Source organism: Pseudoalteromonas holothuriae, from assembly GCF_945859825.1.
GTDB lineage: Bacteria > Pseudomonadota > Gammaproteobacteria > Enterobacterales > Alteromonadaceae > Pseudoalteromonas > Pseudoalteromonas holothuriae.
This window is the reverse complement of sequence record NZ_CAMAPC010000005.1, coordinates 57672-173014: the sequence shown is the minus strand read 5'-3', so window position 1 is coordinate 173014 and position 115343 is coordinate 57672. Positions and strand designations below refer to the sequence as shown.

The following is a 115343-nucleotide window of genomic DNA, read 5'->3' as shown; positions in this document are numbered from 1 at the left end:
AGAAACGGGCGGTATCATGATCACGCCTCTACCGGGTGCAATTGATATGAAGCCGGGTTCTGCGACCAGACCTTTCTTTGGTATTTCGCCAGCGCTATTTGATGCCGAGGGTAATAATTTACAGGGCGCGACGGAAGGAAACTTAGTTATTTTAGACAGTTGGCCTTCGCAAGCTCGCACGGTTTATGGCGATCATGAGCGCTTTGAGCAAACGTATTTTTCTGCCTACCCAGGAGTGTACTTTACAGGTGATGGGTGCCGCCGTGATGAAGATGGCTACTACTGGATCACCGGTCGAGTGGATGATGTGCTTAATGTATCTGGGCACCGTTTAGGCACTGCTGAAATTGAAAGCGCGCTGGTAGCCCATGAATCGGTTGCTGAGGCAGCGGTGGTTGGCTATCCACATGACATTAAAGGGCAAGGTATTTATGTCTACATTACCCCAAATGAAGGTGTCACCGTCACTGAAGCGCTGACTAAAGAAGTTAGAAATTGGGTGCGAAAAGAGTTAAGCCCAATTGCATCGCCAGATATGATCCAATGGTCACCAGGTTTGCCTAAAACACGTTCAGGTAAAATTATGCGTCGTATTTTACGCAAAATTGCAGCTAACGAGTATCAACAGTTAGGTGATACCTCTACTTTGGCAGATCCAAGTGTTGTGGATGAATTGATTGAAAACCGCTTAAATCGTTAATTTAACGTTAAAAGCTTGAATTTAAATAAATTCTAAACGACTATATCGGCTGCTATTGTAAAGATAGTGGCCGAATTTTTTTAGGAGTACCGTATGAACCAGTTTTTAATTGCAGACGACCACCCGTTGTTTAGGGCGGCATTAACAGGCGCATTACAAAACCAATTTGAAGCGCTCACTGTATTTGAAGCTGATACTTTTGATGCCACACTAGCAATACTCTCAGAGCAAGATGAGCTTGATTTGTTATTGCTTGATTTACACATGCCAGGAAGTGGTGATTTGTATGGCTTGATCCGTATACGTGAAGATTATCCGAGTTTACCTATTGTAGTGGTATCGGGCAGTGAAGATTTATCGGTGATCTCTAAAGTGATGGCTTATGGTGCCATGGGGTTTATTCCTAAATCATTATCACCGCAAGATATCAATCGGGCTATCAATACGGTACTTGAAGGCGATTACTGGTTACCAGAGACTATTAAAGATCAAGTTGCGAATATTGAACATGAAGATAAAGAGTTAGCACAACAGGTCGCATCTTTAACCCCGCAGCAATACAAAGTATTACAGTACTTGCACGAAGGGTTACTGAATAAACAAATAGCCTATGAATTACATATTTCAGAGGCAACGGTTAAAGCGCATATTACTGCTATTTTTAGAAAATTAGGTGTGTACAACCGTACTCAGGCGGTTTTAATTGCATCTAAATTACAACTAGAGCCCATAGAAACACACAGCTAAAAAGCGCCGTAGCGCTTTGTATTTTTTAAAAATTAACTAAATACCACGGTTTTATTGTCGTTGATAAATACTTTGTGTTCGCAAGCAAGCTGAAGTGCTTTACAAAAAACGGTTTTTTCAATATCACGGCCTATTTTGGCCATCGCTTCTGCATCATTGGCATGGCTCACTTGCGTGACATCTTGCACAATAATAGGCCCTTCATCTAACTCATCATTCACAAAATGTGCGGTCGCACCAATGATTTTTACACCGCGTTCAAAGGCTTGATGGTAAGGCTTTGCACCAATAAAGGCCGGTAAAAATGAGTGGTGAATATTAATAATTTTTTTGCTAAAGCGTGCCACAAACTCAGGGCTTAGAATACGCATGTATTTTGCTAGGCCAACAATATCTGGTTGGTATTGTTCAATGACTTGCGCCATTTTTTCATCATGCTCTACTCGGCTTAAGCTCGTATGAGGTACACAATGAAAAGGAATACCAAAACCTGAGACTAAAGGCGCTAAGTCATTGTAATTAGCAATAACCGCTAAAACTTCAATATTCATGGCTTTTTCATATTGTTTAAGTAGTACACCGCCTAGGCAGTGCGCCTCTTTTGTAGCCAGCAGCACAACTTTGGTTTTTTCACCTTGGTGAAGCGCTACTTGCGCTCCATGTGGTAGCTGTTTGCGTAGTTGTGTTAAAAACAGCTCGTTTGGTTCACCGGTCAGCTCAGTACGCATGAAAAAGCGGGCGCCTTCGCGGTCCACAAATTCGTTATTGCGGGTAATATTTAAGTTGTGCTCAAAACATAAATTGGTAATTTTAGCTATTAGCCCAACTCCGTCTGTGCACTGCGTGGTAAGTATGTAGTTCATTTTCCTCATTCCTATACAAACCCTTTTAAAAGGGGGTTTAGCATACTAGCAACCCTGACTGGTTTGGTTAACCCTAAATTGCGAAATAATGGATATTTTTGTTTTTTTAGCGGTTGCTAAATAAAGTTATGAATGTTGATTAAGCAAAGTAGAGGCGCAGTCAAATAGGAAATGAAGATTAAAAAAGCCACATGGGTGGCTTTTATGTTTAGCTAGCCACCGAAAAGAGGGGCTGTTTGTTGCTGAGGAAGTGCAGGACCGCCGCCAGGACCGCCATGACCTCCGGTAATGAGTTTTAGTAGCTCTGGATTAACAATTTTCATCATGGATAAATTTCTCCCTAAACTCCGCTCTAAACGCATAGCTTAGCAGAGCTAAGCAGACCATAATCTTTACTAAGACGACGGTATTGTCTCTGATATATAACTTTATAGGTGCATTACTTAAAAAACTATACTTATACAGTAACACTTCAATCCAAGTCACAAAATTAACAATACAAGCCAAAAAAACAAAACATATTATTCCCGCCTCTTGTGGTACAAAGCGATGCGTTTTGAGCACATTATTAAAATATTCATATCCCGTCTTGCTATATAACCACATGGCAAGACGTTTACGATATACAATAGGTAGCAAAAACACAAGGCTGATAAATACGCAGTAAATATAAAAATGGGTGTTCCATTGCATTACCGTGTCTGTCATGGCCAAACCAAATATTTCAACTACGAGACAAGATATAAAAAACCAACGGGCGCTTGCTACCTTCCAAGCCATGATGAGTCCAAAAAGTACGCAGATTATCGGTGCGTAATCAATTAAAATGTAAATACTCATTAGTTCGTGTCCTTCTCGTCTGAGTTGTCGGTGTCTTTTGACTTAGCGTCTTTGGTTTGTGAAAAGTTAAAGTAGGTACCTGTAAGATCTTTGCCAAAAATAAGAAATAACTCAAATAACTGTGCAAAGCTCATATCGGTTTTACCCGACTCGTAATTACTGATACTGGCTTGGTCAACATTGAGTTTGCGTGCTAAATCGGCCTGTGACCAGCCTTTTTCTCGCCGAAGTATGCGTATTGACGCTTGTACTTCTGCTTTGAAGCCATCAACCTTTTTCTGCCGTGTATGGGTATTGTTCTTCATTAATAGCGCGCTCCCTCCTCTGAGCTTAAGTAACGCAAAATTAACACTGAAACACCAAGCTAACAACATAAAAATTAGCTAACAGACTGAAATTAATGATTTTATGAAAGTTTTCATCAAAAGTGGGTTGTTTTTTAATTGTTCCATATTTTTACACGAGCAGAGCTCAATAATAACAACGCAGATAGTGAGCAAATTTGCTTATCCAGAGCTAAAGTTGATGAGCTCAATGGTTAAGTAATGCTTTTAATTTTGCAGGTTTAACTGGTTTACTCAGGTAATGAATATGTAATTGTTTAGCTTGTTGCTTGAGCGATTCATCTCGCATAGCTGTAATAAGCACAGCAGGTATTGTTGCTTGCCAAATACTCCGCAAAGTTTGAATGAGCGTAATGCCATCCCAATCTTCACTTAGTTGATAATCCATTAAAATAATATCTGGTGCAGTGTGGTGTTGGGCATACTCAATTGCTGGTGTTGCACCATTAAAGAGTTGAGCATGCATCTGCCATTTACTTAATAAGCTGCTCATGGCTTGTAGATTTTTAGGGTCATCATCGACGACGAGTATTTTAATTTGGGTGTTTTTTTCGTGGTCTGTCGTTTTAGGTGTGTGCATTGTTTTATGCTCTGCTAGTTGTGCATTACCAAACGGGATTGTGATACTAAAGCAACTCCCTTTACCTACATGAGATGTCACTTCCAGCTCAAGACTTAATAAATCACACAGCCGTTTTACCACACCCAAACCCAGACCAACGCCTTTATTATCATTACTATGAACGCGGTAGAAATCGTTAAACACCTTATTGAGTTGGTACTCACTAATGCCGGGCCCGGTATCCCACACTTGCAGTCTAAGGCTGTGTTTTCGGTTACGACAAGCGATGAGTACTTTGCCATGTTCGGTGTATTTAACGGCATTAGACACTAAATTTTGAATAATACGTCTTAGGTAAGTGGTATCACTATGCACAATGGCATGGTTACTACGAACTTTTAATTGTAAGCCCTTTTCACTTGATAAGATGGCATATTCATTAGCCAATGGACTGAGAATATCATCAATACAAAAATGTCTTGGCGTTGGTTTCATTGCTCCTTGCTCTAATTTGGCGATATCTAACAAAGAAGACATGAGGTGTACGGTTGAGTCCAAACTATCAGAAAGCTTGTCAAAATTGCCTTGGTCTTGATTATTAAGCTGCTTTTCATTAATCGCTGCCAGATATAGACGGGCGGCATTGAGTGGCTGCAAAATGTCATGGCTTGCCAAAGCTAAAAACCGAGTTTTACTATCGTTAGCTTGCTCCGCTTCTTTTTTTGCCGCCATTAATGCATGCTCGGTTTCTACCCGAGAGGCTATTTGTGCTTGCAGGTCAGTATTAATGGTACGAATTTGTTGTGTGCGCGCTTCAATGCGATTTTCTAAATCCATGTTTATTTCTTCCAGCGCATTTTGTGTGGCAATGTGCATGGTAATGTCAGAAAAACTGGTCACAAACCCACCTTCAGGTAAAGGGTTGCCACGCATTTCATATACTTGGCCATCACGACGGTGGCGAATAAAGTGGTGTGGTGTACCATTGCGCAAGTGTTGTACACGCTTCTCAACTAAACGCTCAATGCCGCCGGGGCCACATTCACCGCGTTGTGCATTAAAGCGGATCACTTTTTTGATGGGTAAGCCAACTTCCAAAAAACCATCTGGATAGCTGAACATTTCACTATAACGTTTATTCCATGCTACCAAGTTAAGGTCTTTATCAACAACAGAAATGCCATGGCTGAGGTTTTCTAATGAGGTATAGAGCAAGTTTTGATTAAACTGTAGGGCTTGGGTGGTTTCATCAAAGAAATTAACCACCTCTTCAAAGGCCATTTGTTTACCCGATGCCACAGTATGAATAAGTGCTTGTGCCGAGGATGCACCAAGCACACCTGTTAGTGCTCGCTCACAATAGGCAATAAATTGCGCATCAGGGTGGGCATTATTATCTTCAATGTTCTTGCCTTGTGCATATTGACTGAGCAGTTGGCCTGAACGTTGAATACCTAAAAATGTTTGTAAGAGCACTTTAAAGTCGTACACACTGGCTTTAATGTTTTTATCCAGCCGTTTAGAAAAGCGTGATTGTTCTTTAGGGTAAACAAATGCTGCAGCCTGAATTTTATCAATTAAGCGCTCATGCGCTGCCAATGAAAAGCTAATGTAACAGGCAATATTTGCTAGCAGAGCAATGAGTGTGCCGCGTGTGATAATACTTTGCCTAAACTCATACTCAAGCGCAGACCCTGTGCCTACTACAGGTAACATTAAAAATAACGCCCAGCAAGTAAACCCAGCTAATAAACCTGCATATACACCGTAGGCATGGCCTTTGCGCCAATACAATCCGCCAACAATCGCTGGGAGTAATTGTGTGACCAAAGAAAACGCCACGAGTCCCATGTTAGCGAGTGCCTCTCCATGCCCAAACCATTGCTGATATAGGTACGCTAAAAGCAATATCGCGGCAATGGTTAAGCGACGGATCATTAAAATAGGGGTTTTGTAGTTACGCGTTAGTGCGCTGCGCTTTAGTTTTTGTTTCAATAATAATGGCAACACTACATCGTTAGAGAGCATCGTGCTTAATGTTAAAGTGGCGACAACAATCATAGCGGTAGCAGCGGATAAACCGCCAATAAACACAAAGGTTGTGATGATGGGATGGTTTTGCATCAAAGGCAGCGCTAGAACAAAGCTATCAGCCGCGATGTTACTGCCAATTTGAGGGTGTATGGCGGCCGTGGTAATGGGAATGATCATGGCAGCGGTAAGTAATAAATACAGTGGGAAAGCCCAACGAGCCGTATTTAAGTGGCGGTGATTTTGGTTATCGACGACGGTTACATGAAATTGGCGAGGTAAACAAATAATGGCAGCTGCAGCCATCAATGTTTGCCCTATAAAGTTAAAATTAAAAATATCAAAGTTAAACCAGTGTTCAAAGTTTATTTCACTCTCTTGTGGTAATTGTATTAGAGCAATGATAGCCAGTAATGCAACAGCACCTAATGCTAAAAATTTAATAATTGATTCAAAGGCTACAGCCAGCATTAAACCAGAACGGTATTCAGTGACATCTACTTTTCGAGTGCCAAAAAAGATAGCAAACAAAGCCATAGTGAGTGTGCCAGTTAAAGCGAGTACATTGCCTGAAAGCTGCTCATCTTGCTGTAGTAACAAAAAACTACTGCTTAACGCTTTAAGCTGTAGTGCGATATAGGGAATGGTTGCGAGTAGCGCAATCATGGTGACCATCACGGCTGTGGTTTGGCGTTTGCCATAACGAGCGGAAATAAAGTCTGCAATGGTGGTAATATTTTGTTTTTTACTGACCAATAATAGCTTACGTAAAAAACCATGACCAAATAAAAACAGTAGCGCTGGACCCAATAAAATAGGTAAGTAATGCCAACTGCTCTGGGCTGCGGTGCCGACTGAGCCGTAGTAGGTCCAAGAAGTACAGTAAATGCCTAATGAAAACGCATACACAAATGGATGGTGGGTAATACGCATCGCCAGTGGTGTGGTTTTATCTCCCCAATTTGCTAGCCAAAACAATACGCCAATGTAACTGAGGGCTACGAGGATGAGAGCTACGGTCATTGTTCTTCTTATTCCATTTTGGATACTTTACCTTATCATAATTTTGTTTTGTGTTTGTAGGGTGATAAAAATATTAGGATATATAACCTTATGTTATTTATAGATATCCACCAAGTCAGCAATGCATTGAGACTAATGTCGTATAAGCGTCATATTTCATCTTATTTTGTCAGTATATTACTCTGAATTAAATTAAGCTTTTGTTATAAAACACTTTTTTATTCTATTAATTTCTTTCAAGGTGCAGTTTACGTAAAGGTAAACCCATTGCTACGACTAAGGTCTCAATTTCTTCTTGCACACCCATTGCTAAGGTAAATGATGACAATTAACACCAACACTGCTCGTAACTGAGTAAGTGATAGGGGATAAAAAATGGCTTTTAAAGATGAACAACAAGCAAAAGCATACTGGTCAGAAAATCTCAGTTTAATGTTTAAACTGTTGGCAATTTGGTTTGTCGTGTCGTTTGGTTTTGGCATTTTACTGGTTGATGTGCTGAACGAAGTACGCTTTTTTGGTTTTAAGTTAGGTTTTTGGTTTTCACAACAAGGCGCAATCTACACCTTTGTGGCTTTGATTTTTGTCTACGTGTTCAAAATGAATGCATTAGATAAAAAGTATGGCGTAGACGAATAAGGGATAAAACGATGGATGTACAAACTCTCACATTTATTATTGTAGGTTTAAGCTTTGCGCTTTATATCGGTATTGCGATATGGGCAAGAGCAGGGTCAACACAAGAATTTTACGTAGCAGGTGGCGGTGTGCCTCCCTTTGCTAATGGTATGGCTACAGCAGCAGATTGGATGAGTGCAGCCTCGTTTATTTCTATGGCGGGTATCATTTCATTTGCAGGTTATGATGGAGGCGTATATTTAATGGGCTGGACGGGGGGCTATGTATTGCTGGCACTGTGTCTTGCCCCTTATTTACGTAAGTTCGGTAAATTTACCGTGCCGGATTTTATCGGCGATCGGTATTACTCGCAGGTTGCACGGGTTGTGGCAATTTTATGTGCGATATTTATTTGTTTTACCTATATTGCAGGTCAAATGCGCGGTGTTGGTGTGGTGTTTTCTCGTTTCCTTGAAGTTGATATTGAGACCGGGGTATACATCGGCATGGTGATTGTATTTTTCTACGCCGTATTAGGTGGCATGAAGGGCATCACATATACACAGGTTGCACAATATTGCGTGTTAGTCTTTGCCTACCTTGTACCTGCTATTTTTATCTCTTTGATGATGACAGGGCACTTACTTCCACAAACTGGATTCGGTGGCACGCTTGCGGATGGCTCTGGCGTTTATGTGCTCGATAAACTCGATGGCCTAAGTGCCGAGTTGGGGTTTGCTCAATACACTGAAGGCTCAAAAAGTATGATAGACGTGTTTGCTATTACGGCAGCCCTGATGGTTGGTACAGCTGGCTTACCACATGTTATTGTGCGCTTTTTTACCGTACCGCGTGTAAAAGATACCCGCATTTCAGCAGCGTGGACATTAGTATTTATTGCCATTGTGTACACGACAGCACCCGCTGTTGCATCATTTGCACGGGTAAACATGATTGATACTATCAATGGCAAAGATGGCAGTGGCACTGTCTATGCTGAAGCACCAACTTGGGTAAAAAATTGGGAAAGAACAGGTCTTATCGTTTTTGAAGATAAAAACAATGATGGCAAAATGTTCTACTCTGCAGGCAAAATTAGCGACCCAGCAAGTGCGAATGAAGTACAAATTGACAGGGATATTATGGTGCTTGCAAACCCTGAAATAGCAGACTTACCAGCATGGGTGATTGCATTGGTTGCCGCCGGTGGTATTGCCGCTGCATTATCAACCACTGCGGGCTTATTGTTAGTTATTTCAACCTCTGTATCACATGATTTACTCAAACGAACCCTTAAACCCGATATAAGTGACAAGCAAGAGTTATTAGCTGCACGACTCGCAGCTATGGTCGCGATTGTGATTTCTGCATACTTTGGTATTAATCCACCAGGATTTGTAGCCTCCGTGGTGGCATTTGCCTTTGGCTTAGCGGCGGCAAGTTTCTTCCCTGCTATTATTATGGGGATCTTCTCTAAAACGATGAATAAAGAAGGTGCTATTGCAGGTATGGTGACTGGTATCACCTTTACTGCAGCGTACATTATTTATTTTAAATTTGTGAGTCCAGAGCTAAATACCCCAGCCAACTGGTTATTTGGCATATCTCCTGAAGGGATTGGCATTGTGGGTATGGTAGTAAATTTTGCAGTTGCTGCTGCGGTACTCAAATTAACCGGACAGACACCTGTTGAGGTGCAAAATATGGTTGAGAGCATTCGCAACCCAAAAGGTTCAAATGCGGCCCAAACACATTAAGTTTATAGATGTGTAACAAGGATAACCCAGCCCTTTGGGCTGGGTTTTTAGTGTCAGGATCTTATGCTGCACACGCGAATGATTGAAGGAGTGTCATATGACCCCAGAAATAGCAGAGGTTAAACAGTTTGTTGTTAAACAAATGCCTTTTAGCCAGTTGCCTGATGCTGCCAGTTACTTCTTTGCTACTCACCTAGAAGTGATTTACTTAACGCAGCATAATCAGCACCAATGGCTACGAGATACTCAGTTAAACTTATACTTAGTGCGCTCTGGTAGCTTTGATTTACTCTGTGCACGTGGTGAAATTGTTATGCGCTTAGCTGAAGGAGATTATTTCGGTTATCCATCATTATTAACAGGGGAAGCGATTAAAAGCCAATTAAGAGTAACCGCCCCAGGTTTAGTGTATGTGCTAAAAGCCGCTGACTTCGATTTTTTGCGCGCTGAGTACAAGCAATTTGAACAGTACTTTGTCAAAGCACATACAAATCGATTGTTGTCTGTGCATTATAAGCAAATACGTGATAGCTGGTCTGAAAAAAAAGTGAGTGAAGTTATGCACAAAGGTGCTGTTACTTTACCTCCTTGTGCGAGTATTTATGAGGCTGCAAAAACTATGAGTGAGCATAGCGTATCCTCTGTTATTGTAAGTGATAATAACAAGTTGCTAGGTGTGGTTACTGATAAAGACTTACGAAATCGCGTTTTGGCAAAGGCAATAGACCCAGCAAAACCTCTTTCTTGTATCATGACGAAGTCTCCCAAATACATATTTGAGCACAACCGGGTTTTTTCAGCTCTTCACTTGATGCTTAAGCACAATATTCATCATTTGCCGGTGTTAAATGAACATCTTGTGCCTTTGGGTATGCTCACAAGTACTGATTTATTGCGGCAACAAAAAAGTGATCCTGTGCAATTAATTGCAAAAATACATAAAGCACAAAGTGTTGCACAGTTAAAGCTATTAGCGTCTCAAGTCCCATTATTATTAAAAAGCTTTGCTAATAATATTGATGATATGTCATTGCTTGGTAAGTTACTCAGTAGCCTTAGTGATGCATTAACATCACGTTTAATCGTGCTTTATCAGCAACGCCATGGCCCAGCACCATGTAAATTTAGCTGGATCTGTTTTGGCTCTCAAGCTAGAGAAGAACAAACATTGCACTCTGACCAAGACAACGGCTTACTGCTTTTTGATGAAATAACAGATGAGCAGAAACGATATTTTGCAGGTATGGGAGAGTTTGTTTGTGCGCATCTTGCACAATGTGGTATTCGTACATGTCCAGGTAATATTATGGCCAGCAATGAGGCATGTCGAGGGACAATATCGCAGTGGCTTACGCGTTTTGAAACATGGTTACATGCCCCAACGCCCAAGGCTATGCTCAATTGTAAGATTTATTTTGATATGCGTTTTATTGATGGTGCAGACTCTCTTTATAGTGAGTTTGCGACAAAACTTACCAAGTTAGTGAAGAATGATTTGTTTTTTGCAGCAATGGCGAGCGATATCAATACCAATTCGGTGCCTCTTGGATTGTTTCAACAATTTAAATTAGAAAAAGATCAACAGCAGCATAAGTTTTTGGATTTAAAGCGCAGAGGCGTTGTGATAATTAATGATATTGTGCGGCTATATGCGCTAAAAGCGCGCATTTATAAAGCGAATACACAGGAGCGCTTGGAAGCATTGCTTGATTCACAGCAGTTGAGTAAAAAAGATATTTATGACTTAAAAGATTGCTGGCGTTTTCTCACTCAATTGCGTTTAAAAACACAGTTAGAAAGTGAACCGTTACCTGAAAATTGTATTAATCCAGAGTGTTTAACATCACTTGAAAAACATCAATTAAAAGAAGCATTCCATCTAATTAAACAAGCCCAACAGGCATGCGCATTTAAATTTGCTCGTGGGAGTTTGTAATGATTTTGCCGTACTGGTTACAAAAAATGTATCGGCATGCAAAGTTAAAACAGTGCGATTTTAAAGCATTGCACTATGTGGCTATGGATTTAGAGCTTACCGGGTTAGATGTTAATAAATGTGAAATTGTCTCAGTCGCTTGGCTAAATTTTGATAGCCTAAACATAAGCTTACACACTGCGCAATATTATTTGAATAAGGAAGTAAAGTCATTGGCGCAAAGCCCAATTTATCATGGTATCGATGAGACAATGCTAGAACAAGGAGACAAGTTAGAAAACATTATACTGCGTTTAGCGCAAGTCGTAGAGGGGCAAGTGTTAGTGTGCCATAACGCGGTGCTTGATTGGGCATTTATCAAAAACGCGAGTAATGTCATTGGTGTTGAAATCAAGCCCAGAGCAATTTTAGATACGATGTTGATTGAAAAGCGGCGTTTAACGTCAACAGGTCAACCAATTGCTGTGGATAGCTTAACTTTGCCGGCATGTCGAAAGCGTTATCAGCTGCCCGACTATCAGACTCATAATGCACTGGTAGATACTTTAGCCACTGCAGAATTATTGTTGGCACAAGTGAGTAGTATAAGTGCAGGAAAACGTATTAAATTAGCAGACTTAATGTAAAAAAACTTCTTATTGCCCTTACACATTGAGCCTTGGTCGATTACAATAGCGCCATCTTTGGAGCTGTGCTCCTTTAATTTTTTGCACTTAGCTGGATTTTCAATGTAATGACAATCAAACTGGCAATTAATGGTTTTGGTCGTATTGGTCGTAATATTGTACGTGCCTTGTATGAATCTGGACGTCAGAACGACATTCAAATTGTAGCGATAAATGAACTTGCAGACCCCAAAGGGGTTGCCCACCTTTTAAAGTACGATACTTCTCATGGTCGGTTTGCATTTGACGTTAGTCACCAAGCACCTTATTTAAATGTCGCAGGCGATAGTATTCAACTGTTTAGTGAAGCAGATCCAAGCTTATTACCTTGGCAAGCGCTAGATGTTGATGTGGTGTTAGAGTGTACCGGTGTATTTCATTCTCGCCAAGATGCCCAAAAACATTTAAACGCTGGTGCAAAAAAGGTACTTTTTTCTCAGCCTGCTGATGCCGATGTAGATGCCACTATCGTATATGGCATTAATGAAGAAGAACTCGCTTCGTCACACACCATTGTGTCTAATGGCTCATGCACAACTAATTGTATCGTGCCGGTTATTAAAGTACTGGATGATGCATTTGGCATTGAATCAGGCGCTATAACGACCATTCACGCTTCCATGAATGATCAACAAGTTATTGATGCGTATCATAGTGATTTGCGTCGAACACGTGCCGCAAGCCAATCAATTATTCCTGTAGATACCAAATTAGCGCGTGGAATAGAACGCATTTTGCCTAAGTTTCATAGTCGATTTGAGGCAATTGCTGTGCGAGTTCCTACTATTAATGTGACAGCGATGGACCTGAGTGTGACGCTGAACCAAGATGTTGATTTGGTTAAGGTCAATGAGGTACTGAGCAAGGCAGCATCGGGCCGTTTAGAAGGCATATTAAGTTATACCGAAGAGCCATTAGTCTCGGTTGATTTTAATCATGACCCACATTCTTGTATTATTGATGGTACGCAAACACGCGTTAGTCATAAACGACTAGTAAAATTGTTGGTGTGGTGCGACAACGAGTGGGGATTTGCCAATCGTATGCTTGACACCGCGGTCGCAATGCTCGCTGCGAAATAATTTATTTGAATAATGAAGTATCGTTTATAAAGGAGATGGTCCATGTCAGTCATTAAAATGGCAGATTTAGATTTAAGTGGTAAACGCGTTTTAATTCGTGAAGATTTAAATGTGCCTGTTAAAGAGGGCAAAGTGACCTCCGATGCCCGTATTCGGGCGTCTTTGCCAACAATTAAGTTGGCCCTTGAAAAGGGCGCTAAAGTGATGGTGATGTCACATTTAGGTCGTCCTACAGAAGGTGAATATGACGCACAATACTCTTTGCAGCCAGTAGTCGATTATTTAAACCAAGCGTTAGAGCAAAATGTTCGTTTAGTGACTGATTATTTAAGCGGTGTTGACGTTGCCGATAATGAAGTGGTTGTTTTTGAAAATGTACGCTTTAATAAGGGTGAAAAGAAAGATGATGAGACCTTGTCTAAGCAGCTAGCCGCATTATGTGATGTATATGTAATGGATGCGTTTGGTACGGCTCACCGTGCTCAAGCATCAACACATGGTGTTGGCTTATTTGCACCGATAGCTTGTGCAGGCCCATTACTTGCTACTGAATTAGATGCTTTAGGCAAAGCGCTGGATAACCCTGCTCGCCCGTTAGTGGCGATTGTAGGTGGTTCAAAAGTCTCGACCAAACTCACCGTATTAGACTCACTTTCAAAAGTGGTTGATCAGCTAGTTGCTGGTGGCGGTATTGCCAATACATTTATTGCTTCGGCAGGTTACCCTGTTGGTAAGTCTTTGTATGAAAAAGATTTAATTGCAGAGGCTACCAAACTCACTGAAGCGGCTCGTCATAATGATGGTGATATTCCAGTACCTAGTGACGTGGTTGTGGGGTCAGAATTTTCAGAGACAGCAGTTGCAACCATCAAGAATGTAAGTGAAGTAACTGACGAGGACATGATCTTTGATATTGGTCCAGATACGGCAAATACACTGGCAAAAATTATTGAACATGCAGGGACCGTAGTTTGGAATGGCCCAGTTGGCGTCTTTGAGTTCGACCAATTTGGCAATGGTACAGAGGCAATTGCGAATGCAATTGCTAAATCAAACGCTTTTTCAATTGCAGGTGGCGGAGACACGTTAGCTGCGATTGATAAGTATGGCGTGGCAGATGATATTTCTTATATTTCTACCGGTGGTGGTGCCTTTTTAGAGTTTTTAGAAGGGAAAAAACTACCAGCAGTAGCTATGCTTGAGAAAAGAGCAAATATTTAATGTTTATGGGCCAGCTTTTGCTGGCCTTATTTGTTTATGTCACTCTCACTTAGATGTGAACAAATAACAGTGGTTTTGACCACATTTAATTTATCCCGTTCAAACAAGATGGCTCAAGCCATCGACTATTGGAGAAAGCAAAATGGCTTTAATCAGTATGCGTCAACTTCTTGATCATGCAGCAGAGCATGGTTATGGAGTGCCAGCCTTTAACGTAAATAACCAAGAGCAAATGCGCGCAATTATGGAAGCGGCGGATAAAACTAGCAGCCCTGTAATTGTTCAAGGCTCTGCGGGTGCACGTGCTTACGCTGGCGCACCATTTATACGTCATATGATCTTAGCTGCAATTGAAGAATGGCCTCACATCCCAGTGGTTATGCATCAAGATCACGGTACTTCTCCTGCGGTTTGTCAGCGTTCGATACAGCTAGGTTTCTCGTCAGTTATGATGGATGGCTCACTCCTTGATGATGGGAAAACGCCTTCAAGCTACGAGTATAATGTTGATGTGACACGCCGAACGGTTGAAATGGCTCATGCCTGTGGTGTATCGGTGGAAGGTGAGCTTGGTGTACTTGGGTCTTTAGAAACCGGAGAAGCGGGCGAAGAAGATGGCATTGGCGCAGTAGGTAAATTATCACGTGAGCAAATGCTAACGGACCCTGAAGAAGCGGCTGATTTTGTTAGCAAAACTGGTGTGGATGCATTGGCTATTGCGTGTGGTACTTCACATGGTGCCTATAAATTTACGCGCCCACCAACAGGTGATATTTTAGCGATTAATCGCATTAAAGATATCCATGCGCGTATACCTAATACGCATTTAGTTATGCATGGCTCTTCATCAGTACCACAAGACTGGTTGGCTATTATTAATGAGTATGGTGGTGAGATCCCTGAAACTTATGGTGTGCCAGTTGAGCAGATCGTAGAAGGGATCAAACATGGTGTGCGTAAAGTAAATATTGATACGGATTTACGTTTGGCATCAACGGGTGCTATTCGCCGTCATCTTGCACATAATCCTGCAAATTTCGATCCTCGTAAATTTTTAGCTGAAGCCACAAAAGCAATGACTGAAATTTGTATTGATCGTTATGAAGCATTTGGCACTGCGGGCCAAGCAGGTAAAATTAAACCTATTTCATTAGATGATATGCATTTACGTTATTTATCGGGTGAGCTCAATCCTCAGATCAAATAATAACTAAGTCTGCTATTAGTTAGGGGCTGTTGATCTTTGAGGTATGAATTTTGTTCAAATCAAAGGCTTTCAATACGCGAAATGAGCAATGCAGCATAATAGTTTATGTCAGTTGCGAATGACAAAGTAGTGGAAGCCTTTGGTTGAACCCTTTGGACAGCGCCATTCGGAGATTTTTTCAGCGTTATCACCTAGCTGACATAGAATAACTATGTGACGTAGGTTCTGCCTTGCCAAAATCCCCGAATGACTGCTGCAAAAACACACAGCAAAGATCAATAGCCCCTAATTAAAAGCCTCATTATGAGGCTTTTTTTTGGATCATTATTTTACCTTGGATCACTTTTAAAGATCAGTAAGTTACCTGATTTCGCTATTTAGGATCAGTTTTTTACCAGCTTAATGTCAATAGATCTCATTATGAGCCATTTTTATATGTTTTTTAGCTAATTTAATGGTTATAAAGGCGTTTATAGATCATAAAGTAAGTAAAATATTGATCTCAATAGCGGCCTGGTTAGTAAGATTTTGATCCCGGAGCGCTCTGTTAGTATAAATTTGATCCTGAGCGTTATTATTTCTTGATCTCCCATCAGGAGCGACTAATTTTTATATTGTAGCTAGGGCACGCCCTAGTATTTCTGGCCATGTGAGTTCAACGGAATAGAACTTGAATCTTTCATATTATAAGGCTGCGCGACAATGAAAATAAATAAATTAACGGTTTTTTGTTCTTCATTATTAATTTTATCAGGCTTTGCGAATGCAGAAGCTGTGAAGGTCTATGGCCGTGTTCATGCTGGTGTGCAATATAGTGATGTTGCAAGTGAGAGTGAAACGAGTATTGAAAGTTATGCATCACGTCTTGGTATGAAAGGCGATGCAAAAATTAATGATGGGCTAGAAGTGTTTTTTAAATATGAGTTTGAGGTTAATCCTGCTGATAACGACAAAGATGGCAAAAGTGGTGAAAACATAACCGCTAGATCTCAATATGTTGGTTTGAAAGGAAGTTTCGGACAAGTATTGATTGGCCGTGATGATACAGCGATGAAAAAATCGCAAGGTAAAATCGATATGATGAACGATTTTGAAGCTGACATTAAAACGATGTTTGCTGGAGAGAATCGCTTAGGAGATACCATACAATATACGACACCTGTACTTAATCATTTGAAATTTGTAGTTAGTTATATTGCAGAAGATAACAGTAAGCAAAATGGTGAATCAGGGCTTTCTATTGCAGGCATTTATGGTGATAGTAAATTAAAGAAAACACCAATTTATATTAGTGTTGCGCACGATAATGAAGTAGCTGGGCAAGATATAAATCGTGTTACTATTCAAGGTAGGATAGGTGATGCAACGCTTGGGGGGATGTATCAACAAAGCGAAAAAATAGCATCTAATGATAAAGTGGATAGCTTTATGGTGAGTGCTTCATACAAAATTGATAGTTATAAATTGTTAGCACAATATCAAGACTCTGATGGTGCGTCAGGTAAACTATCGGATTCGGGTAATGCAACGTCAGTCGGTGTAGAAAAAAGCCTTTCAAAGCAAGCGCGTATGTATATTTGGTACTCGCAATTCGACTTAGACAACAGTCCAGAACAGGAACACATGGCGCTTACATTACGTTATGATTTTTAGTTAAATGTTTTTATTTTTTAAATAATCCTGTAACATCAATAAGCTACAAAATATTGTGGTTAAAAATTAAATTCGCAATTTTTTGGCAGCTTTTTAAAATCAGATGTACTATTTCATAAAACTGTCACACTAAGTCATAATAATGACACCAACTTCGGTAATGAAAGAGAACATTCGGATGTCACGTAAAGTACTTGTAGTTGATGATGAAGCGCCTATCAGAGAAATGCTGGTATTTGTTTTAGAACAAAATGGTTTTCAAGCTATTGAAGCTGAAGATTATGATTCCGCCATAGCCGCAATGGTAGAACCATATCCAGATATGGTATTGCTAGATTGGATGCTACCAGGCGGAAGTGGTATTCAGATTGCAAAAAAGTTTAAGCAAAGCGAATATACACGCCAAATCCCAATCATTATGTTAACTGCACGTGGTGAAGAGGAAGATAAAGTAAAAGGTTTAGAAGTAGGCGCTGATGATTACGTTACAAAACCTTTTTCTCCAAAAGAGTTAATGGCGAGGATCAAAGCGGTGATCCGTCGTGTTTCTCCGACTTCATTAGAAGAAGCTATTGAAGTTCATGGCTTGCGTCTAGACCCTATTTCACACCGTGTGACTTCTGCGGGAAGTGAATTAGATATGGGTCCAACTGAATTTCGCTTATTACATTTCTTTATGACACACCCTGAAAGAGTATATAGCCGTGAGCAATTGCTAGATCATGTATGGGGTACTAATGTATATGTTGAAGACAGAACGGTTGATGTGCATATCCGTCGTCTACGTAAAGCTATTGCACCATTAGGCCATGATAGATTAGTACAAACTGTGCGTGGTGCAGGTTATCGTTTTTCTAGCAAGTTATAAAATAGGTTAGTAATTGTTGTGTTAGGACACGATCATATATGTACCGAGTGATAAATAAACAGGCGTTATTCAAGCGCCTGTTTTTGTATTTTTTGCCTTTAACTTTGATTGGTATTCTGATCGGTGCCCCTTTTGTATTGTTATTTATTGGGGCTGTTTCATTATTATTATGGCATTACCATCAGCTCTATCGTTTAAGTGATTGGTTGTTGAACCAGCGCAGTTTTAATCCGCCAGAGGGAGAGGGTGCATGGGAGCAAATATTTGAAGGTATTTATCACTTACAGCATCGTAATCGTAAAAAGCGTAATGAATTAGCAGAACTGATTCGTCGTTTTCGTGAAGGGGCTGAGGCAGTACCGGACGCGGTTGTTGTATTACAGCAAGATATGAGTATTGTGTGGTGTAACCAGTTGGCTTTAAAGGTATTAGGCTTGCAGTGGCCCACAGACCATGGACAGCGCTTAGATAATCTGATCCGCGATCCTAAGTTTGCTAGATATATGCATGATCATGAGTTTGATGACCCACTAGAGCTTGATTCAGGTCACGCGAGTGAGCAAGTTTTGGAGTTTAGGGTTATGCCCTATGCTGAGCAGCTAATGATGGTGGTTCGAGACATAACTCGATTGAAGCAACTAGAACAAATGCGTAAAGACTTTGTTGCCAATGTATCTCATGAACTACGTACACCATTGACGGTTGTAACGGGTTATCTCGAGATGTTAGACAGTGATAACTTACCACCGCCAAGTATGTGGAACAAAGCCCATCACACCATGATTGAGCAGTGTAAGCGTATGGATAGTCTGGTCAATCAATTGTTATCATTGTCTCGTATAGAGGGAGCTCGTAAACAAGATAATGATAAGCCTGTTAATGTTCCTAAAATGCTTTCTCTGATTGAAATAGAAGCTAAATCACTTAACCAAGAGAAGCACCATCAGTTGGTGTTTAATATAGATCAATCTTTAGATATTGTTGGCTCTGCAGATGAATTACGTAGTGCATTTTCAAACCTTGTCTTTAATGCAATTCATTATACTAAGCCTGAAGGGCAAGTTGCAGTGAGTTGGCAAGTTGATGCCGATGGGCAACCAAGATTCTCAGTGATAGATAATGGTGATGGAATTGCACCAGAGCACATTCATCGATTGACCGAGCGCTTTTATCGCGTAGATAAAGCTCGTAGTCGTAAAACTGGCGGTTCCGGTTTAGGGTTAGCCATTACCAAGCATGTACTTACACGTCATGACTCTATACTTGAGATCAACAGTACTTTAGGGGAAGGGTCTACTTTTTCATTTACTTTTACAAAATCAAAGCAAGCTTTTATGACAAATACGAAAAGTCATAAAAGTGTAACTTAATAGTAATTTTTCTGTCATTGAATGACTGCAAAATAGTCTGCGTTAATTAAATGGGACGAACAATTGGAGTAACCCCAATGAAATTTAAAAGCTTAGTTGCCGCAATGGGTGTGGCTGTTACAACCTTAGTTTCAACACAAGTTTCTGCGTTAGATAAAACTTTACCAGAATATAATAAAATCAGCGGGATCTCAGGTAACTTCTCTTCTGTGGGCTCCGATACACTCGCAAACATGATGACCTTTTGGGCTGAAGAATATAAGCGTATTTACCCTAATGTAAATATTCAAATTCAAGCAGCAGGTTCTTCAACTGCACCACCAGCTCTGACTGAAGCAACAGCTAATTTCGGTCCTATGAGCCGTAAAATGAAATCTAAAGAAATCGAAGCATTTGAAAAGCGTTACGGCTATAAGCCAACTGAAGTACGCGTTGCTATTGATGCACTTGCTGTATTTGTACATAAAGATAACCCTATTGAAGGTCTTCGTATAGATCAAGTTGATGCAATTTTCTCTTCTACACGTAAATGTGGCGCATCAGAAGAAGTATCACGTTGGAGTGATGTAGGGCTAACGGGTGACTGGGCTGTAAAAGATGTTCAGCTTTATGGACGCAACTCGGTATCAGGTACTTATGGTTACTTTAAGAAAAAAGCACTGTGTAAAGGTGACTTCCGTAATAATGTGAATGAGCAACCAGGCTCAGCATCAGTTGTACAGTCAATCTCTTCGTCTGTTAATGCGATTGGTTACTCTGGTATTGGTTATAAAACGTCAGGTGTACGTACAGTGCCTCTAGCGAAAAAAGGCAGCAATTTTGTTGATGCGACATTAGCTAATGTTGCACAAGGTAAATACCCGCTATCTCGATTCTTGTACGTTTATGTGAATAAGCACCCAAATAAACCATTATCACCAATTGAATCTGAGTTCTTGAAAATGGTACTTTCTCAAGATGGGCAGAAAATTGTAGAAAAAGATGGTTACGTGCCTCTATCTGGCAAAATGGCAAGCTCAGAGCTTAAAAAGCTAGGCTTACTATAAAGTTTAATCTATCGGCCTACGGAAGGGAGATAGTATGCGCTCAAAAAAACGGTTCTTATATTAAGAGCCGTTTTTTTATTCAGATTATTACTTCTTATCCCAGTTACATTAAGTAAATAACCTCAACTTTTGATAGTAAGTAATGTTAGTTGCAAAGTAATACCAACCCCAATAATACTTACACCAATTTTATTAAAACACTAATCATTTTAGCGCTAGATGACTAGGGTCTGTTGATCTTTGCTGTGTGTTTTTGCAGCAGTCATTCGGGTATTTTGGCAAGGCAGAACCTGCGTCGCATAGTTATTCTATGTAAGTCAGGTGATAACGTAGAAAAAATGCTCGAATGGCGCTGCCCAAAGGGTTCAACCAAAGGCTTCCACTACTTTGTCATTCGCAACTGACATAAATTATTATGCTGCATTACTCATTTCGCGTAATGAAAGCCTTTGATTTGAACAAAATTCATACCTCAAAGATCAACAGACCCTAGCTACACACCACAGTTGTTGTCTGGTTACTAAGCCATTTTCCTGTCGCAATATCTGGCTATTGACTTAATGTAGTATGTTTATTTTATCTAAGAGTGAGTTGCATATTATCGATAAGTCTTACCTGACCCAAATAGGCTGCAGTGAGAATGACAAGATGTTGGTCATTGTTGCAAGCTGGTTTTAAGGTTACTGCCTCAGCAATATTAAAATAATCTGGTTTTAAGCCGCTTTTTACAAGGGTTTGCTTAGCTTGCTGTTCAATAGCATCAAAACCTTTATCGCCAGTTTGTAACGCTTTGACAGCACTGTTTAATACTTGGAAGAGCACTTTAGCGGTTTCTTTCTCTTTGGCACTTAAATAGCCATTACGAGAGCTCATAGCTAGACCATTGGCTTCTCTTTTGGTTGGTACACCTACAATTTCGATTGGCATAGAAAGATCACGAACCATGGTTTTGATCACTTGCAATTGTTGGTAATCCTTCTCACCAAAGCAGGCAATATCAGGCTGTACCATATTAAACAATTTAGTAACCACAGTTGCAACGCCTTTAAAATGTCCTGGGCGTTTACCACCACAATACCCAAGAGATATTTGTGGTACATCGACATAACTTTGTGCGGCTAAACCATTTGGATAAATAGTCTCTACATTAGGTGTAAATACTAGATCAGTGCCAAGCTCGGCAAGTCCTTGTTTATCTTCATTTAAGGTTCTTGGGTAACTGTCTAAATCTTCCGATGCGCCAAATTGCATCGGGTTCACAAAAATGCTGACGACAACTTTATCTGCTAAGTTTTTAGCTTTTTCTACCAGTGAAAAGTGACCATGATGTAAGTTGCCCATTGTTGGTACAAATGCAACACTTAGCCCTTGTGCTCGCCATGCTTTGATCTGACTACGTAAAGATTTAATTTCTGATACTGACTGCATTAGTTAAACTCATGTTCAGAGGTTGGAAAAGCACCTGATTTTACGTCTTGGCAGTATTTTTTCACAGCTTGGGGCATATTGCCTGTTTCAGCTAAGTAGTTTTTTGAAAACTTCGGAATATAACCTGCGGAAATGCCAACTAAATCATGCATGACTAAGATTTGGCCGTCAGTTTCTTTACCTGCACCGATACCTATTACTGGGATCGTCAACGCTTGAGAAATTTGCTTTGCTAGGCTTGATGGTATGCACTCTACGACCAACAATTGTGCGCCAGCTTGTTCAAGCGCTTTGGCGTCAGCAATCATTTTTTTGGCCTGTTCATCTCCTCGGCCTTGAATCTTAAAACCACCAAAAACATGAACTGATTGGGGAGTTAATCCTAAGTGCCCACATACAGGGATGCCTTGCTGAGTTAATGCCTGAATGCTATCTAATAGCCATTCACCGCCTTCTAATTTCACCATGTTAGCACCGGCGCGCATTAGTTGCGCCGCATTTTCACACGTCTGAGTGGGGTTAGCATAAGTCATAAATGGCATATCGGCGATAACGAACAGCTCTTTACTGCCAGCTCTGACACAACGAGTGTGATAAGCAATATCCGTGTTAGTCACTGCCAATGTATCATCTGCGCCTTGTAGCACCATACCAAGAGAGTCACCGACTAAAACAACGTCCACACCGTTTTCGTCAAACAGTTTGGCAAAGCTGGCATCATAGGCTGTAAGGGCCGTGATTTTGTTTTGTTCTCGTTTCATTTTTGCTAATGTGGATACAGTTACTTTAGCCATGTCGGTCCTCTTGATGGTAATTATTATTTTAGTGGGGTTAAATCATTTAAAGGTACTTCTTTAGCGATCTCACACAGTTTTTTACCGTTCGGTAGTATGAGTTCGGGAGCAATTTCAAGCAAAGGGTAAACCACAAACTCTCTGTCACATAACCCATAATGTGGCACGGTTAAACGAGATGTTTGCATTACCTCATTACCAAACAGCAAGATATCTAAGTCTAGTGTACGAGCTCCCCAGCGTTCATCTTTACGTTGTCGGCCTTGCTCAAGCTCAATCGATTGTAGCGCATCTAATAAATCTAGCGCCTCTAGGCTAGTATTAAGACAGGCGACAGCGTTAACATAGTCAGGTTGATCTTGCGGGCCCATAGGCTTTGAGCCATACAGCTGAGAATTACTTATAAGCTGAGTGTGGGGTATGGCATTGAGTGCTAAAAGTGCAGCTTCTATTTGCTCTTTAGGGGCGTTGAGATTTGCCCCCAGACCAATATAAACCTTAGTCATTCTGAGGCTTCTTTTTTGGCTTTTTACGATAGCGACGGCGCGGTTTGCCAGCTTCTTGTGGAGATAAAGTTTTCACCATTTCTTTTTGACCGTTGATATCTTGTTTTAGATAGTTGGTCCACCAGTCAGCGAGTGATTGTAGCTCGGCTTCGCCACTTTCTACTCGCAATAATAAAAAGTCATAAGCGGCTTTAAAACGAGGCTGCTGAGATAATCTATAGGCTCTTTGTCCACCACGTTTATCTAAACGCATTTGAATGTGCCACATATCACGAGCCCCAAGCGTAAAGCGTTTTGGTACGGCAATATGTTGTGAATTTTCAGCTAAGACCTGATTCATTGCTTGTGCATAAGCGTCGAACTCAGACAGCTGCTCTTGCTGCTGAAGCTGCTCACTTCGTTTTAATAAAGGGAACCATAATAAAGCGGCGTAAACAAATGCTGGTGTTACTTTTTTATCTGTATTGATACGTTGGTCTGTATTGGCAAACATCTGAGCGACAAAGCGTGATTCAAAGCCAGTTTCGCTTTGCGCTATGATGTCATCTAGGCTCGGGAAAAGTTGTTTAAATAGCCCTAACTCACGCAGCATGTGGTAATTTTGTTCTGCTTTTCCATTTAAAAATAATTTTAGTGTTTCTTCAAATAATCGAGCGGCCGGAATATTACTCAGTAAGTCAGCCAATTCATTGATTGGTGCTTTAGTTGCGGGGGCAATTTGCATATCAAGTTTAGTGGCAAAGCGCACTGCGCGAAGCATTCGAACAGGGTCTTCACGATAGCGTGTTTCGGGGTCACCAATCAGCTCGATTTTTCGTTCTTTAATTGCTGCAATGCCATTAGCAAAATCATGAACACTAAAGTCTTTTACCGAGTAATAGAGGGCGTTAATAGAGAAATCGCGACGTTCAGCATCTTCTTCAATTGTGCCATATACGTTATCTCGGAGTAGTTGTCCATGTTCGCTTGATTGGCTAATCGGGTTTTTCTTATCTTGCCCTTCATGGTGGCCGCGCATGGTGGCAACTTCAATGATCTCACGACCAAATACAATATGGGCTAAACGAAAGCGTCTGCCAATTAGGCGACAGTTACGGAATAATTTTTTTACTTGCTCAGGTGTGGCATTCGTTACTACATCAAAATCTTTAGGCTCGATACCTAATAAAATATCTCGAATACAACCACCAACAAGATAAGCATCATAGCCACCGTCTTTTAAACGGTATAATACCTTGATTGCATTTGGGCTTAATTGTTTGCGAGAAATGTTGTGCTCACTGCGCGGGATCAATTTTGGCTCAGTACAGGTTACTGGTGCCGTCTTGATATCGCTTTGGCCAACCAATTGTCTGCAAAATTTAAATAGTTTAGAAATAATAACCTGTCTCCTAAAACAGTGAATATGCCAAAAATCGCTTAATGCGTAGATGAACCTACAAGGCTCGCTATAATATACCAGTGACAGCAAAAAATTAAGTTTTGCTCTTAAATATTGTTTGTTTAAGGCACTTTCGTTAATGATTTCTCACGTACATTGGGGATTGAATGAAAAGAAAATGCGTTAACAGCCCAAGTTAATATTTCTTCAATACTAGCAGTGGCTAACTCTGGTGGTGGAATTATCCCCAAAAAACGCAGCGCTGCGAGCGTTGCTGGTACGGGGTTTTGCTTATCTATTGCTGGGGCATGATTTTGTTTTGAGAGTTTAAAGCCGGGTTTAGCTACCACTAAAGGAATATGTGCATAGTGAGGTGCTCTTTGTTTAAGCTGTTGAAATAAACCTAATTGTCTTGCAGTTGGCTCGAGTAAATCGGCACCTCTGACGACATGCGTTATACCTTGGTCAATATCATCAAGTACAACAACCAATTGATATGCAAATAAGCCATCTCGGCGTTTAATTATATAATCTTCAAAGGCTATGTCTTTTGGTATTTTGATGCGTCCTTGAACTTGGTCATTAAAAGACTCGACAGGAAAGTGCTGTTGCAAGCGTAAGGCGTTTTTTAACAAGGGTAAATTTAGCTCTTTGCAGTGGTTATCATAAAGTCCACCACGTTGTTTTATTTCTTTTCTCGTGCACTGGCATGCATAAACAATAGATTGCTGTTGCAGTTGGTACAGTGCATCTTCATATAAACTATGTCGCTGGCTTTGGTAAACAACCGAGTCATCCCAGTAGAGGCCATATGCTTCTAAGGTGTGCAGAATATCGCTATCAGCGCCTTTTACAACACGGGGTGTGTCAATATCTTCTATTCGAACGAGCCATTGCCCTTGCTGACTTTTAGCAGCTAGATAGCTGGCAAGTGCCGCAACAAGCGAACCAAAATGTAAGGGACCCGAAGGCGAGGGAGCAAATCGACCTCGATAGCTCCCTTGATTGGATAATGCTGGGGTGAGCATAATAGGCTGAGGTTAACCTCGGCCGTTTTGCTTTTCTTTAATTTCAGCCAATGTCTTACAGTCAACACATAAATCAGCTGTAGGACGAGCTTCTAAACGACGGATACCAATTTCGATACCACATGATTCACAAAAGCCAAAATCATCATCTTCAATTAACTGCAGCGTCTTTTCTATCTTTTTGATCAGTTTTCGTTCGCGGTCACGCGTACGCAGCTCCAAAGAAAACTCTTCTTCTTGTGCAGCACGGTCAACAGGATCTGGAAAGTTTGCAGCTTCATCTTGCATGTGTGACTTGGTACGATCAACTTCATTACGCAAATCTTTACGCCATGCATCTAATATTGCTTTAAAATGAGTACGTTGTACTTCATTCATGTATTCTTCGCCCGGTTTTTCCTGATAAGGTTCTAAACCGGCTTGAGCCAACAACCCTAGTCTCTTTTGGTCAGACATAGCATTCTCCTAAATCCTTAATACATTACCCCAGCTAACGCCGGCGGCTATAAATAGCAGAATCTCCCCCCCTAAGCAAACACTTTTTCACTTTTTAGTATGACATTTGCTTGGATATCTCAGCCTTAGAGACGAAATTCCGATGAGCAGCTATATGGGGGTAAATAAAATAATTTCAACCCACATTAACTGGCACTGGATGAGAGAGGGTAATTTCATGCTCTGAAATTGCAGCCTTATATGCAAGTACTTCAACACCAGCTTCATAGGCTTGAGTGAGCAAAGAGGCGTATTTTGGGTCGATGTGTTTCGCAGGTGTAACACTTTCTATGCCCTCGTGCATCACGATAAATAATAGTACAGCTCTTGCTCCTTGGCTTTTTAAAGTTATTAACTCTCTGATATGTTTTTGACCTCGCAGCGTTTGAGCATCAGGAAAATAGCCTTGTTTGTCTTCTAATAAGGTAACTGATTTTACTTCTATATAACATGCAGGCCGATTCTTTGAAGTAAGTAAGATATCAATACGGCTGTTTTCTTGGCCGTACTTGATTTCACGTTGGTGATATTGGTAGTCAGTCAGCTCGCAGATAACACCTTGCTCAATAGCTTCGCTGGCCACATGATTGGCATGATTGGTATTGACACAAATAAAGGCACCTTGGCTATTTTTTGTCAGTTCTAAAGAGTGCGGGTATTTGCGTTTATTATTATCACTGGTGGAATAGTATGCATCAAATCCGGCATCAGCACAGCCAGTCATTTTTCCTGTGTTTGCACAGTGCACGGTAAATTCCCCACGCTGTGGGCAGTGTAAATCTACTAAAAAGCGTTTGTAGCGTTTTAATAAAGTGGCTTTATCGAGTGAATTTACAAATTTCATCAATTAATCGCATTAGGTTGGGTCATCATGCTTGCTAGTGTACACTTTAGAACACTTACAAGTGCAAGAGAATATAGGATTATGTCTGACAAATTTATTGTTCGTTTGAGTGAACAAACTGCCGCGGCACATTGGGGCGTAGGTGCTTCTTTATCTTTTGATAGTCAAGGTGCTACAGTGCATTTGACTCAAGATGAAACGCTTAAAAATATTCAAAAATCAGCGAGAACTTTAGCTCAGCAGGGGATTGCCCAAGTTCAGTTGCAAGGCGAACTATGGTGTACAGAGTCGCAATGGGCCTTTTATCAAGGCTTTGTAAGTCCAAAACAATTGACCGGCGTTACTTTTGTTGAAAATGCCAAATCAGATATAAATGAGTTAGCGGCATTGCAAAGTTCAGCAACTTGGGCTCGACAAATGATCAACGGTACTGCTGAAGATATTTATCCTGAAAGTTTGGCGGGTAAAGCGGCTGAGTTTATTCAATCTTTAGCGCCAGAGCATGTGAGTTATCAAATTATAAAGGGCAAAGCATTACTTGAACAGCAATGGATAGGTATTCATGAGGTAGGTCGTGGTAGTGAGCGTCCGCCAGTATTGTTAGAACTTGATTACAACCCAACGGGTGACGTAGATGCGCCAGTAAGTGCAGCATTAGTAGGAAAAGGGATCACGTTCGATTCAGGTGGTTATTCAATTAAGCCTAGTGAAGGTATGCTGGGTATGAAGTGTGATATGGGTGGTGCTGCGACTGTAACTGCTGGGCTTGCATTGGCGATTCAACGTGGTGTAAAAAAGCGCATTAAATTATTTTTATGTTGTGCTGAGAACTTGATATCAGGACATGCATATAAACTTGGTGATATTCTTACCTACAAAAATGGTACTACGGTCGAGATTGTAAATACCGATGCAGAAGGACGTTTAGTACTTGCTGATGGTCTTATGGCGGCAGGTGAAAGTGGTGCAGAGTTGATTATTGATGCTGCAACTTTAACAGGTGCAGCTCTGGTGGCTGTGGGTCAAGAGTACAATGCATTGTTTGGTTTAGACAAAGAGCTTGTCGCAGAGGTACAGCAGTTTGCAAGTGAAGAGTTTGAAGCCGCTTGGCCATTACCTTTAGAGAAATGGCATCAGAATAATTGCCCTTCTGCTTATGCAGATACTGCTAACAGTCGCGCGCAAAAAGGTGGAGGGTTTGGTGGTGCATCAAATGCCGCAGGCTTCTTATCTCGCTTTGTACCAAATGAAGGCAAAGGTTGGGTGCATATTGATTTAGCCGCTGCGTTTCAAAATAACGCGGGTGGTCAATGGGGTGCTGGCGCAACAACATTGGGCATGCGAACCGTAGCGCGTACGCTGGCTGAAAAAGCTTAAACGCAAATAAACTCATATGATATTAATCTGAGCTTAGGATTAGTTTATCCTAAGTTCAGGTAGCAGCTATGGTATTGCCTTTTACAGTGGTGGCATTTAAGAAAGTAAAGCAGCAGCCAAGCGCACAAAGTCTGACGAAGTTAAAATACCAAGTAATTTATTGTTTTTATCTACGACAGGCATACAGCCATGGCGATTACTAACAAAAAACTCCGCTACCTCAGCAAGGCTTTTATTTGGTTGTGTGCTGGCAAAGTCAGTGGCCATAATATCTTCTACAAGGGTGTATTTTTCTTTTCTCTCTAATGCATTAGCCCCGAAAGTTGCCATGATCCCCATAACTTTGGCGATCATTATTTTTTGTGTCAGCATGCCTTGTAAGATCCCGTGATCATCAATAACAGGGATATGGCGAATATTCTTTTCTCGCATTAATTCATGGGCATCTTTTAATGACGCTTTTAGCGATACTGCGAAAGGATCGGCTGTCATTAGATCGGTAACAGTGTTTAACATCATTCTTTCCTCTTAGCTGAACATACTGAGCCTAAAAATATATTGAATCTTGAACGCTCGTTAATAAATTTAATAACTCATAGCAATAACACCGTGAATTTGTGCGGCAACAGCGGCGTTATTCAAATAAACATTGAAAATAGTATTATAGCCTCAACGTTGATTACATAAGTTATAACGCACATTTGCATGCTATGCATGAATCTAGATCAAATAGTATTATTTGTTAAGCATTTAATCACTGGTAGGGATTGAAAACCGAGGTTGAATTTTTTTATGCTCTGCTAGCTGAATGTATTTTAAGTTTACCAGTTGAGAGACTGGAACCAACTCATAGCCTTGCTGTTCAAGTTCAGGGATCGCAGCTTTTAAGAATGTAATTGTTTCTGGGTAAGGGTGGGCTATAGCAATAGCATACTGTTGCGCATCAGCTCTTAATTTAAGTGCTTCTAGCTGTAATTTTAGAGCATCATTAGTTGGGACATTGTCAAGAAAGACATGACGGTCGATATTTTCTACACCATATAGGTTGGCCACTGTTTGTGCTTGTGTGTGCTCTGTGGTGCGACTATCTAAAAAGAATAAACCCCGTTTTTTTAACACTTCCATGGTCCATTTCATTGGCTCAATATATTGAGTAAGGGCAGAACCCATGTGATTATTTACCCCTTTTACTTGTGGCAAAGTTGCTAGGGCATGGCCTAAAGTACTTTGTAATTGCCACTTATTCATAGTTAAGGTAAGAGCACCAGGACCTAGAGCTTTGTTATGTAAAGATTGCATGGGGATGTGCAGTAGCAGCTCTTTATTGGCTTTACTGGCTAAAAAAGCAAATTGTTGAGAGTAAGGGGTATGCGGTAAAATAGAAAACGACAACTGACCGGGTAATTCCAGTAGCTGTAAATCACGTTGGTGATTACCAACATCATCAATCACAATAGCAATTTGTTTTGCAGCGCAAGGCAGTGCTAAAAGCCAAATCACCAATAATCCCCAATAAATGTTTCGCACAGCCTTATTTCTTATTTTTTATAGTTATATTCTAGGATGTTGTTGGCTCTTGTTATTCAAAGTTTTTTATAACACAGCTTAGCTTTACTCTAAAGTAAGTATATTCCTAATCTACAGTAAAGCTTCACTTAGTATAAATGCCGTTTATACGATTAAAAATCGAATCTAGAGAACAATCACCCTAATGGTTTTTTAGTAATTTTTTTGCATTTAATATGTGAGAATCTAATCTCGCTAATTGCTTATTTTTGACTGTTTGTTCACCAGCCATTATAGCGCTTTTGCTTAAATGTGAAAGCACTTGGTTGGTTAGTGTGATGTCTGGCGCAATGCCTGTACCTTCAATTGAGCGCCCTGAAGGTGTGAAGTAGCGAGCCGTAGTTAATTTTAGGGCTGTTGTACCGTTACCAATCGGAATTAACGATTGAACTGAGCCTTTACCATATGATGGGGTACCCACCACGAGCGCCCTATGGTTATCTTGAAGAGCACCGGCAAGGATCTCTGCTGCAGAAGCTGAATTGCCATTTATCATGACCACCACAGGTGCGCCATTGAGAACATCGCCGCTTTGGGCAGTAAAATGCTGGTTAGCGTCATAAAAGCGTCCTTTGGTAGATACGATAGTGCCAGCGTTTAAAAACAAGTCAGATATGGCAACAGCGCTGGTCAGGGTGCCACCGGGGTTATCTCGTAAATCAATGACTAAGCCATTTAGGGCTGCACCATGTTTTAAAGCAAGTTTATTTAGATGCCTAGCAACATCATGGTAACTATTATTGTTAAAGCTAGAAAGAGATAGATAACCATTGCCATTGCTAAGCATTTGACTACTAACACTTTCTAAACTTATCTCTTGGCGGCGTAATGCAAGCGTAAGTTGATGTGCTTGTCGCTCGACAGTAATGTTTATTGTCGAATATTCAGATTTCTTCAGTAACTTAGAAACATATTCGATGTCCTTATTAGCAACATTATAATTGTTGATTGCAACCAATTTATCTCCCCCCTCAAGACCAGCTAAATCAGCGGGTGAACCAGGCAGCGTATTAATAATAACAACATGATTGGCGATGATCTCTACTTCAATACCAATTCCTGTGTAGCGGCCATTTGCCGCACTAAAAATCGCTTCAAGCTCGGTTTCAGAAAGGTATTTAGAATAGGGGTCTAATTGCGTCAGTAATTTGTCAAAATTGTGCTTATCGATATTACTCAGAGGTAAATCTTCAACGTAATAGGCATGTATGTGAAATAAAATTTCATCTACTTGCTCTTGATTAAATTGCTGTTTTGCAAAACTAGGCGGGGTGATAAAACATAGGCAAAGTAGTATGCCAAAAACAATGAGCGCCAAATTTTGATAGCTACTAACAATGCTCTGCTTGATATGATTGAATGTATTCATCTGCTGCTCCAATTATTGGTGCAGCACGGGTTAATCAATTAACTTGCTTTACACCATTTTACCGGATCGACAGCGCTCCCTTTATGCCGTATTTCAAAGTATAGACCAGAACGTGCTTGCCCGCCGCTTTGACCAACTAACGCAACAGTTTCACCTGCATTGACTAAGTCGCCAACATCTTTGAGTAATGTTTGTGTGTGTCCATATAGACTCATAAATCCTTCTCCATGGTCTATAACCATCACCCAGCCAAACCCATTTAGCCAATCTGCATATACCACTTGTCCTTGTTTGATACTATTTACGGGGGCACCTGATTGTGCTTGGATCAATACGCCTTTCCAGCTCATCCCTGCGTGTTTTTGTTGTCCAAAACGATGACGCAAGTGCCCTTTACTTGGCCAAAGTAAACGACCTTTATTTTGCGCTAAACCATCAAGTATTATCTCGGGAGGCTGCTGCGTTTGTGCAAGATCATCAAGTGTTGAAATTAAGGTTTGTTCGTTTTCTTTTAAATAGTCGATTGCTTGTGCTGTTTGTTGTAAAGCGGCATTGAGCTTTTGTAGGTGTACCTGTCTTTTCGTTTGACCCGCAACGAGGGCTGACTGGCGTTGTTCTTGTTGCGCTTTTAAAGCGCTAAGTTCATTTTGCTTGCGTGCCAGTTGTTGTTGGTTTTTAGCAAGTTCTGAAAAAACGAATTTGAGTTCTTCAAGTTGGGTGATTCTGGCTTTGTTAAAGTAGTCATAATAGCTTATCGCGCGCTCTAAATTTGCACTGCGCTGTTGGTTTAAAAGCATTTTTGAGTAATCGTGGCTGCCTGTCATATAAGCACTTTTTAGCTGGGCAGCGAGTAATTTTTGTAACTTATGCTTTTTGTTACTCAAGCTTTTTGCTTCGTTTTTCAGGGTATATTGTTGCTGCTGATTTTCAGTTATACCACGTTGGGTTAGTGACAAGGCTTTGGCATTTTTGGCAATGTTGAGCTCTTGTTGTTTTAATTTTTTGCGCAGTGATACAACATTATTTTGCTGTTTTTGATAGCTTTGTTGGCTTTTTTTTAGCTCTTGTTGTACTTCGGTTAAATCTTGCTTGGTTCTTGTTTCATTGGCAACAACCGACGTTGCCACCAATGTCAAAGCTAGTAAGATTAACTTGCTAGGGAAATTCCACATGGTTATTTTAAAGTCATGATAGGCTTACCTGTCATCTCATTTGGTTGCGCCATGCCAAGCAAGTGCAACATGGTTGGTGCAACATCGCTGAGTGTTTTACCTTCATGTGCTTGCGCATCTCGGCCTACATAAATAAAGGGTACAGGTTCTGATGTGTGTGCGGTATGGGCTTGACCAGTGCTGGCGTTGGTCATTTGCTCGGCATTACCATGATCTGCTGTGATTAACGCTTCACCACCCACTTGCTCAAGGGCATCAATTACACGGCCAATACATTTATCAACTGCTTCACAGGCTTTTACTGCTGCGCTAAACACACCAGAGTGGCCAACCATATCACCGTTGGGATAGTTACAAATAATTACGTCATAATCGCCGCTGTGAATCGCTGCTATTAACTTATCAGTGAGTAGTTCTGAATTCATTTCAGGCTGTAAATCATAAGTGGCAACCTGAGGTGATGGAATTAACTCTCGTTTTTCTCCATCAAACTCATTTTCTCTGCCGCCACTAAAGAAAAACGTAACATGGGCATACTTTTCTGTCTCTGAGATACGCAATTGGGTTTTATTATGTTTGGCAAGCCATTCACCTAACACGTTATTGAGAGCTTCGGGGGCGAAAGCCGCTGGTGCGTCAATATCTGCGGCATATTGTGTCATCATTACAAATGCGCTGAGTTTGGGTGTTACTTGTTTATTAAATCCATCAAATGATTCATCGACAAAAGAGCGAGTTATTTGACGTGCTCTATCTGCTCTAAAATTCATAAATATCATTGTATCACCATCATTGATGGTAACAGGTTGAGCATCGCTTGGCGTTATGGCACTTGCTTTAATAAATTCATCATTTTCATCACGCTCGTAAGCCGCTTCAAGTGCAGTGATGCCATTTTCATAGCGATATTGCGCTTGTGCGTTTACCATCAAATTGTAAGCGGCTTCAATACGTTCCCAGCGGTTATCTCGGTCCATTGCGTAGTAACGACCAATAATGGAAGCTAAGCGGCCGCACTTTAGTTCTGAAAATAGTGATTCTATACGTTCAATGGATGCATGCGCACTGCGCGGCGGGGTATCTCGCCCATCTAAAAAGGCATGAAAATAAACGGCTTTAGCGCCACGTTTTGCAGCTAGCTTAATACCTGCAATGATGTGATCTTCATGGCTATGCACGCCACCAGGGCTTAAAAGTCCCATAAGATGCACCGCTTTGCCAGCTTGTACTGCCTTATCGATACTTTGTACCAAAACAGGGTTATGATCAAATTCACCATCATCGATGGCTTTAGTTATTCGGGTAAAATCTTGATACACAATACGACCCGCACCTAAGTTAACATGACCAACTTCTGAGTTGCCCATTTGTCCATCAGGTAGACCAACATCTAATCCTGAGCCAGAGATCAGAGTATGAGGTTTAATTTGCCATAAATTGTCTAACACAGGGGTATTGGCTGCTAAAATAGCATTACTTTCGCTTTCTTCTCGATAACCCCAACCGTCTAAAATCATTAGAACAAGTGGTTTTTTTTGTGCAGTCATTTGGGCTCCTTTAGAACTAACTTTTTTATTTTATGCCAGAGGAATAAATTGGCATATTAGCGCGACGCCATATTTTCCTAGCATACCTTGTTTTGTGTAACTATTCAGCCCTGTTACTATGATTTATCCTCATCTAAATCGCTTGTTTTTAAGTAAGTGGGGGCTTGTTAAGGTTTGAGTGTTCCGACAAAGGGCTATACCCAACGGAATGCAAAATGTATACTGCTGGGCGATTCATTATACGGGTGCTTGAACAGTGTTATATCGAGTGCCCAGACTGTTAAGTTGGAAGGTGCATGGAACAATACATCGAATTTATTGGCAACAATGCTATTTTAAGTGTTATTTGGTTGGCCTTAGTCGCTATGATAGTGGCAAGTTGGTTTAAAAGTAAGTTTTCAGCCATTGCACAGGTGAACCCTCAGCAATTGACCTTATTGGTAAACCGAGAGAATGGGCAGGTTGTGGACATTCGCCCTGCAAAAGAGTTTAATGCTGGCAAAATTGCAGGCGCTGTGCAATTGAGTGCTGAAAAAGCAAAGCAAAGTGACTTTGCAGGACTTGAAAAGTATAAAACTAAACCCATTATACTTGTGTGCACAACGGGCATGACCGCGTCGGGTATTGCTAATACGATGCACAAAGCAGGCTTTGAGCATGTTTATGTGCTTAATGGCGGAATGGGTTCATGGCAAAGTGCGGGATTACCAATCACCGCGGGAAAATAATAGGAGCCTTTTATGACTGAGGTTGTGATTTACACAAAAGATTATTGTCCATTTTGCCACCGAGCAAAGGCAATGCTTGACGCAAAAGGTGTAACATACACTGAATATGATATTGCCAAGCAACCAGAGTTACGTGATGAAATGATAGAAAAAGCCAATGGTGGATATACTGTGCCACAAATTTTTGTCAACGATAACCACATTGGTGGCTGTGACGATATGATGGCTATTGATGCTAAAGGCGAATTAAACGCTTTACTCAACGTATAAAAGACATTAAATAAAAATTTAAAGAATTTAGGAACACTCATGACAGATCAAAACCAAAATGCGGCAACAGAACAACAAGAAAGTGCGCAATTTAATATTCAACGTATCTATACTAAAGATATTTCGTTTGAAACGCCAAATTCACCTGCGATTTTTCAAAAAGAGTGGACGCCTGAAATTAAGCTAGACATGGATACGCGTTCTGAAAAGCTAGACAATAGTGTATTTGAAGTGGTTCTTGCTTTGACTGTAACAGCAACGATTGGTGAAGAAACTGCTTTTTTATGTGAAATTCAACAAGCAGGTATTTTCTCAATCGCTGATTTAGAAGAAGTACAAATGGCACATATGCTAGGCGCTTTTTGTCCGAACATTTTGTTCCCATATGCACGCGAAGCCGTAGCTAGCCTGGTAAATCGTGGTACTTTCCCACAGCTAAATCTAGCACCAGTTAACTTTGATGCACTATTTGCTCAATATATGCAACAAAGAACTGCGCAAGCAGAGCAAACTGCTGACGCATAATTGATGAGTTCAGTTCAGTCAGCTGTAACTGTATTAGGGGCGGGGTCTTATGGCACCGCCCTTGCTATTTGTTTCGCTCGAAATGGTCACCAGGTGACTTTATGGGGGCGAAATAAAGACGACGTTGCGACGCTTGCAGCTGAGCGAACAAACCAACGTTATCTGCCAGATTGCTCGTTTCCAGACTCTTTACAACTTGAAAGTGATTTATCTCAAGCTGTGAAAGCCAGTGAAATTGTCTTATTGGTGGTGCCTAGTCATGCATTTGCTGACACCCTTGCGTCAATGCGCAATGATTTGTTACCTAACGCACGTGTTGCTTGGGCGACCAAAGGATTAGAGCCTGAAACAGGGCGCTTGTTACAAGAGGTTGCACAGCAACAACTTGGTGAGCAAGTACCATTGGCGGTACTATCAGGGCCTACATTTGCTAGAGAAATGGCTGCTGGATTGCCAACGGCTATTTCAGTGGCCGCGACTGACTGTGCATTTGCCGGTGAATTGGCTAAGTTACTACATTGTGGTCGCTCATTTCGGGTATACGACAATGATGACTTTATCGGTATTCAATTGGGGGGTGCAGTTAAAAATGTAATCGCTATTGGTGCGGGAATGTCCGATGGTTTTGGCTTTGGCGCAAATGCTCGAACTGCATTGATCACTCGGGGGCTTGCAGAGCTTTGTCGATTAGGTACGGCTCTTGGCGCTCGCTCTGAAACCTTTATGGGTATGGCTGGCTTGGGAGATTTGATCCTCACTTGTACAGATAACCAATCGCGAAATCGTCGTTTTGGCTTAGCGCTTGGTAAAGGTCTGGGTGTTGATGAAGCAATGCACAGTATTGGTCAAGTGGTAGAAGGTTACCGCAATACCAAAGAAGTCTATTTATTAGCTCAACGTAGTGGTATTGAAATGCCAATTACTGAGCAAATTTATCACGTGTTGTATCAACAAAAAGATGTCAAAGAAGCAGCTATGGCGCTCTTAGGCCGCGAACAAAAAGCGGAGTGATTTGCTGCTATTTAAGTGACAGTTAAGGCCTGACTTCAATAACAGAATGGATTTAGGCCTTTTTACTTTCAGGCCAAGCGGTTTAATGAGAGCCTATTCTCTGATTTGCAATTTACGTAAGCTATTAAGTTGTATTGCTCATTTTGCGTATTGACCCCCTTTAATTTGAACAAAATTTATACCTCAAAGATCAACACATCCTAGCGTATGACTATGTACGCACTTTACTCGGGTTAACTCCACTGACAATCAAACTCATCAATGAATGCTTGTTCTAGTTGCTGCTTGTATTTTTTATTGATAGGTGAGCTGACGAGCTTTTTTAACTCATCTCCAGTTTGTGTTAATTTATAATAACTTAGTACCAGCTCATTACTTTTTGGAGTGAGGGTGAGCTTTTTGCTATGAAAAGAAAACTGTATTGACTGTCCTTGCTTTAAATTTGCAGATTCAATTTCTTTTCTATATACAATATTAATATCCATCAAAGTCAGTATATTGGGAAAGCTCAGGCCGGCACTACCTAGATTAATTGACTCTTTATTGCCTTTTCTTAGCAAATCAAAAAATGATGGCTTTTTATAGTAGCCTAGTAATATAAGGTAGCTGTCTTCTTTTTCTAAGTACCCACATAAAGCGGCGCACTTTTGTAACGCAGTGGCTTCTCTTTGGGTCATTTGCTTTAATGTTTGTAGACTTTTAATCGAAAAAGTCCCCGGTGAAACCGTCTCCCCGACTAAAATTTTTGCCCAAAGTTTTTGCATATTTTGATTCGCGATATCTTCTGCTAACACGATAAAATGTTCAAGCCAATCTGGGTCTGGGCGGCCTTGACTTGTAACATCAGGACAAACGCTCAGCGCCATTGCGGTAATTTGTTCTATGTTCTGTTGACGCTGTATTTTATTAAGTTGCTGGCGTTTTAACGCGCGCTTTAAAACACTTTCATCACTGCGTACTGAATAATTGATAGGCATAGTGCCTTTTGCACTATAACTATTATCGGAGCCACTACGCGTGCCAAAATCACGACTTTTAACCATAGTAAAACCAAGCTTTTCTTCTATTAATGTTGCTAGACTTGCTTTAGCTTGGGCATTTTTTACACTCATAGTGCAGCCCTTAATTTAAGTTCTGATTGCAAATTGTTATAGGCTGAAATTATCATTTGCCGTAAATGGTATTCAATATAAAGTGCAGTATAGCCACCTAGTAATGTTGAGTGTACCGCGCCAGATATTTGCCAGTTTACTGTAATAGAGTCATTGTGATGAGTAAAAGTTAACAGTCCTATTGCGCTATGCTCATTGTTAAATAGCATAGAAAATTCTATCCCTTGTTTTGTTTTTTTTGTAATTGTTAGCTCAATACGACCTAGTTGATGATCAATAGCGGCATGAGCCCCTACGCCGGTACTCGGTGTTGAGAAATGTATGTATTGGGTTTGGCTAATACGTTGCCACATCATTAGTTTTGACCACTGCTTTAAGTCGAGTAAAGCAAAAAGTTGGCGCTCATCAGTGGTCGAAAAGGTAATTTGTTGCTTTAATTGATACTTATGCGGCAACAGTAAGCCTGCTGCCACAAACAAGATTGTGACCAAAAGCAGTGCCTTCATTACAATGATGAGTATTTTAATACATACCTCCTGATGCAGTATTGCTGATATGCTACACGCAAGTACTTGAACATCGTCTATAATATCTCATGGGTGTGAGCGAAGTTTATATCTTGTAGTAAAAATGTACCACAATTCGTATGATGGTAAACGACTTAGTCAATCTAAGCACATAGAAAGTAAGTTGAGTGTTGAATTAAAGGATAAAAAATGGCGTCTGAACAAGATGATTTTTTGTTTTTAGATCATGATGAAGAACTTCAAGAAGTAGAAGAAGTTGCAAGCGCTGCTTGGGACATCTTGATTGTGGATGATGATCCTGAAATTCATTCTGTAACTACTTTGGCACTGTCAGGCGTTGAATTTTGGGGACGTTCTCTATTTTTTCATCATGCATACAGCGGCGCAGAGGCTATTGAAAAGCTGATCCACAACCCTGAAATTAGTGTGATGTTGTTAGATGTGGTTATGGAAACTGACGATGCCGGGTTAACTGTTGTCAAGCGTGTGCGTGACGAACTTAAAAATAATAGTGTACGAATTATTTTAAGGACTGGGCAGCCTGGACACGCGCCTGAAGAGCAAGTTATTCGTGATTATGATATTAACGATTATAAAATGAAAACCGAGCTAACTCGCTCAAAACTTGTTACTTCTATGATGACTGCTGTGCGTTCTTATCGTCAGATTTGTGAACTAGAAGCACAGAGCTTAGCGTTGAGCTCTATTTTAGATGCATGTAAAGGCATCTTAGGTCACAATGATATTAGCTCGTTTAGCTTGGCCGTAGTAACACATTTAGCAAAAATTTTGGGCAGTGAAGCCAATGGTATTGTCTGTGGGCAATTAGGTAAAGGCAAGCGTTTTACCGTGCTTGGTGGAACGAATCATTTTCAAGAGTCATTTGGTGATGGTTTAGAGCAGCTCGACAATGGCCGCGTAATTATGCAGGTACAAAACTGCTTTGACAGCGCTCAGCATCAGCGTACTGAACATGATATAACCGTGCTGCTCAAAGGTAAAAATCGCAGCGCAGCTATTTATATAGAGTTGGACATACAGCCAACAGATTCACAACTTCAATCAATGGAAGTGTTTTTAGCCAATGTGAGTGTTGGGTTAGACAATATTAAGTTATTTAATGAACTACGTGATGTTGCTTACAAAGATCCGTTGACTAAATTACCTAACCGCTCCAGTTTTACAGAAAAAATAACAAACTACTATAAGCCTAAAAGTAATGATTTATTGCTTATTCTTATTGATATAGCTCAGTTTTCAGATATCAACAATGGCTTGGGACAAGAGGTAGGTAACCAGTTGCTGATTGCGGTTATGACGCGCCTTGAGCAAGAGTTCCCACAAACTGAGTTATTAGCGCGTATTGGTGCCGATGTGTTTGCGCTGCTATTGCCCAAGGTCGCTTTTGAAGAGCAGATGTTTATAGATAGTTTATTAACGCCTTATCAAGTGAATGAGCATGTATTATCTATTCATTTTAGAGTGGGTGTGTGTGAACAAGATGACTTTGTGTGTAATGGCTTAGATACACTAAAATTGGCTTATATTGCTCTCAATCAAGCGAAGCAAGAAAATCGTGTGGTAGGACGTTATACGAGCGACCTTGAAGAGAAAATGGCTTGGAAGCTAGGACTGATCCGACAGCTAAGGCAAGATTTTGAGCATAAAAGGCTTGAAGTGTGGTATCAGCCACAACTATGTTTCAAAACTTTAGAGGTAGTTGGTTGTGAGGCATTACTCCGCTGGCCCTCAGGAAATGGTCGGTATATTTCCCCAGGTATTTTTGTTCCACTGGCAGAGAATGCGGGCTTGATTGTAGATATTGGTCAGTGGGTTTTGGAACAAGCATGTGAGCAACAAAAAAAGTTGGCTGCAATTGGCAAGTCAATTAGTGTGGCGGTAAATGTATCGGTTCCTCAGTTTAAAGTTGCTAACTATGCTCAAAGTGTAAAAGACACATTGCTAGAGTACCAAGTAGACCCTAAATTTATCGAACTGGAGGTTACAGAAAGTGTGGTCATGGATGAGATTGGTGCTGTGGTTGAAACATTAAGAGAGCTTCAAGAGTTTGGTGTAGAAGTAGCTATTGATGACTTTGGTACGGGTTTTTCATCATTGAGTTACTTGCAGACATTACCATTTTCTCGTCTAAAAATTGATCGTGCGTTTATTAAAGATATTCCACACAGCGATAGTGGTGCTATTGCTGAATTAGTCATTTCATTGGGACGTCACCTTGGTCGTAAAACAATTGCAGAAGGTGTTGAAACTAAAGAGCAAAGTGATTTACTCAAAAAAATGGGCTGTGATGAAGTACAAGGGTTTATGTACGCCAAGCCCATGCCCAGTGAAGCGTTAATGATGTTTTTAAAAAATTATAAGCCCAAAGTTAATTGAAGCGTCGCTAAGAAGCTAATTTATTATACTTGCTAATCTATGGTTTGTGGTCAGGAGCATTTAAGCTATAATTCGGCTCTTTTTTATCCTCTAGGCTGTCACTATGAGCACACTCAAAGCTGAACGTCCATTATTCTCATACCCAAAATACTGGGCTGAGTGTTATGGAACGGCTCCTTTTTTACCAACCACCCGTGAAGAAATGGACGCCTTAGGCTGGGATAGCTGTGACATTGTACTGATCACTGGCGATGCTTATGTGGATCACCCAAGTTTCGGCATGGCTGTAATTGGCCGCGTGCTAGAAGCGCAGGGCTTTAGGGTAGGAATTATTGCTCAGCCAGACTGGTCAAATAAAAATGCCTTTATGGACCTTGGTAAGCCAAATTTATTCTTTGGTGTAACAGCGGGTAACATGGACTCTATGATTAACCGTTATACTGCAGAAAAACGTATGCGCCATGATGATGCATATACGCCTGACAATATCGGTGGAAAGCGTCCAGACCGTGCCGTGGTTGTTTATAGCCAACGTTGCCGCGAAGCTTATAAAGAAGTGCCTTTGGTGATCGGAGGTATTGAAGCAAGCTTAAGACGCATCGCGCATTATGACTATTGGCAAGAAAAGGTACGTCGTAGCATTATCTTTGATGCTAAAGCCGATATTCTTATTTATGGCAACGCAGAACGCCCGTTGGTTGAAGTTGCTCACCGTATCGCCAAAGGCGACTCTATCGAAGACATTCAAGATGTACGTGGTACTGCCGTTATTCGCAAAACCCCTTTACCACAATGGCGAGGTAGTGACTCTACAGCCATCGACAAAGTGGGAAAAATTGATCCAATCCCCAACCCCTATGGCGCCGATGATGTTGGCTGTAGCAAATCTGAATTTACCAAAGCGGGTATTGATTTATCTGCCGATACTGCAAAACCTATTACAATTCAGCCACCAAGATTAAAGCCTTGGGAAAAGGTGTATGTAAAGCTGCCAGCTTATGAACAGGTTAGTGTCAATAAACCGCTGTATGCTCATGCTTCTCGAATTTTACACCAAGAAACTAATCCAGGGTGTGCTCGAGCGCTTTTTCAGCGCCATGGCGATCGCTATATTTGGGTTAACCCGCCAGCTTTCCCGTTGGAGACGCATGAGATGGATGCGGTGTTTGGATTACCTTATCAGCGCGTGCCGCATCCAAGTTATGGGGATGCAAAAATACCGGCCTATGACATGATCAAAACATCGGTCAACATTATGCGAGGCTGTTTTGGGGGATGTAGTTTTTGTTCTATCACTGAACATGAAGGACGAATTATTCAAAGTCGTTCAGAAGAATCAATTATCGAAGAGATAGAACAAATCCGTGATAAAGTACCGGGCTTTACTGGGGTTATTTCTGATTTAGGTGGCCCTACTGCAAATATGTACAAGCTACGTTGTAAAAGTAAAAAAGCAGAAAGTACCTGCCGCCGTTTATCGTGTGTTTATCCTGATATTTGTAAACATATGGACACCGACCACACTCCAACTATTGATTTATATCGTAAGGCGCGAGATGTTGAAGGAGTAAAGAAAATACTTATTGCATCGGGAGTTCGTTATGACTTGGCGATTGAAGACCCTCGCTACGTAAAAGAGTTGGTGACGCACCATGTTGGCGGTTATTTGAAAATAGCGCCAGAACATACCGAGCAAGGGCCTTTGTCTAAAATGATGAAACCGGGTATGGGTACATATGATAAATTTAAAGCATTATTTGATAAATACTCAAAAGAAGCAGGAAAAAAGCAGTATTTGATCCCGTACTTTATTTCAGCGCACCCAGGCACAACAGATGAAGATATGGTTAATATGGCGTTATGGTTAAAATCAAATGATTTTAAGTTAGATCAGGTGCAAAACTTCTACCCATCACCGATGGCTAATGCGACGACGATTTACCACACCGAAATGAATTCGCTGCGAAATATTAAAAATAATAAAGAGCAGGTGAGTGTACCTAAAGGCGCAAGGCAAAGACGGTTACATAAGGCTATTTTACGTTATCATGACGAATCAGGTTGGCCTATGATCCGTGAGGCGTTACGCGCTATGGGCAAAGCGAACCTGATTGGTAAAGGACCAAACTGCTTAGTACCAGAAGAGGGAAGAGCACAAAGGTCAAAGGCAAATCATAAAGGTAAAGGTGGGCAAGCAGCACTGACTCGTCATACCGGATTTGGCCAGTTCAAAAAAGCGAATACTAAACCCAAAGTGGCAGGCAATAGACAAAGGGTAAAATAGTGTATCAGTAAAAATTATTCTATATTTATGATTCTAAAAGATAATTTATAGATAATAGCAGTTTTATTAAAACATTGACCATGCTAGCGAGCTATATAACTCATTAACTGCGTTAAAAATTGCTCACATAGAATATGTTACTAAGTCATTTTTATGTCGCACTATTTGATTGTTTTTAATGCAATTGGTCTAACTTGAATATGATTTAAAGATTGGCAGCGTCATAAAATTGCTCAAACAGTGCTTCATCACCAAGGAGTGCTTGTTTGAGTGGGCCCCATTGTCTTAGCTGGTGGCCTGCTACGGCTCGCCACTGCGCCATTTCATCCACTGTGGGTTGGTAAATCTTTGTGCCTAGTTGTTTTAAGCCAAGTTCACAATATTGTTCAACCCGAGGGAGCTGCGCTAAATGTGCCTCAAAAGTTGCTTTAGAGGCCGTTTTTAGAGCATACCTCAACTCTTTTGACAAGCCATTAAACCAAGACTGATTCACTACAAATAACCAACCATCTTGAACACTCTTAATTTGTGACACAGTCCCCAGATGCTGTTTTAAATTATTCGGGCCATTAAACAGCCCAACTACAGAAGGGTCGAGCGCATTAATCCGTCCACCTCGTGCGAGAGTGGCCGTTTTATTCCAAGGAACTTCAACGGCCGAAGTACCACACAAATCATAAAATTGTTGCAGTGCTTTACTTGCCGGTATACGAAATATGATGTTGTGCATATCTTGTGGTGTTTTGATTGTTTCGCCATAGCGTTTCGTTGAAGTTGCGGTTCTTGTTCCGGGTAAGTAATGCATTAAAATTGTTAATTTACCTTGGCGATGTATTTTATCGATGATTTGACTTTGCCATAACTTGGATGAAATAAGTTTGAGGTAGTTGTGTCGTTGCGCACACCAAAATGGAATATTAAGTATATCCAGTGCTGGTAGGGTAGGTGTTAAATTTGATACTGAGATCAGCGCACCATGAATAGAGCCTCTGGCAACGAGTGCCGCAAGCTTGGTACCAACACCTAATTTACCTTTGTGGAACACATTTAAATATATTTTACTGTTACTGAAATACTCAATATTTTCTTTTAGCTGTTGATGCATATGAGGTGATGAGCGCCACTGATTTGTATCATAGGGTGAAGCAAAGACCATATTAATTGATGCTTTATTGCATCGCTCAAACTCCAATTCATTCACTTTTTTGCAATTACCTTGTGCAAATAAAGGAAGTGGTAAAGTGAGTCCAGCACCAAGGCAAGCTAATTGTTTAGTAAAGAGCCGACGAGTTGGACTATTGTTGTTGGCATACTCTTTTTTATCAGCTGTCATACTACTTATATTATTAACTTGATAATAATTTAAGCTTAGCAGAGAACAACCATATATTGGTGTTAAGCACTTTATTTACTAAGCTTATGTTATAACCCTTTGTTGAGCAGTCATTTGTGCAAATTTCACAGTCAAAGTTAGTTTTTAAAGTCGTACTTGTTAGCGGGCTGATGTTGAGTGTTTTTATAGCTTGGATTTTGATCTCTCTAGTTTATGAGCAACTCAGAGCTGAGCAACAATTAAACCAATTTAACCGTTTGTTTCAAGGTGTACAACATACCTACACCACAATAGTAACGCAGGAAAAAGGTTTAGCAGAATATACTTTAGCTGTGAAAAAGTTGCAGCGTTACTTGAGTGACCATCAAGGTCAAAACTCCTCTTTGTTTAGTCAACGCTTGGTAAATCAAGTTGACTTACAAGTTGTATTACTTGCTTCTGAGAGCACAACCTCAAATGATTTCTCAAAGCTGCCTCAGGCATCAAAGAACACTCGTTTTTTACAACTTACACAGGGCAATAATGCTTTAGCAGAAACGTTTGCTCAGCAATTTTCACAAACGCCAACTGCTGAGCAACCTCTTGATGTGAGATGGTTGTCTTTGCTATTAGTTGCACTTCTTTTGTGGGGGGCTTTGTTGTATTGTCTTTATAGAAAGCTAAGCCAAGGTATTGCATTAACAGAGCAAGTGCTCAGTGATGTCAAAGGGCTACAGTCATATCGTTTACCTGAGCATTGTAAAGGGCAGTTAGTTGCAGAGCCTCAATTGCAAGAACTGCTTGAGTTTACGAATGTGTTAGCAACAAGGTTAGATCAGGTGCATGCACGATTTATAGAAGAGGCGCAAGAAGCTACTTTAGGTAGTATGGTCCAAGGCTTTTCTAAGTCATTACAGCATACCGTTGAGCATGCGGCAACACACCAAAAGCGGCTAAATACCATTGTAAACAAGCTTACCTGTGGTCAAGCGAATGAAGGTCAAGTATCTCAATTGTTGACTAAATCACAGCAAATATTAACGCAATTAGATGTTGATCTTGCAAATATTTATGATCTTTTAGCTGACTTTGAGCATATCTCAAATTATCAGCAGTTTGATGTAGTTGTGGGGTTTAATCTTAAACAACTGGTTGAAAATGTATTTGCACGTCATAGTACTGAACTTATAACCGAGCAGTTTCAGGTTAGTTATGAGATACCTGATACGTTGCAACTGCAAAGCTACCCAGCGGTATTTGAACAAGTATGCCATCACTGTATTAGTAATAGCGTTAAACATGCAAAACATACAGATAAACCATTACATATTGTGGTGTCTGCTATGGTTGTGAATGATTTTGTTCATTTGTACTTTAAAGATGATGGGGTGGGGATAGACAGTGAGCTATTACCTATTTTAGCTCAGCCATCGCTTAATAGTAGGCAGCATTTTGGCAAATTAGGTTTGGGGTTGAGTGTGATTTATCATTTAGTGACAGATAAGTTAAAGGGGGAGTTAAAAGTTCAAAGTCCTGCACACGGTGGTGCATGCATTCATATAGTGTTGGCAAATACTCTGTTTAGTCAATCACCTACTGTGCGAACAAGTTACCGTAAAAAATATAATGAAAGCAAGGCTCCTTAGGTATGGTTTCTTAATAATTGAAAAAGGCTGCTATTGCAGCCTTTTATTATTCATTAGTAAAAAGTCTTAAGACTTTTTACTTGCTACCCATTCATCAACAAAGTTCTCTAGTACGTTCAATGGTACTGGACCATTTTTTAGAACTACATCATGGAACTGACGAATATCAAATTTGTCACCTAGCTCTTTTTTAGCCGCTTCTCTTAACTCTAAAATTTTCAACATACCGATTTTATAAGCGGTAGCTTGCGATGGCATAACGATATGACGTTCAACCATTTTTACGCCGTCAGACTTTGCATTTGGAGTATTATTTACATAGTAATCAATACCTTCTTGACGTGTCCATTTCATTGCATGAATACCAGTGTCTACAACTAGTCGACATGCACGCCATAGTTCCATTGCTAAGCGACCAAAATCTGAGTAAGGGTCTTCATACAAGCCCATTTCTTTTGGTACAAGCTCAGAGTATAAGCCCCAACCTTCAATGTAGGCTGTATAACCACCAAATTTTCGGAACTTAGGGACACCTTCAAGTTCTTGTGCAATAGCAATTTGCATATGGTGCCCTGGCAGCCCCTCATGATAAGCCAATGCTTCCATTTGGTAAGTTGGCATAGCCTCCATATCATACAAGTTCGCGTAGTAAATACCTGGACGTGAGCCATCTGGGGCTGGTTGTTGGTAAAATGCTTTACCTGCAGCTTTTTCTCGGAAAGCTTCAACACGTTTTACAATCATGTCTGCTTTTGGCTTAACAATAAATAGCTCATCAAGGCGTAATTTCATGTTATCGATAAGTGCAGTAGCCTCGTTCAGATATTGCTCTTTACCCGCCTCAGTATTTGGCAAATAGAACTGCTTATCGGTTTTCATGAATTCCATGAACGCTTTTAAGTCACCTTTAAAACCCACTTTGTCTTTAATTTCACGCATTTCATCATGGATGCGAGCGACTTCAGATAGACCAATTTCATGGATCTCTTTAGCTGTTAAGTCAGTCGTTGTCGTGCGAGCTAACGCATTGTTGAAAAACGCTTCACCATCAGGGAATTTCCAAGCACCATCGCGGTTATCTGCTCGTTTCTCTAGTTGTGCAAGGTAATTTATAAGTTTGCTATAAGCCGGTTTCACAGCCGTTTTTAACGCATCAGTCGCTTGAGCAGTAAGCGCAGACTTTTCATCATCAGCGATGCTTAGTTTCTCTACTTTGCGCTTAAAGTCTGCCAGTAAGGTTGAATCATCACCACTATCAAAAGGTGCACCAACAATGATATTTTTACTTGATTCAATCACATGAGGAAAAACAAATTTAGGAGCAATAATCCCTTTGTTAGATCGGTTCTTTAAACCGTCAATTAGTTGTTCAAAAACTTTTGGTACACCATTTAAACGTGAAATATATGCTTTTGCATCTTTCACATCAGAGATTTGATGTTGGTTGATTAAAAACGCAGGTACCATTGAGTGAGTACCAAACATTTGGTTCACAGGATAGTCGTGAAGGCGCCATTTAAAGTCAGCTATTTCATTTTCTAAGTTTTGTTGCATTAAGTCATAGCTAACTTGTGTCGCAGTATCTAATTTATTACGGTCTATGCTTTTTAGTGTTAAGAGGTCTTTTTTGGTTAGCGCTAAATCCTCTAGTGCTCGCTCTTCACTCTCGTCATCCCACTTATCATAATCTTGTTTAATCCCCATGTAAGTTTGATAAACAGGGCTTCGCATTACATTACGAGTAAACACTTCTTCAAAAAATGCATTCGCTTTTTCGATTTCGCTTTGTGATACTTGTTGCACTTGTTGTGTAGGAGCAGGTTTTTCGGCTGTTTGCTGACAACCACCTAGTAAAGCTACGCTAATAGCAGCAGCAATAACAGTAAGTTTACGCATTGTTCTACCTTTGTTTTTATTTAGGAGCCTAAGGCTCAGTCTTTAAAAAATGTATAAAAATTGGCGATTATTAAAACTAATTTAAACAAATGATTGTAGCAGGTCATTTAAATATCTGTGGCCCTTATTTGTAACTAACCATGAATCACCTTGATCAAGCAATAGACCTTTTGATTGAGCACTATTGAGCTTGCTTTCAATGAGCGCTAGTGACAGTCCAGTAAAGTCGATAAATTCTTGCTTATTACAGGGCTGTTGCAAGCGCAGGCAATTCATAAAAAACTCAAATGGTCGATCTTTGTGCTCGACTTGCCAGCTGTCAAATAGATACGGTTTAGTTAAGTCCATGTACCCTCTAGGGTGCTTTATTTTAACTGTTCGCACGATCTCATTTAGACCTGGTTGGGTGATTTTGCCATGTGCTCCACATCCGATCCCAAGATAATCGCCGAACTGCCAATAATTCAGGTTGTGTTTACACTGGTATCCTGTTTTTGCATAGCCAGATATTTCGTATTGCTGATATCCCGCCTGTGCTAATAAAGCTTGACCTTGTTCTTGAATATCCCAAAGAGTTTCGTCTTCGGGAAGAACAGGGGGTTTAGATGCAAATTGTGTATTTGGCTCAATAGTGAGTTGGTACCAAGAAATATGCGGTGGCTGCAAATCAATGACACGCTGAAGGTCGCTCAATGCATCAGGCAATGTTTGATTTGGTAAACCATGCATTAAATCCATGTTGAACGAGTTTAATCCAGCTTTTTTTGCTTCGTTAGCTGCATTGAGCGCCTCTTGTTCACCATGAATACGCCCTAGCGCTTTGAGCTTGTCTGATTGAAGGCTTTGTACACCAATCGATATGCGGTTAATACCAGCCTCAACATAGTGCTTAAAGCGGTCTGTTTCGACGGTACCTGGGTTCGCTTCAAGGGTTATTTCAATATCCTGTTCAAATTCTACTAAGTTATTTATTTCACCTAATAAAGACTGATATGCGTCTGCGGATAGCAAACTAGGCGTGCCGCCGCCGATAAAAATGCTATGCAGCTTGCGGTTTTGTACCAAATGCAAATCGGCTTTAAAGTCGGCTAATAAATGCTGTACATACTCTTGTTCAGGCACTTTACCTTTTAAGCTATGACTGTTGAAATCACAATAAGGGCATTTTTGTATACACCATGGAACGTGTATGTATAAACTCAGTGGAGGCAGTTTCACAAACGAGCCTGCAGTTGATTGAGCAACATATTGAGTGCTTGACCTCGGTGGCTAATGGCATTTTTTTGTGCTTTAGTCAGATCTGCACTGGTACACTCGAGTTGTGGAATATAAAAGATAGGATCATATCCAAAACCTTCACGACCTTGTTGCTTAGTTGTGATTTCACCCTGCCAACTTGCTTGGCAAATAATCGGCGTAGGATCGTTGGCATGGCGCATATATACCAGTACACACCAAAAGCGGGCGCTTCGTACGGGGTTGTCGCCAAGCTCTAATAACAATTTGTCGATATTATCTTGATCATTGGCATTGATACCTGCATAGCGCGCAGAAAAAATGCCCGGCGCGCCGTTAAGCGCGTCGACCTCTAACCCCGAATCATCAGCAATGGCCGCAAGACCTGTCACTTTAGCTGCATGACGCGCTTTAATAATGGCATTTTCTACAAAGGTAGTGCCAGTTTCTGCCACATCTGAAACACTAAACTGACTTTGCGGTAATACTTCAATGCTGAGCTCACTGAGCATATTTGCAAGCTCTTTCACTTTGCCTTGATTACCTGTCGCTAAGACAATTTTTTGGGTCATACTACTTTAATCCACATAAAATTTTTGCTGAAACTTTAATACCTGCTGGGTATTACCTTGTTGAATGTTTATCGTAAAACGATAAATCTCTTCATTATCAAAATCTATTTGCGCAAGGTAATAGACCGACTCTCCGTCAACAACCTCTTTAAACGTAAGTGTTTGCTTATTGCCAATTAGATTACGTGCTTCACCTGTTAAAGTGGCTTGTTGCGCCGTTTTTTCAGTGTTATTTTTTAACACTGAAATATTCACAACTGCTTTGTAATTACTGCGTTCTAAGTCGTAAGATCTGGCAATGTTAGGCTGTATAAATGTTGAAGGAAAAGCAATATAATGGACTTGCCACGCGCCTAACTCTTTAAATTGACCACCTTGAGTTGATTGAGCTTGCACAAAAGTAGAGGCAATAAGCACTAAGGCTAAGAGTAAATATTTGTTCATGATTAAGGCTCCTATGCGAGTAAGTCCATCACCAGCAATTGTAAAAATTGCATACCAATGATCAGCACTAAGATTGATAAGTCTAAACCGCCCAGTGGTGGAATAACTTTACGAATAGGTCTTAACATCGGTTCAGTTAGTTGGTCAAATACCGCTGCTATTGGGTTGTAGCCTTGTGCAACCCAACTTAATATTGCTCTAATGATAAGTATCCAAAATACCAAAGAGAATGCTTCTTTCAATACGGTGACGGACCCACTGATAAGAGTACTTATAGGATCCCAGCCGCCATAAAAAAGCACCATTAGCAAAGATACTTTAGCAAAGCCCACAATGAACGCCAGCAATAGAGAAGCAAAGTCGAGCCCCCCAACACCAGGAATGATTTTTCGCAGAGGATTGACTGCAAATGAAGTGACTTTTACGACCGTTTGACTCAGTGGGTTATAAAAATCAGCACGCACTAGTTGTAACCAAAAGCGTAATAATACGAGCATTAAAAATAGATCAAAAATGATCCCGATTAAAAATTGCATGGCATTCATAAATTAACCTTATATTTCTTTTTCCATTGCTTCTGCGCGGGCAATACAATCATCCATTGCACCTGCGACTGTCGCGTGTAAATTTTGAGATTTTAAATGTTCAACTGCAGCATGTGTGGTGCCGCCTTTAGAGGTTACATTCGCCCGTAACTGAGCGATGCTAATATCAGGCTGTGAGATAGCCATTTCAGCAGCCCCTAAGGCTGTTTGTTGTACTAATTGGCGTGCCTGCTGTGCACTAAAGCCAAGTGTTTTAGCTTTTTCTTCAATTGCTTCCATAAACAAGAAAAAGTAGGCCGGTGAAGAGCCTGTCACAGCAATTACGTCATTGATCTGAGATTCTTGCTCTACCCAAGTTGCAATTCCAGTAGCAGAAAATACTTCAGTCACATAAGCGTGTTCATCTTGGCTAATGTCTTCACCATATAAGCCACACACACCTCTGCCTAATAGGCATGGCGTATTTGGCATGCAACGCACCATTTTTACTTTCTGTGCCAACATGTCTCTTAGGCGAGAGACGGTAATGCCTGCTGCAACAGAGATAAACAGTTTATTACTAATATCAATACCTGAATCTTGAAAGCTTTGGCAAAGCTCAGCCATCATTTGTGGCTTTACCGATAAGACAATAACATCAGCATCACGTAGCGCCTGATTATTATCTGAGGTGGTTTGTACTTGGAAGTCTGCTGTAACTTTGGCGAGCTTATCTTGATTACGATTGGTAGCAATGATATTTTGCGGCGCAAAGCCATTTTTAATCATGCCACCAATTATCGCGTAGCTCATATTACCTGTGCCAATGAATGCAATTGTTTTATTAGACATAGCGAGTACTTACCTTATTTTCTTGAGCCAAATATATCAGTGCCAATGCGAACCATAGTGGCGCCAGCTGCAATAGCAGGTTCTAAATCACCACTCATACCCATCGACAATGTATCTAGCTGAGGATATTGGTCCTTTAGTCTATCAAAGCAAGCTTTCATTTGCTGGAAATATTGTAATTGTTTATTTTTATCATTGGTTTGTTCAGTGATGGTCATTAGTCCTCTTAGGTTCAACTGACGACTGTTATGGATAAATTCAGCGAGTTCGTCAAGTATCTCTAATTGGCAGCCTGATTTATTTTTATCGGCACTGATATTAACTTGAATAAGCACATTGAGCGGCATTAAATTAGTGGGTCGTTGCTCATTTAAACGTCTCGCTATTTTTTCACGGTCTACACTTTGTACCCAATTAAAGTGCTCTGCTACCAAGCGAGATTTATTGGATTGAATGGGGCCAATAAAATGCCACTCAATGTCTTTTTTACTTTTTAAGAGGATTATTTTATCTACAGCCTCTTGAACATAGGATTCACCAAATTGACGATGCCCATGTGCATAGGCATCTTCGATAAGTTCGATAGGTTTAGTCTTAGAAACTGCTAAAATAGTAACAGGATGCTCTGTAATGAGGTCATCTGTACGTTGTTGTGCGGCTTTTTCTACACGGGCGTAGGCCAAGTTAAGTCGTTCTGCTATTGTAACCATATTATTTTTCAGCTCGTAGTGGAGTCATACATGGATATTACTGAGTTATTGGCTTTTAGTGTGCAACACAAAGCCTCCGATTTACATTTATCATCGGGCGTATCGCCTATGATACGCGTTGATGGTGACGTGCGCCGCGTTAATATTCCAGCGCTTGAAGCGAAGGATGTTAGCAATCTGGTGTACGATATCATGAATGATAACCAGCGCAGAGACTATGAGCAAAATCTAGAGGTGGATTTTTCTTTTGAGGTGCCTAATTTAGCCCGTTTTCGTGTAAATGCCTTTAATACCAATAGGGGGCCTGCGGCTGTTTTTAGGACCATTCCAGCGGATGTATTAAGCCTGGATGATTTAGGTGCGCCGGACATTTTTCGTAAAATAGCAGAGTATCGTAAGGGGCTAGTGCTGGTCACCGGTCCAACAGGGTCGGGTAAGTCTACAACGCTGGCAGCTTTGGTTGATCATATTAATGCAACGCAGCATTACCATGTTCTAACAATCGAAGACCCTATTGAATTTGTTCATAAAAACCAAAAAAGTTTGATAAACCAACGAGAGGTCCATCGTGATACTCGCAGTTTTAAAGCGGCCTTACGCAGTGCATTACGTGAAGACCCTGATGTTATTTTAGTCGGTGAACTACGTGATTTAGAAACTATACGATTAGCCATGACAGCCGCTGAAACTGGACATTTAGTGTTTGGTACATTGCATACTACGTCTGCACCGAAAACAATTGACCGAATTATTGATGTTTTTCCCGGTGAAGAAAAAGACATGGTGAGATCTATGCTGTCAGAGTCACTTCAAGCGGTGATCTCACAAACATTAGTGAGAAAAGTAAGTGGTGGACGTGTTGCAGCACACGAAATTATGCTTGGCACACCCGCTATACGTAACTTGATCCGAGAAGATAAAATCCCGCAGATGTACTCAACGATTCAAACGGGTGCAATCCACGGTATGCAAACAATGGAGCAATGTTTGACTAACTTTGTCAACAGAGGAGTCATATCACAACAAGATATCCAAACTCAGACGCAAGATAAACGTAATCAGAGTAATTTTTAAGGAGTACTGATGCTGCTAGATAAATATTTTCAACTCATGGTTGATAAACAAGCTTCGGACCTTTTTGTGTCTGCCGGATTAACGATTAGTGCTAAAATTGATGGTGAATTACGTTCACTTGATGACGAGCCCATAGATGCTGCTAAGTCTTTGTCTTTGGTTGAGTCGCTTATGACACCTAAACAAAAACAACAGTTTCATGAACATAAAGAATGTAACTTTGCGATAGTAACGGATGTTGGTCGATTTCGTGTCTCAGCTTTTTGGCAACGTGATTGTGCGGGCATGGTCATACGTCGGATCATCACAGCAATCCCAGATGTACAAGAGCTTGGTCTACCGTCAGTATTAACTGATGTTATTATGGCCAAAAGAGGGTTGCTGTTATTTGTAGGTGGCACAGGAACAGGTAAGTCAACTTCATTGGCTGCGTTGCTTGGGTATCGTAACCGAAATCAGCGTGGGCATATTCTGACAATTGAAGACCCCATTGAGTTTGTTCATGAGCATAAAAAGAGCATTATTACTCAGCGTGAAGTGGGGCTCGATACTGAAACTTTTGAAGCAGCACTAAAAAGTTCTTTGCGCCAAGCCCCTGACGTCATTTTAATTGGTGAAATACGCTCCCAAGAAACCATGGAGTATGCACTGAGCTTTGCAGAAACGGGTCATTTATGTGTGGCTACTTTACATGCCAATAATGCTAACCAAGCCATTGACCGTATTATGCACCTTGTTCCAAAAGAGAAACATGACAAACTAAAGTATGATTTAGCACTGAATTTGCGGGCGATTGTCGCTCAACAGCTCGTGCCTTCATCCAAGGGAGAAGGGCGAGAAGCGGCAATCGAAATTTTATTAAACACGCCATTGGTCGCTGAGCTAATTAAAAAAGGAGATGTGGGGTCGATTAAAGAAGCGATGGGCAAGTCTAAAGAAATGGGCATGCAAACGTTTGATCAAGCATTATTTGAACTGTATAAGCAACAGCGAATTAATTATGCAGATGCATTGCATCATGCTGATTCACCTAATGATTTAAGGTTGATGATAAAGCTGCAAAATAATGAGCAACAAGGCGCTGGGTTCTTGCAAGGGGTCACGGTTGATGGGCTCGATAAAAGATAATCTATATAATGCACTCACGATAGGTGTAATGCTTATTACACCGCTTTTTGTCAGTGCAACAGATAATGTTCAAATGTACATTCGCGATGATGTATATGCTGATTATCAACGTTTTTTAAATGGTCGAACTGTCACGGAAATTGACAACTTCAGCGGCAGATACATTCGCCGTGATGTGGTTGATATGATTTTAGTTCAAAAAGCGCTGCAACTAGGCGGCTTTGACAAGTCATTTGATTATCAAGTTGGTAATGTTAATTTTCGTAATACAAAACTACTTGAACAGGGTAAGTTATTACTTAGTTTTGATAGTTATTGGCTCGCGGATGCTAAACCATTGGCAGAACATATTTTTATCACCGATGCAGTGATACGCCGAGGCGAGTATTTTGCTGGTTTATACTATTCGCCACAAAATAGTAAAATGACAGACTTATCAAGTTTTGACGGGTTGAATACATTGACTGCGGTTAGTACACCAAGATGGCGTACAGACTGGGAGACGTTAAAAAAATTGCCATTAAAGCGTCATGTTCTGGAGCATGAATGGGTAGCGCAAGCTCGTATGGTTAGCATGCAGTGGGTTGATTTTATGCTAATGCCGCTCATGCCAAATAAAAGTAACGAATATATACTAGAGGGCATTCACTTGGTGGCTCATCCAAAGTGGGTTGTATTACTTGATGGCAGCCGGCATTTTGTAGTCTCTAAGTATCATCCTGATGGCGAACGTGCTTTTGCCGCTTTGCAGTTAGGCTTGGCGAAACTAAGATCAAAAGGCTTGGTTAAACTTGCCTATCAACAAGCGGGGTTTGTGCCTGATTGGTCTAAAAGGCAAGAGCTTAAACCTCAGGCTAATTAAGCTCAATTAATTAATAAGCGAGCTTGCTTACTCTCGCGTTACTTTCATTTTCCAGAGCCAGCAATTACGATATAAAGGCGCTTTGATAGTGAAAAAAATATTATCATTGGATTGCAAGCACCAAAGCATTTCATATTTTAAAACCCTTATGCTAACACGTTTATTGCCACAAGCTTTCAAAGTAGCTTTCTAAAATGATCACTGCCGACATACTATCAACATTTCCTTTGCCAAGGTTACGATAGCCTCCTTGTTCAAACAGTCTTGCCTTTGCATCTGCAGTGGTTAGGCGTTCATCTTGTGTTTCTACCGGTAAGCGGTAATTGTTGTGTAATCGGTTGGCAAACTTTTTGGCTGCAAAAGTAACATGCTGATTTGTACCATCCATATTTAAAGGTAAACCAACAACCAATAAGTTTGGCTGCCATTGCTCTATATGGACCGCGATATCTGGCCAGTGAGGAATGCCGTCTTTGGCTTTAACCGCGCCCAAACTATTAGCTGTACCAGTAAGCTCTTGTCCAATCGCAATACCAATACTTTTGGTGCCAAAATCAAACCCCATAACAGTGCGCTCGCCAAGGCGAACCGATTCTTTTTTAGTCATATCTAAGTCTATGCATGTCCTGCTTGGATGCTCAGTTGAGCAGCGTCAATACCCAGTATTTGCACTGCTTTTTCCCAGCGTTTTTCAGGAGGTGTGTTAAATATAATCGCAGGATCTGCTTCGATCACCAGCCATGAATTTTCTAGCAACTCTTTTTCAAGTTGGCCACGTTCCCAGCCCGCGTAGCCTAATGTTATTAAAAAAGAGTCGGGGCGAGCATTTGAAGTTAATGACGCCAGTACATCTTTTGATGTTGTGATCATGATATCAGAGCTCAGCTCCTGGCTTGATGAGTATCCCAGTTTTGGCGTATGTAGTACAAAGCCTCTGTCAGTATGCACTGGGCCTCCGGCAAAAACGTGCTCAGCTGCTGCATCAGTGCTCTTGTCGTTATCAATTTCAATTTTGTCTAATAGCTCGCCGACAGTAACGTCAATAGGGTGGTTAACTACCAACCCCATTGCACCTTCTTCATTGTGCTCACAAATGTAAGTCACAGTATGCTTGAAAAAAGGGTCTTGCAAGCTGGGCATTGCGATTAAAAAATGGTTCTCTAATGATTGCATATTTATCAGCCCCTAATGAGTTTTATTTAGTATGGGTGAGTTTTGCTTCTATCGCATCATAAAACATGCCCATAATTGAAATATCGTATGCGGCTTCAATTTCTTTAACGCAAGTAGGGGCTGTGACATTGATCTCAGTCAGCTTGTTACCAATAATGTCTAGGCCCACAAATAGCAGTCCTTTTTCTTTTAACGTGGGTGCCACGGCTTGTGCAATGCGTAAATCGTCCTCACTTATTGGTCGAGCTTCACCCCGACCACCTGCTGCAAGGTTGCCACGAGTCTCACCCCCTTGAGGAATCCGTGCTAAGCAATAAGGTACAACTTCACCATCTACTACAAGTACACGTTTATCGCCTTGCTTTATTTCTGGGATATATTCTTGTGCCATGGCAAAACGCTGTCCATGTTCGGTGAGAGTTTCACAGATCACACCAATATTGGGATCATCTTGTTTAACTCTAAAAATAGAAGCCCCCCCCATGCCATCAAGAGGCTTTAGGATGATATCTTGATGTTTAGCTAAAAACTCGCGTATATGCGCTTGTGAACGGGTAACTAAAGTATCGGGTGTATGTTCGCTAAACCAAGCGGTGAATAGTTTTTCATTGGCATCACGTAGGCTCTGTGGCTTATTGACCACCAAGCAACCGGCTTGCTCAGCACGTTCAAGAATATAGGTGGCATAGATATACTCAGTATCAAAAGGCGGGTCTTTACGCATTAAAATCACGTCAAGATCTGCCAGTTCAATGGCTTGCTTTTCTTCCAGTTCGTACCAATGGTTTGTGTCATCGAACACTTTTGCTTTGGCGGCTGTTGCTTTAGCATGGCCTTGATATAAAAATAAGTCGTCCATTTCCATATAATACAGCTCATACCCTCTTTGTTGAGCTGCCATCATCATGGCAAAGCCAGTATCTTTTTTGATATTAAATCCACTGATCGGATCGCTAATGATCCCTAATTTTATAGCCATGCATCACCTATATACTGTTTTTATTAACTATGGGGGTAGAGTTGTCAAAATTAAAGAGCTAAGTCACCAAACTGCAGTTGTAAGGCACTTAAAACAGTAAGCGCTGCAGTTTCTGTGCGTAATACTCGTGGCCCTAAACGCACGTCAATAAAGCCTTGTTGGTTGGTAGCTTGCATTTCTTCATCGGTAAATCCACCTTCAGGACCAACAATAAAGCGAATACCTGTGGTTGGCGTTGGCAAAGTTTTGATATTGTGTTCAGCACGAGGATGAAGGGTTAGTTTTAGCTCGTTTGATGGTTGCGCTAACCAGGTATTTATTTCAATGGGTGGGTTAATCACAGTGATGGTGTTTCGACCTGATTGTTCGGCAGCCGCAATCGCAATTTTTTGCCATTGAGCATGTTTTTTAGCAAGTCGCTCGCCAGATAGTTTTACGCCACACCGACTGGTAAACAAAGGCGTTATCTCACTGATGCCTAATTCAACCGACTTTTGAATGGTAAAGTCCATTTTATCACCACGAGATATTCCTTGACCAAGGTGAATTTTAAGCGGGGACTCACAGTCGCGGTTATTAAATTCAAGTACTTGAACTGATGTTTTTTTCTTTGATATTTCAATGATTTCGCATAAAAATTCACCGCCTTGACCATTAAAAAGGGAGACTTTTTCACCTACTTGCATACGCAAAACTCGAGCAATATGACCTGCGGCATCGTCTCCTAATATGGTTTGATTATTTAAAGTTAATTCAAAAGGGTGGTAAATATGAGGTATACGCATAACTGACCTACAAAAACTAGCAATGGAGCAATAGTAAAGTTTTGCACTGTGAGCGTCTAGCTAGTAAACAGGATTAGTCGTATTTTTTGTTTTATTATTTTTATGAGTCTAACTTACACAGCGAGGCTTCTATATCTTCCCCTACGGCTGATAATGCGCCATTACAAGATAGGTGATTTACATTTGCTTTATCAGTTAGCTTTTCATACTCAAAGCTACCATCTTGTTGTTGAACTAGGATGTAGCGCACTAGATGAAGGGAATTAAAAATAAACTGCTGCTCTTTGTTTGCTAAATGATAATCAACACTTGAGATTAAAACACCGCAAATTTGATGATGCTCGTTCAAATAGGTGGCTAATTCAGATACGCTTATTTCATTTGCAAAATCACAATAACAATAATCTTTAATTAAATTATCAAACATCATTTTAAGTAGGTGGCGGCTGTTATCACCAGCCGCTATTATTTGGCTCTCTTCATTAGCAGAGTGCTTTTTCAAAAATTCAGTATACTCCCTGCTGAATTGCATATTACTATCAACTAACAAAAAATTATCAAGCTTGAGAGACATGGTTTCACCTAGTATAGCTTTGACTACTCGCTACACAGAAAACGTATTAATAAGTAAATAGCCTATTGATACGAATACTGCAAACTCAATACAAGCAATTCCGATATTATCTTGGTGGTCAACTTCAAGACCAATGTCAACTTTAGGCAACGAAAAGCTCAGCAGTGCAATACTTCCGGCATACAGTAATGCCCACATTAAACCGCAATGCAGTACCACCGAAAATAGGTTTTCAACAATCATTGCGCCATGATAGGGCGCACTATGTAATCCAGCATAAATAGCCAATGCAAGTCCAATTGTTTTACCTGCATATCGAATCCCAATTGACGTGTTGGCGAGACTAAAGTTTTGTTGTAGAGAGGCTCCTTGGTTCACTTTAGCAAAGCGACTTTCTCTGAATTTGCTGTCTAGCGCAAACATACCTTGTAACAATAGGAAGCTTGAGCACACCACCAATAAATCACTGATACCTTGAGGATGCACCCAGTGATATAAACCTAATACCAAAATACCATTAGCAATGAGCATACCTGAGTCGACCAGTGCTGCGCAGATATTTTGTTTTAAAATTTCTTCTCCCTCGTTGAATTGATATAAAATCCATTTTCGGTGGATGTACTGGCCAAAATAGATAAAAACAAAGATCAGCGAGATAGTCAGTGTTGATTGAAGTGGTTGCTCACGTACGGTGTGGTATTTTATATCATTAAAAAAGTACGCAACACTGAAAACAATGACTGCGATTTGACAAGCATAGCTAATGCCTAAGGCAAAATTGTCGCGTTTAGCTAGCTCTTCTTGCAAAGCTTGTTTTGCTCGATACTGAACTTGTAAACGCAATACGGTAACAACAAGGCAAATAACGATAAAACTCGATAAAATAGCAAAAAAATTAATATTAGCTAACGACAAATAAGTCATATTCGCTCTACTGGTCAAATTTAGATATTGTTACTATAACGACTCCCAACTCATTGAGCCATATCGCTATGGAGATTTTTTATGCATGATGCCACTTTACCTGCCAACTTGGCTCAACTAGCACAAGCACGCTGGCAACATTTGTATGGTAATAAAACGATAAATTCGTCTTTAGCGCGCTTGCTTGCGATGAGTGACTTTGCATTTAGAATATTACAAAAAGAGCCAAATCTAGGTGAGTGGTTGCTTGATGCACAGCAAATGCAAAGTCGTGAATTCCCCAATCCATTACCCGAAGAGCTGACTACATTAGATGATAGGCAGTGCTTTAGCTTGCTCAGAAAGTACCGGCAGCGTTTTTGGCTTAAAGTGATGTGGCTGGATTTAGTCGCAGGTAATGATATTGCCGACAGTATTGCTTATATATCTAAGCTTTCTGAGGCTTTGATCGATGCTGCGAATAAATGGGCTTTTGCACAAACGATAAAGCAATGTGGCACACCTATGGATGAATTTGGTAAACCACTGCCTATGCTCGTAATTGGTATGGGAAAGCTTGGCGGTAGGGAGTTAAACTTTTCATCTGACATTGACTTGATTTTTTGCTACCCGTGTAATGTGCCCACACAAGGTGGTCGTAAAAGCGTTGAAGCGCAAATATTTTATACTAAAGTTGCGCAAAAACTGATTGCTGCACTTGATCAAGTAACCGTTGATGGTCAGGTATTTCGTGTGGATATGCGCTTGCGTCCTTTCGGTGAGAGTGGCCCTTTGGTAATGAGTTTGTCTGCCATGGAGGATTACTATCAAGACCAAGGCCGTGAATGGGAGCGTTATGCAATGTTAAAAGCGCGCTTACTGGGTAAGCAGTCAGAACATTGGCAGACGTTCTATAGCATGTTGCGCCCGTTTGTATATCGTCGCTATATTGATTTTTCAGTGATTGAGTCGCTAAGAAAAATGAAGCATATGATAGCGCAAGAGGTCAGACGAAAAGGACTTGTGAATAACATTAAGCTGGGGGCTGGTGGTATTCGAGAGGTTGAGTTCATTGTGCAAGCTTTACAAATGATCCGAGGTGGCAGAGACACTTCGTTACAAACACCCTCAATAGTCAATGCCTTAAAACAATTAGATACATTAGAAGTGATCCCCCATGATGTCGTTGATTCGTTGCATGAGCACTATCTGTTTTTAAGAAAAATAGAGCAATATTTACAAGCGTTTGACGATCAGCAAACTCAAACTTTACCTGACAATGCGATTTCTCAAGCGCGATTAATAGTGCTTATGGATTGTAAAGGCTATGAGCAATGTTTAGAGGTACTGCAAAAAGTGATGCTGAGTGTTCGTGATGAATTTACTCATGTAATTGGTGATGAGCCGCAAGAAGACTCTGAATTTGATGACGCGTTTACTTATGTATGGCTGGAAGGAGATACTGAGCAATTAGCTGGTAAAGTAACTGAATCACAAATACAGCCATGGCAAAGCGCACTTAAAAGCTTTATCAACGCCCTAAAGAAAAAACAAGTGGGTGCCCGTGGAGCTGATATTTTGGATAAGCTATTGCCCTGTTTGTTGCATCAAGCGGCAGAACAAAATTTGAGTGGTAATGTGTTGACGAGTGTTTTGAATATTATCGCAACAATCGTCTCTCGGACTGCTTATTTAGAACTATTGTATGAAAACCAAGGTGCATTAAAACAGCTGATTTCTCTGAGCGCTCATAGCCTGTGGATTGCAGAACATATCGCTAAATACCCCATCTTATTAGATGAGTTATTAGACCCCGCTGCTTTGTATAAACCTTTGCCTTTACAAGCTTATAAACTCGAGATACGACAATATTTTTTACGTATTGAACAACATGATTTAGAACAGCAAATGGAAGCGTTGCGCCAATTCAAACAAACGCACCAGTTACGTATTGCGGCTGCAGATGCCACAGGTGTTCTCAATATTATGCAAGTAAGTGATCACTTAACGGCATTAGCGGAGGCCATTATTGAGCAGTCGGTTAACCTTGCTTGGCAACAAATGGTTGTGCGATTTGGACAACCACAGCACTGTCATGAAGATGCAAAGGGCTTTGCCGTTATTGCCTATGGGAAAGCTGGTGGGTGGGAACTGGGTTATGACTCTGATCTTGATCTTGTGTTTGTGCATAATAGTGATGGTGATAGTTACACTGAGGGTGAAAAGTCGATTACATCAAGACAGTTTTACTTAAAGCTCGCACAGCGTTTAATGCACTTATTTAATACTCGTACAGCCTCTGGGATTTTGTATGAGCTGGATACGCGTTTGCGCCCTGAGGGTAACTCCGGACTTTTAGCCATCAACTTAGAAAGCTTTTATCAATATCAGTTACAGCAAGCTTGGACTTGGGAGCATCAAGCTTTGGTCAGAGCCAGGATAGTGCTTGGAGAGTCAAGTATGGCAGCGCGTTTTAACGAGATCCGAACGCGTGTTTTGCACCAAGAAAGAACACGTGAAAAGCTTCTGGAAGATGTGGTTACAATGCGCGAAAAAATGCGTACTCACCTTAGTAAAGATACTGACGTTTTGTTCGATTTAAAGCAGGGGAAAGGAGGAATGACAGATATTGAGTTTCTTGCTCAATATTTTGTATTAAATTATGCACATAGCCATCCTGAAATCTCAACATATACAGACAATGTACGTATTTTAGCATGTGCACATAAGCTGGCTATTTTGAGTGCGCAAGAGCAGACTATATTGATTGATGCATACTGTTTTTTCCGCGAGCGATATCATAATCAAAGTCTAAATAGCCAGGGTAAATGTACCGTTAGAGATGACTTGTTAAGCAAAATGATTGAGCAAGTTACGCAAATTTTTAACGCTGTATTGATATTGAAAAGCTGATTAAGATGGCCGGTGATGAAGCATGCTTATCACTGGCCATGTACTAGTTCGTTAGTCTACGGCAACTATCGCGAACAAAACGCGTTGGTTTTTCGGTTATGACGGCAGCACGTTGACGATGGCAAAAAAACGTGTAAATTTCATATTCAAAGTCGTCGTTTATGGCTCGACCAACCTGATATAGTGCTGATAAGAAGTTACTGTCTACACGAAAGTTTTGCTTTACAACATAGTCTTTATCTAAGTACCAAAAAAGTTCAATGTTTTCTCTACGTGCATAATCTGCAAGTACACTTTTTAGTGTATCACCAGATTCAAAACGCCTCGGCTGATGTTCGCCAGTCCAACTCTGGTTTGAGGCTTTTACTGCTCTTTCTCTGTCTTTTAACGCAGCATCGATACCAAATGAGGGGTTGCCTAGTTCAATTACAAACTTAGCACGTTCAGTATCTTTGCTTGATTTACTGTTTCTAAAGCTTTCATAAAACTGTGAAAAACCTTGCGCAGCGATGTTAGCTGTGGTGCTGACACTCATCTTTGGTAATGCACCAAATAAAAAATGATACGCTGATAAAATCAGTACCACAGCGAGTGAAAGATGTTTAACCCAGAACCAAGCGGCAGATATTTGCTTTGCTGCTTTTTTACGCCTAATTGGAGGTGTAGGTTGCTTAGTTTGTGTTTTTTGTGTTTTTTTCATTACCATAAATAAAGTTAGCTGTAATAGGATGGTGCGTTTTCATCAGGCCTAGTCTTAAAACGTCTATGTAGCCACATGTATTGCTCTGGTGCTAATATAATTGACTGCTCCATTGTTTTATTTACTCGCGTTACGTCTTGTTTGGCATCGCCACTTGGGAAGTGTGTCAACGCTGGATAAATTTTCACATGGTACTTCCCATATTTGTCTCTTATACCACTAAGGCTTAGTGTTTCACAATTTTTGCTAGATGAAAATAGTAATGTACCAGTTGTTGATGCAGCATCAGGCACCGCAAAAAATGAGGTAAATTCACAGCGGTTTCGACCATAGTCTTGATCAGGTAGGTAATAACACATTTTTTTATTTTTAAGTGCTTGTATCAATCCTTTCACATCACGCTTAGAGATTAACGTTTCATTGGAGCGTAATCGACCTTTGGTCATAAAGTATTCCATTAATGGGTTGTTATGCGGTCTGTAAAAACCAATCCCCTGTTGTTTGATACCTAATACGCGGCTTAACATCTCCAAGTGCAGCATATGTGGCACTAGTAATAAAACCCCTTTGCCTTGATGTTGAATTTCTTCAATTAGTTCAAACCCTTCAATCGACCCTAACACTCTATTGATACGCCATTGAGGCCACCACCAAGCCATACTGGTCTCAAGTGTTGCAATACCGGTATTTTCCATATTTTTTAAAACCATATCGGCTTGTTGTTGTTTACTAAGGTGAGGAAAACATAAAGCAATATTGACTTGAGCAATATAGCGGCGTTTTTTAAAAAATTTATGCACAAGGCGACCTAGCTGTTTACCCAAAAAGAACTGGGCACGTTGTGGCAACCAAGATATGAGATACATAAAAAGTACACCAATCCAAGTTAACCAATAGCGGGGGGTTAAAAACGACCATTTAAATGCTGGGGTTGTTACCACGAATATTATCTCTTACTGCAAGGTGGCGTTAGTTTATCTACAACGGCCTTAAAATACAAAAGCCGACATAATGTCGGCTTTTAAAAAGGAGTAAAAGGCAAGATTAGCCTTGGATCAAACCTTTGTTAATTGCTACTAAATCGCTACGTGATAATGTGCCAGTTGCTTGTTTTAAGCGCAGAGATGACAACACATACTGATAACGCAGGTTCGCTAAGTTACGCTTAGCATTATATAAGTTTTGCGTGCTAACTAATACGTCAACTATTGTACGAGTACCTACTTCAAAGCCTGCTTCAGTAGCCTGTAATGCGCTCTCTGCAGAGACAACAGCTTGCTCTAACGCACGGTAAGTGGCTACATTAGACATCACTTGGTTGTATGAGGTAATAACCGAGCGCGTAACTTCACGCATGCTTGCTTCTAAATCTTGGCTAGCACCCACATAAAGAGCACGAGCCTGCTCAGTAGCTGCCATGGTGGTACCACCTGAGTAAATAGGTACGTTCAGTGTTAAACCAACACTGGTTCTATCACCTCTTGGACGATGTAAACTACCGTCTGAGTCAGTGAGAGAGTCACTATAAGACGCATTTAGGTTGAGTGTTGGGTAATGACCAGCTTTAGCTAGCTCAATTTGATCTTCAGCAATATCTAAACTTGCTTTAGCCAGTGCCAGAGAAAGATTCTTATCTTTGGCAATTGTCACAAAGTCATTGGCTTGCTTATTTGGCGAAACAGTTGAGAACGTTTCGGTATTTAATGAATCCAGTTTACTGTGGTATTTACCTGTGATGGTACGTAGTAACTCACGAGCGGTTTCTACATCATTTTTGGAGACTATTTCATTTGCCACTGCACGGTCAAACTGAGCTTTTGCTTCGTGTACATCAGTGATTGCAGTTAAGCCTACTTCATAGCGTTGTCTAGTTTGTTCAAGTTGGCGTTCAATAGCGCGTTTTTCTGCTTGCACGAACTCTAAGTTATCTAATGCACTGAGTACATCGAAGTATCCTTGAGCAATACGTACAACGAGTTCCTGCTGTGTTAGCTCATATTGGGTCATGGCTTGCATTGCTTGTTTTTTAGCAATGTCTAAATTTTGCCATGAAGTCATATTGAAGATGGTTTGTTGTAATGCAATGCTTCGGCTAAAAGTGTCTTCAAAGCCGCTCATCATTGAGTAACCAGTTGCATCAGTTTGAGAGTTAGGCGCGAAGTCACTATCAACTTGATTGTAACCAGCTTCAAAACCGAGCTGCGGTAACAGCACTCCTAAGGCTTGCTCTTTTGCAAATTTTTGTGCATCCGCTTGTGCTTTGGCATTGAGTACTGTTGGATCGTTTGCTGTTGCAATGTCGTATACTTGAAGTAAATCTTCGGCGTGCGACAGATTAGATGTTAGGGCGCATGATAGGCCAACTAACAGAGATAATATGCTTTTTTTCATCGTTCGTTCAGTCCTTAGACAACTTTTTGTATTAAACGCATGTTACCTTGTTTTTTTTCAGAACGAAAAAGTTTAAACGTAAAACAGTATCAACAAATGTAACAGAATATAATACAAGCCTTTATTTGGTAATAAATGGCTAAAAATAATGAGAATCAACATAATGGGGGTAGTTGATTACAATTTAAACCCCCGGTGTAAAAAAATAGGATCTAGTTATGTCATCAATCGCATGCTTTGATAAGCAAGACGTGAAGTTGGAATCAGTTAAAAGCATATTCAATGGTTTTTTTGAAATACAATTGTATCAGTTTCGTCACGCCTTGTTTTCAGGTGGTATGTCACAAACTATCAGCCGAGAAATTTTAGAGCGAGGCCATGCTGTTGCCGTATTGCCTTATGACCCTGTGACAGATTCTGTGTTATTGATTGAGCAAATACGTATTGGTGCGATGGCGAGTAAAGCATCTCCTTGGTTATTAGAATGTATTGCAGGTATGGCTGAGGGAAGTGAGCAATATGAAGATGTTGCACGTAAAGAAGCACAAGAAGAGGCTGGGCTTGAATTAAATGAGCTACACTTTATGACCTCGTATTTATCAAGTCCTGGAGGTACTACTGAACGCCTTTACTTATATCTGGCCATTGCGGACTTATCAGAGGCTGGTGGGGTGTATGGTTTAGAAAGTGAAGGTGAAGATATTAAAAGTCATGTGATACCCTATAGTGAAGCGATAGAGCGGTTGCAAAGTGGCGAAATTGATAACGCAGCTACCGTGATTAGTTTACAATGGCTCGCACTTAATAAAGCAAAAGTGCTGGTTGGTTAGATAGGTTAAAAAGTTGAGGTGTAACTTTGAGTGATATTGCGATAGTACGTGATTATGTGCAGTCCTTACCTAAGTATATTACTTTGTGCGAGCGTAATTATCTACGTGCGCTTAAATTGTTACCACCAGAAGAGCACGGTGCGCAAAGAGCAATTGAGCTGGCAAATGTACATTATGTTATTGAAGTGCAAGAGTGTGCCAAATACACCACAGACATTATTATTAGGCAAACCTCAAGTAGCAGTGTGTTTTTTCCAAGTTTGCATCTTGCGGTTCGTTTATATCACGATGCTAAAGTCGCTGAAGTGATACATCATGATTACCATCAGCGCATTAAGCCCTCTTATCGCTACCCTAATCCAAACATGCATCAAAAAGATGAAAAGTATCAAATTAATGCATTTTTAGCTGATTGGTTCATGGCTTGCCTTGAAAGTGGTAAAGTGCCACTCAATTGGGATGTAAATAATGGCTTGGTTTAAGCAGGCGCACTATTTTGAGAAAAGCCACCTTAAGCTCGCTCATATTACCGATAGTCACCTATTTGCACACCGCAAAGGACTTTATTTTGACGTAAATACCGCAGATAATTTACGCGCCGTTTTATCGCAATTAGCGCTGCAACAACTTGATGCGGTTGTATTTGGTGGTGATCTTACTCAAGACCATACCATTGCTTCGTACACATTATTTGCGACACTGGTGAGTGAGTCTGATTTAACTTGTCCGGTTTTTTGGCTACCGGGCAATCATGACGAATTAGATATGCTGGAGCACATGAGTCAAGGTCAAATTCAAACAGCCAAACGTTTGTATACCGATGCTATTGATATTTTATTGCTCAACTCTAAAGGCCCAACCCCTGCGGGTTGGTGCGATGAGCCGCATTTAGCAGATGTAATACAAGCGCTAAACAATTCAGCGAGTAAAACTTTGGTATTTTGCCACCACCACCCTGTGCCTATTGATGGTTATTTAGACAAGCACATGCTGGAAAATGGGCCTCAGCTTTTAAATATTCTTGTTGAGAGTGAGTGCGTAATGGCATTAATACATGGTCATGTTCACAATGAATACCACTTACGCTTTCGAGAGCTGGATATTTTTGCAACGCCTGCCACTTCTATCCAGTTTACCAAAGGCACAGCACTGTGGCAGCAGCAAGATTTAGGCCCAGCTTGGCGGCTGATCACCATTGAGGATGATACATTTAGTACTGAGGTGGTATGGTTAAACGGGTAATTTACATTCATGGCTTCAATAGTTCTGAGTTGTCAGCCAAGGCACAACAATTTGGTGCTTGGTTAAAATCGCAATCATTTGCGTGTGACTACATAACGCCTAGGCTACATTTTGACCCTCGTGTTGCAATTATTCAGTTAGAATCAATTATTGATGAGCGAACCGTGTTAGTGGGTAGCTCTTTGGGTGGGTTTTATGCGACATACTTGTCACAACAGCATAATGTACCCGCGGTGGTGGTCAATCCAGCTGTTCGACCTTTTGAATTATTGGCGGATTATTTAGGAGCACAGTATAATCCGTATCAGAAGATACATTATCAATTGGGGCAAGAGCACATACATGCCCTTCAACAATTGTATGTAGCTGACTTAACAAAACCAGAACTATTGATGCTGTTGCAGCAAATGGGCGATGAAGTCCTGCCTTATCAGCATGCGCTGCAGTATTATCAATCATGCCAGCAACGAATAGAGTTTGCTGGTGATCATCGTTTTATGGACTTTCAACGTTACTTTGACACGGTTGTCAATTTTCTTAAAATCACGTAAAACAGAACGAATTAAATAAAAAGAATCCATCTATGAGCGAGCAAAACTATAACGCCGAAGCCATTGAGGTTTTAAATGGTCTTGAACCGGTAAAACGTCGTCCCGGCATGTACACTGACACCACACGGCCCAACCACTTAGGTCAAGAGGTTATTGATAACAGTGTGGATGAGGCGCTCGCAGGTCATGCAACCAAAATTGATGTTATTTTACATGAAGATAACTCATTAGAAGTGATTGACGATGGCCGTGGTATGCCGGTCGATATTCACCCTGAAGAAGGCCTGCCCGGGGTAGAACTTATTCTTACAAAGCTTCATGCCGGCGGAAAGTTCTCCAATAAAAACTACCAATTCTCAGGTGGATTGCATGGTGTGGGGATCTCAGTGGTAAATGCCTTATCTAAACGTGTTGAGATCACGGTTAAGCGTGACGCCCAAGTGTACGAAATGGCATTTGAGCATGGCGATAAAGTACAAGACCTTAAAGTTATCGGAACAGTAGGTAAGCGTAATACCGGAACATCAGTACACTTTTGGCCCGACGCCAGTTATTTCGACTCAGCTAATTTCTCTTTAGCGAAACTAAATCATGTATTAAAAGCTAAAGCGGTATTGTGTCCTGGGTTAAAAATTCGCTTTGTGAACAAACAAACCAAAGAAACCCAAGAGTGGCATTATGAAGCCGGGCTAGAAGATTATTTAAAAGATAGCTGTGCGGGTTACGAAGTACTACCAAAAAGCCCATTTACTGGCAGTTTTAGTGGCTCTACAGAAGGGGTTGATTGGGCACTGCATTGGTTACCAGAAGGTGGTGAATCAATTACCGAAAGCTACGTTAACCTTATTCCAACAGCGCAAGGTGGTACTCATGTTAATGGTTTGAGGCAAGGCTTGCTTGAGGCTATGCGAGAGTTTTGTGAATTTCGTAACTTATTACCAAGAGGGGTTAAGTTAACTCCTGAGGATATTTGGGATAAGTGTAGCTATGTTTTATCAGTCAAAATGCAAGACCCGCAGTTTGCTGGGCAAACCAAAGAAAAGCTCTCGTCTCGCTCTTGTGCCACATTTGTATCTGGTATCGTTAAAGATGCGTTTAGCTTGTGGCTAAATGAACACACAGATACAGCTGAGTTACTGGCTGAACTATGTATTAGTAACGCGCAAAAGCGCTTGCGTGCAGCTAAAAAAGTAGTGCGTAAAAAAGTGACTTCTGGCCCCGCATTACCGGGTAAACTCACTGATTGCTCTGGCACTGAAACTGAACGCTCAGAATTGTTTTTAGTAGAAGGTGACTCTGCAGGAGGCTCTGCCAAGCAGGCGCGAGATCGTGAGTTTCAAGCGATTATGCCGCTCAGAGGTAAAATCTTGAATACGTGGGAAGTTGAGTCAGGACAAATACTTGCCTCTCAAGAAGTACATGATATTTCAGTTGCACTGGGTATTGACCCTGATTCTGACGATTTGTCGGGATTACGTTATGGCAAAATTTGTATTCTGGCTGATGCTGATTCGGATGGGTTGCACATTGCTACCTTGTTGTGTGCCTTGTTTGTGCGCCATTTCCCAACGCTTGTAAAGCAAGGCCATGTTTATGTGGCCATGCCCCCACTGTTTCGAATTGATGTAGGTAAAGATGTGTATTACGCCTTAGATGAAGATGAGAAAAAAGGCGTACTTGCCAGAATCGAAGCCGAGAAAAAGCGTGGCAAGGTTAATGTTCAGCGCTTCAAAGGATTGGGTGAAATGAACCCATTACAGCTGCGCGAAACCACGATGGATCCTAACACTCGGCGATTGGTTCAATTAACGCTGGAAGAGCCACAGCAGACGATGGAAATGATGGATATGTTACTGGCTAAAAAGCGCTCAGGTGATCGTAAAGAATGGCTTGAAAATCACGGCGATAAAGCGCAAGTAGAGGTATAGCGCATGCTTCGCAATATACTACTTGCAACAGGTTTAATATGCGCTACTTTTAGCCAAGCTGATGAGCAGCTGAAGCGGTTAAATTTACCAGCAGGGTATGAGATAAACTACTTTGCTAAAAATGTAGAAAATGCCAGACAGTTAGCAGTGTCTAAATCAGGTGTGGTATACGCCGGTTCGCGCAGAGCCGGTAATGTATACGCACTGATTGACAATAATCAAGACGGTATTGCGGATAGAAAAATAGTACTCGCTCAAGGGCTAAATATGCCTTCAGGGTTAGCACTAAAAGATGGCGACTTGTACGTTGGCGAAGTTCATCGCATCATTCGATTTAAAAACATAGATAAACAATTATCAAAACCAAATTATGAAGTGGTGTTTGATAAGCTGCCTAGTGAGCGTCATCATGGCTGGAAGTTTATCCGCTTTAATGATGAAGGTGAGTTGTTAATTCCTGTTGGTGTGCCTTGTAATGTGTGTGCTGAAGATGCGCAGTTTGGCCGGATTTTTTCACTTAATTTACAAACCAAACAGTTAACAACAATCGCACAGGGCGTACGAAACTCTGTAGGTTTTGACATTAACCCACAAAGTGGCGTGTTATGGTTCAGTGATAATGGTCGTGACATGATGGGGGATGATATTCCACCTGATGAAATAAACCGTGTAAGCTTGAATGGTGAACATTTTGGGTTTCCGTACGTGCATGGCGGCAGTGTGTTAGACCCTGAGTATGGTAAAGATAAAACCTTGGCAGACATGCAAAAATATACAGCGCCAAAACTGGCTTTACAGGCTCATGTAGCACCGTTGGGTATACATTTTTACCGTGGTAAGCAGTTTGCTAAAAATATGCACAATAAGCTGCTGGTGGCAGAGCATGGCTCTTGGAACCGCAGCACTAAAGTGGGCTATCGTGTGATGATGGCCACTATCAAAGAAGGCGAAATTACCGCCTACGAGCCGTTTATAACCGGCTTTTTAGATAAAGAACAAACCTTGGGTCGTCCTGTTGCGTTTGCAGAGCTTGCTGATGGCAGTCTGCTGGTGTCGGATGATTTTGCTAACGCGATTTATCGCGTTCGCTATAACAAAAAATAGGGTGTTACATGACTGATCCTCAAACCTTGTCTTTACAGGGGATTGAACAACAAACGATGGGGCGTTTTACTGAAGATGCCTATTTAAATTATTCTATGTATGTGATCATGGACCGTGCTTTACCTCACATTGGTGATGGTTTAAAGCCTGTGCAGCGTCGTATCGTGTATGCCATGAGTGAGCTGGGGTTATCGGCTGCAGCAAAATATAAAAAATCAGCTCGGACCGTGGGTGATGTGTTAGGTAAATACCACCCACATGGCGATAGCGCCTGTTACGAAGCCATGGTACTGATGGCGCAGCCGTTCTCATACCGCTACCCATTAGTTGATGGGCAAGGTAACTGGGGTGCGGCAGATGACCCTAAATCGTTTGCTGCAATGCGTTATACCGAAGCGCGTTTATCAAAATTCTCTGAAATATTATTAAAAGAACTAGGGCAGGGCACTGTCGATTGGACCCCTAACTTTGATGGCACCATGGATGAACCAAAGGTGCTGCCATCACGTTTGCCACATATTTTACTCAACGGTGTTACCGGTATTGCAGTTGGTATGGCAACCGACATTCCCCCTCATAATGTGAAAGAGTTGGCGAGTGCATGTTGCACCTTGCTTGATAAACCAAAAACGACGTTAGAAGAGTTGTTGGATATAGTACACGCACCGGATTACCCAACCGATGCTGAGATAATTACTGCTAAATCAGATATTAAAAAGATTTATACCACGGGACGTGGGTCAATTAAAATGCGCGCCGTGTATAGCGAAGAGCAAGGTGATATTGTGATCACTGCGTTGCCGCATCAATGCTCTGGTGGCAAAGTGCTTGAACAAATAGCCGCGCAAATGACCGCTAAAAAGTTGCCTATGGTAGCGGATTTACGAGATGAGTCAGATCACGAAAACCCAACCCGTATTGTGATCATACCGCGCTCAAACCGTGTAAAGATAGAGCCTTTAATGGCGCATTTATTTGCCACCACTGATTTAGAAAAAAGCTACCGCGTTAATTTAAATATGATTGGCTTAGATGGCCGCCCTCAGGTTAAAGATTTACTGCAAATTTTATCTGAGTGGTTAATCTTTCGCCGTGAAACAGTACGCCGTCGATTACAATATCGACTAGATAAAGTATTGGCTCGTTTACATATTTTAGAAGGCTTAATGGCCGCCTTTTTAAATATTGACGAAGTTATTGATATTATTCGTACCCAAGATAAACCTAAAGAAGTCTTGATAGCACGTTTTGACTTATCAGATAAACAAGCTGAGGCCATATTAGACTTAAAACTGCGTCATTTAGCAAAACTCGAAGAAGTAAAAATTCGTGGTGAGCAAGATGAGCTAAGCGCAGAACGTGACAAATTAGAGTTAACATTGGGCTCAGATCGCCGCATGTCGACGCTCATGAAAAAAGAAATTCAAGAAGCCGCTGAGCTTTACGGTGATGAGCGCCGCTCGCCAGTTATTGAGCGCTCAGAAGCCAAAGCTTTAAGTGAAAAAGACTTGATCCCATCAGAGGCTGTTACGGTGGTGCTTTCTGATAAAGGTTGGGCACGCGTAGCCAAAGGCCACGATATTGATGCCCAAGGGTTAAACTATCGCTCGGGCGATAGTTATAAAGCGTCAGCCAAAGGTAAGAGCAATCAACCTGCGGTATTTTTAGATACCTCAGGCCGTGCTTTTGCTACTGAAGCACATAGCTTACCGTCGGCAAGAAGCCAAGGCGAGCCTATGACTGGGCGCTTTAACATGGCCACTGGTAGCACCTTTGAGCATGTGGTTATGGGTGAAGAAAAAACCATGTACTTAATGGCCACCGATGGGGGTTATGGTTTTATCACTGAATTTAACGATTTAGTGAGTAAAAACAAAAATGGTAAAGCACTGGTGAGTGTACCAAAAGGGGCTGAGTTGATGGCACCTATCACAGTTAATGATGTAGCAACCGATATGTGTATGGCCATTTCTAATGAAGGCCGTATGTTGTTATTCCCGTTACGTGATTTACCAAAACTGGGTAAAGGTAAAGGTAATAAAATTATTTCTATCCCAAGTGCCAAAGTGCAAGCCCGAGAAGAGTTTGTAAAAGTACTGGCTTGTATCCCAGAGGGAAGCTCAGTCACACTACATGCTGGTAAGCGAAAACTAACCCTTAAGCCCAGTGATTTAGAACATTACTATGGTGAGCGAGGCCGCAGAGGTAACAAGTTACCAAGAGGCTTACAGCGTGTGGATGAGTATGACATTGAAAGTAAGGCCTCAGTATCGACTGGTGATGAGCCTGAACTTGAGTAGCCTTAACAGGTAGAGTTTTGTTTAAATTGATAAGAAAAAGCCGCGACTTGAAGACGTGCCACTCGTTTAAGATGATGAGACTCTAAAACAAGCTCACAATGACGAAATAGGCTCAACTCTGAGACTAATCAGGAAGAGGGCTGTGTACAAGCATACGCCAGTCGTCTTTCTGAGGAAGGTCATGTCTATAATGCTAAGCCGGTCGCTAGAGTGGTGCAAGCTCAGCCTTTATTAAAGCAAACTTTTCAATTCAGCATTAACTGATAAAGAGTGATCGTGAGGGAATATCAGTACTATAAATTCGAGCTTCTGGATGGGTATTTAGATAATAAGCAGGGCAAATACTCAGAGCTATTTCAGCCGTGCCGACATCTCTGCTACGTCCTTCCAAGTGTATTACACCTACAGTGACTTAAAGGCTGAGCCTTCTGAGCTGATGTTAAAATACTTCGACATCGGTTTTTACTACGCCGATTGGGGCTCCATTTATGTTTACATCAAGCTACCCGCTGGAACTGTCCCTGCTCAACAGCCCCTAAAGATAATTAAAATGAAATAATTAATTTAACGAGATGTACGCTCTAGGTTGCATGTGTGGGAGGAATTTACTGCGGGGGCAAGTTCGGCAGCAGTAGAAGAGGCTGGTAAGCTGGTAAGATTACGTCCAAACATCAAATATATTTCGTAGGCTTGGACTAAGTTCATTACTGTTTTGCCGCTTTCAAAGTTGCTGATGGTGGCTTGATCGACACCGAGTAAAGTCGCAAGTTGTTTTTGTGTGAGGCCATGTTCTTTTCTGAGCTTGCGTATCATGGTTTGTAACTCGTTTTTAAATTGCGTAACAAGGGTTTTTCTGCGAGCAGTGTTGTGTTTCATCGTCGTTTCCTTAGAGCAAAATCGTGTTGATCAAGTTAACGGCATTATTGATGGGCATAGCTCTTTGCTTAACGAGTTCGTTAGATACCCCTTGTATTGCTTCATAATCATCTAAAAAGAGCGCTAAATCGTATTGCTTACTGTTATAGCTGTTAATATGCACCAATACGTAGCAGCGCAGATGTAGTGCATCAAGTTGGCGTATTAGGTCAATATCTTGTGCTGTCATATTTGGCTTTAGTCGTTTAGTGATTTTATTGGCAAATACATGTTTAATATAAACAGTCTGCTTATCCTTATGATATACATAAGTATCTTTAAAGCCATTAACAGGTTTAATTGTGGCATTAACGCCATTTAATAGACTTGCGCCATCCATAGTGCTCTCTCAATTCGTTACGGTGAGTTAGCATTATGGTTATAAGTATGTGAAAAAATCTCCACACGGTAGAAAATAATCCAATTAATTTGTGGAAGCGGGTTTAAAAAAGGAATGAGAATCGCATCTGATGAGAAATTAAAAAGTTATAATAATGGGTTTTAGCTGGTAGCTATCGCTACCAGCCTGTACTTTCCAGTCGATATTTTACAGCGCATTTGCTTCACCTGAACGATTCGACTTAGCTTCAACAATCATCATGGTGAGTAATGCTCCACAACAAAGTGCCCATGAAATATAAATTAGTCCTTCAAAGTTATCGTAAATGAGGGTCCACGATTTCATATCAAAGAAGATATAAGTCATATCCTCTACTAGCGCTAAAAAATAAATCAGTGAGGTGTAAATATAAATCCAGTGAAAAATACCATCAAAGTGGGTGAGTTCAATGTTGTTTGAGCTGGACAGCAGTCGAGACAGTTGCACCCTAAAAATTAATACTAAGACTATTGCGAGACTAAATAATAATTGTGAGCCATAAATAAGTGCACTTTGTAGTAGTTTATTGCTTTCGGGTGCTACGTAATTTATTAGACCAACTTCAAAGATAGCAAAGTTTATAGCAGTCAAAACAAAGATAAACCCCGGAATATGGGTCATATTTATATCTTTTCTATAAACACCATAGGCAGCGCAAATACCTAATAATGATAAATAAAGAGGGGTGACAATGATATCACTCCATAGTTGGCTTAATATAAATGCCAAAGTGACAATATCGAGTAATGTAGACTTTCCGTTATCGCGGGCTTCTTCACGTATTTGTTTAACCTGATGTAACAAAGCCTTAAAATCTAGCCGACAGTAACTTAACCACTTAAAAAGCAGTTTTGAAGGAATGTCACTCACGCCAAGCTCATAGTTGATGATGGTTTTTCTATCACATTTGAGTTTGTCAGACATACCTTGCTGAGTGATCCCCGCATTAACCCGCATGGCTTTTAAATCATCACCGTCTATCACATTTGGTCCTTGTTATATGTTACCTATATCTATCATCAACAGTGGGTGCGAGATTAAACCAGCTCTCTTCTTTGCTTAGCTGAGACAATCATCATGGTTAATAAGGCACCACAACACAGCGCCCATGAAATATAAATTAGTCCTTCAAAGTTATCGTAAATGAGGGTCCACGATTTCATATCAAAGAAGATATAAGCCATATCTTCTAAAAAGGCTATGAAGTAAATTATTGAAGTATAGATATAAATCCAGTGAAAAATACCATCAAAGTGAGTGAGTTCAATATTGTTTGAACTTGACAGCAGGCGAGACAGTTGTACTCTAAAAATTAATACAACGACAACCGTTAGGCTAAGTAGCAATTGCGTACCATAAATTAGCGAACTTTGTATTAGTTTATTGTCTTCAGGTGTAATGTAATTTATTAGGCCTGTTTCAAAAATAATAGGTGAGAGAGCGGTTAAGCCAAAAATAAACCCCGCAATATGTGCCATATTTATATCTTGTCTGTATGCTCCATAGATGGAGCATATTCCTAATAATGATAAATATATAGGAGTGACCAAACGGTCATCCCACAGTTGAATATAAAAAAATGCCAGTGAGACTATGCTCAACAAAATGAGGTTTGAGAGTTTCATATTCTATCCTTGTCAACCATCGATAGAGGAGGGATATAAGCGCCTGCACGTGCCACCCTAGGCCGTTTTTTTACACCAGTACCACACGATACCTTAGCACAAGACTCTGTAGTGAGTTTTATACCTCTAGCAATAGAAGATTGTCTCTGTTTAGCTGTGTTGCAATTGTTATCTGTGCAAATACCATGAAGAAATATAAATAAATTCATAGAGCTAAATATATGGTGTAGGCTTAACTTGTTCATGGTTCTTCATCCTGTAAGTTGGGTTTTTCTTTACCGTTGGTTAGATCGCGGATCTCTTTTATTTCGTTTAATAACGACCCAGCGTCTATCTTACAATATAAAAACCACAAAAAAAGCTGTTTTGAACGAATATCACTCACACCTAATTCGTAGTTAATAACGGTTTTTCTGTCACACTTAAGCTTTTTTGCCATCGCGTCTTGAGATATCCCCGCATTGACTCGCATGGCTTTTAAATCATCACCATCTATCACACCCTTATCCTTTTATTGTTGGGGAGATTTTTTCATAGCTAAATATACAGTCTGTTATCAACGAAGTGCAGGTGTAAAACAATAAGAAAATGTCAACGTTGTCAATGCATGAAAAAATTACAGTTACTGCTTTAAAAACAGACAGGCTAAAGAATATTTATAAATAAACTAAAAATCAACGATTCATTTACATAAAGTGTTGTTTTGTACCTAAGTTAACTGATTGGTAAAATCTAAAATCTATAGTGTTGAACCATGGAAAACAATGCCGTTTTACACTGATATTAGGGCTCAAAAATAGTTGTTTTTAAAGCGTTATCGAATTTGCCGTATTGGTTATGCTAATTGGAATAAGGCAAGTTGTTGAAGAAGTACCTGCAGCACTCAGCCAATTTACTCATCCTCCAAAGCAGCAGAGCAGCGAAAATAGGAAAATACAGTGTTTTTTTACAACATTAAGAGAGGTTTATAATGAAGCTTGGTCGTAATGATCTTTGCCACTGTGGCAGTGGTAAAAAATTTAAACGTTGTTGTATGAGCAGCGTTTCCAAGCAACATGCCCAAGTATTTGATGATGCTGAAGCCATGCTTGCCATGAACCCAAATTTGAGCCTTGATGAACTCAACGCAGCTTTACAACACAAAGTGCAGGAGCGCAATAATCAACCTCATCCCGATTTTTGTGGGGTGACGCCAACACAAATGGCCAATTGGCTTTATGCGCCTTTTGATGAGTTACAGTGGGTAAAAATCAGCACGCCAGATAGCCTTTCTGCCAGCCCTGTGATGCGCTATTTATCCCTCATTCTTGATGAAGCCATGGCGCAAGCAGGCTCATTTAAAGCCACGAGCAAAGACAACTTACCGATTAAATTAGTCAAGCAGGCCAGTGAACTATTGCCCGAATTTATCGTTGCTCAATTTGAAATAGACATTAGTATCAGTGAGTTTGCAGGCAGTAATGAAGATAAATTTAATGCCTTGCACTACACCCGAGTACTGGCCGAAATTAGCGGTATTATTTACCGGCGCAGTGGCCGCTACCATGTTAAAAAATCAGCGCAAAAACAGTATCAGGCATTGGGTATAAAGGCATTATTAAAACCTATGCTAGAAGCGGCAACCAGTAAATATAACTGGGGGTATTTAGACGGTTTTGATTTTGATGGTAATTTTAGTGACTTTTGGTTGTTTATGCTGTGGCGTATACAATGTCATAACAGTGTAGATAAGCTTGTTAAAGAGGTGATGACGGCTTTTCCTGATTTGCTACTGGCATTTCCTACCGATGATTACTTCTCACCAGAAGAAAGGTTAAGCATGCTAATCGAATCAAGGTTTATTGAACGTTTTTTACAATTTTGGGGATTTGTAACGATTGACCCAAGACGTTATATAAATGCTGAGCCGGTTGCTAGAGTGGCTCAGGTTCAACCTTTATTAAAACAAACTTTTCAATTTACCATTAACGCATAAAGTGGTGGTTGGCGCCTTGTGTACTTTATGTAGCTAAACGAGTTGAGCGTTAATGGCTCCCTTGAGAGAGTGCTTTTAATTCAGTTTGACTTTGAGCATCTTAATGATGGGCTACTGGCTTTTGCTGCGCTTTATGATATTCCTTTAGCTTTAGTTAAAGCACTTGCCACGGTACTAAACATACAGCCCAGTCACCAAGCCCAAGAGCAAACAAATTGAACCTGTGCCAGTGGCTATGATAAAGCTTCTCGTTACTTGCATCAGCTGTTCAAAGCCTATCAGTTTAAAGGTTATATCCCCGCGTTTGAACAGCGTTTTAAGCAATTTATTGTTGCCAATAATAGCCGTAAAGCACTGTTAAAGCGGTTAACACACTTATCAATAAAAACGCAGTTCACCCAATATCAAAGCAGAGTTGATAAAGCAACTGAAAGCTGTGATGGAACATGCTATGTCACCAAATTATACTGTTTTGCTCCTATTTTTATAACGCGTATCGATGTCATAGGAGCCCCTTTCGTGAAATGATTTCGGGTGCCAAATGTTGTTGGCATTTAGTCATTTTTCAACCACTACCTTACTAATCGCGCCATCTAGCTTTGCTGCTCGTGCAATGGCAGTTTCAAATATCTTAGGTGTAATTTCCATTTTTACGCATGTTATATATTTAATCCTTTAATCCTTTAATCCTTTAATCTTTTAGAGAATACTTTTGCGGGGCAGGGAACAAGAGATCTAGGTTTTTCTTATCAATTTTGAATAGTGGCCCTTTCTCACTAACTCGATTGTTTTTGCCGCTTCGCTTGATGAGGTGGTCCATTGTTATTACGCCGCTTTCTATTAGTGGTAAAAGTTGCGATGCCAAGGGCTGTTTTGTATGAATTACACTTTTTAACTGAAAATGTTCAATACCCTCCCTTACAAAGCTTTCCGCCTCAATCCAAAAGGTTTCTGCGTGTTTTTCAAGTAAACGTTCGCGTAATATAGAACCCGGCCAAATAGCTACTAATTCTTCACTGTCATGCCATTCTTGAAGTTGATCATTTGATTTGTCGTATTTGAAATGTAACCCTTGAGAATTTGGCTTCTGGGTACTAACAGTACAATAAAGCTTGAAATCCTCCTCTCTTTGGTACCCATAGTTATCTAGAATTTCTGCACTTTTTTTGCAGGGACTGATATCCCACTTCGCAACTTGAGCAAATAAGTTTGAGCGATTTTTTCCACCCCGACCTGCTTTAAGTTCAATGCCTTTATAGTCTGGTAACTTGCTAGAGTTAGCTTCTATACCCAGCAACGTCTCTAATGTGTAGCCAATCGCCGTGTCACCTTTTCTCAAAGCCTTGAAAGGTTTAGCAGCTAGAGTTTTTAGCTTTGTTAGTAATTCTTCAGCAGTAGAGCTATCCGTATTGACGTAGGCTTTAACTAGCTGTCCAATTGGACTTTCGAATTTATCTAATTCATTACTGATGGAAGACTTGGATATATTGGTTAGATACGGCTCATCCTCGTATATGACGATCGCTACCTGATCTCCAGCTTCAGCTAGCTCCCCCAACTTTCGAAACCACATACGGGGATCGCCGTTTTTAGTATTTGGGCGATATAAACTCGCCTTAGAACTAATTTTTTGAGCATCTTTTAGTAAATAGGCCGTTTTAATAACTTTGTTTTCTGTACCTTGTCCTTGAGAGTAATAATGGTGGAAATTTTCTAATTCAAAATGGGTTCTGACTGGCTGTGTGGCGTCAATAATTGACTTTTTTAGTCCCGTGATTGTCGGCTCAAATACAGAGTACTCTATGCCTAACTTCGCTAGCTGAACTTTATTTTGTTCAACTAACTCCTTGACAGGTTTATCCAATTCAGAACTTCTTTCGTTATCGATATCATCAAACTCTTCATCTGAAAGAGTCACATCATCATCGTCGATAAAGTTTAGAGATACGTTTGGAGAGGGAATTTGAGCTTTCCAATGAAGCTCTATGATTGGTTTTAGCTCTTGCCAATTTGAATGATCAAATGTTTGACTTATAAGGTCATACGCTTGATGAGTCTTAATTTGCTTTTCTTTTTTTAATTGTTTTACTAATTGTTTTAATCGCTTTTCGCTAGGGTAGTTCGTATCAGACATAACTACTTTTCCTTTTAACAGAGTGCACTAACAGCACTGTTTGAAGTTAAAGGATCTGCACCAATTGCTTTACCGGTAAAGGAAGGCTTTATATCCCAAGCCAACGACTAGAGAAGGAAGAGGACAAAAAAGTACACCCTCAGGCTCTAACCGAGTGCGTAGATTTGTTTACTTGTGACTTGAAAAAACTCACTGCAAACTACCGAAATAGTTCGGTATCTACAGAGAGGACCACGGAGGGGTCTTTAAGAAGTGATTCAACTGCTGCTCTCACACAGCAATACCTATGCTAAGTGATTGAACAAGGTATGTAAAATAAAAAACACAAAATGCCTGGACATTTAATCTTGCTGAACTTAAAATAGGCTTTAAGTATTTATTAATGAAGTAGTGTTTAATTTGAATCATATTGAGTTATTTGCAGGGTGTGGCGGTTTGTCACTTGGCTTAGAAAGTGTTGGTTTTGAACTGGTTCTTGCGAACGAGTTATCGCCGATGGCAGCAGAAACTTTTACGTACAATTTTTTCAATGAAGACTTGGAAGAAAAAGCCAACCAAAATCATCAGCCTGAAAATGCTCTATGGCTTAATAGCAATCACTCAAGCTTGAAACCAAGATTAAGAGAGAACCCATTTCAGTTTCCTATAGTCGCTCAAGAAGGCTTTTCAGATATACCTTCAAATGTTAAAGAGTTAGATGGGAAACTAGTTGTTGGTAGTATTATTGAACTGAATAGGTTATTGGAATCCTCTAGTGAACTTGTCGAACAACTCAAAGAGGCGTTTGGAAGAGACGGTGGACTAGACCTCGTTTCTGGAGGCCCTCCTTGCCAATCCTTCAGCATGGCGGGCAAAAGAGAAAAGAATAGTGACAAAAATACACTACCTTGGGAGTTTGCTAATTTTGTAAAGCTCACTAAGCCGAAGCTAGTTTTGTTAGAAAACGTGACCGGCATTCTTCGAGCGTTTAAAGACGAAGAAGGAAATAGTTTTCATGCATGGTATGAAGTTGCGAAGGTTTTCGCTTCAATAGGATATGTCCCAATTTGCCTTCACGTTAATGCTAGAAAAGCAGGGGTGGCCCAAAATAGACCTCGCTTTATATTAATCGGTGTTAGAGAAGATCATTATCAACACATTAAACCAAGATTGAACGATACTGAATCCGAGATGTTTTCACACTCAATGGAGTTCTATTCCAAGGTAGATAAACATGGCGAAAACTTAGAATTTGGGCATTTAAACTATTATGACTCAAATAAAAGCAGTGATTTGAGCTATTTTAAGCGGTCATTTTTGAATAAATTAGTAAATTCTCCTGAAGTATCTGTACGAGAAGCTATTGATGATTTAAAGGTTCATAATCCATCAGAACCATCAGGCTTCGTTCTGGAACTTAATCAAAGGTTTAACAATCTAGAAAGCAGAACGGAAGTGTTAAATCATGAACTTAGAAATAATAGCACCATAGTTAAAAGAAGGTTCAGGCTATATCAAGTGCTTCAACAAATTGGTGAAAGGCCTATTACTCAGTCTGTATTCAGAATTCTGAAGAATGAAACAGATACTTTAGAAGAGAGTGTATGGGACATTCTTTCTGGTTTTAAGTATCTGCATGAAAATGGAGAGCTTTATCAATTTATGTGTAAATTAGAGTTTGAAAATTACTTAAAAGCTCACCCAACAAAAAAGCAAACTCAGAAAGCTTTAATTGCTGAGTCACCAGCTCCAGCAGCTCTGTCTATACCTGACGACGCATGCCATTATGATGAATATGAACTTAGGGTTTTAACTGTTAGAGAAATGGCTCGAATACAGTCATTTCCTGATAACTTTGTTTTTCGTTCAAAAATTACAACTGGTGGGCAAATGAGGAAGTTTGAAGTTCCACAATATACCCAAGTTGGCAATGCCGTACCTCCGATACTAGGGGCTGCATTGGGCAGCTGTATTTCAAAGCTGTTGTAAGTTATTTCTGATACGAAAATGTAAGGAAAAAGAGCAATCCCCTATCCTGATGAACAGTCAGATTCGCCAAGTAATTAACCAAGCGCAAAGCCAAGTTAAACGCGCGGTTAATAGCGCCATGGTGCAAGCTTACTGGCATATTGGCCAGTTAATTGTTGAGCAAGAGCAACAAGGACAAAACCGTGCTGAGTACGGGAAAGCCCAGCTTAAACAGCTCTCAATGCAATTAACTAAAGAATACGGTAAAGGTTTTTCTAGCCGCAACCTTGCTAATATGCGCAGCTTTTACGTGGCGTTTCCAATTTTGCAGACACTGTCTGCAAAATTGAGCTGGTTGCATTACACAATTAATTCGTATTGAAAACCAAGCCGCGCGGCTTTGGTATATGCAAGAATCTGCCGAGTAAAACTGGAGCGTATGCGCGCTTGAACGCCAAGTGGGCACGTTATATTACGAGCGCTTATTAGCCAGTAAAAATAAACAACCGGTAGAGCAAGAAACGTCCTTCAAAATAAATCGCTAACTGAGATAAACAAAGGCTCCAATTGTGTATTGGCATTGTCCATTTCTCGGTGGCGTTTAATATGCCAGCATAAAGCAGCTTCAACAAGCTATTTTCATTCGGGAAAGCACTTTTCGTTTTCGTCAGTTTTCTAAATTGACGATGTACTGCTTCAACGGCATTCGTCGTGTAAATGACCTTGCGGATATGCTCTGGATATTTGAAGTAAGCCGATAAATTATGCCACTTATTACGCCAGGAATTAAGCACCAGCGGATAAGAACTGCCCCATTTAGCTTCAAGTTCATCAAGCGCTAACTCTGCTGCCTCCCTTGTTGGCGCTCGATACTCAGGCTTCAAATCAGCCATGAACGCTTTTTGATTTTTAGAGGCGACATACTTCATTGAATTGCGTATTTGATTAACGATACACAATTGAATTTCGGTCTCTGGGAAAATAGTTTTTATTGCCTCAGGAAACCCTGTTTGCCGACCAAGCGGCCACCACTTGCCTATGGCTTTTACTAAATCTTAGTGGTTAGCAATGGAAAAACAGTACCGTTTTTATGCTGCTGTTAGGGTCTAAAAATAGCAGTTTTGAAAGGCTTTATCGAGCACGATTTTTGTCAATATAGCTTTGCTATTTTTTACGCTCAAAATGCGTTGATACTATTACTATCTTTTGTCATTAACTTCATCAATCGCGGGTGTACAAATAATTTTTCCTTACCGGAATTTATTTCTTGCAGCACACCAATATCCGCTAACTGCTTTAAATACGTTGAAGCAGTTTGGCGTTTTGCAATGTCACGTTCAACTAGATTATTGATACGGCAGTAGGGTTGTTCAAAAATAAGCTGAACTAGCTCATAGCTATATATTTTAGGTAGCTGTGCTTTTATGTAATCGGTTGTACTTTCCATAAGTGCCCTAATCGCTGTGATCTTATCATTAGTCCATATGGCAGTTTGCTCGACACCTTTTAGCATAAATAACAGCCAATCTTCCCAATTCTGATCTTTGGTCACTTGGTTCAATAGGCGATAATAGTCTTGTTTGTTATGAACGATGAAACGGCTTAAGTACAAAATAGGTAGCGTTAAAAGGCCGCATTCAATAAGGTACAAAACGTTCAAAATACGTCCTGTTCGACCATTCCCATCATAAAATGGATGTATAGCTTCAAATTGATAATGGCTAACAGCCATCTTTATTAATGGATCTATATCATTGTCATCATGAAGAAATCGCTCCCAGTTAGTTAACAAGTCGCGGATAACGTTCTCTCCCGCAGGCGGGGTATAGATAGTTTCTCCAGTCGTCTGGTTGCCTATAAAAGTCCCCGGTACTTTACGAATATCCATTTCAGAGTGCTTTAACGTACTACATATTTCAATGGCAGTCGCTGTGCAAAGCGGCTTTCTTTCAAGTTGTATATAACCTTGATATAACGCTGTTCTGTAGCGTAAAGCTTCCTTTGTTGCATTATCAGCGCCTTTATCTTCTAGCGCATACTGAAAAAGCTTATCGGTAGTGGTGACAATATTTTCAATTTCTGAACTGTCTTTTGCTTCCAGCAAAGGCAATAAGTTAATTAGCATGCTTTGGTTAGGTATGAGTTCCCCTGCCTTTTTTAATTCTGCTACAGCGGCGCGTGCAGAAATACAGGCTTTTAGAACGGCCTTCGTTTCTATGGAATTTAGATTTGGCGGTAATGTGGGTAATTGGTTGTAAGGCTGCTCTGCTTGCCAGATCATGTTTAAATTTCCCGTTTATATCGACATAAATGAACTATTGGGTCAGTTTATGTCGATTAGATCGACATATCAATTTTATATGTCGATTTTTTACTATTTTTTCGACATAAATTTTTTGTGTGTCGATACACTCGACATATCAACAATCAATGCATACGGCTCATCGAAACCGAGTTTCGAGAAGGAAACTTCAAAGTGGTACGCCATCCCTTGGACTTTTGGGGCAGTTTGGGCAAAGCCTTAATTCACGCCACTTAGCAACACGCCAACCCTGCTCACACGGTATTTATCACTTGGGGCATTATGTAAATACTGGGGCAAGTAGCTATCTGTACCCTCAGAAAGCTGCATGATCTGGGCATTTATCTACCTACTGCGTCCGTTTAACTCTTTAATACTAGTGGGGCAAACTCCTAACTGAGCTTAACAGATCAGTGAGGCTTATTTTGGAAAAAATAAAAACGATGAACCCAACCACACAATCACCCACAAACTCAGTACACCCAGCGCGTCAGCAGCGGATTTTGCGCTTACCCGCCCGTTGGCGTTTGGTGTTTTTATCCACTGGCGAAGTGACGCTTGAAAGCCACCTTGCCAGTATTGGCAAGCGCGTAAAAGCGGGGCAGCAAGTGCGCGTGATTGATCTCAGTGCCGATGCCGGAGCGCAAATGGGCGTGTTTAACCATAGCCATGATATGAACGCCGCCGATTTAGCCGATCACTTAAAACAGCAAAGTCGTCAACATTACGGCTGCTTGGCCTTGGACTAGTTACGGTATTTAACGCAGCACGGCGCACAGGTGCGACCCGTTTTCCAAAATGTACGCCAACGTTTTTTAGTTAGCTTGCCACCCGAAGCAGACGGCCACGTGCGCCGAGTCGCCGAAAAATTTGCCTTACTGGCCAGTGCAGGGTTGTTAGCCATTCAAGCCAAAGTACTCGATTGGCCAAGCCAAAGTGTCGAAGCCGCCTGTTTAAGTCAGCTTAACCAATGGATACTTGCTCGCGGTGGTGTGGCCGCCAATGAAGACCAACAAGCCATTCGCCAAGTACGCAGTTTTATTGAGCAGCATGGCGAAAGCCGCTTTACGCCCAAACAAACCGGTTACAGCAGCCAAGTACGCCAACGTGCGGGTTGGATAGACACCAGCGGTGCACAAACCCTCTACCTCCTGTTATGTGTTGTGAAGTGGGCTCAAAGTTCACCAGTGGTTCAACCACATCAGCTACGGTTTGGTGGGCAATACGGCGCTCTTCAAAGTAATCGTGGCGGTCGTAGATGTTTAGCTTATGGTTAAGGCAGCGTTCGGCCACGTTGCCTGTAATGCCTAAGGAGGCGGCAAGGCTGCGAAAGGTACGGCGCAAATCGTGTACGGTGAAGTGTTCAAGTTTGCCCATTTTATTGGCCGCACTGCTTGGATAGGGAGTTGACCAATCACTGGTGCAATCTCTTTGGTAAAAACACGTTTGGGCATATTTGGGTGTTTTAACCAGCGACTTAAGTCTTTGGAATACCAGTCTTGAAACAGCTGGCTGACATTTTGGATCTCTGGGATGGTTTCAATAGCGCGAATTGCTAATGGATCTTCACCTTGCTGAAGTTGTAGCTGCATTTTAGACGATTCAAGTCGAGCCTCTGCTAAGGTCATGCTTGGGTATTGACCGAGCGTTGCTTCTCGTCGTCCGTTTAGGCTGGTATACCTTAGCATCCAATACGGCATGCCAGATTTTCTTACGCAAAAATATAGGCCATTACCATCACTGTATTTTTTGTTTGCTGTTGCGGTGCGAGCATAAGACTGCACCTGAGTTGCGGTTAGTTTTGCCATCGTTTGTTACTCTATATTCCTAAGAAATCTTTAAAATTTGCTCACCATTGCCCACCACTGTTTGTTTATCGATTGGTTCGATAGTTGAGTGATTGAACAATCTGCAAGCAGCACGATAAGTGGAGATGGCATAAGGCGGTGGTGAGATAGATGCAAAAATCTGCTCACCAGATACCTTGACTTTTCGCTTATTGAGTCAAAAAAACAGGTTTTGCCCACCATTTTGCCCTCCACTTAAACAGCAACTGGTAACGGACATCTGCAAACCGATTTGGACGGGAAAAATAAAAAAGCCCTGTATTTACAAGCAAATAACAGGGCTTTTAAGACATTCTTGGACGGGTAAAAAAACTATTCGATATTTTGAATTTGCTCTCTCATTTGCTCTATCAATACTTTCAATTCAACGGCGGCATTGGTGATCTCGGTGTTGATTGATTTTGAGGCTAAGGTGTTTGACTCGCGGTTAAACTCTTGCATCATAAAGTCTAAACGACGGCCGCAGGCGCCGCCTTTTTTTAAGATTTTGTGAGTTTCTTTTACGTGTGACTTTAAGCGGTCTAGCTCTTCGGCTACATCTTGCTTTTGGGCAAGGTAAATAAGCTCTTGCTCTAGGCGGTTTTCGTCTATTTCTGCTTTGAGTTCTTCAAGTTTAGTAGTGAGTTTTTCACGCTGCCATTTGCTTACTTCAGGCATATGGCTTTCAACAATAGCCACTTGCTCTACAATGGCTTCAAGGCGGGTAGTAATCATTGCCTCTAAGTTTTCACCTTCGCTGGCGCGGGCGGCTTTAAAGTCTTCGATAAGTTCATTAAAACCAGCCAGTAGCTCGGTGTTAACGCTGTCTAAGTCAATTTCTTGCGCTTCCATTACGCCTGGCCAACGTAAAATATCAACAGGGTTAATATCGCCTTGGCTATGTTTTTGCACCCATTTAGCGCTGTTAATTAATTGCTCAGCGAGGGTTTCGTTAATAGAGAGCTCGCCCACATGTGCAGGGTTTGCAGTAAACTTTAAATACACTTCAACCTTGCCGCGCTGCAAATGTTTGCGCAAACGTTCACGTACTACCGGCTCCATACCTCGAAATTGTTCAGGTGCGCGGATAAAGGTTTCTAGGTAGCGCTGGTTTACCGAGCGAATTTCCCAAACTCCAGTGCCCCAATCACCTTTAACTTCTCGGCGTGCGTAGGCGGTCATACTATGGATCATGTAAAGTTCCTAATCTATTAACAGAATTTTCTGCGCCATTATAGCTTATAAAGCACGCAAGGCGACAGCGGAAATAATTACCAAAATAATCAACTTTTACCGCAACTATTTCTTAGTTAACACATAGCATCCGATCGGTTGTGCCTTTATAATAGATAAAACTTTTACTTTAGGGGAACGTGGATGCGTCCAAGCGAAAGAACAGCAAACCAAATTAGACCGGTAACATTTACTCGTAACTATACTATGCATGCCGAAGGTTCGGTTTTAGTAGAGTTTGGTAACACCAAAGTACTGTGTACAGCCACTGTGGAAGCGGGTGTACCTCGTTTTATGAAAGGTCAAGGTAAAGGCTGGATCACCGCTGAATATGGTATGTTACCGCGTTCAACGCATACTCGAAATAACCGTGAAGCGGCTCGTGGTAAGCAAGGCGGTCGCACCATGGAAATTCAACGTTTAATTGCCCGTGCATTGCGTGCAGCAGTTGATTTAAAAGCGTTAGGCGAAAACACCGTAACGATTGATTGTGATGTATTGCAGGCCGACGGTGGTACACGCACTGCTTCAATCAGCGGCGCGTGTGTTGCTTTAGTTGATGCGCTTACAAACATGCGTGCTAAAGGTATGATCAACACTAACCCGCTTAAGTTTATGATTGCGGCTATTTCAGTGGGTGTTTACAAAGGGACCGCGATTTCAGACCTTGAGTATTTAGAAGACTCTGAAGCTGAAACCGATATGAACGTGATCATGACTGAAACAGGTAAGCTCATTGAAGTGCAAGGCACTGCTGAAGGTGAACCGTTCTCGTTTGAAGAGTTAGATGAGTTACTTGGTTTAGCGAAGCACTCAATTCGTGAGATCATTGATTTACAAAAGAAAGCATTAGCATAAGTTTGGTCGGTTTAAATTTTAGTAGGTAGCACATGAAAGCATATCAAAAAGAATTTATTGAATTTGCCCTTGAAAAGCAGGTACTTAAATTTGGTGAGTTTACTTTAAAATCTGGCCGTACTAGTCCTTACTTTTTTAACGCTGGCTTGTTTAACACCGGTCGCGATTTAGCGCGCTTGGGGCGCTTTTATGCCGCTGCGTTGCAAGATGCGGGTATTGACTATGACGTGTTATTTGGCCCAGCTTATAAAGGTATTCCAATTGCAACAACCACAGCCGTAGCGTTGGCCGATCACTACAACAAAGATGTACCTTATTGCTTTAACCGCAAAGAGAAAAAGCAGCATGGTGAAGGGGGCTCATTAGTTGGATCGGCGCTTGAAGGCCGTATTATGTTAGTTGATGATGTGATCACCGCAGGCACGGCAATACGCGAGTCTATGGAGATCATTGCGGCTGCGGGTGCTGATTTATCCGGTGTGTTAATTGCACTCGACCGTCAAGAAAAAGGCAAAGCTGAGTTATCTGCCATCCAAGAAGTTGAGCGTGACTTTAGTACTGAAGTGGTTTCTATTGTTAAGCTGGCTGACTTGATCACCTACCTTGAAGAACAAGGCAGCATGACTGAGCACTTAGATGCGGTAAAAGCATATCGCGATCAATATGGAGTTGCGTAAATCAGCTCGTTATAGTATTTAAAAATGCCAGTCAGCGACTGGCATTTTTTTATCTATTGAATACTCATTAAAAGTTCAGCCAAGGCCGTTATTATTGCTTATCGCGCACGGCTGTTATGATTGGTTTATTGCGCTCAAATTTGGCATAGTAGGCACCTTGCCAACTGCGGTAAAATTAATAAAAAGGCACGTTATTCTCATGGCAACTCAGCAACAAGCACAAACACACATTCATATTTTAGGCATATGTGGCACTTTTATGGGGGGGATAGCCGCCATTGCTCAATCTTTAGGGTATAGAGTGACAGGCTCAGATCAAAATGTGTATCCGCCAATGAGCACTCAGTTAGAGTCTTTGGGCATTGAACTTACCACTGGATATGACCCAAAACAGTTAGACCCAGCCCCAGATATGGTCATAATTGGTAACGCGATGAGCCGTGGTAATCCGTGTGTTGAATATGTACTTGAGCACCGAATTCCTTATACTTCAGGGCCAGAATGGTTAAAGCATAATGTGTTGCAAGAGGCATGGGTGTTGGCGGTTGCAGGCACTCATGGCAAAACCACCACAGCCAGTATGCTGGCATGGTTACTTGAATATGCAGGGTTGCGCCCTGGGTTTTTAATTGGTGGTATTGTACAAAATTTTGGCGTGTCAGCTCGCGTATCCGACACCCCTTTTTTTGTTATTGAAGCTGATGAATACGATACGGCGTTTTTTGATAAACGCAGCAAGTTTGTTCATTACCTGCCACGCACTTTAATTATGAACAATTTAGAGTTTGATCATGCCGATATTTTTAATGATTTAAATGCCATTCAAACGCAATTTCATCATTTACTGCGAACCTTACCCAGCCAAGGTAAAGCGATTTATCCTGCTGATGATAAAGCGTTAGTTGAAGTACTCGAACGTGGTTTTTGGAGCTTGCAAGAAACTTTAAATGGCGATTGGACGTATAAGTTGCTTGTTAATGATGGATCTGAATTTGAAGTATATCTAGCTGGAAAACTTTTAGGTACGGTAAAGTGGTCAGCAATTGGTGAGCATAACGTTAAAAACGCCATGATGGCCATTGCAGCCGCGCGCCATGTGGGCATTGCACCTTCGATAAGTATTGAGGCATTGGTAGAGTTTAAATCGCCAAAGCGCAGAATGGAGCTATTGGGCGAAGTAAACGGCGTGCATGTGTATGATGACTTTGCACATCACCCTAGCGCTATAAAAACAACACTAGCGGGGCTAAAAGCCAAAGTAGGCAACGAGCCCGTAATAGCAATTTTAGAGCCACGCTCAAACACCATGAAAATGGGCGTGCATCAACATACCTTACTTGAGTCATTATCGCTGGCCGATGAAGTTTACTTATTGGAGCCTGAAGGGTTGGGTTGGTCACTCGCAGAGGCCGCGCGAAAAGCACAACGACAATGCTTTAACAATATTGATGATATTATCTGTTGTGTGTGTGAACAAGCGCAGCCGGGTCAACACGTATTGATAATGAGCAACGGTGGCTTTGCTGGCCTGCATCAGAAGTTACTGACTGCGCTAGCACATAAAGAAAAATTAACGTCTTAATTTATAGGTAACATGAGTGGATAAGTTTAAACCTGCTATCACATTAGCCTTTAGTGGTGCATCGGGCGCGCCTTATGGCTTGCGCTTATTAGAAGTATTAGTGGCCATGAATTATCAAGTGTTTGTACTTATTTCAAGTGCCGCTAGAGTGGTACTTGATACTGAGTCGAACATTAAACTCTCGGGCAACGAGCAAAAAGCCACAGAGCAATTGAGTACGTTATTTAGCGCCAAACCTGAGCAAATTAAAGTGTTTGGTAAAGATAACTGGTTTAGTCCTGTGGCATCAGGGTCGGCAGCGCCTAAAAAAATGGTGGTGTGCCCATGTAGTGCAGGCAGTGTGTCGGCGATTGCCATGGGGGCGTCTGATAATTTATTAGAGCGCGCCGCTGATGTGGTGATAAAAGAACGTGGCCAACTAATTTTAGTGCCACGAGAAACCCCATTTAGTTCTATTCATCTTGAGAATATGCTCAAGTTGAGTCAATTAGGGGTGACCATTATGCCAGCTGCACCTGGTTTTTATCATCAGCCAGCATCGATTGCTGATCTGGTCGATTTTATGGTGGCCCGTATTTTAGATCATTTAAATATCGAACATACTTTAACTAAACGTTGGGGTTATGGAGAACAACATTAACATGACAATTGCATTGAATATTCAAGGCTTGCGAAAAGTCTATAAAAACGGCGTAGAGGCCGTAAAAGGCATTGATTTGCAAGTTGAGCAAGGCGACTTTTTTGCATTACTTGGACCCAATGGTGCAGGTAAATCGACCACTATTGGTGTTATTGCCTCTTTGGTTAATAAAACCGCAGGACAAGTTGAAGTATTTGGCCATAGCATAGATACCGCATTGGAAGATGCTAAGTCGGAACTGGGGTTAGTACCGCAAGAGTTTAACTTTAGTCAGTTTGAAACACTGAATCAGATTTTAGTTAATCAAGCTGGTTACTATGGTGTACCGCGCGGTTTGGCCCATGAACGCGCAGAAAAATACTTAAAACAACTTGGTTTACTAGAGAAAAAAGACAAGCAAGCACGTACATTATCCGGTGGTATGAAACGTCGTTTGATGATAGCGCGAGCTTTAATGCATGAACCCAAGCTACTGATCCTTGATGAACCAACAGCTGGGGTTGATATTGAGTTGCGTCGCTCTATGTGGGAGTTTTTACGCGAGATCAACAAACAAGGTGTGACCATTATTTTAACCACTCACTACCTCGAAGAGGCAGAGTTATTGTGTAAAAATATTGCCATTATTGATAAGGGTATTATTGTTGAAAACACCACCATTAAAGCTTTACTTGCAAAATTAGATAAAGAAACCTTTGTGTTAGACCTTAAATTACCGATTGTGCCGGTGACGCTTGACGGCTATGAATTTACCATGGCTGATGACCATACCATTGAGGTAGAGGTTGCCAAGTCACAGGGGCTAAATGAGGTGTTCACTCAGTTAACAGCACAAGGTAATACGGTATTGAGTATGCGTAACAAAGCTAATCGCTTAGAAGAGTTGTTTGTTGGATTATTAGAGCAGGGGCGAACATCATGAGCATTACCCGCTATGGCGTAGCATTAAAAAGTATTTGGATAAAAGAGTGTATTCGTTTTTTGCGGATTTGGGTGCAAACCCTTGTTCCACCAGCGATCACCATGACTTTGTATTTTGTGATTTTTGGTAATTTAATTGGCTCTCGCATTGGTGATATGGGAGGCTTCAGCTACATGGAGTTTATTGTACCTGGCCTTATTATGATGTCGGTGATCACAAATTCTTACTCAAATGTAGCCTCGAGTTTTTATTCAACTAAGTTTCAAAAAAGCATTGAAGAACTGCTGGTGGCCCCCGTGCCAAATTATATTATTGTGCTTGGCTACATTGGTGGTGGCATGGCTCGTGGTATTTTGGTTGGCTTTATTGTGACTTTGGTATCGCTATTTTTTGTGGATATTCAAATTCATAACTTAGGTGTGATCATGGCGACGGTTGTTTTAACCTCAGCGGTGTTTGCTCTTGGTGGGTTGATAAACGCGGTGTTTGCTAATAGTTTTGATGATATTAGTATTATTCCTACCTTTGTTTTAACGCCATTGACCTATTTAGGTGGGGTGTTCTATTCAATTACTTTGTTACCTGAGTTTTGGCAAGGCGTATCACAAGTTAATCCAATCATTTATATGGTTAATGCATTTAGATATGGCTTTTTAGGCGTCTCAGATGTCAACATATATGTCGCATTTACGGTATTATTAGCGTTTATTTCTGGATTATTTATCTTGGCGTTGAGTTTAATACGTCGAGGAGTAGGGTTACGCCACTGATGAGTGAAGCAAATTCAAGAAGTATTGTATCAAATCAGCCAAGTTTGCACGAAAAGCTTGATGAGATAGTCAATAAACACCTTGTCGCTGAGTTTAAAAAACCCATAGCAGCGCACACCCAGCATGCCTTTGATGAAGTTAATGCCCGTGTGCAAGCGTTCAATGGGCCGATTATTTTAGACTCGTGCTGTGGAGTGGGTGAAAGTACTGCAAATTTAGCGAAATTACACCCAAACGCGCTGGTGATAGGCATTGATAAATCGTCGCATCGTTTAAACAAGCATGATGTAGAATATAAACAATCAGAGTCAGGCCAATATATACTGGTACAAGCTGATTTAAATGACTTTTGGCGCTTAGCGGTAGATGCAAAGTGGCAACCTACCCATCACTATTTGCTCTATCCAAACCCTTGGCCAAAAGCCAAGCATGTGCAGCGTCGTTGGCACGGTGCAGCAGTTTTTCCGTTTATCGTTAAATTAGGTGGTTGTCTGGAAGTGCGCAGTAATTGGGATATTTATGTAAAAGAGTTTGCGCGTGCTTTACAGTTAGCGGGTTACCCAGTACCAGTAACTGCCTATCATAGTGATACGGCAATTACTCCATTTGAGAGAAAGTACTGGGCTAGTGGTCAATCAAGCATGCGCTTGGTTGTGCAACTGCCTTAGTTTAGTGCATAGGTGAGGGGCATCACTTGCAATATAGCGCCCCTCAACTAAATCAACGTCTGCGCTGGAGAGCTTGTTATACTGCGCTTGAGACTCAACACCTGCTACTAACAGCATAATATGCTTATCATGACAAAGCTTTGCAATATGCTTTATAAAATCAAAAACCTGCTCATCATCCGCAATATGCGTAATGTTGTTTTCATCTAATAAAATCATATCTATATTCAGCTTCATTACTCGACTAACAGTTAATAAGCCACTACTGACCGCATTAATTAATACTTTTACGCCTTTGCTTTTGAGTACATTAATGCACACCGCCATGGCATTAAAATGTTCAAGTACATCTTTTTCATCTAATTCAAATGTGATTAGGCGCGGTTGAGGGTAACGTTTTAACTCTTGGTCAATAAAATCTAGTAATTGTGGGTCGGTTGCATCTTGATAGCTAAGCTTAATGCTCCAAGCTGCGCCTGTTTTTCTAAATCGGTCAATACACTGAGATAAAATATTACGTGTTAGTTGGCTTTGTAAGCGGGACTGACGCACCACTTCATTAAAGCTGTCGGTTTTTAAAATAGCCCCCTGTTCGGTGATTATTCTTGCTGTACAGCCATGTTGCACCACTTGTTGAGTATTTGGGTCAACTCTAGGTGTAAAGTAGGTGGCTACTCGATTATTGGCAAAAGCATCTTGCAAAATATTAGCAATGGCTAAGTGGTTTTTTTGTTTTAGACGAGCATCCTGACTATCTAGATTAAACAGGCAAATAAGTTGCTGTGTTTGTTTTGCTTGTCGACATGCGATGGCTGCATTTTCTAGTAACAACGACTTATTACCTGAGGCTATACCAGCGTGTAATTGCACGTATAAATGGGGCTTAGTTAGTATGGGCGTTGACTTTGGAAAATCTGCAATGATCCGGCTTAAGTATGCTTCACCCTCTTTAACGTGGCTCATAATAATGAGCTTCGATGTGGCTAATCGATAGACAGTATGAGGCTGAGTAATGGGTTTAAAGTACTCCATTACTTTTTGTATTACGCGATCGCCCACTTGAGTACCATAAAAACCGATTATGTCTTCGAGCTCATCTATTGAAATAATAGCAAGGCAAATATGTTGGTCTTGTTGTTTACTTAAATCTCGCTCTAAGGCCACTCTATTTGCAAAGCCTGTGCGGGGGTCTGTGCTCATCGACCTGCGGTATAAAGTGATATAGAACGCAGCCACCATCACCGCAATAAAAAAGAAAAAGGTTGCAGTTAATGTGGCTCTTGCAACGCTTTTTTGTAGCATTGTATCAACTTGGTTAATTGTCATATCTGCACCGGTGATGTAAGTGGTGCCATTACTGGAGATATATGGAACAAAAATGGTTTTAAAGTGGCCCCATTGATCTTCGGATGTTTCAAATACAGGTTCGGTGGATTGAAATGCGGCTTTGTTAATGTTCGTCGCTTCAGGGTATTTATCCAAAAATTGTGTGAGTTTGTTGTTTTTTATGTCTTCTGTTGTATAACTGGATGCAGTAAAAACGACATGTGGTGGGCGGTATATCATAGCATATACATACTCTACACCAATGGCCTGTGCAAGCGCTGTAAGTTGTGCACTTTTTTGCTGATATTCTAAAGCACTCATGTTGTTTAAGCGGTTATGGTAGTCACCTTCGAGAATTAATTGAGCACTCTTTGCTGCACGGAGCAGTTGTTCATCAATTTGTGTCATGATGGCTGTGCGTGTTGAATGATAGGTATACGCAACATAGCCAATTAAACTAGATATAAAAAGTGAAAACCCTATCAGTGACCAAGTCATTGCTGAGGTCTTTCGGTACATAATAATCCTTATAAACACTTTATTCCCAAAAATTAAACTTCACGCAACATGATTGTAAAGCTTTCAAGCTGAATTAACCCGTCTAGTCTAGTTAGTTTTTAGTGTTTTTAACAGAGCAGGATAGTGCTTTGTGATTGAATTTTATGTAGTGGTTTTTTAAAGCTCGGTTGCACACAAATCCCGGGGGTAAGATATGAATGTATAATTTGAAACGCGCTTTGTTACGTAAATTTAAGAGGGTTGTCTTAGTTATAACATTAAATTGTCATAACGAACTTAGTCATATCATGATTTTTCAGCATACAATAGGAGACATTAGGCTTTACTTGCAGTAAAGTTAGCCATTTCAAAATAACAAGCTTGTGGGCAGCAAAGAGGCAGTCCGTAACTAACTGGGTAATGTAATGGGTCCAAAGCGTTGTGCTGTCGCTTCTGAAGAAAGTTTAATGCGTATTTTTACGGTGCCAGAAGCGCCTGACTCGACTCTAAGTAAAATAGAGTTAGAGATCTCAAATAACTTAGCAGGTTTTTTAAACGAGAACATTGCAGCAATAGAAAAGCCCTTACATGATATTGAGAAGGACTTTCAATCTGCCGTGATCCCAGAAGAGCCAATGTTTGTGTCTGATTATGCACAAGATATTATGGAGCAGTTAGTTGCACACTCTGTACATACTGCTGCGCCGAGTTTTATCGGCCATATGACTTCGGCTTTACCTCACTTTGTATTACCACTGTCTAAACTGATGGTGGGCTTGAATCAAAACTTGGTAAAAATTGAAACTTCAAAGGCATTTACGCCACTTGAAAGGCAAGTGTTAGGCATGATGCACCATTTAGCTTATGGCGCATCAGATAAATTTTACGATAAATGGATGCACAGTGCGAGCACGTCTTTAGGTGCTTTTTGCTCTGGAGGTACAGTTGCAAATATCACCGCACTTTGGATTGCGCGTAACCGTTTATTAAAAGCGGATGGTCAGTTTAAAGGAATTGCAGCAAAAGGCATGGTTGCTGCCATGTTGCACTATGGCTATAAAGGCCTCGCTGTTTTAGTGTCTGAACGTGGTCACTATTCATTAGGTAAGGCGGCAGATGTCCTAGGCCTTGGTCGTGACAATTTTATTGCCATAGAAACCGATGCAAATAACAAAGTTAACGTACCAAAAATGCGTGAGCAAGCTCATAAGTTAGAAGCACAAGGTATAAAAGTGATGGCTTTGGTTGGTGTGGCCGGCACAACCGAAACTGGTAATATCGACCCACTTGACGACATGGCGACCCTAAGCGAAGAACTTGGCTGTCATTTTCATGTTGATGCTGCATGGGGTGGTGCTACTTTATTATCAGCAAATAACCGGCATTTATTAAATGGTATTGAACGTGCTGACTCAATTACCATTGATGCGCATAAACAAATGTATGTGCCTATGGGCGCAGGTTTAGTGTTGTTTAAAGACCCAGCAGCATCGGATGCGATAGAACATCACGCAGAATATATTTTGCGTAAAGGCTCAAAAGATTTAGGCAGTCATACCCTTGAAGGCAGTCGTCCAGGTATGGCTATGCTGGTGCATGCGTGCTTACGAGTAATTGGCCGTAAAGGCTACCAAATGCTCATTGATAAAGGCATAGAAAAAGCCAAGTATTTTGCCAGCTTAATAGAGCAAGAACCTAACTTTGAGCTAATCTCACAGCCTGAACTATGTTTATTAACTTACCGTTATGTGCCAGTGCAAGTTCGCAAAGCGATTGAGTCTGCAAGTGAACAAGAGCGCATAGATATTTATGCTGCGCTAAATCGTTTTACTGCCAGTATGCAAAAACGTCAGCGTGAGGCTGGTATTTCATTTGTATCACGTACACGGTTAACACCGAGCCAGTATGATAGTCAGCCTACCGTTGTGTTTCGTGTTGTACTTGCCAATCCATTAACGTCAAAAAGTATATTGCAGGGTATTTTAGATGAACAAAAAGCACTGGCTAAAACAGATCCAATATTTAAGAAGTATTTATTAAAATATATGACATAAAAATGACAGTTATCGTTGTTTTTTAAATATTTGTATATAAATAATTACCCACTTTTTATTGTTTTAGGTATCATTGTGACAAAGTGAGCATGCCTCATAGATACCCTATGTTTAACACCAAGATAGTGGTTTACAATGTTTATTGACCTTAGTGAAGTAACTCAGCGTTTAAGAAGAATGAGTTCCCAAGAGCTTGATGTATCTGGTAGTTACCAAAACTTTTTACTAGACCTTATCTTAGAAAGTAAAAAGACTCTTGCTGTTGAACATGTATCTGTGTGGTTGTTTGATGATATCACTGTCCCCAAAAAGCTGATTAATGTTGCCAGCACAGCTTGGCAAGAAGAGTGCTCTGAAGTTGATTACCCTATACTTTTGTGTGAGCAATACCCCAGTTATTTTAAAGCTATTACGACAGGTATCTCGATAGATGCGACGGATGCAGCGACTGACCCCCGCACCTGTGAATTCAAAGAGAATTACTTGGATAGTAATAATATTTCCACCATGCTTGATACCATTATTTTTAAAAATGGTATCCCTCATGGTGTAGTCTGCTTTGAAGGTACCGGCGTAACAAGACATTGGCAAGGGTCAGAAATCGCTTACGCTGAAATGGTTGCGGATTGTTGTAGCCGAAGATTGCTTGTGAAAGATTTATGGTTGCTGCAAAAACAGCTTACAAAATTGGCTTTTAGAGATGCCTTAACTGGGCTAAAAAATCGCCGTTATTTAATGGATTGTGCTCACCGTGAGATAAGCCGCCATATTCGCTCTGGTCAACAGTTAAGTTTAGTAATGTTAGATATTGATCACTTCAAACGTATTAATGATAGTTATGGTCATGAAGTGGGCGATGTGGTTTTGCAAGCATTTTCAAAATACTGCCAGCAAGTATTACGAGCTGAAGACTGCTTATGCCGCTTAGGTGGTGAAGAGTTTGTTGCGTTGTTACCAAACACGCCAGCATCTGGAGCGTTAGAAGTGGCGGAACGTTTACGCCTAAATGTTGAAAAAAACACCATTGAAATTGATAGTCATTTTATCCAAGTGACGGTCAGTTGTGGTGTTGGTGAGGTGAATTTAGCAAAGCCATTTAGTGACTCGTTAAAACAAGTTGATCATGCGGTATACGATGCCAAAGCAAAAGGTCGCAATCGAGTTACCACCTACTGAAGAGTATCGCTGAGCGAATCCGACATCTCTTTTATTGCTTTTCGATATATCATCGATTAACACTGACGACAGTACGCTTTTGGAGTCGTACCAGTGAATGCTTTAAAATCACGAATAAAATGTGATTGGTCGGTATAGCCTAACCATGTTGCCACTTCTATAATGTCTTTGTTTTTTAAGTCCAATAGCTCAAGTGCTTGATGTAAGCGATATTTTCTAATTAACCACTTAGGAGACAGGCCGATATATTGCTTGAAGTAGTTTTGAATGACTCGTTTTGGAGTGCTTGCGTGTTGCGACAACTGTGCTACCTGCGTGATGTCGGCGTGCTGTTTTATCAACTGTATCAGTGTTTGTGTTTTTGCTAACTGTATTGGTGGTTTGCAAGCTAATGGTGTTAACCATAATTGCAATATACGTATGATGTCTGCATCTGAATGGGCTATTAATAGTTCAGATTCAAGTCTATCTGCAAAGTCAAATACCTGTGTGGCTGGCACTGTGTTATCTACTAAATCAGCAGCAATTATTCCAGTTTGCAGTGCGAGCGTCCCCAAAGTAAATTTAACACCAATTATGCGATCTTCACCTTGCATCTCAAAGCGATAAGCTGTGCTCACTGGGCCAATTACTTTGAGTGTGCCTTGCTCAAAGTAGAGGTGGCAATTTGGGTCTGGTAAGTTGGTTTGTATATGTGATTGACCTTCATTGAGTGCCCAATCAACAATCCAAAACTGCTCCACTAAATGAGCCAACTTCCCCTGAGGTAGGTATCTTCGCAGTGTATAGTGTTGCTCGCTATGAGTATGGTGAAGTACACCCGTTATGGAGGCTTGATGTTCTTTTAGTATTTGGGTCACAGTCAATTTGGGTTGCGCGTTTTTACAATACTCTAATATACCCATGTGTTAGTTTTAAGGTCTAGTTTTTAAATATTAACGCAGAGGCACAAATGAAACTTATCGGCACATTCCAAATTCAAGACTGGCAAGAAGCACCTGATTTCTCACTGGGTAAACACATTACGTTTAAAACAGCTCAGATAAAACAGGTTTATACGGGGGATTTGCATGGACAAAGTTGGGTAAAATATCAACTGGTTTACGATGAAAGTGGCAATGCTCAATTTAATGGTGTTGAGTTTATTGATGGCATATTCAAAGACACTGTTTGTAAACTTACTTTAATGCATACAGGAAAGTTTGTTGATGGTATTGCAAGTAGTCAATTTACTGTAATTGCTTGCGAGCCTTTTACTCAATTAAAAAATACAAATGGGAAGTTTACGTCAGCTTCAGAGGGGAAAGCACAGTACCAAATAGGTGAATAATACCAGCCATATTCTAGCCTGCGCTTAATCTGAGGCTTATGTAAGGCGGTGTAATAGGTATTATTCGTTACATCGTCCATGCTTATAGATGAATTACTAAACAGTTAGCCATTAACTAAAGCATGAATAATGCGACTTTTACTGTCACTGGCTTTTTAAATTCCTATAAGCAAGGAGAATACAATGACTAAGGAACTTAATGTTTCGTCGGTAAGGCCTTACAAAACATGGTCTGAAGATACTCAACCTGTGATACCTCAATTTGGGGTGTTGTCAAAATTAAACGGTACTTGGGTTAATTGGAAAGGAGGGCCAAAAGGCTTACATACAACCTGTATGCCATCTCCGGGAACCTCTGCTGAAACTATCTTTGGGGTATTTCATTTTAAATCTCAACAGTACAGAGAGCAGCTTAAATTTACTCAAGTTAATGCGCCTGTTCGAAATCGTGCAGGCTCAAACGAGCAATTTAATGGCGCGGTAAAATATGAAACAGCCATTGTTGATAACGATGAACTGTTACAACATTTTGAGAACGGGATGTATATATGGTTGGGTGACAATACTATGCCATGGCAAGATGACAGTCCGACACAAAACCCACCAACGATGTTTAAACACCCATCCACAGAAGAGTCATTCATAGAGGATGCTGGCGATCCGGTCATAGGCCCTGGTGAGCTTGGTCCTCAATTTGTTCCACCTCACTCAATATCTCGTTCTGGTGTGATACCGCACGGTACAACCATTCATTTAACCGGTGAAATAACCCAAAGTGAAGATGCAGCGAGTTCAAAAGACAAGCGCTTTGAGCCACAAATAGCCTCACTTTGGGAGCAACAGTATCTTTCAATATCACCAACAATGGGGATAGATCCACAACGAGATTTAATCGCAGGCTCTCGCGAAAAACCGAGTTGGACAGAACTCCCAAGGGAGCAGCAAGAAGGTGGTGGCGTTAATAGTGCAAGAGCGTATTTTCAGCGTATTTTTAATTATAATCAATTTGGGGCTCAGTTTCCTTATACCGTACAACCAAACCTGATCTTGAAAGACTTTAACGATAAGCTGAAATTTAAAAAGTACGACCTGATCGAATTAGATACACAACATGATACCGGCGTACAAGGTGGCGCAATAAACAATGTGATGATTGAGCGTTACTGCCGTGTTGCTCGTATGCGTTATCGTATGTGGGTTGAAGAGGTTGTGATTAAAGGCAAAGACGGTAAAGACAAAGTGATTGATCAATTACAATACGAACAGATTGTAGACTTTGAATTTATGTTTGGCTCCAGCGGTGGAACAACTTTGTGGCCTCATATTCAGGTAAATACGCTTCGACGCTTAGAGGATATTCCTGAGGACGAGAGATATACGGCAATTGAGCTGCCAGAAGAGCAAAGTGATGATGTAGATAAAAAACCAAAAAGCGTTGTACATCGAATGAAGCATATTGACTAACAGGGCCTTACACACTTTAAGGGTGTTGAGAATAATTAAGCCATGCTCTATTTAAGGGTGTGGCTTTTTATTTGTATTTTAGCTTTGTGTTTCAGCCATTTCAGCTTTTACCTATTTAACCTCAGGTTTGGATAAGAGTTTTGAAATAGTAAATACGTAACAATCCATATATTTATCATCCAATGACGATATTTTGGTCAATATCAATGCGGTTTTATTCAGTAATAGTTGGCTATTGTAAGTAAAAGCAACGTAAATAGTGGGAAAAATAGCTTTATTGGGCAAATTCGCTTATCCAGAGCTGAGGTTATTTATTAAAGGTGGGTAAAAAAATTAAAACGGTTGTCACACTTGTTTAGGTCGCTGTGACTTGGTTAAGATGTTTTAATTCAAGGAAATAAAAATGCGATACAGGCTACTTTTTTTAACCACTTTTAGTTTTATATTCTCGTTTTCTGGTTCGAGTAAATGGGTGCTTAGTAAAAGGTTTTTTGTTTCAACAGTCAAAGTGGTTGGCGGTTCACTCACGATATATTTTGGGAGGGGGATATGAGTCTTACATACTTTGAGCAAATAAGTCTTGATATTGAAGGTGCTAAAAAAGGCGATCCTAAAGCTTTTGGGCGTTTAGTTTTGCAGACCCAAAATGTCACAACCAGTGCTGCATTAGCAATTGTAAAAGATTTGGATGCCAGTGAAGATGTTGCACAGCAAGTTTACGTGAAGGTGTGGCAGCAGTTGGCGACTTTGCAAAATACACATAGTTTTTTGCCATGGCTTCGACAAATTACCCGGTATACAGCTATTAATTATCTTCGTGATAATAAGGTGTCACTTAAAGTAAGTGATAGCGAACGTGATTTACTGATTGATAATTTAAAATGCGTGGATGATGACGCACTTACTGCATTAAATCGAGTGCAAACGAGTGTCATACTTCAATATTTTATCGATAAACTGCCTGAAGAAAGTCGAGAGTTGGTACTGCTGTATTATCGTGAAGAACAATCTACCAAGCAGGTTGCAAAACTACTTGAGTTGAGCGAAGCTAATGTGCGGAAAAAGCTATCTCGGATAAGGCAGTTGCTTAAGCAGCAGTGGTTGAGTAAATATGGAAAGTTGACTCTTAGCACAGCACCAGGTGTTGGCTTCAGTGTGGCAGTACTCAATGCTATTGGAGTTTCTAGTCCTGTGGCGGCTGCAACGTTAAGTGTTAGTGCTTCAGCGAGTCAATCTAGTTTATTTGCAAAGGGAGCCCTATTGCTTGGGGGGAGCTTAATTGGTGCATTGACTGGTATCTTAGCGGTGTATTTAAACAGTCGTGTATTTCTTGAAAATATCGTAGAGCCTTCAGCACGGCCTAAGCTAATTTATTATCGCAATCTGTTGAGCGGTTGGATTGCATTGTGTGGTGTGTTGCTTACGCTGAGTTACGAATTTACTTCAGGCTGGTGGGCACCCGTCGCCAGTTATGCCCTTTTTTCTATTGGGCTAGTTCGCTTGGTAGAACTAACACAGCTAACGGCAATACAACGAAGAATAAAGAAGCCAAGCAATTTTTGCATGAACCTACCAAAACAAGTGCGTATGCAAAAACTACTCAATTGGATGGGACCGCTGATGGGGGCGGTTGGGCTCTTGGTTGGCTTACATAACAGTGCAAGGCTGTTTGTTTAATCTACACAGTAATGCATGGTGACTACCACCCCTTTAGCGAGAGAGGTCAAACTGTATTAAACGACCTTCTCGTTTTTCAGTTTGTATATCGGTACTAGTGAGACGAAACATCAACACATAGTCAGTTGTAGATTTTGTATCGTGAATATCTTTGGGTAAGTAAACATGACACTGCCCTGAACTTAATGTAGTTGCACCTCTTGATACAAGTTGCGTATGCCCGTTGCAATCGGTTACTTGACTATAAGTTGATATGTCCATTGCACCATGTTGAACGGCATAAAGCACCCAGCCGGCGCCATGATTGTGAGGTGGGCGGTATGTGTGTTTTGGCTCTATGTGGGCAAGTAAGATAAAGCCATGTTCTGGGTCGCGGTATAGTTCAGTACTCGATTGCTTGCTGGCATGCAGTTGCGCTAACCAAGGCTCAGAGCTTGGTGTACGGGCTAACTCTTCAAGCTGTGTTTTACAGTTGAGTATATTGGTACTGGTTAAACCTTGCCAATTAGCTCTAGTAGCAGTGATAAATTTATTAAGTGTATTAGGTTTCATTTTGATAGCCTCATAGGTAAGTTAAAGGGAATGACTTTTTTTATAAAATAGGTACTTAAGTTGAACAATAATTACTATGAGCAGTAATGCTGCACCGACTAGGTAAGTTATGTGTAAGCTTGCTTCAATGGTTTGATACTGGGTTGTATAAAAGTTGACTGCCTGAGACTCTACTGTAAATAAGCGACTCATAATTGATGTTCCACTGAGCAAGCCTAAGTTTCTAGCAAGATTGAGAGTGCCAGATGCTGCACCACGGTTTTTACTATTTGCGTGTTGCATGGCGAGAGTGTTGTTGGCAGATAAAAATAGTGCATAACCTAATGCTGTGACAGTTAAACAAAGAATGTAACCAACAACGCCATACTCTACCTTTAGGTGAGCCATACATAAGGCACCAAGCAATAAAATGGACAAACCACTCAGTACGCGTGCTCTTAGTGATAAATAAACCAATGACTGACTAAGTATAAATGACATGCTAGCGACTACCGATGGGCTAACTGCCATGACAAGACCTGCAGTTGCTGCGCTTAAATTGAGTGTGTAAATCAAGTAAAATGGGCCAATAACTAATGAAGCCATAACAAAAATTGAAACAATAAAGCTACTAAACATGCACAGTAAAAATGATGGAGTATTGATTAACGCTACATTGATCATGGCAGTATAAGAACGTTTTTGGTGTGCTAAAAACAATTGCAATGTCACAAAAGATATGATTAAAAGTAGGCAGTTCAGTAAGTTAAAACCTTGGCTTGTTAATGTGATAGCCAAGGTATAGGTCAGCAGGGTAATTAACAGTAAACAGGCTCCAGTAAAGTCACTAAAGTGTTTTTTTGCCTTAGGCACATTGGAAGGTAGATATTTAGAGGCATAGATATACAAACCAATCCCTAAAGGAATATTGGCAAGAAAAACTGGCTGCCAACCGGCATATTCAATAATAACCCCGCCCATAATAGGACCAAGTCCTGTACCAACTGCAGACACACTGGCGAGTAATGCTATGATAGAGCTGAGCTTATTTTTGCTTACTATATCAGCAGCAAGTGCCATAGAGCTTGTCAATAATATACCGCTGCCAATGCCTTGGCCTAAACGCATAACCACCAATGCCCACAAACTTTGTACTAAAGGGGCGACGCTACAAGCAAGAGTAAAAATTAATATACCAATTAAAAATAACTTTTTACGGCCATATATATCACTTAATGAACCTGCGATAACAAGTGTGCAAGTAAGTGAAAACATAAAAGCAATGATGACCCATTGCACATCTAAAAAATTAGTCTGCAAGCTATAAGCAAGCTCTGGTAGGGCAATATTAACGCTACTAAGTGCAAGTGAGCACATTAAAGTTGAGATACACAGTGTATGTATTCCCTTATTTTTGAGTCGTTTTTTATCGCTTATCGTGCCGATATGTTGATGACTATTTTGCATAGATACCTATGTATTCAACTATGAAGATTGCTAACATAGAGGCAATGTTAAATCTTCAAGCCGGCTTGAGGTCAATAGATGAGTGACAAATTAGAGATAACCATTAGGCAAGTTGCTAAACAAACTGGGTTGCCGTCTTCAACAATCCGCTATTACGAAGAATTAGGTCTTATTCGTTCGATAGGTAGAAAGGGCATAACCCGGGTGTTTCATACAAAAGTGATTGAGCAATTGGCTTTAGTCGCGCTTGCGCGATATGCAGGCTTTACATTAGATGAAATAGCACACATGTTCTCATCCAGTGGAGAGGTAACTATAGACCGTTCGCAATTAATCGAAAAAGCTGATTTATTAGATAAAAAAATCAAGCAATTTGAAGCAATGCGTGATGGTTTAAAGCATGTAGCAAAATGCCCAGAGCAAAACCAATTAGACTGTCCAAAATTCCAATCGCTGGTTTCTAAAGCGGCAAGAACGCAGTTATTAGCAAACCGAAAATCTAAGTTTGCATGATAAATAAGTTATGACTTTGTATTAAAAGTGGTGATTTAAAGAGCATAAATAAGAATAGAAGGTAATTTTCTTCACTAAACTGACTATTTGACTATTTGACTATTTGACTAGATGCATAGTTAGAATGGAGATAGATGCCTCATCATAACGATTAAAGTATATTATTACAGTTAGATAGATAAATATGTAATGCCAATTTTATTAAAACATTGATGATTCTAGCGAGCTAACTTACTCATTAACTATGTAAAAAATGACTCATGTAGAATAATGATATACGGAAATTTTTTGCTTGGTAACTAAGTCATTTACCTGTTGCTTTTCTTGACCAATAGCACTTTTTTATGATGTTATACATTGCCTCCATTTTGGAAACGGAAGCATCTTGTTATTTGTCCATCATATATTGACGAAGCTTAAGGAAACATATCATGAATAAAGCAATTAAATTGGCTACACTTTTTTCCAGTCTTTTTCTAACCACTAACGCGCTTGCCGCTGATGAAGTTTGGTCTTTGACTACTGATTTGCATCTTAACGGTGAAGTGATAGGCACCTCAGAATCGCTCGACGCTCGAATTCATCAAGGACATTTTATTCTCAACAGCCAAACTGAACCGTCTAGCGCCACTATGATGGGTAATATTTTGTCTGGCACGGTTGATACAGTGCAATATTCAACACCTATTATTACTTTCACCCAGTTTCGAGGCGATGCGACCTATGCCTACAGAGGCCAGTATATTGGCGATGGCGCATATCAGGGGACTTGGTATAACAATAATGGCGGCTCAGGAGATTTCTCATTAACTATGGGGCAACCACCTATCTCAGAAGGACCAGGTACGATAGCGGTTGGTGTAAATATTAGCAGTGCTGTTGCAAGTACAATATATGACTCAGGTCACCCTGCCAGCGCTGCCTTTGATGGAAAGACCGGTACAAATGAGGTTTCTTGGTACTCTAAACATACAGAAGCCAACCCTTGGTTACGCTTTAGTACCCAACAGCCTACAGTTTTGAAAAGTTATCGATTATCGCGTGCTTACTGCAAAACACCTGCATATACCCCAGGGACTTGGACTTTGTCTGCTAGCAACGATGGTAGTAACTGGCAGGTTATCGATACCGTGGATACGGATCAATTTGAAAACTTCAACACAGTAGCGTGTGGTCAAATGGCTATTGACTACATTATTGATGTAAATAAACGTGGTAGTTACATAGATTACAAGTTTGACTTTGTCGCTGCGAGCGTTAGCTCTGTTGTAGGAATTGGAATCGGTGAGGTTGAATTGTTCAAATAACCTAATTTTTGCCCAACTTCAGTTATTTTTAGCACTGATTCTAATAGCTGTGGTTGGGCTGAATGTTCGAGTATCGATTGAAATGCAAGTATGGAAAGACTTTACCCGTATGCCTTTAAATATTTAATTTTTCGAATTTATATATCAACACTCCCCACAGAGGTTATTTAGAATACTTCTTGGCACGCTTATATTTTTGAAAGAAAAATTAGTATTGGAACACTCTGAAATGTTATTTGAGCGAATTATAAAACCTTCTGTCTTTTGTTGGTATTTATATTACCTACCTTAATTTTAAAGGCATTGGAAAGTTGGGGTGTTCTTTCTTGCGATGATGTTTATAAATGTCGGATGGCATGGCTTAGTCACTTATCCAACCTACGAAATTTGCTGCTAATTCGATAAAAAACGCGAGTGTTTTGAGGCTCGCGTTATGGTTTTTACTTTTAAATCATAGCCTTACCTCATGGTAACAAACTCTTCTGACCCCGTTGGGTGTATTGCCACAACGGAATCAAAGTCAGCCTTGGTTGCGCCCATTTTCATCGCAACGGCAAAACCTTGGATCATTTCATCAACGGCAAAGCCAATGCCGTGTAGGCCTACCACTTTTTCGTCAGGGCCAGCACACACTAACTTCATTTTGCATGGTTGGCGGTGTTGAGTAACTGCGGTGTACATGGCAGCAAAGGTAGAGGTATAGACCTTAATATTGTCTTCACCATATTGCTCAATGGCTTGTTGCTCTGTCAGACCAATGGTGCCAATGGGAGGGTGACTAAATACTACGGTGGGCACTAAGTTATAATCCATTTTAGCATCGGGTAGTTCTGGGTTGAATAAGCGCTCGGCGAGCATACGGCCTGCTTTTACGGCAACAGGGGTAAGCTCAATGCCGCCTTCCATAATGTCGCCAAGGGCATAAATGCCTTTTACTGAAGTGTTTTGGTATTCATCCACTTTAATAAAACCGCGCTCGTTGGTTTGCACATCAGTTGCCGCTAGATTTATTAAGTCAGTTACTGGCTCGCGACCAATGGCCCAAATAACTTGATCAACGGTGTGAGTTTGGCCATTTTCTAAATGCAGTGTTACTGAGCCATCTTCTTCTTTGATTAGCTCTTTTGGTACTGCATGTGTATGCAGAGTTGGGCCTTCTTTTTCCATTACCTCGGTGAGCGTTTCGACCAAGATAGGGTCAAAACTGCGAAGTGGGGCATGTTTACGAACAAATAAGTGGGTTTCAGTACCTAGGCTGTTGAGCACCCCTGCAAGTTCTACCGCAATATAGCCTGCACCAATCACAGCCACACGGCGTGGTTGTTGCTTAAGCTCAAAAAAGCCATTGGAGTCTATGCCATACTCGGCACCGGGAATATTAGGAATAGACGGGCGTCCACCTACGGCAATACTAATATGATCTGCGGTGTAATGCTCTCCATTTACTTCGATAGTATGGTTATCAACAAATTTAGCAAAGCCATTGACTACAGTTACACCATTTTTTGCAAGGTAGCTGTCATAGCCTTTGTGAATACGGCCAATGTAGGCTTCACGGCTTTCAACCAGTTTTGTCCAGTCAAAGTTTTTTAGCTCAACATTAAACCCATAATCTGGTGCATATAGTTTTATTGCTTCTGCAACTTGAGCGCCATGCCACATTACTTTTTTAGGCACACATCCTACATTTACGCAGGTGCCGCCCATATGTTTTGCTTCAATTAAAGCAACTTTAGCACCACGCATGGCTGCTCTATTTGCGGATGCAATTCCGCCACTACCGCCACCAATGGCAATATAATCAAAATGTTGAGCCATAACTTCCTCTTAATTCTTGAAAAATATACTACGCTTGCACATGTAGACCATGATACGTAGGAAAAAATAACAGTCTAACTTGTAATTGCGGCGTTTGCCCCAATTTCAACTCAATAAGCCTAAATAACGATATAGAGAAAAACTATGAGCAACCCATTAATTGGGCTAGAAGGCCTACCACCGTTTTCTGCAATTCAGCCACAGCATATTGTGCCAGCATTAAAAGAAGCTATTGCGCATTGTCGTGAAACCATTGATAAAGTGCTTAAGAATAAGTCGTTCACTTGGCAAAACTTGGTGCTACCGCTTGAAGAAGCGGACGATAAATTATCAAGAATGTTCTCGCCTGTTTCTCATATGCACTCAGTTGTAAATAGTGAAGCATTACGCAAAGCGTATGATGAATGCCTACCTCTTATGTCTGAATACTCTACGTATGTTGGTCAGCATCAAGGTTTGTATGAAGCTTATAAATCAATTAAAGAATCGGATGAGTTTGCTCAACTAACAACCGCGCAGAAAACAACCATAGAGAATGAGCTACGTGACTTTACTTTGTCGGGCATAGCATTAAGCCAAGGCAACCAAAAGCGTTACGGCGAGATCACTGCGCGTTTATCTGAGCTTTCGGCTAAATTTGGTAATAATGTGATGGATGCAACTCAAGCATGGCAAAAACATATTACTGATGAGTCTCAGTTAACTGGTTTACCTGAGTCTGCACTGGCACTGGCAAAGCACACAGCCGAGTCGAAAAGTTTAGATGGATGGATATTTACTCTAGATGTTCCTTCATATTTACCTGTGATGACTTATGCAGATAATCGCCAGCTACGTGAAGAAGCGTACCGTGCGTTTGTGACCAGGGCATCAGATCAAGGTCCCAATGCCAATGAATTTGATAACTCTCAAGTTATGACCGAAGCGCTGGCACTGCGCCATGAACTAGCTCAGTTACTTGGTTTTGATAGTTACGCACATAAATCATTGGCAACCAAAATGGCTGAGTCACCAGAGCAAGTATTTGCGTTTTTAAATGATTTAGCTGAAAAGTCAAAGCCACAAGCGCAAGCTGAACTTGCTGAGTTAGTTGAGTTTGCTAAACAGCAGCATAACATTGATGCGTTAGAAGCTTGGGATTACGGTTACTATGGCGAAAAACTCAAGCAAGCAAAGTATGCTATTTCGGATGAACAACTACGGCCTTATTTCCCTGCAAACACAGTACTCACTGGTTTATTTAAAACGGTTGAGCGCTTATTTGGTATCTCGGTTACAGAATTAAAAGACTTTGACACTTATCATGCTGATGTTCGCTTTTTTGCAATTCATGATCAAAAAGGTCAGCTTAGAGGACAGTTTTATTTAGATTTATACGCACGTGAAAATAAGCGTGGTGGTGCGTGGATGGATGACTGCATGGACCGTAAGGTTCGTGCTAACGGTCAATTACAAATACCAGTGGCTTATTTGGTATGTAATTTTAATAAAGCGGTAGGCGATAAACCTGCGTTATTTACTCACAATGAAGTAACGACTTTATTCCATGAGTTTGGACATGGTATTCACCATATGCTGACGCAGGTTGATGCAGCACCAGTGGCAGGTATTAATGGTGTTGCGTGGGATGCCGTTGAGCTACCAAGTCAATTTTTAGAAAACTGGTGTTATGAAGAAGAAGCGCTCGGCTTTATCTCTGGTCACTATGAAACTGGTGAACCATTGCCTAAAGCGTTATTAGATAAGTTGCTAGCGGCTAAAAACTATCAATCGGCTATGCACATGCTACGTCAGATTGAATTTAGCCTATTTGATTTCCATATTCATGCCGATTACCAAGGTGATGAAGGGTGCAATATCCAATCAACATTAGATGCTGTTCGGGCAAAAACAGCGGTTATTCAAGCGCCTAAGTTTAATCGTTTTCAGCATGGCTTTAGTCATATTTTTGCTGGCGGTTACAGTGCGGGTTATTACTCGTATAAATGGGCTGAGGTTTTATCAGCAGATGCGTTTTCTAAGTTTGAAGAAGACGGTATTTTTAATGAGCAAACAGGTCGAGCGTTTATGGAAAATATCCTTGAAAAAGGTGGCTCAGAAGCCCCTATGGTGTTGTTTACTCGCTTTAGAGGTCGAGAGCCAAAAGTAGATGCATTGCTAAGGCATAGCGGCATTAACGCCGCCGCTTAGCTATTTATCTGAGCATAAATATCTCCAAGGGCACTTATTCAGTGCCTTTGTTGTTTAGACGTTCGCAAATTCACTATCTAGGTCTATGCTTTTTAAAAGGATAAGGTGAATTAGGGTAGCTATATGAGCAAATTAGTATTGGCAATTGACGATGACAAGTTAGCACACTGCATAATTGAAGAAGCTTTGGCGTCGTCATGTCGATTACTTCATGCAAAAAGTGGGGAAGAAGGAATACGTTTAGCACAAAAGTACCAGCCTGATATTATTTTGCTTGATGTAGAAATGCCGGGTATGAATGGCTTTGAAGTGTGTGAAAAAATGAAGACGATTGAGCAAACGGCAAATATACCGGTGATGTTTCTATCTTCTAAAGGTAGCCTCTGTGAGCGAATGCGTGGTTATAATTCAGGGGCGGCAGATTATATAGTTAAACCCTTTGAAAGCCCTGAACTGCTTGCGCGTATTGAAGTACTTGATACCTATCGCCAGCAATCACAGCAACTAAAGCAAGATATGGAGCGGGCTCAAGTAACCGCTGAAATTGCGATGACAGACTCAGGTGATATGGGGCGAATTATGCGTTATGTCGGTCAATCATACCACGCACATGACTTAACCTCGTTGAGCGAATACTTTTTTGAATTTTTTGTACCGTTGAATTTAAGTGTGGCAGTGGTGTTTTGGTATCACGATAGTGAGGTGTTTTTCTCTCATAATGGCACAATTCAACCTATTGAACAGGAGTTATTAGAAAAGCACCGAGATAGCAACCGGTTTGTTGATTTTGGTCAGCGCACCATTATTAATTACCCTAAAGTATCGTTGTTGGTAAAAAATATGCCAATTGACGACCCTGGACTATATGGCCGTTATAAAGATTTACTACCCCACATTTTAGAAGCCACCAATGCCAAAATTAAAGATATGGAAGTGAGTGAAGATGCACTCAATAAAGTGGAAAAAATTGGTTTAGCGTTTGAAGAGTTAAGCGAGCAATTACATAGTGTTGATGAGCAGCATGCGCTTAAAGTAGCTGAGTTTTTAGCGCTGTCGCATAAAATGAAAAGCCAGCTAAGTCCTGAACAAGCGGCCCAAATTGAGAAGTTGCATGGGCACTTTGAATTTTTAGATGGCGAGCTCACTGTAATTAAAGAAAAGCTAAATGGCATCACGGTGGTACGCTTTGAGTTAATTGAAAGCTTAAATAAAATTGCTAAACCGTGGGGTGAGGATGAAGTGGCTTCTCAGACTGATATAGAGCTGTTTTAAGACGTTATTAAAACATTGATCATTCTAATGAGCTAAATGGTTCATTAACTACATGGTATTCTTTTCGCTGTAAAACTTTATGTCATAGAAAGCTATTTAGCATGGTGTGCTTTAGGTATAATAGCTGGGCATGAACACAGGAGTTTTGCAGTGCTTATTCATACCCAATTTGTTGAAAACCGTCCTTATTTAGACGAACTAGAGCAGCGCTTCGCACTAGCACAGTGGGCATCACTGTCTAATAACCTGACTCATCCTACCTTTAAACTCATTTATAATGAACTTGGTTTGCAGTTAGTTAAAGCGGATGAGCCTAAATTAGGTGCTGTACTGGTTGATTTTGTAACTGGTGCAGCTGCGCATAGACGTAAATTTGGCGGAGGAAAAGGTCAAGCAATAGCAAAAGCTGTTGGATTAAATAAAGGCGCGACGCCTCACGTGCTAGACGCGACTGCTGGACTTGGCCGAGATGCATTTGTACTGGCTGCACTGGGTTGCAAAGTTACATTGCATGAGCGCCACCCTGTGGTGGCCGCATTATTATATGATGGCCTGCAACGTGCTTATCAAGATGCTGAAATTGGCGATTGGATGCAAAACAATATGCAAATGGAGTTTGGCTCAAGCCATGACTTGCTCATCAATACGACATTACAACCTGATGTTGTTTATCTTGACCCAATGTTTCCTCACCGAGAAAAGTCAGCCTTAGTAAAAAAAGAGATGCGTGTTTTTCAAGATTTGGTTGGTGCTGATAATGACGCTGATAATTTACTTGATTTTGCTTATCAATTAGCCAGTAAACGCGCTGTTGTTAAGCGACCTGACTATGCACCTTTTTTAAACAATAAAGCACCAAGTATGCAGATAACAACCAAGAAAAATCGATTCGATGTGTATGTTAAAGCAGCAATGAAATAGCAGTGTAGATGTTTGGTGGATGAATAACATACGCTTAAAGTATGGTTTTAAAGTTGTACGTTCTTATTATGGGTAAATTACATTAAATTGTCATAAAAGGTTAATACTCTATGCGCGCTTAAATATTATAGGGTTGTGCTTATGCGTGTTTCATCGTTTACTCGGTTATTGGCAATTTTATTGGCATCAGCCAGTGTTTTTTTAGCCGCCGTACTTGTGTGGGCCTCTCAAGTGTTAAGTGCCCTTGATAGCCAAAATATGGCATACACTCAGCTTAAAAATACCATTTTAATTGACCTTGAAGGCAGTATTGAAGATTATCTCGGTACGGGAGATGGGCAGTACCTTAATCAGTCTTCAGAACTGATTAAAAAAATTAAACAGCAACATTTAATAGCATTGCCCAGTACGCTGAGTGAGCGTATGCAAATGCAACTAGATCAACTCGATAGTGATATAAATGGTAAATACCGAGCATTGGGCAAGTTATCGGGTAACGAAATGGCCCTGTTGGATAATGCTCTCAGGCAAATGTCAGGCTCCGCTTCATCACTTGTTAATTACACTTTAAAAGCCTCAGATCACCAACTTGCACCGCAATATATTGAATTGGCCTCTGACTACTATGCACAAGTAAGTAACCTCAGTATTTATACTTATCAGCTAGTAATGAGCTTTGATAGCGCGACAGAAAAAAACCTTCAGCAAAGTGTATTTCGCTTACAGCAGTTATCTAACCAAATTGATGATTTAAACAATTTAGGCGTGATGTCTGAGGTAGATGAAGATGAGTTATTTTTTGGTGCTGAAGCCGAAGACTTAGCAGAGGAAATAAAAGCGGAGTTAGGCAGTTGGCCAAATCGCTTTGAGCGAGATTTGCGTGCTACACTCACACAAGCTAAAAAACGCCAATCAGGCATTCGTAATTTACGTGCCGATATTAAAGAAGTATCTGAAGTGATGCTTAATGCTGAGCAGCAACTTAAAGCCCAGCAAGATACACTTTCTGAGCGTGTACTAATTATTTTTGGCATTGCTATCGGCATATTATTTTTACTCGCTGCGGCTATGTATTTTGTTATGCGCAATCAAGTGCTACAGCCCTTACGTCATCTGCGTGATGGGTTTGCGTATTTAATTGAAAGCAACGATTTAAAAAATATTCAAAGTAAAAACCCCAATACTGAACTTGGTGAAATTGCTACTTACTTTAATCAGTTGATTGAAAGGCAACGCATTGAAGCCCAAGAGCGTGAACAAATGCTTAAGGTGATCAATGACTTTATGCAACAAATGAGTGTTCACCTTGCTAAAATTGGCAGTCAATCAGATACTACTTATGCGCGTGTTGAACAAACACAAACGATGCTAGAGCAAGTTAAAAACCTAGGTACTGAAGCCAGCGACATTAATAGCCAAGTATCTAACAATGCTAATCAAACATTTAGTGCAATGAGTCAAAGTGTCAACTTTGCCGATGCGATGTTAAACGCCAGTTCCAAAAACCAACGCCGTGTGGAAGAGGGGCTTGCAAGCTTAAATGAATTACTTAATGGTGTTGCTGATGTGGGCAAAGTGATTGAGATCATCCGTACTATCGCAGAGCAAACCAACTTATTAGCGCTTAATGCGGCCATAGAATCGGCGCGTGCAGGTGAGCATGGCCGTGGGTTTGCTGTGGTTGCTGATGAAGTGCGTAAACTTGCCCAACAAACGCAAGATTCACTGGCAGATATTAATACTCAGCTTAATGTTTTAGGAGATAACTCAAGTAAAGTATCAACCCAAATATCGGCATTGGCTGATGATGCTGAGCTACAAAC

103 protein-coding genes and 3 pseudogenes (2 of these 106 cut by a window edge) are annotated in these 115343 nt (G+C 40.8%); 56 read left to right on the top strand and 50 right to left on the bottom strand.

The window, feature by feature from the left end; translation table 11 throughout:
- Positions 1–700: the end of an acetate--CoA ligase gene (acs, locus tag OCI93_RS08725; RefSeq protein ID WP_261626219.1), read on the top strand. The gene continues 1238 nt to the left of window position 1, outside the view; only the last 700 of its 1938 coding nucleotides appear in the window; the start codon falls outside the window, past its left edge; the stop codon is at positions 698–700.
- A 93-nt stretch (positions 701–793) separates the two neighbouring features.
- Positions 794–1447 carry a response regulator transcription factor gene (locus tag OCI93_RS08720; RefSeq protein WP_261591987.1) on the top strand — a complete coding sequence of 218 codons (654 nt, stop codon included), beginning with the start codon at positions 794–796 and terminating at the stop codon, positions 1445–1447.
- Between the two features lie 32 nt (positions 1448–1479).
- Here OCI93_RS08720 and purU read toward each other — a convergent pair whose 3' ends face one another.
- The 4 genes from purU to OCI93_RS08700 form a co-directional block, all read right to left on the bottom strand.
- Complete coding sequence (purU, locus tag OCI93_RS08715; protein ID WP_261626218.1) at positions 1480–2310, bottom strand: formyltetrahydrofolate deformylase; 831 nt, start codon at positions 2308–2310, stop codon at positions 1480–1482.
- Positions 2311–2619: 309 nt separating this feature from the next.
- Positions 2620–3150, bottom strand: coding sequence for a hypothetical protein (locus OCI93_RS08710; RefSeq protein ID WP_261626217.1), 531 nt, complete (start codon positions 3148–3150; stop codon positions 2620–2622).
- Positions 3150–3455 carry a helix-turn-helix transcriptional regulator gene (locus OCI93_RS08705; RefSeq protein WP_261626216.1) on the bottom strand — a complete coding sequence of 102 codons (306 nt, stop codon included), beginning with the start codon at positions 3453–3455 and terminating at the stop codon, positions 3150–3152. Before OCI93_RS08705 ends, OCI93_RS08710 begins: the two co-directional genes overlap by 1 nt.
- Positions 3456–3681: 226 nt before the next feature.
- Complete coding sequence (locus OCI93_RS08700; RefSeq protein ID WP_261626215.1) at positions 3682–7110, bottom strand: PAS domain-containing hybrid sensor histidine kinase/response regulator; 3429 nt, start codon at positions 7108–7110, stop codon at positions 3682–3684.
- A gap of 375 nt (positions 7111–7485) precedes the next feature.
- Here OCI93_RS08700 and OCI93_RS08695 point away from each other — a divergent pair, with 375 nt between their 5' ends.
- The 11 genes from OCI93_RS08695 (at position 7486) to OCI93_RS08645 (ending at position 20533) form a co-directional block, all read left to right on the top strand.
- Positions 7486–7749, top strand: coding sequence for a DUF4212 domain-containing protein (locus OCI93_RS08695; protein WP_261591992.1), 264 nt, complete (start codon positions 7486–7488; stop codon positions 7747–7749).
- An 11-nt stretch (positions 7750–7760) separates the two neighbouring features.
- Positions 7761–9485: a sodium:solute symporter family protein gene (locus tag OCI93_RS08690; protein ID WP_261591993.1), complete on the top strand. Its 1725-nt coding sequence runs from the start codon at positions 7761–7763 to the stop codon at positions 9483–9485.
- A gap of 97 nt (positions 9486–9582) precedes the next feature.
- A complete protein-coding gene (locus tag OCI93_RS08685; protein WP_261626214.1) occupies positions 9583–11421 on the top strand; it encodes a DUF294 nucleotidyltransferase-like domain-containing protein in 1839 nt (612 codons plus the stop codon).
- Positions 11421–12047 (top strand): 3'-5' exonuclease, encoded by a 627-nt coding sequence (locus OCI93_RS08680; RefSeq protein WP_261591995.1) that lies wholly within the window; start codon positions 11421–11423, stop codon positions 12045–12047. Before OCI93_RS08685 ends, OCI93_RS08680 begins: the two co-directional genes overlap by 1 nt.
- Before the next feature lie 107 nt (positions 12048–12154).
- Positions 12155–13168, top strand: coding sequence for an erythrose-4-phosphate dehydrogenase (epd, locus tag OCI93_RS08675; protein ID WP_261591996.1), 1014 nt, complete (start codon positions 12155–12157; stop codon positions 13166–13168).
- A gap of 42 nt (positions 13169–13210) precedes the next feature.
- The gene (locus OCI93_RS08670) at positions 13211–14389 is read left to right on the top strand and encodes a phosphoglycerate kinase (RefSeq protein ID WP_261591997.1); all 1179 of its coding nucleotides are present in this window, start codon (positions 13211–13213) and stop codon (positions 14387–14389) included.
- 142 nt (positions 14390–14531) lie between these two features.
- Positions 14532–15596 (top strand): class II fructose-bisphosphate aldolase, encoded by a 1065-nt coding sequence (fba, locus tag OCI93_RS08665; RefSeq protein WP_261591998.1) that lies wholly within the window; start codon positions 14532–14534, stop codon positions 15594–15596.
- A 702-nt stretch (positions 15597–16298) separates the two neighbouring features.
- Entirely contained in the window at positions 16299–17249 is a 951-nt protein-coding gene (locus OCI93_RS08660) for a porin (protein ID WP_261591999.1), read from the top strand.
- A gap of 178 nt (positions 17250–17427) precedes the next feature.
- On the top strand, positions 17428–18117 hold the full coding sequence (gene phoB, locus OCI93_RS08655; protein WP_070985814.1) for a phosphate regulon transcriptional regulator PhoB: 690 nt from the start codon (positions 17428–17430) through the stop codon (positions 18115–18117).
- Between the two features lie 38 nt (positions 18118–18155).
- Positions 18156–19487 carry a phosphate regulon sensor histidine kinase PhoR gene (gene phoR / locus OCI93_RS08650; protein ID WP_261592000.1) on the top strand — a complete coding sequence of 444 codons (1332 nt, stop codon included), beginning with the start codon at positions 18156–18158 and terminating at the stop codon, positions 19485–19487.
- Positions 19488–19564: 77 nt separating this feature from the next.
- Complete coding sequence (locus tag OCI93_RS08645) at positions 19565–20533, top strand: PstS family phosphate ABC transporter substrate-binding protein (RefSeq protein WP_261592001.1); 969 nt, start codon at positions 19565–19567, stop codon at positions 20531–20533.
- Between the two features lie 576 nt (positions 20534–21109).
- On the opposite strand, the gene panC is transcribed toward OCI93_RS08645, so the two are convergent.
- The 7 genes from panC to sfsA all read right to left on the bottom strand — a co-directional run bounded on the left by panC (position 21110) and on the right by sfsA (position 27009).
- Complete coding sequence (panC, locus tag OCI93_RS08640) at positions 21110–21961, bottom strand: pantoate--beta-alanine ligase (protein WP_261592002.1); 852 nt, start codon at positions 21959–21961, stop codon at positions 21110–21112.
- Positions 21961–22755, bottom strand: a complete 795-nt coding sequence (panB, locus tag OCI93_RS08635) for a 3-methyl-2-oxobutanoate hydroxymethyltransferase (protein WP_261592003.1) — start codon at positions 22753–22755, stop codon at positions 21961–21963. The genes panC and panB overlap by 1 nt, the downstream gene beginning before the upstream one ends.
- 23 nt (positions 22756–22778) lie before the next feature.
- Positions 22779–23261 carry a 2-amino-4-hydroxy-6-hydroxymethyldihydropteridine diphosphokinase gene (gene folK, locus OCI93_RS08630; RefSeq protein ID WP_261592004.1) on the bottom strand — a complete coding sequence of 161 codons (483 nt, stop codon included), beginning with the start codon at positions 23259–23261 and terminating at the stop codon, positions 22779–22781.
- Complete coding sequence (gene pcnB, locus OCI93_RS08625; RefSeq protein WP_261592005.1) at positions 23254–24609, bottom strand: polynucleotide adenylyltransferase PcnB; 1356 nt, start codon at positions 24607–24609, stop codon at positions 23254–23256. The genes folK and pcnB overlap by 8 nt, the downstream gene beginning before the upstream one ends.
- 155 nt (positions 24610–24764) lie before the next feature.
- On the bottom strand, positions 24765–25670 hold the full coding sequence (gene gluQRS, locus OCI93_RS08620; RefSeq protein ID WP_261626213.1) for a tRNA glutamyl-Q(34) synthetase GluQRS: 906 nt from the start codon (positions 25668–25670) through the stop codon (positions 24765–24767).
- A 12-nt stretch (positions 25671–25682) separates the two neighbouring features.
- Positions 25683–26126 (bottom strand): RNA polymerase-binding protein DksA, encoded by a 444-nt coding sequence (dksA, locus tag OCI93_RS08615; RefSeq protein WP_261592007.1) that lies wholly within the window; start codon positions 26124–26126, stop codon positions 25683–25685.
- Between the two features lie 175 nt (positions 26127–26301).
- Positions 26302–27009 (bottom strand): DNA/RNA nuclease SfsA, encoded by a 708-nt coding sequence (gene sfsA, locus OCI93_RS08610; protein ID WP_261592008.1) that lies wholly within the window; start codon positions 27007–27009, stop codon positions 26302–26304.
- Between the two features lie 81 nt (positions 27010–27090).
- On the opposite strand from sfsA, the gene pepB reads away from it, so the two are divergent.
- Positions 27091–28386, top strand: coding sequence for an aminopeptidase PepB (gene pepB, locus OCI93_RS08605; protein ID WP_261592009.1), 1296 nt, complete (start codon positions 27091–27093; stop codon positions 28384–28386).
- A gap of 96 nt (positions 28387–28482) precedes the next feature.
- Here pepB and OCI93_RS08600 read toward each other — a convergent pair whose 3' ends face one another.
- The 5 genes from OCI93_RS08600 to gpmM form a co-directional block, all read right to left on the bottom strand.
- Positions 28483–28902 (bottom strand): CBS domain-containing protein, encoded by a 420-nt coding sequence (locus tag OCI93_RS08600; RefSeq protein ID WP_261592169.1) that lies wholly within the window; start codon positions 28900–28902, stop codon positions 28483–28485.
- A gap of 234 nt (positions 28903–29136) precedes the next feature.
- The gene (locus tag OCI93_RS08595; protein ID WP_261626212.1) at positions 29137–29913 is read right to left on the bottom strand and encodes a divergent polysaccharide deacetylase family protein; all 777 of its coding nucleotides are present in this window, start codon (positions 29911–29913) and stop codon (positions 29137–29139) included.
- Positions 29914–30094: 181 nt separating this feature from the next.
- Positions 30095–31321 carry a S41 family peptidase gene (locus OCI93_RS08590; RefSeq protein WP_261626211.1) on the bottom strand — a complete coding sequence of 409 codons (1227 nt, stop codon included), beginning with the start codon at positions 31319–31321 and terminating at the stop codon, positions 30095–30097.
- A 38-nt stretch (positions 31322–31359) separates the two neighbouring features.
- Complete coding sequence (locus tag OCI93_RS08585; protein ID WP_261592012.1) at positions 31360–32493, bottom strand: murein hydrolase activator EnvC family protein; 1134 nt, start codon at positions 32491–32493, stop codon at positions 31360–31362.
- A gap of 2 nt (positions 32494–32495) precedes the next feature.
- A complete protein-coding gene (gpmM, locus tag OCI93_RS08580; RefSeq protein WP_261626210.1) occupies positions 32496–34040 on the bottom strand; it encodes a 2,3-bisphosphoglycerate-independent phosphoglycerate mutase in 1545 nt (514 codons plus the stop codon).
- Positions 34041–34336: 296 nt separating this feature from the next.
- On the opposite strand from gpmM, the gene OCI93_RS08575 reads away from it, so the two are divergent.
- The 4 genes from OCI93_RS08575 to gpsA are packed head-to-tail and all read left to right on the top strand — an operon-like array spanning position 34337 to position 36574.
- Positions 34337–34768, top strand: a complete 432-nt coding sequence (locus OCI93_RS08575; protein ID WP_261592014.1) for a rhodanese-like domain-containing protein — start codon at positions 34337–34339, stop codon at positions 34766–34768.
- Between the two features lie 12 nt (positions 34769–34780).
- Complete coding sequence (grxC, locus tag OCI93_RS08570; protein ID WP_261592015.1) at positions 34781–35038, top strand: glutaredoxin 3; 258 nt, start codon at positions 34781–34783, stop codon at positions 35036–35038.
- Positions 35039–35077: 39 nt separating this feature from the next.
- Positions 35078–35563 (top strand): protein-export chaperone SecB, encoded by a 486-nt coding sequence (secB, locus tag OCI93_RS08565; protein ID WP_261592016.1) that lies wholly within the window; start codon positions 35078–35080, stop codon positions 35561–35563.
- A gap of 3 nt (positions 35564–35566) precedes the next feature.
- Entirely contained in the window at positions 35567–36574 is a 1008-nt protein-coding gene (gene gpsA / locus OCI93_RS08560; RefSeq protein ID WP_261592017.1) for an NAD(P)H-dependent glycerol-3-phosphate dehydrogenase, read from the top strand.
- Between the two features lie 233 nt (positions 36575–36807).
- On the opposite strand, the gene OCI93_RS08555 is transcribed toward gpsA, so the two are convergent.
- On the bottom strand, positions 36808–37686 hold the full coding sequence (locus tag OCI93_RS08555; RefSeq protein WP_261592018.1) for a TIGR03899 family protein: 879 nt from the start codon (positions 37684–37686) through the stop codon (positions 36808–36810).
- Entirely contained in the window at positions 37683–38177 is a 495-nt protein-coding gene (locus OCI93_RS08550; RefSeq protein WP_261626209.1) for an SRPBCC family protein, read from the bottom strand. Before OCI93_RS08550 ends, OCI93_RS08555 begins: the two co-directional genes overlap by 4 nt.
- Positions 38178–38402: 225 nt before the next feature.
- Between OCI93_RS08550 and OCI93_RS08545 the strand changes: the two genes are divergently transcribed.
- Positions 38403–40610, top strand: coding sequence for a bifunctional diguanylate cyclase/phosphodiesterase (locus tag OCI93_RS08545; protein ID WP_261626208.1), 2208 nt, complete (start codon positions 38403–38405; stop codon positions 40608–40610).
- 103 nt (positions 40611–40713) lie between these two features.
- On the top strand, positions 40714–42894 hold the full coding sequence (locus OCI93_RS08540) for a YgiQ family radical SAM protein (protein WP_261592021.1): 2181 nt from the start codon (positions 40714–40716) through the stop codon (positions 42892–42894).
- A gap of 205 nt (positions 42895–43099) precedes the next feature.
- Here the strand turns inward: OCI93_RS08540 and dctP are convergent, their stop codons facing one another.
- Complete coding sequence (gene dctP / locus OCI93_RS08535) at positions 43100–44227, bottom strand: TRAP transporter substrate-binding protein DctP (RefSeq protein ID WP_261592022.1); 1128 nt, start codon at positions 44225–44227, stop codon at positions 43100–43102.
- A gap of 116 nt (positions 44228–44343) precedes the next feature.
- On the opposite strand from dctP, the gene OCI93_RS08530 reads away from it, so the two are divergent.
- Positions 44344–45852, top strand: coding sequence for a sensor histidine kinase (locus OCI93_RS08530; protein ID WP_261626207.1), 1509 nt, complete (start codon positions 44344–44346; stop codon positions 45850–45852).
- Between the two features lie 66 nt (positions 45853–45918).
- Here OCI93_RS08530 and OCI93_RS08525 read toward each other — a convergent pair whose 3' ends face one another.
- The 7 genes from OCI93_RS08525 to OCI93_RS08495 form a co-directional block, all read right to left on the bottom strand.
- Complete coding sequence (locus tag OCI93_RS08525) at positions 45919–47748, bottom strand: DUF885 domain-containing protein (protein ID WP_261592024.1); 1830 nt, start codon at positions 47746–47748, stop codon at positions 45919–45921.
- An 81-nt stretch (positions 47749–47829) separates the two neighbouring features.
- Complete coding sequence (hemW, locus tag OCI93_RS08520; protein WP_261626206.1) at positions 47830–48966, bottom strand: radical SAM family heme chaperone HemW; 1137 nt, start codon at positions 48964–48966, stop codon at positions 47830–47832.
- The gene (locus OCI93_RS08515) at positions 48963–49556 is read right to left on the bottom strand and encodes an XTP/dITP diphosphatase (protein WP_261592026.1); all 594 of its coding nucleotides are present in this window, start codon (positions 49554–49556) and stop codon (positions 48963–48965) included. The genes hemW and OCI93_RS08515 overlap by 4 nt, the downstream gene beginning before the upstream one ends.
- A gap of 6 nt (positions 49557–49562) precedes the next feature.
- Positions 49563–50000 carry a DUF4426 domain-containing protein gene (locus tag OCI93_RS08510; protein WP_261592027.1) on the bottom strand — a complete coding sequence of 146 codons (438 nt, stop codon included), beginning with the start codon at positions 49998–50000 and terminating at the stop codon, positions 49563–49565.
- Between the two features lie 11 nt (positions 50001–50011).
- Positions 50012–50545 carry a YggT family protein gene (locus OCI93_RS08505; RefSeq protein WP_261592028.1) on the bottom strand — a complete coding sequence of 178 codons (534 nt, stop codon included), beginning with the start codon at positions 50543–50545 and terminating at the stop codon, positions 50012–50014.
- Between the two features lie 9 nt (positions 50546–50554).
- A complete protein-coding gene (proC, locus tag OCI93_RS08500) occupies positions 50555–51376 on the bottom strand; it encodes a pyrroline-5-carboxylate reductase (protein WP_261626205.1) in 822 nt (273 codons plus the stop codon).
- A gap of 14 nt (positions 51377–51390) precedes the next feature.
- Positions 51391–52086 carry a YggS family pyridoxal phosphate-dependent enzyme gene (locus OCI93_RS08495; RefSeq protein WP_261592030.1) on the bottom strand — a complete coding sequence of 232 codons (696 nt, stop codon included), beginning with the start codon at positions 52084–52086 and terminating at the stop codon, positions 51391–51393.
- 30 nt (positions 52087–52116) lie between these two features.
- On the opposite strand from OCI93_RS08495, the gene OCI93_RS08490 reads away from it, so the two are divergent.
- The 3 genes from OCI93_RS08490 to OCI93_RS08480 are packed head-to-tail and all read left to right on the top strand — an operon-like array spanning position 52117 to position 55150.
- Positions 52117–53160: a type IV pilus twitching motility protein PilT gene (locus OCI93_RS08490; RefSeq protein WP_261592031.1), complete on the top strand. Its 1044-nt coding sequence runs from the start codon at positions 52117–52119 to the stop codon at positions 53158–53160.
- 9 nt (positions 53161–53169) lie between these two features.
- Positions 53170–54288, top strand: coding sequence for a PilT/PilU family type 4a pilus ATPase (locus tag OCI93_RS08485; protein ID WP_261592032.1), 1119 nt, complete (start codon positions 53170–53172; stop codon positions 54286–54288).
- On the top strand, positions 54269–55150 hold the full coding sequence (locus OCI93_RS08480) for a hypothetical protein (protein WP_261626204.1): 882 nt from the start codon (positions 54269–54271) through the stop codon (positions 55148–55150). The genes OCI93_RS08485 and OCI93_RS08480 overlap by 20 nt, the downstream gene beginning before the upstream one ends.
- A 160-nt stretch (positions 55151–55310) precedes the next feature.
- Here the strand turns inward: OCI93_RS08480 and ruvX are convergent, their stop codons facing one another.
- From ruvX to OCI93_RS08450, 6 genes are all read right to left on the bottom strand, one after another.
- Entirely contained in the window at positions 55311–55757 is a 447-nt protein-coding gene (gene ruvX, locus OCI93_RS08475) for a Holliday junction resolvase RuvX (protein ID WP_261592033.1), read from the bottom strand.
- 8 nt (positions 55758–55765) lie between these two features.
- Positions 55766–56323, bottom strand: coding sequence for a YqgE/AlgH family protein (locus tag OCI93_RS08470; RefSeq protein ID WP_261592034.1), 558 nt, complete (start codon positions 56321–56323; stop codon positions 55766–55768).
- Positions 56324–56345: 22 nt separating this feature from the next.
- Positions 56346–57302: a glutathione synthase gene (gene gshB, locus OCI93_RS08465; protein WP_261592035.1), complete on the bottom strand. Its 957-nt coding sequence runs from the start codon at positions 57300–57302 to the stop codon at positions 56346–56348.
- Between the two features lie 50 nt (positions 57303–57352).
- Positions 57353–58087, bottom strand: coding sequence for a 16S rRNA (uracil(1498)-N(3))-methyltransferase (gene rsmE, locus OCI93_RS08460; protein ID WP_261592036.1), 735 nt, complete (start codon positions 58085–58087; stop codon positions 57353–57355).
- A gap of 100 nt (positions 58088–58187) precedes the next feature.
- Positions 58188–58661 carry a hypothetical protein gene (locus OCI93_RS08455; protein WP_261626203.1) on the bottom strand — a complete coding sequence of 158 codons (474 nt, stop codon included), beginning with the start codon at positions 58659–58661 and terminating at the stop codon, positions 58188–58190.
- Positions 58662–58691: 30 nt separating this feature from the next.
- Positions 58692–59585, bottom strand: coding sequence for a DUF350 domain-containing protein (locus tag OCI93_RS08450; RefSeq protein ID WP_261592038.1), 894 nt, complete (start codon positions 59583–59585; stop codon positions 58692–58694).
- Positions 59586–59666: 81 nt separating this feature from the next.
- Between OCI93_RS08450 and glnE the strand changes: the two genes are divergently transcribed.
- Positions 59667–62477, top strand: a complete 2811-nt coding sequence (gene glnE, locus OCI93_RS08445) for a bifunctional [glutamate--ammonia ligase]-adenylyl-L-tyrosine phosphorylase/[glutamate--ammonia-ligase] adenylyltransferase (protein ID WP_261626202.1) — start codon at positions 59667–59669, stop codon at positions 62475–62477.
- A gap of 43 nt (positions 62478–62520) precedes the next feature.
- On the opposite strand, the gene OCI93_RS08440 is transcribed toward glnE, so the two are convergent.
- The 3 genes from OCI93_RS08440 to tolC form a co-directional block, all read right to left on the bottom strand.
- Positions 62521–63177 (bottom strand): toxin co-regulated pilus biosynthesis Q family protein, encoded by a 657-nt coding sequence (locus tag OCI93_RS08440; protein WP_261592040.1) that lies wholly within the window; start codon positions 63175–63177, stop codon positions 62521–62523.
- A gap of 14 nt (positions 63178–63191) precedes the next feature.
- A complete protein-coding gene (gene lpxL, locus OCI93_RS08435) occupies positions 63192–64118 on the bottom strand; it encodes an LpxL/LpxP family Kdo(2)-lipid IV(A) lauroyl/palmitoleoyl acyltransferase (protein WP_261626201.1) in 927 nt (308 codons plus the stop codon).
- A gap of 103 nt (positions 64119–64221) precedes the next feature.
- Positions 64222–65568: an outer membrane channel protein TolC gene (gene tolC, locus OCI93_RS08430; RefSeq protein WP_261626200.1), complete on the bottom strand. Its 1347-nt coding sequence runs from the start codon at positions 65566–65568 to the stop codon at positions 64222–64224.
- A 218-nt stretch (positions 65569–65786) separates the two neighbouring features.
- On the opposite strand from tolC, the gene OCI93_RS08425 reads away from it, so the two are divergent.
- The 8 genes and pseudogenes from OCI93_RS08425 to OCI93_RS21080 all read left to right on the top strand — a co-directional run.
- Positions 65787–66398, top strand: a complete 612-nt coding sequence (locus OCI93_RS08425; protein WP_261592043.1) for an NUDIX domain-containing protein — start codon at positions 65787–65789, stop codon at positions 66396–66398.
- Positions 66399–66424: 26 nt separating this feature from the next.
- Positions 66425–66880 carry a DUF1249 domain-containing protein gene (locus tag OCI93_RS08420; RefSeq protein WP_261592044.1) on the top strand — a complete coding sequence of 152 codons (456 nt, stop codon included), beginning with the start codon at positions 66425–66427 and terminating at the stop codon, positions 66878–66880.
- Positions 66867–67640 (top strand): metallophosphoesterase family protein, encoded by a 774-nt coding sequence (locus tag OCI93_RS08415; protein ID WP_261592045.1) that lies wholly within the window; start codon positions 66867–66869, stop codon positions 67638–67640. The genes OCI93_RS08420 and OCI93_RS08415 overlap by 14 nt, the downstream gene beginning before the upstream one ends.
- Positions 67625–68191 carry a YqiA/YcfP family alpha/beta fold hydrolase gene (locus OCI93_RS08410; RefSeq protein WP_261592046.1) on the top strand — a complete coding sequence of 189 codons (567 nt, stop codon included), beginning with the start codon at positions 67625–67627 and terminating at the stop codon, positions 68189–68191. Before OCI93_RS08415 ends, OCI93_RS08410 begins: the two co-directional genes overlap by 16 nt.
- A gap of 32 nt (positions 68192–68223) precedes the next feature.
- Positions 68224–70119: a DNA topoisomerase IV subunit B gene (parE, locus tag OCI93_RS08405; RefSeq protein ID WP_261626199.1), complete on the top strand. Its 1896-nt coding sequence runs from the start codon at positions 68224–68226 to the stop codon at positions 70117–70119.
- Between the two features lie 3 nt (positions 70120–70122).
- Complete coding sequence (locus OCI93_RS08400; RefSeq protein ID WP_261626198.1) at positions 70123–71223, top strand: PQQ-dependent sugar dehydrogenase; 1101 nt, start codon at positions 70123–70125, stop codon at positions 71221–71223.
- 8 nt (positions 71224–71231) lie between these two features.
- Positions 71232–73523: a DNA topoisomerase IV subunit A gene (gene parC / locus OCI93_RS08395; RefSeq protein ID WP_261592049.1), complete on the top strand. Its 2292-nt coding sequence runs from the start codon at positions 71232–71234 to the stop codon at positions 73521–73523.
- A gap of 276 nt (positions 73524–73799) precedes the next feature.
- Positions 73800–74046, top strand: a pseudogene (locus tag OCI93_RS21080) (hypothetical protein); the annotation flags it as partial.
- 41 nt (positions 74047–74087) lie between these two features.
- Here the strand turns inward: OCI93_RS21080 and OCI93_RS08390 are convergent.
- From OCI93_RS08390 to OCI93_RS08370, 5 genes are all read right to left on the bottom strand, one after another.
- A complete protein-coding gene (locus OCI93_RS08390; RefSeq protein ID WP_261592050.1) occupies positions 74088–74399 on the bottom strand; it encodes a helix-turn-helix transcriptional regulator in 312 nt (103 codons plus the stop codon).
- A gap of 10 nt (positions 74400–74409) precedes the next feature.
- Positions 74410–74778 carry a hypothetical protein gene (locus tag OCI93_RS08385; protein WP_261626197.1) on the bottom strand — a complete coding sequence of 123 codons (369 nt, stop codon included), beginning with the start codon at positions 74776–74778 and terminating at the stop codon, positions 74410–74412.
- 207 nt (positions 74779–74985) lie between these two features.
- Entirely contained in the window at positions 74986–75801 is an 816-nt protein-coding gene (locus tag OCI93_RS08380) for a helix-turn-helix domain-containing protein (RefSeq protein WP_261626196.1), read from the bottom strand.
- Between the two features lie 53 nt (positions 75802–75854).
- Positions 75855–76442, bottom strand: coding sequence for a hypothetical protein (locus OCI93_RS08375; RefSeq protein WP_261592053.1), 588 nt, complete (start codon positions 76440–76442; stop codon positions 75855–75857).
- A gap of 241 nt (positions 76443–76683) precedes the next feature.
- Complete coding sequence (locus tag OCI93_RS08370; protein ID WP_261592054.1) at positions 76684–76941, bottom strand: helix-turn-helix domain-containing protein; 258 nt, start codon at positions 76939–76941, stop codon at positions 76684–76686.
- A gap of 471 nt (positions 76942–77412) precedes the next feature.
- Here OCI93_RS08370 and OCI93_RS08365 point away from each other — a divergent pair, with 471 nt between their 5' ends.
- Complete coding sequence (locus OCI93_RS08365) at positions 77413–78417, top strand: YecA family protein (RefSeq protein ID WP_261592055.1); 1005 nt, start codon at positions 77413–77415, stop codon at positions 78415–78417.
- Positions 78418–78486: 69 nt separating this feature from the next.
- Positions 78487–78636 carry a hypothetical protein gene (locus OCI93_RS08360; RefSeq protein WP_261626195.1) on the top strand — a complete coding sequence of 50 codons (150 nt, stop codon included), beginning with the start codon at positions 78487–78489 and terminating at the stop codon, positions 78634–78636.
- Between the two features lie 472 nt (positions 78637–79108).
- Here OCI93_RS08360 and OCI93_RS08355 read toward each other — a convergent pair whose 3' ends face one another.
- Positions 79109–80551 (bottom strand): MvaI/BcnI family restriction endonuclease, encoded by a 1443-nt coding sequence (locus OCI93_RS08355; RefSeq protein ID WP_261626194.1) that lies wholly within the window; start codon positions 80549–80551, stop codon positions 79109–79111.
- A gap of 390 nt (positions 80552–80941) precedes the next feature.
- Here OCI93_RS08355 and OCI93_RS08350 point away from each other — a divergent pair, with 390 nt between their 5' ends.
- Entirely contained in the window at positions 80942–82519 is a 1578-nt protein-coding gene (locus OCI93_RS08350; protein ID WP_261626193.1) for a DNA cytosine methyltransferase, read from the top strand.
- Between the two features lie 49 nt (positions 82520–82568).
- Complete coding sequence (locus OCI93_RS08345) at positions 82569–82880, top strand: DUF1016 N-terminal domain-containing protein (RefSeq protein ID WP_261626192.1); 312 nt, start codon at positions 82569–82571, stop codon at positions 82878–82880.
- Positions 82881–82983: 103 nt separating this feature from the next.
- Here OCI93_RS08345 and OCI93_RS08340 read toward each other — a convergent pair.
- Both OCI93_RS08340 and fic read right to left on the bottom strand, forming a co-directional pair.
- Positions 82984–83508: pseudogene (locus OCI93_RS08340) on the bottom strand (IS256 family transposase); the annotation flags it as partial.
- A 167-nt stretch (positions 83509–83675) separates the two neighbouring features.
- The gene (fic, locus tag OCI93_RS08335; RefSeq protein WP_261626191.1) at positions 83676–84779 is read right to left on the bottom strand and encodes a protein adenylyltransferase Fic; all 1104 of its coding nucleotides are present in this window, start codon (positions 84777–84779) and stop codon (positions 83676–83678) included.
- A gap of 524 nt (positions 84780–85303) precedes the next feature.
- Between fic and OCI93_RS21075 the strand changes: the two are divergent.
- Positions 85304–85999, top strand: a pseudogene (locus OCI93_RS21075) (DUF927 domain-containing protein); the annotation flags it as partial.
- 108 nt (positions 86000–86107) lie between these two features.
- Here OCI93_RS21075 and OCI93_RS08325 read toward each other — a convergent pair.
- A complete protein-coding gene (locus tag OCI93_RS08325) occupies positions 86108–86608 on the bottom strand; it encodes an Arm DNA-binding domain-containing protein (RefSeq protein WP_465250989.1) in 501 nt (166 codons plus the stop codon).
- 351 nt (positions 86609–86959) lie between these two features.
- A complete protein-coding gene (locus OCI93_RS08320; RefSeq protein ID WP_261592067.1) occupies positions 86960–87820 on the bottom strand; it encodes a YicC/YloC family endoribonuclease in 861 nt (286 codons plus the stop codon).
- A 183-nt stretch (positions 87821–88003) separates the two neighbouring features.
- Here OCI93_RS08320 and rph point away from each other — a divergent pair, with 183 nt between their 5' ends.
- The 7 genes from rph to trmB all read left to right on the top strand — a co-directional run bounded on the left by rph (position 88004) and on the right by trmB (position 93976).
- Positions 88004–88717: a ribonuclease PH gene (gene rph / locus OCI93_RS08315; RefSeq protein ID WP_261592068.1), complete on the top strand. Its 714-nt coding sequence runs from the start codon at positions 88004–88006 to the stop codon at positions 88715–88717.
- Between the two features lie 32 nt (positions 88718–88749).
- Complete coding sequence (gene pyrE / locus OCI93_RS08310) at positions 88750–89394, top strand: orotate phosphoribosyltransferase (RefSeq protein ID WP_261626189.1); 645 nt, start codon at positions 88750–88752, stop codon at positions 89392–89394.
- 199 nt (positions 89395–89593) lie between these two features.
- Positions 89594–90976 carry a UDP-N-acetylmuramate:L-alanyl-gamma-D-glutamyl-meso-diaminopimelate ligase gene (gene mpl / locus OCI93_RS08305; protein WP_261626188.1) on the top strand — a complete coding sequence of 461 codons (1383 nt, stop codon included), beginning with the start codon at positions 89594–89596 and terminating at the stop codon, positions 90974–90976.
- Positions 90977–90992: 16 nt separating this feature from the next.
- Complete coding sequence (locus OCI93_RS08300; RefSeq protein WP_261592071.1) at positions 90993–91616, top strand: flavin prenyltransferase UbiX; 624 nt, start codon at positions 90993–90995, stop codon at positions 91614–91616.
- A gap of 1 nt (position 91617) precedes the next feature.
- The gene (locus tag OCI93_RS08295; protein ID WP_261592072.1) at positions 91618–92538 is read left to right on the top strand and encodes an ABC transporter ATP-binding protein; all 921 of its coding nucleotides are present in this window, start codon (positions 91618–91620) and stop codon (positions 92536–92538) included.
- A 2-nt stretch (positions 92539–92540) separates the two neighbouring features.
- Entirely contained in the window at positions 92541–93308 is a 768-nt protein-coding gene (locus tag OCI93_RS08290; protein WP_261592172.1) for an ABC transporter permease, read from the top strand.
- Positions 93308–93976, top strand: a complete 669-nt coding sequence (gene trmB / locus OCI93_RS08285; RefSeq protein WP_261592073.1) for a tRNA (guanine(46)-N(7))-methyltransferase TrmB — start codon at positions 93308–93310, stop codon at positions 93974–93976. The genes OCI93_RS08290 and trmB overlap by 1 nt, the downstream gene beginning before the upstream one ends.
- Here trmB and OCI93_RS08280 read toward each other — a convergent pair.
- The gene (locus OCI93_RS08280) at positions 93944–95821 is read right to left on the bottom strand and encodes a GGDEF domain-containing protein (RefSeq protein ID WP_261626187.1); all 1878 of its coding nucleotides are present in this window, start codon (positions 95819–95821) and stop codon (positions 93944–93946) included. The two genes, trmB and OCI93_RS08280, sit on opposite strands and share 33 nt — an antisense overlap.
- Before the next feature lie 404 nt (positions 95822–96225).
- Here OCI93_RS08280 and panP point away from each other — a divergent pair, with 404 nt between their 5' ends.
- Both panP and OCI93_RS08270 read left to right on the top strand, forming a co-directional pair.
- The gene (panP, locus tag OCI93_RS08275; RefSeq protein ID WP_261592075.1) at positions 96226–97854 is read left to right on the top strand and encodes a pyridoxal-dependent aspartate 1-decarboxylase PanP; all 1629 of its coding nucleotides are present in this window, start codon (positions 96226–96228) and stop codon (positions 97852–97854) included.
- A gap of 135 nt (positions 97855–97989) precedes the next feature.
- Complete coding sequence (locus OCI93_RS08270; RefSeq protein WP_261592076.1) at positions 97990–99030, top strand: sensor domain-containing diguanylate cyclase; 1041 nt, start codon at positions 97990–97992, stop codon at positions 99028–99030.
- 56 nt (positions 99031–99086) lie between these two features.
- On the opposite strand, the gene OCI93_RS08265 is transcribed toward OCI93_RS08270, so the two are convergent.
- Positions 99087–99935, bottom strand: coding sequence for a helix-turn-helix domain-containing protein (locus OCI93_RS08265; protein WP_261592077.1), 849 nt, complete (start codon positions 99933–99935; stop codon positions 99087–99089).
- Positions 99936–99982: 47 nt separating this feature from the next.
- Here OCI93_RS08265 and OCI93_RS08260 point away from each other — a divergent pair, with 47 nt between their 5' ends.
- From OCI93_RS08260 to OCI93_RS08250, 3 genes are all read left to right on the top strand, one after another.
- Positions 99983–100360 carry a DUF3224 domain-containing protein gene (locus tag OCI93_RS08260; protein WP_261592078.1) on the top strand — a complete coding sequence of 126 codons (378 nt, stop codon included), beginning with the start codon at positions 99983–99985 and terminating at the stop codon, positions 100358–100360.
- Positions 100361–100543: 183 nt separating this feature from the next.
- Positions 100544–101824 (top strand): peroxidase, FMP-type, encoded by a 1281-nt coding sequence (locus OCI93_RS08255; protein WP_261592079.1) that lies wholly within the window; start codon positions 100544–100546, stop codon positions 101822–101824.
- A 549-nt stretch (positions 101825–102373) separates the two neighbouring features.
- On the top strand, positions 102374–103501 hold the full coding sequence (locus OCI93_RS08250) for an RNA polymerase sigma factor (RefSeq protein ID WP_261626186.1): 1128 nt from the start codon (positions 102374–102376) through the stop codon (positions 103499–103501).
- Positions 103502–103534: 33 nt separating this feature from the next.
- Here OCI93_RS08250 and OCI93_RS08245 read toward each other — a convergent pair whose 3' ends face one another.
- Together OCI93_RS08245 and OCI93_RS08240 are read right to left on the bottom strand one after the other, a co-directional pair.
- Entirely contained in the window at positions 103535–104053 is a 519-nt protein-coding gene (locus OCI93_RS08245; protein WP_261592081.1) for a hypothetical protein, read from the bottom strand.
- A gap of 21 nt (positions 104054–104074) precedes the next feature.
- Positions 104075–105499, bottom strand: a complete 1425-nt coding sequence (locus tag OCI93_RS08240) for an MFS transporter (protein ID WP_261626185.1) — start codon at positions 105497–105499, stop codon at positions 104075–104077.
- A 78-nt stretch (positions 105500–105577) separates the two neighbouring features.
- On the opposite strand from OCI93_RS08240, the gene OCI93_RS08235 reads away from it, so the two are divergent.
- Positions 105578–106012 carry a helix-turn-helix domain-containing protein gene (locus OCI93_RS08235; protein WP_315942699.1) on the top strand — a complete coding sequence of 145 codons (435 nt, stop codon included), beginning with the start codon at positions 105578–105580 and terminating at the stop codon, positions 106010–106012.
- Between the two features lie 431 nt (positions 106013–106443).
- Positions 106444–107319: a discoidin domain-containing protein gene (locus OCI93_RS08230; RefSeq protein ID WP_261592083.1), complete on the top strand. Its 876-nt coding sequence runs from the start codon at positions 106444–106446 to the stop codon at positions 107317–107319.
- A gap of 459 nt (positions 107320–107778) precedes the next feature.
- Here the strand turns inward: OCI93_RS08230 and gorA are convergent, their stop codons facing one another.
- Positions 107779–109137 carry a glutathione-disulfide reductase gene (gene gorA / locus OCI93_RS08225; protein ID WP_261592084.1) on the bottom strand — a complete coding sequence of 453 codons (1359 nt, stop codon included), beginning with the start codon at positions 109135–109137 and terminating at the stop codon, positions 107779–107781.
- Between the two features lie 144 nt (positions 109138–109281).
- On the opposite strand from gorA, the gene prlC reads away from it, so the two are divergent.
- From prlC to OCI93_RS08205, 4 genes are all read left to right on the top strand, one after another.
- A complete protein-coding gene (gene prlC, locus OCI93_RS08220; protein ID WP_261592085.1) occupies positions 109282–111327 on the top strand; it encodes an oligopeptidase A in 2046 nt (681 codons plus the stop codon).
- A gap of 123 nt (positions 111328–111450) precedes the next feature.
- Positions 111451–112599, top strand: coding sequence for a response regulator (locus tag OCI93_RS08215; protein WP_261592086.1), 1149 nt, complete (start codon positions 111451–111453; stop codon positions 112597–112599).
- Positions 112600–112749: 150 nt separating this feature from the next.
- Positions 112750–113520: a class I SAM-dependent methyltransferase gene (locus tag OCI93_RS08210; protein WP_261592087.1), complete on the top strand. Its 771-nt coding sequence runs from the start codon at positions 112750–112752 to the stop codon at positions 113518–113520.
- 141 nt (positions 113521–113661) lie between these two features.
- A protein-coding gene (locus OCI93_RS08205) for a methyl-accepting chemotaxis protein (RefSeq protein WP_261592088.1) crosses the window boundary here: on the top strand, positions 113662–115343 show its 5' portion. 244 nt of this gene lie beyond the right edge of the window; 1682 of the gene's 1926 nt are visible here — the first part of the coding sequence; the start codon lies at positions 113662–113664; its stop codon lies beyond the right edge, outside the window.

Excerpts from the sequence above, each read along its gene's own strand:
- OCI93_RS08720 (WP_261591987.1), top strand. The coding sequence starts at position 794 with ATGAACCAGTTTTTAATTGCAGACGACCACCCGTTGTTTAGGGCGGCA.
- purU (WP_261626218.1), bottom strand. The coding sequence starts at position 2,310 with ATGAACTACATACTTACCACGCAGTGCACAGACGGAGTTGGGCTAATA.
- OCI93_RS08710 (WP_261626217.1), bottom strand. The coding sequence starts at position 3,150 with ATGAGTATTTACATTTTAATTGATTACGCACCGATAATCTGCGTACTT.
- OCI93_RS08705 (WP_261626216.1), bottom strand. The coding sequence starts at position 3,455 with ATGAAGAACAATACCCATACACGGCAGAAAAAGGTTGATGGCTTCAAA.
- OCI93_RS08700 (WP_261626215.1), bottom strand. The coding sequence starts at position 7,110 with ATGACCGTAGCTCTCATCCTCGTAGCCCTCAGTTACATTGGCGTATTG.
- OCI93_RS08695 (WP_261591992.1), top strand. The coding sequence starts at position 7,486 with ATGGCTTTTAAAGATGAACAACAAGCAAAAGCATACTGGTCAGAAAAT.
- OCI93_RS08690 (WP_261591993.1), top strand. The coding sequence starts at position 7,761 with ATGGATGTACAAACTCTCACATTTATTATTGTAGGTTTAAGCTTTGCG.
- OCI93_RS08685 (WP_261626214.1), top strand. The coding sequence starts at position 9,583 with ATGACCCCAGAAATAGCAGAGGTTAAACAGTTTGTTGTTAAACAAATG.
- OCI93_RS08680 (WP_261591995.1), top strand. The coding sequence starts at position 11,421 with ATGATTTTGCCGTACTGGTTACAAAAAATGTATCGGCATGCAAAGTTA.
- epd (WP_261591996.1), top strand. The coding sequence starts at position 12,155 with ATGACAATCAAACTGGCAATTAATGGTTTTGGTCGTATTGGTCGTAAT.
- OCI93_RS08670 (WP_261591997.1), top strand. The coding sequence starts at position 13,211 with ATGTCAGTCATTAAAATGGCAGATTTAGATTTAAGTGGTAAACGCGTT.
- fba (WP_261591998.1), top strand. The coding sequence starts at position 14,532 with ATGGCTTTAATCAGTATGCGTCAACTTCTTGATCATGCAGCAGAGCAT.
- OCI93_RS08660 (WP_261591999.1), top strand. The coding sequence starts at position 16,299 with ATGAAAATAAATAAATTAACGGTTTTTTGTTCTTCATTATTAATTTTA.
- phoB (WP_070985814.1), top strand. The coding sequence starts at position 17,428 with ATGTCACGTAAAGTACTTGTAGTTGATGATGAAGCGCCTATCAGAGAA.
- phoR (WP_261592000.1), top strand. The coding sequence starts at position 18,156 with ATGTACCGAGTGATAAATAAACAGGCGTTATTCAAGCGCCTGTTTTTG.
- OCI93_RS08645 (WP_261592001.1), top strand. The coding sequence starts at position 19,565 with ATGAAATTTAAAAGCTTAGTTGCCGCAATGGGTGTGGCTGTTACAACC.
- panC (WP_261592002.1), bottom strand. The coding sequence starts at position 21,961 with ATGCAGTCAGTATCAGAAATTAAATCTTTACGTAGTCAGATCAAAGCA.
- panB (WP_261592003.1), bottom strand. The coding sequence starts at position 22,755 with ATGGCTAAAGTAACTGTATCCACATTAGCAAAAATGAAACGAGAACAA.
- folK (WP_261592004.1), bottom strand. The coding sequence starts at position 23,261 with ATGACTAAGGTTTATATTGGTCTGGGGGCAAATCTCAACGCCCCTAAA.
- gluQRS (WP_261626213.1), bottom strand. The coding sequence starts at position 25,670 with ATGCTCACCCCAGCATTATCCAATCAAGGGAGCTATCGAGGTCGATTT.
- dksA (WP_261592007.1), bottom strand. The coding sequence starts at position 26,126 with ATGTCTGACCAAAAGAGACTAGGGTTGTTGGCTCAAGCCGGTTTAGAA.
- sfsA (WP_261592008.1), bottom strand. The coding sequence starts at position 27,009 with ATGAAATTTGTAAATTCACTCGATAAAGCCACTTTATTAAAACGCTAC.
- pepB (WP_261592009.1), top strand. The coding sequence starts at position 27,091 with ATGTCTGACAAATTTATTGTTCGTTTGAGTGAACAAACTGCCGCGGCA.
- OCI93_RS08600 (WP_261592169.1), bottom strand. The coding sequence starts at position 28,902 with ATGTTAAACACTGTTACCGATCTAATGACAGCCGATCCTTTCGCAGTA.
- OCI93_RS08590 (WP_261626211.1), bottom strand. The coding sequence starts at position 31,321 with ATGAATACATTCAATCATATCAAGCAGAGCATTGTTAGTAGCTATCAA.
- OCI93_RS08585 (WP_261592012.1), bottom strand. The coding sequence starts at position 32,493 with ATGTGGAATTTCCCTAGCAAGTTAATCTTACTAGCTTTGACATTGGTG.
- gpmM (WP_261626210.1), bottom strand. The coding sequence starts at position 34,040 with ATGACTGCACAAAAAAAACCACTTGTTCTAATGATTTTAGACGGTTGG.
- OCI93_RS08575 (WP_261592014.1), top strand. The coding sequence starts at position 34,337 with ATGGAACAATACATCGAATTTATTGGCAACAATGCTATTTTAAGTGTT.
- grxC (WP_261592015.1), top strand. The coding sequence starts at position 34,781 with ATGACTGAGGTTGTGATTTACACAAAAGATTATTGTCCATTTTGCCAC.
- secB (WP_261592016.1), top strand. The coding sequence starts at position 35,078 with ATGACAGATCAAAACCAAAATGCGGCAACAGAACAACAAGAAAGTGCG.
- gpsA (WP_261592017.1), top strand. The coding sequence starts at position 35,567 with ATGAGTTCAGTTCAGTCAGCTGTAACTGTATTAGGGGCGGGGTCTTAT.
- OCI93_RS08555 (WP_261592018.1), bottom strand. The coding sequence starts at position 37,686 with ATGAGTGTAAAAAATGCCCAAGCTAAAGCAAGTCTAGCAACATTAATA.
- OCI93_RS08545 (WP_261626208.1), top strand. The coding sequence starts at position 38,403 with ATGGCGTCTGAACAAGATGATTTTTTGTTTTTAGATCATGATGAAGAA.
- OCI93_RS08540 (WP_261592021.1), top strand. The coding sequence starts at position 40,714 with ATGAGCACACTCAAAGCTGAACGTCCATTATTCTCATACCCAAAATAC.
- dctP (WP_261592022.1), bottom strand. The coding sequence starts at position 44,227 with ATGACAGCTGATAAAAAAGAGTATGCCAACAACAATAGTCCAACTCGT.
- OCI93_RS08525 (WP_261592024.1), bottom strand. The coding sequence starts at position 47,748 with ATGCGTAAACTTACTGTTATTGCTGCTGCTATTAGCGTAGCTTTACTA.
- OCI93_RS08515 (WP_261592026.1), bottom strand. The coding sequence starts at position 49,556 with ATGACCCAAAAAATTGTCTTAGCGACAGGTAATCAAGGCAAAGTGAAA.
- OCI93_RS08510 (WP_261592027.1), bottom strand. The coding sequence starts at position 50,000 with ATGAACAAATATTTACTCTTAGCCTTAGTGCTTATTGCCTCTACTTTT.
- OCI93_RS08505 (WP_261592028.1), bottom strand. The coding sequence starts at position 50,545 with ATGAATGCCATGCAATTTTTAATCGGGATCATTTTTGATCTATTTTTA.
- proC (WP_261626205.1), bottom strand. The coding sequence starts at position 51,376 with ATGTCTAATAAAACAATTGCATTCATTGGCACAGGTAATATGAGCTAC.
- OCI93_RS08495 (WP_261592030.1), bottom strand. The coding sequence starts at position 52,086 with ATGGTTACAATAGCAGAACGACTTAACTTGGCCTACGCCCGTGTAGAA.
- OCI93_RS08490 (WP_261592031.1), top strand. The coding sequence starts at position 52,117 with ATGGATATTACTGAGTTATTGGCTTTTAGTGTGCAACACAAAGCCTCC.
- OCI93_RS08485 (WP_261592032.1), top strand. The coding sequence starts at position 53,170 with ATGCTGCTAGATAAATATTTTCAACTCATGGTTGATAAACAAGCTTCG.
- OCI93_RS08480 (WP_261626204.1), top strand. The coding sequence starts at position 54,269 with ATGGGCTCGATAAAAGATAATCTATATAATGCACTCACGATAGGTGTA.
- ruvX (WP_261592033.1), bottom strand. The coding sequence starts at position 55,757 with ATGACTAAAAAAGAATCGGTTCGCCTTGGCGAGCGCACTGTTATGGGG.
- OCI93_RS08470 (WP_261592034.1), bottom strand. The coding sequence starts at position 56,323 with ATGCAATCATTAGAGAACCATTTTTTAATCGCAATGCCCAGCTTGCAA.
- gshB (WP_261592035.1), bottom strand. The coding sequence starts at position 57,302 with ATGGCTATAAAATTAGGGATCATTAGCGATCCGATCAGTGGATTTAAT.
- rsmE (WP_261592036.1), bottom strand. The coding sequence starts at position 58,087 with ATGCGTATACCTCATATTTACCACCCTTTTGAATTAACTTTAAATAAT.
- OCI93_RS08455 (WP_261626203.1), bottom strand. The coding sequence starts at position 58,661 with ATGTCTCTCAAGCTTGATAATTTTTTGTTAGTTGATAGTAATATGCAA.
- OCI93_RS08450 (WP_261592038.1), bottom strand. The coding sequence starts at position 59,585 with ATGACTTATTTGTCGTTAGCTAATATTAATTTTTTTGCTATTTTATCG.
- glnE (WP_261626202.1), top strand. The coding sequence starts at position 59,667 with ATGCATGATGCCACTTTACCTGCCAACTTGGCTCAACTAGCACAAGCA.
- OCI93_RS08440 (WP_261592040.1), bottom strand. The coding sequence starts at position 63,177 with ATGAAAAAAACACAAAAAACACAAACTAAGCAACCTACACCTCCAATT.
- tolC (WP_261626200.1), bottom strand. The coding sequence starts at position 65,568 with ATGAAAAAAAGCATATTATCTCTGTTAGTTGGCCTATCATGCGCCCTA.
- OCI93_RS08425 (WP_261592043.1), top strand. The coding sequence starts at position 65,787 with ATGTCATCAATCGCATGCTTTGATAAGCAAGACGTGAAGTTGGAATCA.
- OCI93_RS08415 (WP_261592045.1), top strand. The coding sequence starts at position 66,867 with ATGGCTTGGTTTAAGCAGGCGCACTATTTTGAGAAAAGCCACCTTAAG.
- OCI93_RS08410 (WP_261592046.1), top strand. The coding sequence starts at position 67,625 with ATGGTTAAACGGGTAATTTACATTCATGGCTTCAATAGTTCTGAGTTG.
- parE (WP_261626199.1), top strand. The coding sequence starts at position 68,224 with ATGAGCGAGCAAAACTATAACGCCGAAGCCATTGAGGTTTTAAATGGT.
- OCI93_RS08400 (WP_261626198.1), top strand. The coding sequence starts at position 70,123 with ATGCTTCGCAATATACTACTTGCAACAGGTTTAATATGCGCTACTTTT.
- parC (WP_261592049.1), top strand. The coding sequence starts at position 71,232 with ATGACTGATCCTCAAACCTTGTCTTTACAGGGGATTGAACAACAAACG.
- OCI93_RS08390 (WP_261592050.1), bottom strand. The coding sequence starts at position 74,399 with ATGAAACACAACACTGCTCGCAGAAAAACCCTTGTTACGCAATTTAAA.
- OCI93_RS08385 (WP_261626197.1), bottom strand. The coding sequence starts at position 74,778 with ATGGATGGCGCAAGTCTATTAAATGGCGTTAATGCCACAATTAAACCT.
- OCI93_RS08375 (WP_261592053.1), bottom strand. The coding sequence starts at position 76,442 with ATGAAACTCTCAAACCTCATTTTGTTGAGCATAGTCTCACTGGCATTT.
- OCI93_RS08365 (WP_261592055.1), top strand. The coding sequence starts at position 77,413 with ATGAAGCTTGGTCGTAATGATCTTTGCCACTGTGGCAGTGGTAAAAAA.
- OCI93_RS08355 (WP_261626194.1), bottom strand. The coding sequence starts at position 80,551 with ATGTCTGATACGAACTACCCTAGCGAAAAGCGATTAAAACAATTAGTA.
- OCI93_RS08345 (WP_261626192.1), top strand. The coding sequence starts at position 82,569 with ATGAACAGTCAGATTCGCCAAGTAATTAACCAAGCGCAAAGCCAAGTT.
- fic (WP_261626191.1), bottom strand. The coding sequence starts at position 84,779 with ATGATCTGGCAAGCAGAGCAGCCTTACAACCAATTACCCACATTACCG.
- OCI93_RS08325 (WP_465250989.1), bottom strand. The coding sequence starts at position 86,608 with ATGGCAAAACTAACCGCAACTCAGGTGCAGTCTTATGCTCGCACCGCA.
- OCI93_RS08320 (WP_261592067.1), bottom strand. The coding sequence starts at position 87,820 with ATGATCCATAGTATGACCGCCTACGCACGCCGAGAAGTTAAAGGTGAT.
- rph (WP_261592068.1), top strand. The coding sequence starts at position 88,004 with ATGCGTCCAAGCGAAAGAACAGCAAACCAAATTAGACCGGTAACATTT.
- pyrE (WP_261626189.1), top strand. The coding sequence starts at position 88,750 with ATGAAAGCATATCAAAAAGAATTTATTGAATTTGCCCTTGAAAAGCAG.
- mpl (WP_261626188.1), top strand. The coding sequence starts at position 89,594 with ATGGCAACTCAGCAACAAGCACAAACACACATTCATATTTTAGGCATA.
- OCI93_RS08295 (WP_261592072.1), top strand. The coding sequence starts at position 91,618 with ATGACAATTGCATTGAATATTCAAGGCTTGCGAAAAGTCTATAAAAAC.
- trmB (WP_261592073.1), top strand. The coding sequence starts at position 93,308 with ATGAGTGAAGCAAATTCAAGAAGTATTGTATCAAATCAGCCAAGTTTG.
- OCI93_RS08280 (WP_261626187.1), bottom strand. The coding sequence starts at position 95,821 with ATGTACCGAAAGACCTCAGCAATGACTTGGTCACTGATAGGGTTTTCA.
- panP (WP_261592075.1), top strand. The coding sequence starts at position 96,226 with ATGGGTCCAAAGCGTTGTGCTGTCGCTTCTGAAGAAAGTTTAATGCGT.
- OCI93_RS08270 (WP_261592076.1), top strand. The coding sequence starts at position 97,990 with ATGTTTATTGACCTTAGTGAAGTAACTCAGCGTTTAAGAAGAATGAGT.
- OCI93_RS08265 (WP_261592077.1), bottom strand. The coding sequence starts at position 99,935 with ATGGGTATATTAGAGTATTGTAAAAACGCGCAACCCAAATTGACTGTG.
- OCI93_RS08260 (WP_261592078.1), top strand. The coding sequence starts at position 99,983 with ATGAAACTTATCGGCACATTCCAAATTCAAGACTGGCAAGAAGCACCT.
- OCI93_RS08255 (WP_261592079.1), top strand. The coding sequence starts at position 100,544 with ATGACTAAGGAACTTAATGTTTCGTCGGTAAGGCCTTACAAAACATGG.
- OCI93_RS08250 (WP_261626186.1), top strand. The coding sequence starts at position 102,374 with ATGAGTCTTACATACTTTGAGCAAATAAGTCTTGATATTGAAGGTGCT.
- OCI93_RS08245 (WP_261592081.1), bottom strand. The coding sequence starts at position 104,053 with ATGAAACCTAATACACTTAATAAATTTATCACTGCTACTAGAGCTAAT.
- OCI93_RS08240 (WP_261626185.1), bottom strand. The coding sequence starts at position 105,499 with ATGCAAAATAGTCATCAACATATCGGCACGATAAGCGATAAAAAACGA.
- OCI93_RS08235 (WP_315942699.1), top strand. The coding sequence starts at position 105,578 with ATGAGTGACAAATTAGAGATAACCATTAGGCAAGTTGCTAAACAAACT.
- OCI93_RS08230 (WP_261592083.1), top strand. The coding sequence starts at position 106,444 with ATGAATAAAGCAATTAAATTGGCTACACTTTTTTCCAGTCTTTTTCTA.
- gorA (WP_261592084.1), bottom strand. The coding sequence starts at position 109,137 with ATGGCTCAACATTTTGATTATATTGCCATTGGTGGCGGTAGTGGCGGA.
- prlC (WP_261592085.1), top strand. The coding sequence starts at position 109,282 with ATGAGCAACCCATTAATTGGGCTAGAAGGCCTACCACCGTTTTCTGCA.
- OCI93_RS08215 (WP_261592086.1), top strand. The coding sequence starts at position 111,451 with ATGAGCAAATTAGTATTGGCAATTGACGATGACAAGTTAGCACACTGC.